At 68.4% G+C, this 106,169-nt stretch carries 104 protein-coding genes and 13 pseudogenes (1 of these 117 only partly in view); 59 read left to right on the forward strand and 58 right to left on the reverse strand.

Annotated features, from left to right (window positions below):
• The 6 genes from OO70_RS06475 to OO70_RS06500 all read right to left on the reverse strand — a co-directional run.
• Window positions 1-514, reverse strand: partial view of a low temperature requirement protein A gene (locus OO70_RS06475; RefSeq protein WP_051740745.1) — the start only. 710 nt of this gene lie to the left of the window's left edge; 514 of the gene's 1,224 nt are visible here — the first part of the coding sequence; the start codon lies at window positions 512-514; its stop codon lies off the left edge, out of view.
• Between the two features lie 128 nt (window positions 515-642).
• Window positions 643-1,101, reverse strand: a complete 459-nt coding sequence (locus OO70_RS06480) for a hypothetical protein (RefSeq protein ID WP_043665089.1) — start codon at window positions 1,099-1,101, stop codon at window positions 643-645.
• 151 nt (window positions 1,102-1,252) lie between these two features.
• A complete protein-coding gene (locus OO70_RS06485) occupies window positions 1,253-2,266 on the reverse strand; it encodes an NAD(P)H-dependent flavin oxidoreductase (RefSeq protein ID WP_043665091.1) in 1,014 nt (337 codons plus the stop codon).
• A gap of 45 nt (window positions 2,267-2,311) precedes the next feature.
• Window positions 2,312-3,460: an acyl-CoA dehydrogenase family protein gene (locus tag OO70_RS06490; protein ID WP_043665093.1), complete on the reverse strand. Its 1,149-nt coding sequence runs from the start codon at window positions 3,458-3,460 to the stop codon at window positions 2,312-2,314.
• Window positions 3,450-5,582: an acetate--CoA ligase family protein gene (locus OO70_RS06495; RefSeq protein ID WP_043665095.1), complete on the reverse strand. Its 2,133-nt coding sequence runs from the start codon at window positions 5,580-5,582 to the stop codon at window positions 3,450-3,452. The genes OO70_RS06490 and OO70_RS06495 overlap by 11 nt, the downstream gene beginning before the upstream one ends.
• Window positions 5,583-5,660: 78 nt before the next feature.
• Window positions 5,661-7,250, reverse strand: coding sequence for an APC family permease (locus tag OO70_RS06500; RefSeq protein WP_234336756.1), 1,590 nt, complete (start codon window positions 7,248-7,250; stop codon window positions 5,661-5,663).
• Between the two features lie 158 nt (window positions 7,251-7,408).
• Between OO70_RS06500 and OO70_RS06505 the strand changes: the two genes are divergently transcribed.
• Window positions 7,409-8,803 (forward strand): flavin monoamine oxidase family protein, encoded by a 1,395-nt coding sequence (locus tag OO70_RS06505; protein ID WP_234336758.1) that lies wholly within the window; start codon window positions 7,409-7,411, stop codon window positions 8,801-8,803.
• Between the two features lie 29 nt (window positions 8,804-8,832).
• Complete coding sequence (locus OO70_RS06510; protein ID WP_051740748.1) at window positions 8,833-9,702, forward strand: TetR/AcrR family transcriptional regulator; 870 nt, start codon at window positions 8,833-8,835, stop codon at window positions 9,700-9,702.
• 234 nt (window positions 9,703-9,936) lie between these two features.
• Here OO70_RS06510 and OO70_RS06515 read toward each other — a convergent pair whose 3' ends face one another.
• Window positions 9,937-10,953 (reverse strand): LacI family DNA-binding transcriptional regulator, encoded by a 1,017-nt coding sequence (locus tag OO70_RS06515; RefSeq protein WP_043665098.1) that lies wholly within the window; start codon window positions 10,951-10,953, stop codon window positions 9,937-9,939.
• A 141-nt stretch (window positions 10,954-11,094) separates the two neighbouring features.
• On the opposite strand from OO70_RS06515, the gene OO70_RS06520 reads away from it, so the two are divergent.
• Both OO70_RS06520 and OO70_RS06525 read left to right on the forward strand, forming a co-directional pair.
• Complete coding sequence (locus tag OO70_RS06520; RefSeq protein ID WP_043665100.1) at window positions 11,095-11,994, forward strand: amidohydrolase family protein; 900 nt, start codon at window positions 11,095-11,097, stop codon at window positions 11,992-11,994.
• Window positions 11,991-12,569: a cysteine dioxygenase gene (locus OO70_RS06525; RefSeq protein ID WP_043665101.1), complete on the forward strand. Its 579-nt coding sequence runs from the start codon at window positions 11,991-11,993 to the stop codon at window positions 12,567-12,569. The genes OO70_RS06520 and OO70_RS06525 overlap by 4 nt, the downstream gene beginning before the upstream one ends.
• 150 nt (window positions 12,570-12,719) lie before the next feature.
• Here OO70_RS06525 and OO70_RS06530 read toward each other — a convergent pair.
• A pseudogene (locus OO70_RS06530) lies at window positions 12,720-14,620 on the reverse strand (glycoside hydrolase family 5 protein).
• 824 nt (window positions 14,621-15,444) lie between these two features.
• Window positions 15,445-16,113 (reverse strand): winged helix-turn-helix transcriptional regulator, encoded by a 669-nt coding sequence (locus OO70_RS06535; RefSeq protein WP_043665102.1) that lies wholly within the window; start codon window positions 16,111-16,113, stop codon window positions 15,445-15,447.
• A gap of 80 nt (window positions 16,114-16,193) precedes the next feature.
• Here OO70_RS06535 and OO70_RS06540 point away from each other — a divergent pair, with 80 nt between their 5' ends.
• Entirely contained in the window at window positions 16,194-17,777 is a 1,584-nt protein-coding gene (locus OO70_RS06540; RefSeq protein WP_051740750.1) for an MFS transporter, read from the forward strand.
• The gene (locus tag OO70_RS06545; RefSeq protein ID WP_043665106.1) at window positions 17,774-18,571 is read left to right on the forward strand and encodes an SAM-dependent methyltransferase; all 798 of its coding nucleotides are present in this window, start codon (window positions 17,774-17,776) and stop codon (window positions 18,569-18,571) included. Before OO70_RS06540 ends, OO70_RS06545 begins: the two co-directional genes overlap by 4 nt.
• A gap of 26 nt (window positions 18,572-18,597) precedes the next feature.
• On the opposite strand, the gene OO70_RS06550 is transcribed toward OO70_RS06545, so the two are convergent.
• Both OO70_RS06550 and OO70_RS06555 read right to left on the reverse strand, forming a co-directional pair.
• Entirely contained in the window at window positions 18,598-19,146 is a 549-nt protein-coding gene (locus tag OO70_RS06550) for a hypothetical protein (RefSeq protein ID WP_234336760.1), read from the reverse strand.
• A gap of 253 nt (window positions 19,147-19,399) precedes the next feature.
• Window positions 19,400-19,909, reverse strand: coding sequence for a MarR family winged helix-turn-helix transcriptional regulator (locus OO70_RS06555; RefSeq protein ID WP_043665108.1), 510 nt, complete (start codon window positions 19,907-19,909; stop codon window positions 19,400-19,402).
• A 101-nt stretch (window positions 19,910-20,010) separates the two neighbouring features.
• Between OO70_RS06555 and OO70_RS06560 the strand changes: the two genes are divergently transcribed.
• Genes OO70_RS06560 through OO70_RS06590 form a run of 7 tightly spaced genes read left to right on the forward strand, consistent with a single transcriptional unit; the run spans window position 20,011 to window position 28,052 of the window.
• The gene (locus tag OO70_RS06560; protein ID WP_051740752.1) at window positions 20,011-21,489 is read left to right on the forward strand and encodes an MFS transporter; all 1,479 of its coding nucleotides are present in this window, start codon (window positions 20,011-20,013) and stop codon (window positions 21,487-21,489) included.
• 47 nt (window positions 21,490-21,536) lie between these two features.
• Window positions 21,537-22,934, forward strand: a complete 1,398-nt coding sequence (locus OO70_RS06565) for a cytochrome ubiquinol oxidase subunit I (protein ID WP_063749681.1) — start codon at window positions 21,537-21,539, stop codon at window positions 22,932-22,934.
• Window positions 22,931-23,932 (forward strand): cytochrome d ubiquinol oxidase subunit II, encoded by a 1,002-nt coding sequence (locus tag OO70_RS06570; protein ID WP_043665110.1) that lies wholly within the window; start codon window positions 22,931-22,933, stop codon window positions 23,930-23,932. Before OO70_RS06565 ends, OO70_RS06570 begins: the two co-directional genes overlap by 4 nt.
• Complete coding sequence (locus OO70_RS06575) at window positions 23,929-24,159, forward strand: hypothetical protein (RefSeq protein WP_043665112.1); 231 nt, start codon at window positions 23,929-23,931, stop codon at window positions 24,157-24,159. The genes OO70_RS06570 and OO70_RS06575 overlap by 4 nt, the downstream gene beginning before the upstream one ends.
• The gene (locus OO70_RS06580) at window positions 24,146-25,846 is read left to right on the forward strand and encodes an ABC transporter ATP-binding protein/permease (RefSeq protein WP_078651269.1); all 1,701 of its coding nucleotides are present in this window, start codon (window positions 24,146-24,148) and stop codon (window positions 25,844-25,846) included. Before OO70_RS06575 ends, OO70_RS06580 begins: the two co-directional genes overlap by 14 nt.
• Window positions 25,843-27,420: an ATP-binding cassette domain-containing protein gene (locus tag OO70_RS06585; protein WP_043665117.1), complete on the forward strand. Its 1,578-nt coding sequence runs from the start codon at window positions 25,843-25,845 to the stop codon at window positions 27,418-27,420. Before OO70_RS06580 ends, OO70_RS06585 begins: the two co-directional genes overlap by 4 nt.
• Complete coding sequence (locus OO70_RS06590; protein ID WP_043665118.1) at window positions 27,417-28,052, forward strand: sigma-70 family RNA polymerase sigma factor; 636 nt, start codon at window positions 27,417-27,419, stop codon at window positions 28,050-28,052. Before OO70_RS06585 ends, OO70_RS06590 begins: the two co-directional genes overlap by 4 nt.
• 458 nt (window positions 28,053-28,510) lie before the next feature.
• On the opposite strand, the gene OO70_RS06595 is transcribed toward OO70_RS06590, so the two are convergent.
• The 5 genes and pseudogenes from OO70_RS06595 to OO70_RS06615 all read right to left on the reverse strand — a co-directional run bounded on the left by OO70_RS06595 (window position 28,511) and on the right by OO70_RS06615 (window position 32,311).
• Window positions 28,511-29,224 (reverse strand): cation transporter, encoded by a 714-nt coding sequence (locus OO70_RS06595; protein ID WP_043665120.1) that lies wholly within the window; start codon window positions 29,222-29,224, stop codon window positions 28,511-28,513.
• Window positions 29,224-29,559 carry an ArsR/SmtB family transcription factor gene (locus OO70_RS06600; protein ID WP_043665123.1) on the reverse strand — a complete coding sequence of 112 codons (336 nt, stop codon included), beginning with the start codon at window positions 29,557-29,559 and terminating at the stop codon, window positions 29,224-29,226. The genes OO70_RS06595 and OO70_RS06600 overlap by 1 nt, the downstream gene beginning before the upstream one ends.
• Window positions 29,560-29,611: 52 nt before the next feature.
• A pseudogene (locus tag OO70_RS06605) lies at window positions 29,612-30,172 on the reverse strand (cation diffusion facilitator family transporter); the annotation flags it as partial.
• 44 nt (window positions 30,173-30,216) lie between these two features.
• Entirely contained in the window at window positions 30,217-31,536 is a 1,320-nt protein-coding gene (locus OO70_RS06610; protein ID WP_043665126.1) for a glycoside hydrolase family 16 protein, read from the reverse strand.
• 448 nt (window positions 31,537-31,984) lie between these two features.
• Window positions 31,985-32,311, reverse strand: coding sequence for a hypothetical protein (locus OO70_RS06615; protein ID WP_043665129.1), 327 nt, complete (start codon window positions 32,309-32,311; stop codon window positions 31,985-31,987).
• A gap of 824 nt (window positions 32,312-33,135) precedes the next feature.
• On the opposite strand from OO70_RS06615, the gene OO70_RS06620 reads away from it, so the two are divergent.
• On the forward strand, window positions 33,136-35,682 hold the full coding sequence (locus OO70_RS06620; protein WP_043665132.1) for a discoidin domain-containing protein: 2,547 nt from the start codon (window positions 33,136-33,138) through the stop codon (window positions 35,680-35,682).
• 735 nt (window positions 35,683-36,417) lie between these two features.
• Here OO70_RS06620 and OO70_RS51130 read toward each other — a convergent pair.
• Window positions 36,418-36,648, reverse strand: a complete 231-nt coding sequence (locus OO70_RS51130; protein WP_051740755.1) for a hypothetical protein — start codon at window positions 36,646-36,648, stop codon at window positions 36,418-36,420.
• A 24-nt stretch (window positions 36,649-36,672) separates the two neighbouring features.
• A complete protein-coding gene (locus tag OO70_RS54435) occupies window positions 36,673-36,825 on the reverse strand; it encodes a hypothetical protein (protein WP_158711416.1) in 153 nt (50 codons plus the stop codon).
• Window positions 36,826-37,049: 224 nt separating this feature from the next.
• On the opposite strand from OO70_RS54435, the gene OO70_RS06630 reads away from it, so the two are divergent.
• The 4 genes and pseudogenes from OO70_RS06630 to OO70_RS06640 all read left to right on the forward strand — a co-directional run bounded on the left by OO70_RS06630 (window position 37,050) and on the right by OO70_RS06640 (window position 39,728).
• Window positions 37,050-37,508 (forward strand): hypothetical protein, encoded by a 459-nt coding sequence (locus OO70_RS06630; RefSeq protein ID WP_043665134.1) that lies wholly within the window; start codon window positions 37,050-37,052, stop codon window positions 37,506-37,508.
• Between the two features lie 488 nt (window positions 37,509-37,996).
• Window positions 37,997-38,389, forward strand: a complete 393-nt coding sequence (locus OO70_RS56795; RefSeq protein WP_063749682.1) for a class I SAM-dependent methyltransferase — start codon at window positions 37,997-37,999, stop codon at window positions 38,387-38,389.
• A gap of 32 nt (window positions 38,390-38,421) precedes the next feature.
• The gene (locus OO70_RS56800; RefSeq protein ID WP_063749683.1) at window positions 38,422-38,904 is read left to right on the forward strand and encodes a hypothetical protein; all 483 of its coding nucleotides are present in this window, start codon (window positions 38,422-38,424) and stop codon (window positions 38,902-38,904) included.
• Between the two features lie 15 nt (window positions 38,905-38,919).
• Window positions 38,920-39,728, forward strand: a pseudogene (locus tag OO70_RS06640) (transposase family protein).
• A gap of 161 nt (window positions 39,729-39,889) precedes the next feature.
• Here OO70_RS06640 and OO70_RS55285 read toward each other — a convergent pair.
• Both OO70_RS55285 and OO70_RS06645 read right to left on the reverse strand, forming a co-directional pair.
• The gene (locus OO70_RS55285) at window positions 39,890-40,054 is read right to left on the reverse strand and encodes a hypothetical protein (RefSeq protein WP_199827267.1); all 165 of its coding nucleotides are present in this window, start codon (window positions 40,052-40,054) and stop codon (window positions 39,890-39,892) included.
• A pseudogene (locus OO70_RS06645) lies at window positions 40,002-40,808 on the reverse strand (transposase); the annotation flags it as partial. The pseudogene OO70_RS06645 and the gene OO70_RS55285, both read right to left, overlap by 53 nt.
• Before the next feature lie 8 nt (window positions 40,809-40,816).
• On the opposite strand from OO70_RS06645, the gene OO70_RS06650 reads away from it, so the two are divergent.
• A complete protein-coding gene (locus tag OO70_RS06650) occupies window positions 40,817-41,062 on the forward strand; it encodes a hypothetical protein (RefSeq protein ID WP_324604838.1) in 246 nt (81 codons plus the stop codon).
• 185 nt (window positions 41,063-41,247) lie between these two features.
• Here OO70_RS06650 and OO70_RS06655 read toward each other — a convergent pair whose 3' ends face one another.
• The 3 genes from OO70_RS06655 to OO70_RS06665 are packed head-to-tail and all read right to left on the reverse strand — an operon-like array spanning window position 41,248 to window position 42,464.
• Complete coding sequence (locus tag OO70_RS06655) at window positions 41,248-41,631, reverse strand: hypothetical protein (protein ID WP_043665137.1); 384 nt, start codon at window positions 41,629-41,631, stop codon at window positions 41,248-41,250.
• Window positions 41,628-41,834, reverse strand: a complete 207-nt coding sequence (locus tag OO70_RS06660) for a hypothetical protein (RefSeq protein WP_043665140.1) — start codon at window positions 41,832-41,834, stop codon at window positions 41,628-41,630. The genes OO70_RS06655 and OO70_RS06660 overlap by 4 nt, the downstream gene beginning before the upstream one ends.
• A gap of 54 nt (window positions 41,835-41,888) precedes the next feature.
• On the reverse strand, window positions 41,889-42,464 hold the full coding sequence (locus tag OO70_RS06665) for a FadR/GntR family transcriptional regulator (RefSeq protein ID WP_234336765.1): 576 nt from the start codon (window positions 42,462-42,464) through the stop codon (window positions 41,889-41,891).
• On the opposite strand from OO70_RS06665, the gene OO70_RS06670 reads away from it, so the two are divergent.
• On the forward strand, window positions 42,463-42,945 hold the full coding sequence (locus OO70_RS06670) for a TetR/AcrR family transcriptional regulator (protein ID WP_234336766.1): 483 nt from the start codon (window positions 42,463-42,465) through the stop codon (window positions 42,943-42,945). The genes OO70_RS06665 and OO70_RS06670 overlap by 2 nt on opposite strands.
• A gap of 209 nt (window positions 42,946-43,154) precedes the next feature.
• On the opposite strand, the gene OO70_RS06675 is transcribed toward OO70_RS06670, so the two are convergent.
• On the reverse strand, window positions 43,155-43,568 hold the full coding sequence (locus OO70_RS06675; RefSeq protein ID WP_043665142.1) for a winged helix-turn-helix transcriptional regulator: 414 nt from the start codon (window positions 43,566-43,568) through the stop codon (window positions 43,155-43,157).
• 85 nt (window positions 43,569-43,653) lie between these two features.
• On the opposite strand from OO70_RS06675, the gene OO70_RS06680 reads away from it, so the two are divergent.
• The gene (locus OO70_RS06680; protein ID WP_043665145.1) at window positions 43,654-44,466 is read left to right on the forward strand and encodes an NAD(P)H-binding protein; all 813 of its coding nucleotides are present in this window, start codon (window positions 43,654-43,656) and stop codon (window positions 44,464-44,466) included.
• A 38-nt stretch (window positions 44,467-44,504) separates the two neighbouring features.
• Complete coding sequence (locus OO70_RS06685) at window positions 44,505-45,401, forward strand: IS630 family transposase (RefSeq protein ID WP_051740757.1); 897 nt, start codon at window positions 44,505-44,507, stop codon at window positions 45,399-45,401.
• Here OO70_RS06685 and OO70_RS52115 read toward each other — a convergent pair.
• Window positions 45,379-46,310, reverse strand: a protein-coding gene (locus tag OO70_RS52115) for an IS5 family transposase (RefSeq protein ID WP_407702747.1) whose coding sequence is annotated in 2 segments (ribosomal slippage) — window positions 45,379-45,974 and window positions 45,974-46,310 — 933 coding nt in all. Because the reading frame shifts where the segments join, the coding sequence is not laid out codon by codon here. The genes OO70_RS06685 and OO70_RS52115 overlap by 23 nt on opposite strands.
• 56 nt (window positions 46,311-46,366) lie before the next feature.
• Window positions 46,367-46,840 carry a YxiG-like protein gene (locus tag OO70_RS06695; protein WP_043665151.1) on the reverse strand — a complete coding sequence of 158 codons (474 nt, stop codon included), beginning with the start codon at window positions 46,838-46,840 and terminating at the stop codon, window positions 46,367-46,369.
• Here OO70_RS06695 and OO70_RS56610 point away from each other — a divergent pair.
• Window positions 46,839-47,156 carry a transposase gene (locus OO70_RS56610; protein ID WP_078651271.1) on the forward strand — a complete coding sequence of 106 codons (318 nt, stop codon included), beginning with the start codon at window positions 46,839-46,841 and terminating at the stop codon, window positions 47,154-47,156. The genes OO70_RS06695 and OO70_RS56610 overlap by 2 nt on opposite strands.
• Before the next feature lie 86 nt (window positions 47,157-47,242).
• Here OO70_RS56610 and OO70_RS06705 read toward each other — a convergent pair whose 3' ends face one another.
• Complete coding sequence (locus OO70_RS06705; RefSeq protein WP_043665158.1) at window positions 47,243-47,953, reverse strand: SDR family oxidoreductase; 711 nt, start codon at window positions 47,951-47,953, stop codon at window positions 47,243-47,245.
• 117 nt (window positions 47,954-48,070) lie between these two features.
• On the opposite strand from OO70_RS06705, the gene OO70_RS06710 reads away from it, so the two are divergent.
• On the forward strand, window positions 48,071-48,439 hold the full coding sequence (locus tag OO70_RS06710) for a MerR family transcriptional regulator (protein ID WP_043665611.1): 369 nt from the start codon (window positions 48,071-48,073) through the stop codon (window positions 48,437-48,439).
• 56 nt (window positions 48,440-48,495) lie between these two features.
• Here OO70_RS06710 and OO70_RS06715 read toward each other — a convergent pair whose 3' ends face one another.
• Entirely contained in the window at window positions 48,496-49,338 is an 843-nt protein-coding gene (locus OO70_RS06715) for an IS5 family transposase (protein ID WP_043665614.1), read from the reverse strand.
• Window positions 49,339-49,536: 198 nt separating this feature from the next.
• Here OO70_RS06715 and OO70_RS06720 point away from each other — a divergent pair, with 198 nt between their 5' ends.
• A complete protein-coding gene (locus tag OO70_RS06720) occupies window positions 49,537-49,815 on the forward strand; it encodes a hypothetical protein (RefSeq protein ID WP_043665161.1) in 279 nt (92 codons plus the stop codon).
• Between the two features lie 23 nt (window positions 49,816-49,838).
• On the opposite strand, the pseudogene OO70_RS06725 reads toward OO70_RS06720, so the two are convergent.
• From OO70_RS06725 to OO70_RS06755, 7 genes and pseudogenes are all read right to left on the reverse strand, one after another.
• A pseudogene (locus tag OO70_RS06725) lies at window positions 49,839-50,165 on the reverse strand (transposase); the annotation flags it as partial.
• A 782-nt stretch (window positions 50,166-50,947) separates the two neighbouring features.
• Window positions 50,948-53,632, reverse strand: a complete 2,685-nt coding sequence (locus tag OO70_RS06730) for an RICIN domain-containing protein (RefSeq protein WP_043665164.1) — start codon at window positions 53,630-53,632, stop codon at window positions 50,948-50,950.
• Between the two features lie 62 nt (window positions 53,633-53,694).
• Complete coding sequence (locus OO70_RS06735; protein ID WP_043665166.1) at window positions 53,695-54,042, reverse strand: L-rhamnose mutarotase; 348 nt, start codon at window positions 54,040-54,042, stop codon at window positions 53,695-53,697.
• Window positions 54,039-56,063 carry a hypothetical protein gene (locus OO70_RS06740; protein WP_043665169.1) on the reverse strand — a complete coding sequence of 675 codons (2,025 nt, stop codon included), beginning with the start codon at window positions 56,061-56,063 and terminating at the stop codon, window positions 54,039-54,041. Before OO70_RS06740 ends, OO70_RS06735 begins: the two co-directional genes overlap by 4 nt.
• A 71-nt stretch (window positions 56,064-56,134) precedes the next feature.
• A complete protein-coding gene (locus OO70_RS06745) occupies window positions 56,135-56,971 on the reverse strand; it encodes a carbohydrate ABC transporter permease (protein ID WP_043665170.1) in 837 nt (278 codons plus the stop codon).
• A gap of 124 nt (window positions 56,972-57,095) precedes the next feature.
• Window positions 57,096-58,010 (reverse strand): carbohydrate ABC transporter permease, encoded by a 915-nt coding sequence (locus tag OO70_RS06750; RefSeq protein WP_043665173.1) that lies wholly within the window; start codon window positions 58,008-58,010, stop codon window positions 57,096-57,098.
• Window positions 58,007-59,368, reverse strand: coding sequence for an ABC transporter substrate-binding protein (locus OO70_RS06755; protein WP_043665176.1), 1,362 nt, complete (start codon window positions 59,366-59,368; stop codon window positions 58,007-58,009). Before OO70_RS06755 ends, OO70_RS06750 begins: the two co-directional genes overlap by 4 nt.
• Window positions 59,369-59,661: 293 nt before the next feature.
• Between OO70_RS06755 and OO70_RS06760 the strand changes: the two genes are divergently transcribed.
• Entirely contained in the window at window positions 59,662-60,450 is a 789-nt protein-coding gene (locus tag OO70_RS06760) for a FadR/GntR family transcriptional regulator (protein ID WP_043665617.1), read from the forward strand.
• On the opposite strand, the gene OO70_RS55815 is transcribed toward OO70_RS06760, so the two are convergent.
• Entirely contained in the window at window positions 60,428-60,694 is a 267-nt protein-coding gene (locus OO70_RS55815) for an Lrp/AsnC ligand binding domain-containing protein (protein WP_234336767.1), read from the reverse strand. The genes OO70_RS06760 and OO70_RS55815 overlap by 23 nt on opposite strands.
• Window positions 60,695-60,735: 41 nt before the next feature.
• Window positions 60,736-60,927, reverse strand: a complete 192-nt coding sequence (locus OO70_RS55820; protein WP_234336768.1) for an Lrp/AsnC family transcriptional regulator — start codon at window positions 60,925-60,927, stop codon at window positions 60,736-60,738.
• Between the two features lie 88 nt (window positions 60,928-61,015).
• On the opposite strand from OO70_RS55820, the gene OO70_RS06765 reads away from it, so the two are divergent.
• On the forward strand, window positions 61,016-61,507 hold the full coding sequence (locus OO70_RS06765; protein ID WP_078651273.1) for an RBBP9/YdeN family alpha/beta hydrolase: 492 nt from the start codon (window positions 61,016-61,018) through the stop codon (window positions 61,505-61,507).
• Window positions 61,508-61,816: 309 nt separating this feature from the next.
• On the opposite strand, the gene OO70_RS06770 is transcribed toward OO70_RS06765, so the two are convergent.
• Window positions 61,817-62,440 (reverse strand): TetR/AcrR family transcriptional regulator, encoded by a 624-nt coding sequence (locus tag OO70_RS06770; protein WP_043665179.1) that lies wholly within the window; start codon window positions 62,438-62,440, stop codon window positions 61,817-61,819.
• A 148-nt stretch (window positions 62,441-62,588) separates the two neighbouring features.
• Between OO70_RS06770 and OO70_RS06775 the strand changes: the two genes are divergently transcribed.
• The 4 genes from OO70_RS06775 to OO70_RS06790 all read left to right on the forward strand — a co-directional run bounded on the left by OO70_RS06775 (window position 62,589) and on the right by OO70_RS06790 (window position 66,318).
• Window positions 62,589-63,584: an NADP-dependent oxidoreductase gene (locus OO70_RS06775; protein WP_043665183.1), complete on the forward strand. Its 996-nt coding sequence runs from the start codon at window positions 62,589-62,591 to the stop codon at window positions 63,582-63,584.
• Between the two features lie 83 nt (window positions 63,585-63,667).
• Window positions 63,668-64,534: an alpha/beta fold hydrolase gene (locus OO70_RS06780; RefSeq protein ID WP_043665187.1), complete on the forward strand. Its 867-nt coding sequence runs from the start codon at window positions 63,668-63,670 to the stop codon at window positions 64,532-64,534.
• Window positions 64,535-64,567: 33 nt separating this feature from the next.
• The gene (locus OO70_RS06785; protein ID WP_051740761.1) at window positions 64,568-65,374 is read left to right on the forward strand and encodes a hypothetical protein; all 807 of its coding nucleotides are present in this window, start codon (window positions 64,568-64,570) and stop codon (window positions 65,372-65,374) included.
• A gap of 113 nt (window positions 65,375-65,487) precedes the next feature.
• A complete protein-coding gene (locus tag OO70_RS06790) occupies window positions 65,488-66,318 on the forward strand; it encodes an enoyl-CoA hydratase/isomerase family protein (protein ID WP_043665190.1) in 831 nt (276 codons plus the stop codon).
• Between the two features lie 511 nt (window positions 66,319-66,829).
• Here OO70_RS06790 and OO70_RS06800 read toward each other — a convergent pair.
• A complete protein-coding gene (locus tag OO70_RS06800) occupies window positions 66,830-67,543 on the reverse strand; it encodes an SDR family oxidoreductase (protein ID WP_043665195.1) in 714 nt (237 codons plus the stop codon).
• Window positions 67,544-67,711: 168 nt separating this feature from the next.
• Here OO70_RS06800 and OO70_RS06805 point away from each other — a divergent pair, with 168 nt between their 5' ends.
• Entirely contained in the window at window positions 67,712-68,314 is a 603-nt protein-coding gene (locus tag OO70_RS06805; RefSeq protein WP_043665197.1) for a TetR/AcrR family transcriptional regulator, read from the forward strand.
• Window positions 68,315-68,495: 181 nt separating this feature from the next.
• On the opposite strand, the gene OO70_RS06810 is transcribed toward OO70_RS06805, so the two are convergent.
• Window positions 68,496-69,110, reverse strand: coding sequence for a TetR/AcrR family transcriptional regulator (locus tag OO70_RS06810; protein ID WP_063749684.1), 615 nt, complete (start codon window positions 69,108-69,110; stop codon window positions 68,496-68,498).
• A 28-nt stretch (window positions 69,111-69,138) separates the two neighbouring features.
• On the opposite strand from OO70_RS06810, the gene OO70_RS06815 reads away from it, so the two are divergent.
• Complete coding sequence (locus tag OO70_RS06815; protein ID WP_043665200.1) at window positions 69,139-69,930, forward strand: SDR family NAD(P)-dependent oxidoreductase; 792 nt, start codon at window positions 69,139-69,141, stop codon at window positions 69,928-69,930.
• Window positions 69,931-70,419: 489 nt separating this feature from the next.
• Here the strand turns inward: OO70_RS06815 and OO70_RS56975 are convergent, their stop codons facing one another.
• Entirely contained in the window at window positions 70,420-70,578 is a 159-nt protein-coding gene (locus OO70_RS56975; protein WP_407702750.1) for a hypothetical protein, read from the reverse strand.
• A 19-nt stretch (window positions 70,579-70,597) separates the two neighbouring features.
• Between OO70_RS56975 and OO70_RS56980 the strand changes: the two genes are divergently transcribed.
• The gene (locus OO70_RS56980; RefSeq protein ID WP_407702749.1) at window positions 70,598-71,203 is read left to right on the forward strand and encodes an expansin EXLX1 family cellulose-binding protein; all 606 of its coding nucleotides are present in this window, start codon (window positions 70,598-70,600) and stop codon (window positions 71,201-71,203) included.
• A gap of 444 nt (window positions 71,204-71,647) precedes the next feature.
• Here the strand turns inward: OO70_RS56980 and mhpA are convergent, their stop codons facing one another.
• The 3 genes from mhpA to OO70_RS06835 are packed head-to-tail and all read right to left on the reverse strand — an operon-like array spanning window position 71,648 to window position 75,134.
• Complete coding sequence (gene mhpA, locus OO70_RS06825; protein ID WP_043665205.1) at window positions 71,648-73,306, reverse strand: bifunctional 3-(3-hydroxy-phenyl)propionate/3-hydroxycinnamic acid hydroxylase MhpA; 1,659 nt, start codon at window positions 73,304-73,306, stop codon at window positions 71,648-71,650.
• A 5-nt stretch (window positions 73,307-73,311) separates the two neighbouring features.
• Window positions 73,312-74,244, reverse strand: coding sequence for a VOC family protein (locus OO70_RS06830; RefSeq protein ID WP_043665208.1), 933 nt, complete (start codon window positions 74,242-74,244; stop codon window positions 73,312-73,314).
• Between the two features lie 47 nt (window positions 74,245-74,291).
• A complete protein-coding gene (locus tag OO70_RS06835; RefSeq protein WP_043665213.1) occupies window positions 74,292-75,134 on the reverse strand; it encodes a fumarylacetoacetate hydrolase family protein in 843 nt (280 codons plus the stop codon).
• A gap of 149 nt (window positions 75,135-75,283) precedes the next feature.
• On the opposite strand from OO70_RS06835, the gene OO70_RS06840 reads away from it, so the two are divergent.
• On the forward strand, window positions 75,284-75,985 hold the full coding sequence (locus OO70_RS06840) for a FadR/GntR family transcriptional regulator (protein WP_043665216.1): 702 nt from the start codon (window positions 75,284-75,286) through the stop codon (window positions 75,983-75,985).
• A gap of 21 nt (window positions 75,986-76,006) precedes the next feature.
• Here the strand turns inward: OO70_RS06840 and OO70_RS06845 are convergent, their stop codons facing one another.
• The 3 genes from OO70_RS06845 to OO70_RS06855 form a co-directional block, all read right to left on the reverse strand.
• A complete protein-coding gene (locus OO70_RS06845; protein WP_043665219.1) occupies window positions 76,007-76,546 on the reverse strand; it encodes a cupin domain-containing protein in 540 nt (179 codons plus the stop codon).
• On the reverse strand, window positions 76,543-77,289 hold the full coding sequence (locus tag OO70_RS06850) for a hypothetical protein (protein WP_043665221.1): 747 nt from the start codon (window positions 77,287-77,289) through the stop codon (window positions 76,543-76,545). The genes OO70_RS06845 and OO70_RS06850 overlap by 4 nt, the downstream gene beginning before the upstream one ends.
• A gap of 154 nt (window positions 77,290-77,443) precedes the next feature.
• Window positions 77,444-78,253 (reverse strand): IclR family transcriptional regulator, encoded by an 810-nt coding sequence (locus OO70_RS06855; protein ID WP_199827255.1) that lies wholly within the window; start codon window positions 78,251-78,253, stop codon window positions 77,444-77,446.
• Window positions 78,254-78,378: 125 nt separating this feature from the next.
• On the opposite strand from OO70_RS06855, the gene OO70_RS06860 reads away from it, so the two are divergent.
• Genes OO70_RS06860 through OO70_RS06905 form a run of 10 tightly spaced genes read left to right on the forward strand, consistent with a single transcriptional unit; the run spans window position 78,379 to window position 86,191 of the window.
• Window positions 78,379-78,660: a nickel-binding protein gene (locus OO70_RS06860; RefSeq protein WP_043665222.1), complete on the forward strand. Its 282-nt coding sequence runs from the start codon at window positions 78,379-78,381 to the stop codon at window positions 78,658-78,660.
• Complete coding sequence (locus tag OO70_RS06865) at window positions 78,653-79,615, forward strand: TAXI family TRAP transporter solute-binding subunit (protein WP_051740769.1); 963 nt, start codon at window positions 78,653-78,655, stop codon at window positions 79,613-79,615. Before OO70_RS06860 ends, OO70_RS06865 begins: the two co-directional genes overlap by 8 nt.
• Before the next feature lie 8 nt (window positions 79,616-79,623).
• Entirely contained in the window at window positions 79,624-80,643 is a 1,020-nt protein-coding gene (locus OO70_RS06870) for an NAD(P)/FAD-dependent oxidoreductase (RefSeq protein WP_043665636.1), read from the forward strand.
• Entirely contained in the window at window positions 80,631-80,963 is a 333-nt protein-coding gene (locus OO70_RS06875) for an indolepyruvate ferredoxin oxidoreductase subunit alpha (protein WP_043665225.1), read from the forward strand. Before OO70_RS06870 ends, OO70_RS06875 begins: the two co-directional genes overlap by 13 nt.
• Before the next feature lie 2 nt (window positions 80,964-80,965).
• Window positions 80,966-82,147, forward strand: coding sequence for an FAD-dependent monooxygenase (locus OO70_RS06880; RefSeq protein WP_043665227.1), 1,182 nt, complete (start codon window positions 80,966-80,968; stop codon window positions 82,145-82,147).
• A gap of 11 nt (window positions 82,148-82,158) precedes the next feature.
• Window positions 82,159-82,851: a class II aldolase/adducin family protein gene (locus tag OO70_RS06885; protein WP_043665229.1), complete on the forward strand. Its 693-nt coding sequence runs from the start codon at window positions 82,159-82,161 to the stop codon at window positions 82,849-82,851.
• Window positions 82,848-83,921: a cupin domain-containing protein gene (locus OO70_RS06890; RefSeq protein ID WP_043665231.1), complete on the forward strand. Its 1,074-nt coding sequence runs from the start codon at window positions 82,848-82,850 to the stop codon at window positions 83,919-83,921. The genes OO70_RS06885 and OO70_RS06890 overlap by 4 nt, the downstream gene beginning before the upstream one ends.
• Window positions 83,918-84,754, forward strand: a complete 837-nt coding sequence (locus OO70_RS06895; protein ID WP_043665232.1) for a fumarylacetoacetate hydrolase family protein — start codon at window positions 83,918-83,920, stop codon at window positions 84,752-84,754. The genes OO70_RS06890 and OO70_RS06895 overlap by 4 nt, the downstream gene beginning before the upstream one ends.
• On the forward strand, window positions 84,751-85,473 hold the full coding sequence (locus OO70_RS06900) for a maleylpyruvate isomerase family mycothiol-dependent enzyme (RefSeq protein WP_234336769.1): 723 nt from the start codon (window positions 84,751-84,753) through the stop codon (window positions 85,471-85,473). Before OO70_RS06895 ends, OO70_RS06900 begins: the two co-directional genes overlap by 4 nt.
• A gap of 25 nt (window positions 85,474-85,498) precedes the next feature.
• Window positions 85,499-86,191 (forward strand): MBL fold metallo-hydrolase, encoded by a 693-nt coding sequence (locus tag OO70_RS06905; protein WP_051740773.1) that lies wholly within the window; start codon window positions 85,499-85,501, stop codon window positions 86,189-86,191.
• 864 nt (window positions 86,192-87,055) lie between these two features.
• On the opposite strand, the gene OO70_RS06915 is transcribed toward OO70_RS06905, so the two are convergent.
• Both OO70_RS06915 and OO70_RS06920 read right to left on the reverse strand, forming a co-directional pair.
• Window positions 87,056-87,604, reverse strand: coding sequence for a TetR/AcrR family transcriptional regulator (locus tag OO70_RS06915; RefSeq protein ID WP_043665236.1), 549 nt, complete (start codon window positions 87,602-87,604; stop codon window positions 87,056-87,058).
• A 26-nt stretch (window positions 87,605-87,630) separates the two neighbouring features.
• The gene (locus OO70_RS06920; protein ID WP_043665240.1) at window positions 87,631-88,104 is read right to left on the reverse strand and encodes a nuclear transport factor 2 family protein; all 474 of its coding nucleotides are present in this window, start codon (window positions 88,102-88,104) and stop codon (window positions 87,631-87,633) included.
• Between OO70_RS06920 and OO70_RS56985 the strand changes: the two genes are divergently transcribed.
• From OO70_RS56985 to OO70_RS56990, 4 genes and pseudogenes are all read left to right on the forward strand, one after another.
• Window positions 88,057-88,647, forward strand: coding sequence for a PAS domain-containing protein (locus OO70_RS56985; protein ID WP_158711417.1), 591 nt, complete (start codon window positions 88,057-88,059; stop codon window positions 88,645-88,647). The genes OO70_RS06920 and OO70_RS56985 overlap by 48 nt on opposite strands.
• Window positions 88,587-88,880 carry a hypothetical protein gene (locus OO70_RS06925; RefSeq protein WP_043665243.1) on the forward strand — a complete coding sequence of 98 codons (294 nt, stop codon included), beginning with the start codon at window positions 88,587-88,589 and terminating at the stop codon, window positions 88,878-88,880. The genes OO70_RS56985 and OO70_RS06925 overlap by 61 nt, the downstream gene beginning before the upstream one ends.
• A 279-nt stretch (window positions 88,881-89,159) precedes the next feature.
• A pseudogene (locus tag OO70_RS52135) lies at window positions 89,160-89,300 on the forward strand (IS630 family transposase); the annotation flags it as partial.
• 998 nt (window positions 89,301-90,298) lie between these two features.
• A pseudogene (locus OO70_RS56990) lies at window positions 90,299-90,388 on the forward strand (ISAzo13-like element transposase-related protein); the annotation flags it as partial.
• Between the two features lie 204 nt (window positions 90,389-90,592).
• Here OO70_RS56990 and OO70_RS06930 read toward each other — a convergent pair.
• Window positions 90,593-91,711 (reverse strand): fatty acid desaturase family protein, encoded by a 1,119-nt coding sequence (locus OO70_RS06930; RefSeq protein ID WP_043665246.1) that lies wholly within the window; start codon window positions 91,709-91,711, stop codon window positions 90,593-90,595.
• A 7-nt stretch (window positions 91,712-91,718) separates the two neighbouring features.
• Window positions 91,719-92,774, reverse strand: a complete 1,056-nt coding sequence (locus OO70_RS06935; RefSeq protein WP_043665249.1) for a ferredoxin reductase — start codon at window positions 92,772-92,774, stop codon at window positions 91,719-91,721.
• An 87-nt stretch (window positions 92,775-92,861) separates the two neighbouring features.
• On the opposite strand from OO70_RS06935, the gene OO70_RS06940 reads away from it, so the two are divergent.
• Entirely contained in the window at window positions 92,862-94,001 is a 1,140-nt protein-coding gene (locus OO70_RS06940) for a PucR family transcriptional regulator (RefSeq protein ID WP_043665253.1), read from the forward strand.
• A gap of 300 nt (window positions 94,002-94,301) precedes the next feature.
• A complete protein-coding gene (locus tag OO70_RS06945) occupies window positions 94,302-94,844 on the forward strand; it encodes a DUF6368 family protein (protein WP_158711418.1) in 543 nt (180 codons plus the stop codon).
• 21 nt (window positions 94,845-94,865) lie between these two features.
• Here the strand turns inward: OO70_RS06945 and OO70_RS06950 are convergent, their stop codons facing one another.
• Window positions 94,866-96,455: an ISL3 family transposase gene (locus OO70_RS06950; RefSeq protein WP_043665259.1), complete on the reverse strand. Its 1,590-nt coding sequence runs from the start codon at window positions 96,453-96,455 to the stop codon at window positions 94,866-94,868.
• A gap of 494 nt (window positions 96,456-96,949) precedes the next feature.
• Between OO70_RS06950 and OO70_RS06955 the strand changes: the two genes are divergently transcribed.
• Window positions 96,950-97,288: a thioredoxin family protein gene (locus OO70_RS06955; protein ID WP_043665262.1), complete on the forward strand. Its 339-nt coding sequence runs from the start codon at window positions 96,950-96,952 to the stop codon at window positions 97,286-97,288.
• A 27-nt stretch (window positions 97,289-97,315) separates the two neighbouring features.
• Here the strand turns inward: OO70_RS06955 and OO70_RS06960 are convergent.
• Window positions 97,316-97,828, reverse strand: a pseudogene (locus OO70_RS06960) (transposase); the annotation flags it as partial.
• Between OO70_RS06960 and OO70_RS51140 the strand changes: the two are divergent.
• The gene (locus OO70_RS51140; protein WP_106971622.1) at window positions 97,804-98,577 is read left to right on the forward strand and encodes an HpcH/HpaI aldolase/citrate lyase family protein; all 774 of its coding nucleotides are present in this window, start codon (window positions 97,804-97,806) and stop codon (window positions 98,575-98,577) included. The pseudogene OO70_RS06960 and the gene OO70_RS51140 sit on opposite strands and share 25 nt — an antisense overlap.
• Before the next feature lie 38 nt (window positions 98,578-98,615).
• On the opposite strand, the gene OO70_RS06970 is transcribed toward OO70_RS51140, so the two are convergent.
• From OO70_RS06970 to OO70_RS06980, 3 genes are all read right to left on the reverse strand, one after another.
• Window positions 98,616-100,421, reverse strand: a complete 1,806-nt coding sequence (locus OO70_RS06970) for a RecQ family ATP-dependent DNA helicase (RefSeq protein WP_043665268.1) — start codon at window positions 100,419-100,421, stop codon at window positions 98,616-98,618.
• Window positions 100,422-100,708: 287 nt separating this feature from the next.
• On the reverse strand, window positions 100,709-100,894 hold the full coding sequence (locus OO70_RS06975) for a hypothetical protein (protein WP_043665270.1): 186 nt from the start codon (window positions 100,892-100,894) through the stop codon (window positions 100,709-100,711).
• Window positions 100,895-100,997: 103 nt separating this feature from the next.
• Window positions 100,998-101,267, reverse strand: coding sequence for a YrhB domain-containing protein (locus OO70_RS06980; protein WP_043665272.1), 270 nt, complete (start codon window positions 101,265-101,267; stop codon window positions 100,998-101,000).
• Between the two features lie 511 nt (window positions 101,268-101,778).
• Between OO70_RS06980 and OO70_RS06985 the strand changes: the two are divergent.
• From OO70_RS06985 to OO70_RS07000, 4 genes and pseudogenes are all read left to right on the forward strand, one after another.
• Window positions 101,779-103,020: pseudogene (locus OO70_RS06985) on the forward strand (IS110 family RNA-guided transposase).
• Window positions 103,021-103,072: 52 nt separating this feature from the next.
• A complete protein-coding gene (locus OO70_RS06990) occupies window positions 103,073-103,393 on the forward strand; it encodes a hypothetical protein (protein ID WP_043665274.1) in 321 nt (106 codons plus the stop codon).
• 17 nt (window positions 103,394-103,410) lie between these two features.
• Entirely contained in the window at window positions 103,411-104,145 is a 735-nt protein-coding gene (locus tag OO70_RS06995; RefSeq protein WP_051740778.1) for an IS5/IS1182 family transposase, read from the forward strand.
• A gap of 231 nt (window positions 104,146-104,376) precedes the next feature.
• Window positions 104,377-104,868, forward strand: a complete 492-nt coding sequence (locus OO70_RS07000; RefSeq protein ID WP_043665276.1) for a nucleotidyltransferase domain-containing protein — start codon at window positions 104,377-104,379, stop codon at window positions 104,866-104,868.
• Between the two features lie 178 nt (window positions 104,869-105,046).
• Here the strand turns inward: OO70_RS07000 and OO70_RS52140 are convergent.
• A pseudogene (locus tag OO70_RS52140) lies at window positions 105,047-105,291 on the reverse strand (family 1 glycosylhydrolase); the annotation flags it as partial.
• Window positions 105,292-105,571: 280 nt separating this feature from the next.
• On the opposite strand from OO70_RS52140, the pseudogene OO70_RS57210 reads away from it, so the two are divergent.
• Window positions 105,572-105,676 (forward strand): annotated as a pseudogene (locus OO70_RS57210) (IS21-like element helper ATPase IstB); the annotation flags it as partial.
• 167 nt (window positions 105,677-105,843) lie between these two features.
• On the opposite strand, the pseudogene OO70_RS55835 reads toward OO70_RS57210, so the two are convergent.
• Window positions 105,844-106,056, reverse strand: a pseudogene (locus OO70_RS55835) (VOC family protein); the annotation flags it as partial.
• A gap of 23 nt (window positions 106,057-106,079) precedes the next feature.
• Between OO70_RS55835 and OO70_RS52160 the strand changes: the two are divergent.
• Window positions 106,080-106,169: pseudogene (locus OO70_RS52160) on the forward strand (transcriptional regulator); the annotation flags it as partial.

Genomic DNA, 106,169 nt, shown 5'->3' on the forward strand with positions numbered 1-106,169 from the left:
CGAGCGCGATACCGAGAGCCCAGAGCCAATGGCGCAACGGATCGTGCGCCCAGAGGGAGACGGTCCACGGGATCACGCCGAGCGACATCTGGGCGGCCGGCCAGTCAACAAGGATCTGCCGACGGTGCTGCCAGGCCCGGCTCGCCAGAGCCCGGATCAGGATGTAGGCGAGAGCGAACACCCGCGCGTGCTGGTCGTCCCCCTCGTGCACCCCCGGTACCGCCGCTGCCATGACGGCCATACCGAACATCGCGGCCAACACCGTACGGACGTGGGTGTTCTCGTAGGCCACGTTCGCGTACAGGGTGAAGCAGATCCACGCAGTCCAGAAGGCCAGGAACAGCAGCGCGTACAGGCCCAGGTCGGAGACGTCCGGGACACCGTGCAGCAGGTGCGCGATCTGCGCCACACCCGCCACGGCGACCAGGTCGAAGAACAGTTCCAACCAACTGGCGTGCCGGTTCTCCTCGGAGGTCGGGTTCGGGGCCGGTGCGGTCGTGTCGTCGTCGCTCACGGCATCACCATGCCCTGTCGCCGACGACCTACGACGCGGAAAACGTCGGTCGACGGTCGGCGGTCCCACGCCTGAACTTCCGTACGGCCCTTGCGGACGGCGTCGGTGGGCCGTAGTCGTGAAGGCTGTCAGGTCGAGGGCGGCGGGGGAGCCAGCATGATGGGCCACTCCTCGTCGTCGGCGAGAAGCTGGTCGAGCGTGACGTCGGGTCCCGCCGTGAACACGGCGGTCGGCTCGCCCAGGCGCGCGCAGCGTGCCGGATCGGCGGTCGTCCGGGCAGACAGAAGCAGCACTGCGTCCGGGTCGATCGTCGACCGTTCGGGGAAGCCGGCCAGGCCCACTCCCGCCTGCTGGAGCGGCACGGGGTGGACGGCGATGCGGACGACCAGTCGCCCGGAGTCGAGCGACCGTTCGGCCCAGCCGTCGGTCCGCACGAGGTGGAACGACCCCTCGCCTTCGTAGCAGTGTCCCCCGAGTCGGGCCAGGGCACGTTCGCCGGGGGTGCCGTCGGGATCGACGACGAGGATGGGGAAGGCCGCTTCCGGAGCGTCGGGGTCGATGCCGGAGCGGACGTACAGGCGGGCCACGGGACAGGGCCTCCGAAGTGGATCGGATCGGGGCGGGGCGGGGCGTCAGTACGGTATGTGATCGGCGATGCAACGGGCTTGGCACGCCTGGTCGATGGGCCCGCACACACGGCATTGGCGTTCGTGTGCCAGGGGTCGACGTATGAACCGGTCAGCCGGCCGCGGCCGGGGTCATGTCGGCCGACGGCACGAGCTGTCGCCGGAGGCGGTCGCGGATGATGCTCTCGGCGTCCGCCACTATGGTCCGGACCACCGTCTCGCAGCTCTCCACGCTGTCGATGAGTCCCTGGGCCTGACCGGCCCACCACATCCCGCCCTCGATATCGCCCTCACGCAGCACCCGCTGCCTGCCGCGCTTCCCGGAGGCGAGTTCGGCGACGTCGGAGAAGGCGGCCCCGGGGTGCGCGCCGAGGCGGGCGATGTCCTGGGAGACCGAATTCCGCGCCACTCGTGCGGTGTTGCCGAACTCCCGGAACACGATCTGGGTGCCACGCTCGTCGTTTGCGACGATCTGTGCCTTCACGTTCGGGTGGATCGGCGCCTCCTCGGTCGCCTCGAAGCGGGTCCCCATGTTGATCGCGCACGCCCCGAGTGCCAGCGCCGCGACGAGACCGGCACCGGTGGCGAAGCCGCCGGACGCGATGACCGGGATGCGCAGTCTGCGGGCGGCGGCCGGGATCAGGACGAGGCCGGGCACGTCGTCCTGACCGGGGTGCCCGGCACACTCGAACCCGTCGATACTGACGGCGTCGACGCCCAGTGCCTCGGCCTTCAGCGCGTGCCGGACGGCGACAGCCTTGTGCACGACCTTCATCCCGGCCTGCTTGAACGCCGGCAGGTGCGGCGCGGGGTTGCTGCCCGCCGTCTCCACGACCTTCACACCCGAGTCGATGATGACCGCCCGGTAGTCGTCGTACGGCACCGGCTCGATGGTGGGCAGGATGGTGAGATTGACGCCGAACGGCTTGTCGGTCATTTCACGGCAGCGCGCGATCTCCCGTGCGAGCGCCTCCGGGGTGGGTTGGGTCAGCGCGCTCAGGAACCCCAGCGCGCCGGCATTCGCGACGGCCGCGATCAGCTCCGCGGTGCCCACCGCGAGCATTCCGCCGCACACGATGGGATGCTCGACGCCGAACATCTCCGTGAACTCGTTCTGGAAGGGCATGTCACTCCTGTTGCGGGGGCAGAGACGTCGCAGGTGTCAGGGGCGTCAGAGGCGTCGCGAGATGATCAGCCGCATGATGTCCGAGGTGCCCTCCTCGATCTCCTCCAGCTTGGCGTCGCGCATCCACTGCTCGACCGGGAACTCGCGCGAGTAGCCCCACCCGCCGAGGGTCTGAACTGCGCCCCAGGTCACGGCCATTGAGGTCTCCGAGGCCTGGAGCTTGGCCATGGCCGCGAGCTTCGTGGCATCCGCCCCGGCGTCCATCCGGCGTGCCGCGTGCAGGGTGAGCAGCCACGCGGACTCGATCCGGGTCGCCATGTCGGCCAGCCGGAACGCGACGGCCTGGTGCTCGATGATCGGCTTGCCGAACTGCTTGCGCTCCCGGGCGTACTTGAGCGCGTACTCGTACGCGGCGCGGGCCGCTCCGGTCGCCGCGGCGGCCAGCACGATGCGTGAGATGTCGAACGTCCGCATCAGACCGCGGAAGCCCTGCCCCTCGTCGCCGAGGCGGTCGGACTCGGGCACGAAGACCTCGTCGAAGAAGATCTCGCGGCAGACGATGGCGCGCTGGCCCATCTTGCGCATGGGCTCGCCGAACCTCATCCCTTCGGCGCCCTTGCGCAGCAGGAAGGCGGTGACTCCGGAGGAGCCCCGGGTGGGGTCGGTCTTGGCGAAGACCACGTACTGGTCGGCGAGGCCCGCGTTGGAGATCCACACCTTCTGCCCGCTGATCGCGTAGCCGCCCTCGACCCGGACGGCCGTGGTGGCGATGGACGCGGCGTCGGAACCCGCTTCCGGTTCGGTCGTCGCCAGCGCGGTGTAGAGCGGGTTCGGACCGGCGAGCGGGCGCAGCCACTCGGCCTTCTGCTCCTCGGTGCCGAGCGCGAGCAGCGGATCGGCGAAGAACCCGTTGGAGCAGACGAAGTTGCCGATGCCCGGGTCGCCCCAGCACATCTGCTCCTGGACGAGGCACTGGGTCACGACATCCGTGAATCCGCCCCCGCCGTACTCCTCGGGCAGCATGAAGTCGGTGATGCCGACCTTGGCCGCGGCCCGGAAGATGTCCAACGGCGACTCGATGTCACGCTCGTCGACCTCGCGTCCGCGCGGCCGGATCTCGTTCGCGGCGAACTCGCGGCACAGTTCGACGATCGCCCGCTGCTCATCGGTCAGCGGCCAGGGTTCAGTGGACATGCTCACGCGATGTCTCCTGCTTCTCGGTGGGTTCCCGGTGGCCGATCGCCCCGGTTGTCTCTGGTACGTCTTGCGCTACGACTTCTGCGGTACGGGGGACGACGAGCGCGTCCACGGCCAGGGCGCCCCCGGGCCCGACCCGGATCGGGTTGACCTCGATGTCCGCCACGCCGGTGGTGGCTGCGATCGCCTCGGACACGGCGACGATCGCGTCGATCAGCGCGTCGATGTCGACCGCCGGCTGCCCCCGCCAGCCGTCCAGCAGTCGGCGCGAACGCAGGCGGTCGATCATCCCGGCCGCCGTCCGCCGGTCCACCGGCGCCAGCTCCAGCGACACGTCACGCCAGAGTTCGGCGTGGACTCCGCCATGGCCCACGGCCACGGTCGGACCGAAGTCACGGTCCCGGCGGGCACCGATCAGCATCTCGACGACGCCCGGCCGGGTGTCCTGCTCCTCGACGACGTACTCGCCCGGTCCGAGGCGCTCGTACATCTCGCGGAACACGGCAGCGGCGGTGTCCGGGCCCAACCCGGTTCTGACGGCCTGGTGTTCGCTCTTGTGCTCGATCCAGCCGGCCTTGAGCACCAGCGGCGGTCGCAGCGACGCGCAGGCCTCCGCGAACCCGGCCGCGTCGGCGACCCGTCGCGCCTCGGGCATCGCGACGCCGAGTGTGGTCAGGAACGTACGGGCCGCCCAGTAGCCGGGAGTTGGGACAGCCGCTTCGACCGGCTCGATCACCGGGGCCGGGCGGGGCCGTCCGCCCAGCCGGGTCACGTGGCCGAGTGCGCCCAGGGCCGCGTCGATGGTGTCGAAGACCGGGACGCGGTGCTCCCGCAGCCGGGCGACCGCGGGCGAGGCGGCGCTCATGCTGTGCACGATCAGGGGTACGGGCGCCGCGTCCGTGCGGTGCCGGCGACCCAGGTCGCCGAGGCGGTCGATCACGGCGGACTCGGCGTCCACGAGGCTCGGCGAGTCCTCGCCGTAGCAACCCAGATACCCAGACAGGACGATCGAGTCGACCTCGCCGGAGGCGGCCACCAACTCGACGACCTGGGCGTAGACCTGGAGATCCGCTTCCCCCGCGCCCGCGAGGTCCACCGGATTGGACACCGCCGCGGCGGCGGGGAGCAGGGCACGCAGGCCGGTCTGCAACCGGTCGGTGAAGACCGGGGCGCGGAGGCCGCGGTCCGTTGCGAGGTCGGCGGCGATCCCGCCCTGTCCGCCGCTGTCGCTGACGATCGCGACCCGGCGTCCGCCCGGTGGTTCCGTCGCGTCCAACACCTTTGCAGCGTCGACGAGTTCGCGCGGTGACGCCATCCGGAGAGCTCCGGCGGCGCGGCACGCCGCGTCGACGACGTCGAGCGCCGAGGTCATCGAACCGGTGTGGGACCGCGCGAGCCGACGGCTGCCCTCGCTGGCACCGGTGGTGAGCACGAGTGCGTGCTTGCCGGCGCGGCGGAGGGCTCGGAGGGCGGCGACGATCCGCGCTCCGTCGGCGAAGCTCTCCAGATAGAGGGCCACTGTGGTCGTGTGCTCGTCGCCGACGAGCGATTCGAGTACGTCGACGGCTCCCACGTCGAGCTGGTTGCCGACTGAGTAGAAGCGCGACACACCCAGCCCGGCCCGTGCGCCGAGGCCGGAGATCTCGGAGCCGAGCTGACCGCTCTGCGAGACGATCGCCAGGCTTCCGGGCGTGAAGTTCCCCCAGGCGAGCCGGAGTTGTGTGGCGGCGTTGAACAGCCCGAGGCTGTTCGGCCCGATCATCCGCGCGCCCGACTCGTGCAGCAGTGCGGCGAGTTCGGCCTCGTCGGCGCCGAGTCCCGCGGTGATCGAGAGGAACGCGCGGCAGCCCTTGGCGAGGGCGTCGCGGACGACGGGGAGGACGTGCTCCGGGGGCACGCATACGGCGACGAGGTCGGGAGTCCCCGGCAGGTCGCCCACCGTCGGTCGGCAGGGCTGCCCGAGCACTTGCGCGGCACGGCGGTTGACCAGCCACACTTGCCGTCGGTCGGCCCCCGCGAGGGCGCCGGTGGCGAGCCAGTAGCCCCATTTGGCGCGGTCCTCGGTGGCACCGACGACGGCGATGGACGAGGGGTCGACGAAGGCCTGGGGAAGGGACACGGACGATCTCTCGGTTTCGGGGGGTCCGGGTGAAGAATGCCCGGGCGGACGGCGGAAGTTCGGGCAGCGGGCTCTAACTCAGGTGTGGGCCGCGGCGGTCTGCCGGCGTGCGAAGAACGCGGGATACAAGCGCCGGCAGACCAGCAGGGCCAGGAGTCCCAGCAGGATCGTCCCGGTGCCGATCACGAACGTGCCGCCGACGCGGGATCCCGAGGAGAACGGGAGGGTCCAGCTCGTACCGCTGTTGATGGGATCCCACGCCTGCACCAGGCTCCAGGCGCCCGCGCCGAGCAGGACGACCCCGCCGATCGCGGGGAGGACGACGGTCAGCCAACGGTTCGCCGCTCCGGCATGCGGCCCTGTGCGGTGCACCCAGGCGGAGGTGAGCCCGGTGAGCCCGTAGTAGAACGCGATCAGTACCCCGCAGGCGGACACCGCGTCGCCGAGGACGAGACCGTGGCCGAGGAAGTTCAGCGCGACGTACACCACCGCGCCGATGACCCCGACCGCGATCGTGCCCACGTGCGGGATGCGGAAGCGCGGGTGCACCCGGGCCAGTGCGCGGGGAAGCGCGCCCTGGTCGCCCATCGACAGCATCGTGCGGCTCAGGGTCAGTACGGTCGTTTCCGTGGAGGCGGCGGCCGAGGTGAGGACCATGAGGATCAGCAGGTGCCACAGCACCGAGCCGAAACCGCTCGACCCGAACACCGCGGTGCCGAAGCCGTAGAGGACGTCCCCGGAGTTGTCCGGGTTGTTGAGGCCGATCCCGGAGTCGCCGATGCCGGCGAAGGAGATCGCGGCGAACGTGGCGAGGAGGTACAGCGTCACCAGCAGGACCGTGGACCAGGTCGCGGCGCGGCCGGGGACGCGGTGGCGGTCGGTGGTCTCCTCGTTGACGGTGAGTGCGGTCTCCCAGCCCCAGTAGATGAACAGCATCAGCACCAGCGCGCTGACGAACGCACTGAGGGACGCGCCCTGGAACGGGTTGAGCCAGGACAGGCTCGGCCGCCGGGTCCCGGTCGGCGCGGTGCCGGCGTACACCTTGACGAGCGCGACGACGGACAGGGCCACGAGCATGCCGAACTCAAGGAACAGCAGAGCGCGTTGGACCGCCGCCGCGATCTCGATACCGCGATAGCAGACGAGGGTCATCAGCGCGAGCCAGCCGAGCCCGGCCAGCAGCACCCGCCAGTCGGCCGGATCGGAACCGATGTTCTCCGCGCCGAACAGCAGGAACACGTACTGTCCGGCGACCTGCGCGAGGCTGCCGATCACGAGGACGAAGGACGCGATGATCGCCCAGCCGCCGAGGAAACCGAGGCTCGGGTTCAGTGAGCGCGTGGCCCAGGTGAAGATCGTGCCGCAGTCCGGGTCGCGCCGGTTGAGCGCGGCGTAGCCGAAGGAGACGAACAGGATCGGGACGAAGGCGAGCACCACCACGGCCGGGGCCTGGAAGCCGACGTATCCGACGACGAAGGCCAGCGTCGCGGTGAGGCTGTAGGCGGGCGCCGCGGATGCCACGGCGAGGATCAGGCTGGTGGCCATGGAGAGCGCGCCGGAGCGCAGGCCTTTGTCGGAGGACTCGCCGTCGATCGTCTCGACGGTAGGGCGGAGCTCCTGTGCGGGTGCCGGCACCTTGTCCTGTTGGAATTGCGAATCTGAGGTCATTGCCACTCCCGATCTATTGGTCTACGGGTACCGACAAGAAAACGCAATGACTGATTGGCGAGTCAGACTGGCTGTGGCGAGAGGTGCTGTCAAGGCCTCGATCGCAATTTTGTGGACCATCTTGACTCATGAGTCAGTGTTGCGGCACGGTGGCCGGCGTGACACCACTCGAAACTTCTGCCGTGAACACCGAGGTCGTGGTCGTGGGCGCCGGATACGCGGGGCTCACCACCGCGTGGCGGCTGGCCGACGCCGAGATCGACGTCGTCGTACTGGAGGCCGCCGACCGTGTGGGCGGCCGTGTGTTCAGCCAGCTGAGCCCGTCCGGGGTCCGCGTCGACCACGGGGGACAGTGGATCGGGCCGAGCCAGCGACGGTTCCACGCGCTGGCGGACCGCTTCGGCTGCCGGACGTTCCCGACCTGGGAGACCGGCCGGCACGTCGAGATCCGCACCGACGGCACCCGCGTCGACTATGCGGGCGGCGCACCGGACACCGGACCGGGCATCGAGGAGTACGAACGCGTCACCGCCCTGCTCGACGACCTCGCCCGCACCGTCGACCTCGAACAGCCTTGGTCCACCGCGCAGTTCGCTGAGTTCGACGCCCTGTCGGCCGAGGACTTCTTCCGCGCGCAGACCGACGACGTGGACGCCCTCCAGCGACTGGCGCTCGCGATCCAGGGCGTGTGGTGCGCCGAACCGCGCGAGATCTCCTTCTTCCACGTGCTGTTCTACCTGGCCTCGGGCGGCGGCTACGAACAGCTGATGGAGACCCGCGGCTGCGCCCAGGACGCCCGCTTCTCCGACGGGGCGGACGCGGTGGCCCACGCCCTCGCGCAGTCGCTGGGCGGGAAGATCCGGCTCGGCGAACCGGTGCTGTCCCTCCGTCAGACCGCACACGGCGTCGAGGCGCACACCGGCCACACCGTCGTCCGCGCGCGGCGAGCCGTGGTCGCCGTGCCGCCGGCGGCACTCGGGCGGATCGCGTTCGACCCCGTGCTGCCCGTCGCCCGGCGCGGCTGGGTGCGCCACTCACCGATGGGACGGGTCGCCAAGGTGCACGCCGTGTACGAGGAACCCTTCTGGCGCGCGGCGGGCCGCTCCGGCATCGCGACGCTCTACGGCGACAGCCCGGTCGGCGTGGTCTTCGACAACTCCCCGGAGGACGCTTCGCGTGGCGTGCTCGTGGCCTTCGTCTACGGCGATCGGCTCGACCGCTGGTCCGCCGGGACCGACACCGAGCGCCGCCGAGGGGTGCTGGCCGCGCTGTCCGCGGTGGCCGGACCTAGGGCCGGAGCGCCGATCGACTACGTCGAGAAGGTCTGGCCGCGGACCGGCTGGACCATCGGAGGCTACGAGTGCTTCGTGACCCCGGGCGGCTGGACACGCCACGGCAGGGACGGATGGCGGGAGCCGGCCGGGCTCGTGCACTGGGCGGGGACCGAGACCGCCTCGGTGTGGAACGGCTACATCGACGGGGCGATCTCCTCGGGCGAGCGTGCCGCGGCCGAGGTGATCAGCGCCTTGGCGGCCGTCGTCCACCCGGGGTGAACCGCCTTGCCTGACATACTGACCGGGTTATGACCAGCATCGAAGAGCGGCCAGCCGCGACCGCCGACGATCTGCCGGAACGCGTACGGACCGCGATCCGGGCGGCCGCCGTCTCCCAGCGTGAACTCGCCCACCGCATCGGCATGGACCCGACCGCCCTGTCCAAGGCGCTGCGTGGGACCCGGCGACTGCGCGACGAGGAGATCGCGGCCATCGCAAAGGCCTGCGGGGTGTCCACGGCGTATCTGGTCGAGGGAACCGGCCCGGAGCCCGTCCTCCCGCCCGACACCGGGCGTGACCGAGCGCAGCCGGTGACGGCACAGGAACGGCGGGACCAGATCCTGGAGGCCGCGACCGTCCTCATCGCCCGCCGCGGCTATCACAACGTGCGGGTCTCGGACATCGCCCGCTACTGCGGGACCAGCACGGCGACGGTGCACTACCACTTCCCCAGCAAGGAAGCCACGCTGCACGCCGCGCTCGAGTACTACGCCCAGCGGTTCCGCACCCGGCTCGACGAGGAGTTCGACCGGGCGACTTCCGCGCGGGACAAGCTGCGCCGCCTGATCGAGGTCCAACTCCCGCTCTCCGCCGACGACATCGACGAGTGGTCGGTGTGGCTCCAGTTCTGGAACCAGGCGATGCTGGAGCCCGGATTGCGGCCCGCGCAGCGGCGGATCTACTCGGGCTGGTACCGGGTCGTGGTGGACCTGCTGCACGAGTGCCGGTCCGAGGGCCTGGCACCGGAGGCGGACGTCGAGGCCCTCGCCGACCGGTTCACCGCGATGGTCGACGGCCTGGCGATCCAGATCCTTGCAGGCTCTACCGAGATGCGGCCGGACCGTATGCGCTCACTCCTGCTGCGGGCCTTCGAACCGCACCTCGACCTGACGGACTGACCGACCTTCGCCGTCCCCTTGAGACACCGACTCCCAAGCTTCCGAAGTGCCGGCTGCCTCCCCGGTGCCGGCCCTCGCGACCGGGGCGTGCGGCCGGTTCACGCCTTTCGGCGAGCGGAGACGTGACGGCTACGAAGCAGGCCCGCGCCCGAGCTGTAGCCGCCCCCCCCCACAACCCGCGCATCACCGTCCGGGCCCGCCTCTCCACCGGTGGTCCGACCGCGGTCTGTGGTGTTACCGACGCGTGGTCCTCGGTGGAGCGACCGACCCGCGAGGCTTCGCCGCCGGAGCCAGCACTTTGCGACGGCTGAGCTTGTCCTCGTCGATCGCTTTGACCGTGCGCTTGACCACGAGGTCCACCAGCAGGTCCGCAGGCCATCGGTAGCTGGACAACGGCGGCGTCAGCAGCCGCGACAGCGGGTGGTCGTCGAAGCCCATGACCGAGACGTCATCGGGTACGTCGAGCCCCAGTTCCCGGGCCCCGGCGTAGACGCCGTAGGCCATCGAGTCGGCCAGGCACAGGAAGGCGGTCGGCGGGTTCGCCGAGCTCAGTACGGTGCGTGCGACCGCGGTGGCGCCGTCCAGATCGTGCGGCGAGGGGTGGAGGGTGACGTCGAGCCCGAGGCTCTGCGCGACTTGATGGGCGATCGCCTCGGCGGGGCGGTCGGGAGTGGTGGGCCGACTCGGAGTCATGACGGCGATCCTCCGGTGGCCGCAGTCGACGAGTCGGTGGAGGGCGTCGGTGACCCCGGCCCCGTTGTCGAAGACGACCTCGGCGGCGGTGGCCGCACCGGGCAGTCCGTCGCCGATGGACGTGAGCACCGTCCGTCGGGCGACCTCTTTCCAGTGTGCGGCGGCCGGGTCGACCGGCAGCACGATCAGCGCGTCCACCCGCTGGTCGGCGAGTTGGGAGGCGAGTGTCGCCTCGAGTTCGGGGTCGTTGGAGGCGTCGGCGATCAGGGTGTGCCGGCCGACGCTGAGGAACTTGCGGCCGAGGGCGGCGGCGATGTCCTGCTGCCAGACGTCGGCGAGCGATCCGCAGAGCACTCCCACGTATCCCGTGCGGCCGGAGGCCAGGGCGCGGGCGATCGGGTCGGCCTGGTAGCCGAGCCGGTCGGCGACCTCGCGGACGCGTCGTTGGGTCTCGGGCGGTACCTGAAGACCGCGTAGCGCGTACGACACCGCGGCGGCGGAGAGCCCGGTCTCCTCCGCGATGTCGCGCAGGGTGATCCGCCGCGGCTGTTTTGGCACCTCGTCAGTGTAACGACCGGATGAACTGGACTGCCGCCCCCGCCGTTCGGAGTGGAGCGGTCTCCCGGCGTGCATTGACACCGCCTCAGCTTAAGCGCTTCACTGGAGCGCATCACTGAAGCGCTTAACCCAAGAGACGGCATGTGCGAACGCGGTGCGACCGACATTCACCAACACCTGTGGCCAGAGCCCCTCGTCGAGCAGTTGCGGATCCGCACACGCCCGCCCCGCCTCGACGGCTGGACCCTGCACCTGGCCGGTGAACCGCCCTTCGAGGTGAGGCCGGAGGACCACGACCCGCTGCGACGGGCCCGCCTGGACCCCGGGCTGCGGCGCGTGGCCGTCTCGCTCTCCAGCCCTCTGGGTATCGAGCAACTCCCGTCAGACGAAGCGTCACCGCTGCTGAACGCGTGGCACCAGGGCGTCCGGGAACTGCCCGAGCCCTTCGTGGGATGGGCCTCCGCGCACGCGGCCGACCCCGACCTCGACGGCCTGAAGGCACTGCTCTCCGACCGGCTGATCGGCCTTCAGATACCGGCGACCGCCATGGCCACACCGAGGGCCGTGGAGAAACTCGCGCCGCTGCTGGCCGTCGCCGAGGCCGCCGGGAAGCCGGTACTCGTACACCCGGGTCCGCAGCCGCCACGGGAGGAAGAGACGCCACCGTGGTGGCCGGCCGTCGTCGGCCACGTCGGTCAGCTCCATGCCGCGTGGTGGTCCTGGTACGCGGCCGGACGCACGCTCCTGCCCCGGCTGCGGATCTGTTTCGTCGCCGCGGCCGGCCTGGCACCCGTGCACCACGAACGGTTCACGATGCGCGGCGGCGGCCAACTCCGCCTCGATCCACGGGTCTTCGTCGACACCTCGTCGTACGGCCGCCAGGCGCTGGACGCGGTCGCTCGTGTCCTCGGCATCGACGCCTTGGTGCTGGGCAGTGACCGGCCCTACGCCACTCCGGTCGACCCCCAGCTCGGCGCTGCGGTGGAGCACGCCGTACGCGTCAGCAATCCACGTCACCTGCTCGAAGGAGTACGACCGTGACCGCACCGCTTCCCTCCCACGAGCTCGACACCGCCGCCGCCCGCGATGCCGAGCCGTGGCATCGGGTGCGGGCGGCCGTCACCCTCGACGCGCTCCCGGGCCGCGACCTGGACAAGCGGGAACTGCTGGAGCTGGCCTCGTCGATCGCCGCGGACCCCGACAGCTGGCGTGAGCACGTCGCCTTCGACGACGACAAGCGGCATTACGTCTCGCTGTACCGGGACGCCCATGTCGATGTCTGGGTGCTGTGCTGGACACCGCGTAACGACACCGGCTGGCACGATCACGATGTTTCGTCCGGGGCGGTGGCAGTAGCCGAGGGAGCGCTCGTGGAACACAATCTGGCCGTCGGCGTGCCGAGCCTGGCGACCGAGGTTCCGGCCGGTCGGGTCTTCTGCTTCGGCCCGGATCACATCCACCGGCTCACCGGACGCGATGCCGGCAGCGTGTCCATCCACACCTACTCGCCGCCACTGTGGCGGATGGGCCAGTACACGGTCGCCCGCAACGGGATTCTTCGGCGCACCTCGGTCTCGTACGCCGACGAGCTGCGTCCGCTGGACGACATGATCTGAGGCGACCGGTCCGGTTCGCCGCCGATGCCGTCCCGCGAAACGTCAGGGGAATCCCGAGGGGCCGGACACGCCGACGGCCGACCGGTTGCGCGCCGCCTGTCACGCTGATCATCGTTTGCCGGCCCGCCCGGTATCGCGTCTCCGTGTGGGTCAGTTGGCCAGTGCGCGGCAGAACAGGGCCGCGGGGCCGGGTGAGCTGCCGGTGCGGGTGGTGAACGCGATGCCTGCGGCGTACTCGTCGTCCGCGCACTGGCCCTTGTAGTCGCCGGTGGCGAAGTCACCGCCGCCGGCGTTGCCGGGCCGGGTGTCGGAGCGGTCGAACCACACCGTGCGTCCTGTTCCCGCGAGTCCGGCACGGGCGGGGGCGCACAGGGCCGCCGACGTCCGCGTGCCCCGGTGGCTGTAGCCGATGAGGAACTGGCCCTGGGCGCACTGGAGTTTGGTGTATCCGGAGGCCCAGTCGCCGCCCTGGGGGACGTTGCGTTCGTCGGTGACGACCGTCTGGGTGCCGTCCGCGGCACGCAGGTCGCCCGCGGTGACGTCCGTGCACAGTCCCCGCCCCGAGGTGTGCCCGAGACCGATCAGCCGCAGCCCGTCCGGGCAGGCCGCTTTGGAGGCTCCCGAATCCCAGTCACCCGTGGCGCGCACCCGCAGGGACTCGACCTGGTCGCCGTGGTCGGTGGCGAGCATCCGCCAGGCGGGTACCGGGGCGACGGGACCGCTGAGCGAGGCCGCGGACATCAGGTGCTGCCAGCCGGCCGCGCGCCAGTCCGCGTCGTCCAGGAGGCCGCGCCGAGTGCCGTCCGTGTCGTAGCGCAGCAGGGCCCAGTCGTCGTGGCCCTGCCAGCCGACGAGAGGCCAGTAGGCGAAGTCGGCGTCGTGGTCGGCGAAGTAGTCGGTCGCGTTGCCGAACCAGGTGCGCGCCGCGGTGCCGGTCTCGCCCGCTCCGATGCCGAACTCGCTGATCCACACGGGGGCGGTGTAGTGCTTGCCGTCTTCCTGGGAGACGAAGAACGCCTCGTCGTACAGGGCCTGGAACAGTGCGTCGCGACTGAGGTCCTGGTAGCGGGGATCGGTGGTCTCGCCGATGCCGGTGGCACCGCTGTGGTGGGGGCCGGTGTAGCCGTAGAAGTGGGCCGAGTAGACGAGTTTGTGGGCGGCCACGAGGGTGTGCGACAGCGTGCGCGCGGGGGCGAGCAGGGGGCGGTCGTGGGGGAGTCCGTCGACGGGCAGGCCGGTCCAGTTGATGCCCTCGATGACGATGAGCAGGTTCGGATCGGCCTCGGTGAGGATGCGGTCGGCGGCGAGTTGAGCGGCGGCGTACCAGTCGTGGTCGTCGCCCGCTCCCCAGTTCGGATCGTTCCAGACGTCGCGGCGTACCTCGTTGTAGAGGTCGGCTCCCACCACGCGGGGGTCGGCGGCGTAGCGGCGGGCCATGAAGATCCAGTCGTCCGCCCACTGTTGGGTCGACTGACCGCTGTTCCATCGCTCGTTGCCGTCGATCCCGCAGCACCACCGGGAGGTATTGGTGTGGTTGTTCAGGATGACGGCGAAGTCGGCCGATGTCAGCGCGGAAACCACGGCGTCGAAGACCTGGAGCGGTGTCCGGCCGCGCAGTTGCGGGTTGGCTGCACGGCGGCGTCCGGTACGGCGGTGGTGTCATGGATCATCGCGTTGGAGAACGGCAGCCGGATGCTGTTGATGCCCAGTTCGTGGAAGTCGGCCATCAGGTGTGCCAGGGGCACGCGGTCCAGGCCGAGGGGGATCCCGTAGGAGTTCTGTCCGGCGTGGTGGTTGGCGCTGTCGGCCGCGCTGCCACTGCCCGTCCAGGAGCCCTGCGCACCGTCCCAGTTGGCCGACTTCAGCCGGAAGCGGTCGCCGTTCGCGTCGACGATGTAGCGCCCGCGCGTGGACAGGGGCGGCTGCCAGGAACCCGCGGCGGCGCCGGGTGCGGCGGCGTCCGCAGTAGCCGCAGTTGCTGCTCCGGTGGACGGGAACAGCAGGGATGCACCCATGACGAGCAGTGTCAGGTACCGGACAAGTTTGGCCATGAAGTGCCCTCCGTACCGATACCGACAGATGGCGGCTCTCTCGAATCCAGGAGCAGCCGCTCGTGGGACATTACCGGTGGCCTGTGGACCCGTCGACGGGACAAAGGGCGCGGTCTGTTTCGACATCCCGAAGCAGGGTGACAAAGCCTGCCAGGCGCAATCGCCGACCGTGACGTGAACGATCGCCGTGGACAGCGCTCCGTCGCGTGGGTGCTGTGTTCCGCCACTCTCAGGTCGTGCACCTCGACGGAGGGATCAGCGGTTTCGGGATCTTCCTGTGTCCGTCCGGAACGATCCAACTCCACTGACCGGGCGCCCTGTTCGGAGCATACCTCGTCGCGTTCTACCGTGAGCTTGTGACCCGCCCACTGCCCGATGGGCTGGTACGAACCGAATTGCTGAGCGGACAGGATGGACGCTGGCGTATTCAGTCGCTGTGGCGGGACCGCGCCGCGCTCGATGTCGTGCGCACTGCCCCGGGTGGCCCGCCGGCACCCCGGCTCTTCCGGGAAGTTGGCGCTGACCCCGCACTGGCAGTGCTCGAAGTCAAGGTCCACCGTGTCGCGTCGCTCTCACCGAGCTGACACTCCGGAAGCACTGCTGGCCGATCGCCGGGCACGCCGAGGGACTCCCGACGCGGCGCACATCTGCAAAGGGCTGATGACCTCGGTCATTCCGCTCGACGTACGGAGAGGCATGACTGGGCCGAACTCGGCGTGCGCGGTTGGACCTGGCGGAAGGTGCCTGTCCCGGGTGGCCTCGGCCGTGGCGTCGGATCCCGGAATCGTGGTGCGTGATCATCGCCGACCGGGCGGTGTCGCGGTTCACCGACGCACCTCGTCCTGAGTGGCTGTCGGGTCCTGCGTGATGGGGCGGAGTCGGGTGAGCAGGTCCCGTCGGCCACGGGCGGACAGACCGAGTCGGCCGGCGCGTTCGAGATCGATTACGCCGCTGAGCAGCCCGAGGACGGCACGGGGCGGTCCGTCCAGGACGAGGTCCGGGTCGGTGGCGCGGCCGAGCCGGGTGCGGACCTGGCCGTCCCGGAGTTCGATGACGGCCGACTCGTCGGATGCGACGAGTTGGATGACGGCGGGGGAAGCGTCGGGATCGGCGTCGGTGGTGAACCATGCCGGGGCGTAGGCCAGCCACTGCGCCCGGAATGCGTCGTCCGGCCGTTCGACGGTCATGAACCGCAGGCCCCACAGCCCGAGCGCCTTCAGTACTGGCTCCAGCTCCAGGCCGGTCTCGCTCAGGGCGTAGAGGGCGGTGGCGACCGGCGGCGGTGCGTCCTCGCGAGTGATCAGTCCGGCGGCCTCGAGTTCCTTGAGGCGGGCCGACAGCAGGTTCGCCGCGACGCCCGGCAGCCCGTTCTTCAGGTCCGTGAACCGGCATGGGCCTTGCAGCAGCAGTTCCCGGACGACCAGCAGCGTCCAGCGGTCTCCCACGACGTCGAGGGCCCGGGCGATCGAACAGTACTGACCGTAACTCCGCATGCTCCAAGCCTAGCCCCGGGTGGTTTATTTTCCAAATCGAATGGTAGAAAAAATCAACCAAGCGGGTCTAGTCTTCCACCATGACTCGTACACCGTCGAAACCGCTCGTGCTCGCCGCGCTCCTGGCGGCGTCGTTCGTGATCAACCTCGACACCACTCTGGTGAACGTGGCCCTGCCGACGCTGATACGTGAACTGGGCACCTCCACCGCGCAGTTGCAATGGGTGGTGGATGCCTACAACCTCGTGTTCGCCGCCCTGCTGTTGACCTCGGGCAGTCTGTCCGACCGCTTCGGCCGCAAGGGCATGCTCCTGGCCGGCCTGCTGGTCTTCGGCGTGGCCAGCTTCGCCGGGGGATACGCCAACACCCCGGCGGAGCTGATCGGCGCCCGGGCCGTGATGGGTCTCGGGGCCGCGATGACGTTCCCGGCCACGCTCTCCCTGCTCACCGGCGTCTTCACCAGCCGCAAGGAGCGCGCGCTGTCCATCGGCCTGTGGGGCGCGACGGCCGGCATGGCCATCGCGCTGGGGCCGATCGCCGGCGGCTTCCTGCTCAAGCACTACAGCTGGTCGAGCATCTTCTACACCCTCGGCCCGGTGTCCCTGGCCGTCATCGTCCTGGTGGCGGTGTTCGTCCCCAGGTCGCAGAATCCTCTCCCGCACCGCCTGGACTTCCCGGGCCTGGTCCTGTCCGGCGGATTCATGGGGCTGCTCGTCTACACGATCATCGAGGCCCCGGACCGCGGCTGGGCATCACCGGCGTCACTCGCGGGCTTCGCGGGCGCCGTGCTCCTGCTGATCGCGTTCATCGCCGGCGAGCGCCGCGCCGAAGAGCCGATGCTCGACGTGCGGCTCTTCAAGGACATGCGCTTCAGCGCCGCGAGCGCCTCGGTCACGATCGCGTTCTTCACGCTGTTCGGGTTCATCTTCCTGATGACGCAGTTCTTCCAGTTCGTCCGGGCGTACAGCCCCCTGTCCACCGGCGTCCACCTGCTGCCGGTCGCGGTCTCCGTCGCCGTCGGATCGACCTTGGGGACACGGCTGGCGGTCCGGGCCGGCACCAAGGCGGTCGTCATCGCTGGACTGACCCTCCAGGCGGTCTTCTACTTCTGGGTCGCGAGCGACATTTCCCCGACCCTCGGTTACGGCGTCATCGCCGTCCAGATGGTTGTCTACGGCCTGGGAATGGGCCTGACCTCGGCGCCCGCGACGGAGTCCATCATGGGCGCGGTCGCAGCCGACCAGGCCGGCGTGGGGTCCGCCGTCAACGACTCCACCCGCCTCCTCGGCGGAACCCTCGGCGTTGCGGTCATCGGCAGCGTGTACGCCTCGTTGTACGGCGCCCGGCTCGACGCCGCTCTCCCGGCACTGCCCCCGGCGCTGACGGACCTCGCCCACCAGTCCGTCGGGGCAGCGTTCGGCGTCTCCGGCCGGCTCGCCGCCGACGGCCGGCCCGCCGTGGCCGACGCCGTACGGCAGGCCGCGACCGGCGCCTTCGACCACGGTCTCAGCGTCGGATGCGTCGTGGCCGGAGTCGTCGCGGTCGCCGGTGCGCTGCTCGCCGGCCTCTTCCTGCCCGCTCAACCCCCGCAGCAACCCGGACCCGCACACCAGCCGGCCGAGTCGGCCGACACCACCAGCGACCGAAGGGACCCGGTGTCATGACCTACGAAGAGACCGCCGTCAGCCAGACCATCGACCGCCTGCTGAGCGACCGTCACGATCTCGACGCCGCGGCCGACGGAGTCCTGGACAACCTCGACCAGTTCCACATCGGTGGCGCCGGCGCCGTCGAACTCCTCATCCCCACCCTCGCCCTCGCGCACGGTGACGTCGTCCTGGACGTCGGCTCCGGATTCGGCGGCCCCGCGCGCCAGATCGCCCGCCGCACCGGCAACCACGTCATGGGCATCGACATCACCCCGTCCTACGTCGACGCCGCACGCGACCTCACCGCCCGGGCCGGACTCGGCGACCTCGTCCAGTTCCATGCCGGGGACATCACCGACTTCCCGCTCGATCCGGCCTTCGACGCCGCGCTCACCATGCACGTCCAGATGAACGTGCGGGACAAGACCACCTGGTTCCGTCACATCGCCGAGCGCCTCACCCCCGGCGCGCGCCTGGCCGTCTGGGAGGTCTGCCAACCACACCGGGCGGACCTGCCCTGGCCCATGCCCTGGTCACTCGACGGCACCGACAGCTTCCTCGTGTCCGCCGACACACTGCTCGCCTGCGTCAAGGAGGCAGGGTTCGCAACGGTCGAATGGACGAACGAGTCGACCTGGGTCCAGGACTGGATCACCAAGACCTTCGCGAACGGCCTGCCCGCCGGACCAGCGCTCCCGATGCTCCTCGACGACGGCTACACCCGCGTCATCAACTACGCCACCGCCCTCGCAGACGGCTCCCTCGAAATCTGGCGCGGCTGTTTCACCAAGAACGCCGACCAGGATTGACCCTTGCCTCCGGCCCTTGGTCCGTCTCAGCGTTCGTCTGGAGAGTCCGCGGAGACGGCCCAGAAGCGCAGCAACAGCGCGAGCATCCCTGAGGAGGCCAGGATCCATACGGTGAATCCGACGTCCTTGCGGGACTCGGCGTCGTTCATGACCACTGTGATCACACTGGCCATGATGCCCAGCGCCGCGTAGAAGCCGATCCTGATGGCTTTCGCGGAGCGGCGGTGGAACCGGTAGAACAACAGCAGTCTGCTGACCGAGACATGCGATTCCGCGTCGGTGTCGGCCTGCTCGGCTGCGTTCACTCGCGCGGACGCCTCGTCCAGCCAGCCGTTCGCCATCGCGGTCGGGTTCTGGAGCGCTTCGGACGTGCCGGCGGTCAGCTGCTTTGCCTTCCACCATTCGGTGGCGAAGGCCACCTGCCGAGTCGCGTCCTCGAAGGCCAGTCGACGGCGGCCCGCTCGCGATCGGCGCACCCTCCGGTCCTGCGCCCGCACACTCACCACACCGGCGGCCGCGGTCACGACAGGGACCAGCACTGCCACAGAGACAGCCACGATGTCCTGCGTGCTCATCGACAGCCCCCCAACTGTTCGTTCAGGCGAATCAGCATCCCATTCCGGCCCCTGGAGGTCGACAGTCGCACGGACCCGCGGCTCACCACCGTGCCGAATACGGATCATCTCGACAGCACAGGGCCGTCCGCCGACCAGTAGACCGGCTCATAAATGACGCCGGTGTACGGGTCTCGACGCCCGGCAACATCAAACAAGAACGCCATCCCGCATCATCGTTTTGCCGCATGACATCTCCCCGCCAGCCACGGAGTCAGCGTTCTGTGGCCGGACGCGTGGGCCGGCTCTGAGGCCGTGACCTGGTCAGTCCGTTTTCCACCGTGCTGAGCAGGGCGAGAGCGGCGTCGAGGTGTTCGGTGTCGTGGCCTGCGGCTTCGGAGAGGGTCGCGGCCCACTCCTGACGAACGAGGACGGTGTTGCTGCGTCCGCGCTCGGTGGAGCGGACCGTTACCCCGCGACCGTCGTCCGACTGGGCGCGCCGCTCGATGAAGCCCTTCTCTTCGAGTCCGCGCAGGACGGTGGAGAGGTTGGTGCGCTGGAGCCCGGTAGCGGCGGCGATCCGGCTGGGCGTCGCGGTGGGGTCGCTCTTCAGGTAGCGCATCACCATGCCCTCGGACTGCGATAGGTGGACAGCCCGCTCGTCCGCGTAGCGGCGGAACTGGATCTCCCGGCTGATGATCAGCACGAGGTCGGCCAGTTCGGCCCACCGCTGCTCGTGGCCCGGCCCCGCTGTCGGGCCTGTCTGGTGCCCTTGGTCCTCCATCACGGCTCCAGAGTACGGGGTTGTCGCCGTGTAGTTATGAGGGCATACTCGTTATGTGTTCATAGTTATTGACACATAACTTCTTCTCTCTGGGGGCTGTCATGACGACAACCACTTCCTCCCGTCAGGCCGGAGCGGCGACACTCTCGCCCCGTGCCGCGGCCCGAGCGGGCGGGCTGCACCCGGTCGGGGTATTCATCCTGCTGGCCGGCGCGTTCCTGCCGATCATGGACTTCTTCATCACCAACGTGGCCCTGCCCAGCATCGACGCCTCCCTGCACGCCTCGGCGTCGTCGCTGGAACTGGTGATCGCCGGGTACGGCGTCGCGTACGCGACCCTGCTGGTCCTCGGGGGCCGCCTCGGCGACCGCTACGGCCGCCGCCGGATCTTCCTCGGCGCCCTGGTGGGCTTCGTGCTGGCCTCGCTGGCCTGCGGTGTCGCCCCGAGCGTGGGCGCGCTGATCGCGGCCCGCATCGTCCAGGGCGCCACGGCCGCACTGCTCATCCCGCAGGTCCTGGCGACCTTCCACCACGTCCTCGAAGGCGAGCGCAAGGCTCGTGCCGTGGCCCTGTACGGGGCGACCTCCGGAATCGCCGCCGTGGTGGGGCAGTTGGTGGGCGGCCTGCTGGTCAGTGCCGACATCGCCGGCACCTCCTGGCGCCCGATCTTCCTGGTCAACGTGCCCATCGGCGTGGTCGTGCTAGTGGTGGCGGCCCGGATCGTGCCCAGCACCCGCTCGCACCACCCGGTCGGCATCGACCTGCCCGGCACCGTGCTGTTCGCCGCCACCTTGACCGCCCTGCTGGTGCCGCTGACCGAAGGACACTCGCTGGGCTGGCCGTGGTGGACGTGGCTGATGCTCGCCGTCGCGGTCGTCCTGGGCGCGGCCACCTACGTCGTGGAGAAGCGCACCGAGCGGCGCGGCGAGGTTCCGCTGCTGCCGCCGTCCCTGCTGCGCCTGCCGTCGATGTCCCGCGGACTGACCATGGTGTTCGCCTTCAGCATCGGCTTCGGCGCCTTCATGTTCGTCTTCGCCCTCACCGTCCAGAACGGCCTGCACGCCGACGCCCTGCACAGCGGGCTTGCGATCCTGCCGATGGCCCTGCTCTTCTTCGCCGGTTCACTGGTCGCACCCCGTCTGATCACACGGTTCGGCCGGGCGGCGCTGTCCGTCGGCGCCGTCGTCCAACTCGCCGGACTGGTCTCGCTGGTGGCGGTCCTGGTCGGGAACTGGCCGCACGTGAGCCTGTGGGTCCTGGCCCTGCCGCTGGCCCTGGTCGGTGCCGGACAGTCGATGCTGTTCGCCGGCTTGTTCCGCAGCGTGCTCGCCGACGTCCCCACGCATCTGGCCGGTATCGGCAGCGGCGTGTTGATCACCTTGCAGCAGAGCGGCCTCGCCCTCGGCGTGGCCACCCTCGGCACGCTCTACCTGGCCGTGGCGCCGCACAACGTCGCCCACGCCTTCGCGGGCGTCGAGTACGTGCAGATGGGCATCGTCGCCCTCCTCGCGATCGGCGCCGCCGCCCTGCCGCGCTTCACCAAGGCCACGTCGGCCGCCACTCCCGTCGCCGACGCCTGAACCGGTCCCTCTCGAAACCTCTCGAAATCTCTCGTAAGGGAGCAGTGATGAGTCTTCTCGACTTGTCGCGATGGCAGTTCGCCATCACCGTGATGTTCCACATGACCTTCCCGGCGATCACCGTCGGCCTGTCGATCTTCCTGTCGGTCGTGTACGGCCTGTACTGGCGTACCGGCAGGGCGGTCTACCTGCAGATGTTCCGGTTCTGGCGGCGCATCTTCGCCGTCGGCTTCGCGATCGGCGTGGTCGCCGGCGCCGTCATCACCTTCCAGATGGGTCTCAACTGGGGTGTCTACGGGGCGAAGACGGGCCCGATCATCGGGCCGATCATCGGCATGGAGGTCGTGACGGCCTTCTTCGTCGAGGCCGGCTTCATCGGCGTCCTGCTCTACGGGGACGGTCGCGTCCGCAAGGGCACGATGTTCGTGTCCACCGTGATGGTGTCGCTGGGCACGGTCCTGTCGTCCACATGGATCATCGCGGCGAACTCGTGGATGCAGACGCCCGCCGGATTCAAGGTCGTCCACGGCCAGTTCGAGCCCACGGACTGGATGCGCGTCATCTTCAACCCGTCGTTCGTCTGGCGCTGGCCGCACATGCTGGCCGCCGTCCTGATCTCGGCGAGCTTCTTCGTGGCCGGGATCTCGGCCTGGTACCTGGTCAAGGGGCGCGCGAAGGGCTTCGCCCGCCGCTCGATGTCGATCGCGCTCGGGATCGCCGCCCTGCTGATGCCCGTCCAGCTCTACCTCGGCGACAATGTGGCCGGGCACGAACTGCCGTACCAGCTCTCGAAGTTGGAGGCGATCGAAGGCGACTGGGGCAACGGGAACACCGGCTTCGTCCTGTTCTCCGTCCCGGACCAGCAGGCCGCGCGGAACATCGCCGAACTCGACATTCCCTGCCTCGGCAGCTACATCGCCAAGGACCTGACCTGCAAGACGGCCATGCCCGGTCTGAAGCTCACCCCGGCAGCCGACCGGCCGGACATGGCCGCGACCTTCTGGGGCTTCCGCGTCATGTTCCTGGCAGCCGTGCTGATGTTCGGCACGGTGTTCGCCGCCACGGTCCTGCGTATGCGCGACCGCCTGTGGACCGCGCGCCGCTTCCACCGGTTCGTCCTCTGGACGACACCGGTGGGCATCCTGGCCATCCTCGGCGGCTGGGTCACCGCCGAGGCGGGACGGCAGCCGTGGATCGTGTTCGGGCAGCTCCGCACCTCGGCCGCGGTGTCCCATCTGGCCCCCGGCGAGGTCCTGTTCTCGGTGATCGGCTTCTCCGTGCTCTACCTGATCATGCTGGTGGCCTACGTCGCCTACATCGTCCGCACCATGCGCATCGGCCCGGAACGCGACGACCCCCGACACGAACCTCCACCGCGGACCGGTCCCCCGCCGCTTGTGGAGCTGCCCGCAGCGCTCGGCCCGAAGGAGGTGGCGGCGCGATGACCACCACCCTCTGGTCGGCGACCGTACTTCTCTGCCTCCTGATGTACGTCGTGCTGGACGGTTACGACCTCGGCATCGGCGTGGCCACCCTCTTCGAACGCGACCCCGCGCACCGGCGGCACATGCTGGAGTCCGTCGCGGTGGGCTGGGACGGCAACGAGACCTGGCTCATCCTGCTCGGTGTCGCGCTCTGGGCGGGATTCCCCCTGGCCTTCGGCACGCTCCTGCCGCACGCCTATCTGCCGGTGATCGTGGTGCTGTTCTCCCTCGTCGTACGCGGTGTGAGCGTCGAGATGGCGTCCCAGGCGCCGCCGGCTCCCCGCTGGACCACCGCCTTCGGCGTGGCGTCGCTGCTGGCCGCGTTCGCGCAGGGCTTCGCCCTGGGGACGCTGACCTCGGCCGTACATCTGCGGGGCGACGTGTACACCGGATCGGCCTTCGGGGCCTTCAGCTGGTTCTGCGTGCTGTCGGGACTCACCGTCACGGCCGGGTACACCGCTCTCGGGTACGCCTACACCAAGCACAAGTCGACCGGGCTGCTCCGGCAGTCGGCGGCACGACGGGGAGTGGTCGCCACGGCGGTCGGGGGAGTGCTGCTGGTCGTCCTCCTGTTCGCCGTCGACGCCACCGCCGCACCACTGAACCTGGACAGTCCCGGGCGCGCCTTCGCGTTCGCCGTCCTGCTGCTGTTCGCCACCGGGGGAGCGGGCACCTCGCTCATCACGTTCCCGTGGAAGCGGCAGTCCGGGGCAGCGGACATCCTGCCGCTCGGCGGGCTCGTGATCGCCACGGTGTCCGTGTTCCTCGCCCTGGGCGTGGCCCGCTATCCGGTGCTTCTGCCGCCGGGTCTCACCGTCGACAGTACGGCCGGCCCGCACTCCACGATGGTCTTCATCCTCGTCGGCATCGGTCTGAACATGCCGCTGGTGCTGGCCTACAACGTGTTCGCCCACCGGGCCTTCGCCGGAAAGCTCGACACCGAAGGAGCGCACTCATGACCACCCGAAACTCAGTTCCCGCGCCGGTCCGTGCCGTACTGCGTCTGCTGGCCGCGATCGCGTGGACCGCGCTGGGTCTGCTCGCCTACTTCGTGTGTCAGGGGATGTTCGGCGGCTACGCGCAGATCCACTCGCAGCTGCTCACCACCCTGGGCATGATCGCCATCGCCCTGACCGGTGGCATCACGTGGATCGTCGACGAGCGGCGCCCTCATGACGACGAATGAGGTGTACGAGAAGGGCGATCATGCTTGGCTCACCGCATGCGCCGCGCCCGGACGGCACTGGTTCCTCCTGGCGGGCACCCTGCAGACACTGGAGACGCTGTTCGCGATCACCCGCTGGGGCGCCCTGGCCTGGACGGCCCAGGCAGTGATGGACGACCGGGCCGGCGCGCACGAGACACGGGGCCTGGCGGCCTTCGCCGTTGCGAGCGTGCTGGCGGTGGGCGCCGGCTGGATGGCGGGCACGCTCGCCGAGCGGGGCGCACGTGCCGTCGCGACCGGCCTGCGGCGGCAGTTGACGGGCGCTCTGCTGCCCACCGCCGGGCGGATCAGTGAGACCGGCCCGGCCGAGGCCGCGTGGGCGATGGTCGATCTGCCCGACGACATCGCCGACTTCCACGCGCGGACCGTGCCCCTGAGCCGGTCGGCACCGCTGTCGATGATCGCCGTGCTGGCGGTCACGGCCGCGGTGCACTGGCCGGCCGCGATCGTGCTCGTCCTGACCACCGCGCTGCTGCCCCTGAACATGCGCCTGGCGGGACTGTTCGCCCAACACGGCGCGGACCGGCAACTGGCCGCGACCCGGTATTTGAACGCCGTCGTCCTCGACAGCTTCCGCGGCATACGGACACTGCGCGAGCTCGGTGCGGTCGGCCGGCGCGGACGAACCCTGGCCACGTCCGCCGAGCAGCTGAACAAGGCGACGATGAGCGTGCTGCGCCGGGCCTTCCTGTCCGGGATGATCATGGACGTCGTCATCACGTTCTCCATAGCGGTGAACGCCACCTACATCGGCCTGTCGCTTCTCGGCTACGTGCAGGTGCCGCACGCACCACGCCTCGACCTGTTCACGGGTCTGCTGGTGCTGCTCGTGTGCCCGATGTACTTCGCCCCGATGCGTGCCAGAGCCTCCGCCTTCCACCAGCGGGAACGCGCGACGGTCGCGGTCGGCGCCATCCATGGCATCGTCAAGGACACCCCCGGCGAGGTACCCCGAGGAGCAGGTCCGCAGTCGACCGAGCCGGTCGGTGTGTCGCTGACAGCGGTCCGGTTCCGCTACGGCGGCGCCGACCACGACACCGTCAGCGCCGACGCAGAGTTCGCACCGGGCACCTGGACCGTGATCACCGGTGCCTCCGGTTCCGGAAAGAGCACGCTGCTGTCGTTGATCGTCGGCCTGCGCCGGCCGTCGGCGGGCTCGGTCCGGTGGCGGACCACGTCCGTAGGGCAGGCACCGGCACTCGGCGGATGCGCCTGGGTCGGACAGCGGACCGTGCTGCTCGACGCGACCGTCCGCGACAACATCCGCCTCGGCCGTCCGGAGGCCACTGAGCAGCAGATTCGGCGGGCCGTCGACGCAGCGGGGCTGAGCGCCGTGATCGAGGGCCTCCCTGAGGGGCTGAACACCCGTCTGGGCGAGGGTGGTTGGGGTGTGTCGACCGGCGAAGCCCGCCGGATCGCCATCGCCCGCGCTTTTCTGCGCGGAGCCCGGCTGTGGCTGCTCGACGAGCCGACCGCCCACCTCGACGCGGACAGCGAACGCGAGGTCGTCGAGGCCATACGGCGGGCCACCGACGGCTGCACCGTCGTCATCGCCACCCACTCCTTCGCACTGGCCGCCGCGGCCGACACCGTGCTCGTGATCGATGACGGCCTCCTGCACGACGCGAGGCTGGTGAACGCGCGATGAGCAGCCATAGCCCGAACGGCCGTGGTCTGCGGGCGCGTTCCCTCGCGGCGGGCGGGCTGGTGCTCGCGGTCGTCGCCGAACTGTCCTCCGCCGGACTGCTCGGCCTCTCGGGCTGGTTCATCAGCGCCTGCGCCCTCGCCGGGGCGGCCACCTTCAGCGCCTTCTCCTACGTTGCCCCCAGCGGCGGTGTGCGTGCCTTCGCCCTGGCCCGCGTCGCCGGCAACTACAGCACGCGTCTGGTGCTGCACGCCGCCGCCCTGCGCCGGGTCGCCACCGTCCGGGCCGGTCTCTTCGACCGTGCCGCGGCCACCGGCCGGGCACAGGAGGACGGCCTGTGGTCGGGTGAACTGCTCGACCGCGGCATGGCCGACGCCGACAGCACCGGGATGGCACTGATCGAGTCCACCGCCCCCGTCGCCGTCACCGCCGCGCTGACCATCGGCGCCGTCCTCGCCGTAGCGGTGTCCACGTCCCTCGCACCGGCAGCCGTACTCGCGGCCGGAGTCGTCGGCATGGCGATGATCGCTCACCGCACGCCCGGCACCGCCCGCGATGCCGAACAGCACACGCGCAAGGCACTGCGCGCCGAACTCGTCACTGCCGTCGACGCATGGACGGAGCTGGCGTCGCTCGGCGCCGCCGAACAGCTCGCGGAACGAACGACGGTGAGGCTCACTCGACTTGACACCGCGCGCGAAACCGCCGGCCGGAGCAGGCACCGGACCACGCTGGCCACCGGCCTGATCGGCACGGCCACGCTGACCGCCGCGGTCGCCACCGGACGCGCACCGGACGCCCCCACGTTCGTGTTCGTCGCCCTGTTGGCCCTCGGCGTGCTGGCCCAGGCCGAGCAACTGGCGCCCGCCGCCGAGGCCCGAGCCGCCGCGAGGGCCGCACACCGCAGGCTCACCACCAGCGTGCCGACCACCGCGAGCGCCCCCGCCGCCGTGGAGATACGGGCCTGGTCCACCGAGCAGGGCATCGGCTTCGCCGACTACCACCTTCCGTCGATGGCCCTCCGGCCGGGGCGCGTCCTCGGTGCCACCGTCGCGCGAGGCGCGACGCTCGTCGTCACCGGCCGCTCCGGCAGCGGCAAGAGCACCCTGCTCCGAGCCCTCGCCTCGTCGCTGCGGCAAGCGACCGACGGCCGGTCCGCCGTGGTGGCCGTGGCCGCCGACGACCACCTCTTCACCGGCACCATCGGATCCAACTGGCGCCTCGCCGACGCCGCCCTGACCGACGACGAGATCGACGAACGCCTTGCCCAACTACGGCTGAACGACAGCGGGTTGACCGCCACAACCCCCGTCGGACCTGGCGGCAGGCAACTCTCCGGCGGGGAACTCCGCCGGGTCTACCTGGGCCGCGCCCTGGCCCGCCACCCACACGTCCTGATCGTCGACGAACCGACCACCGGCCTGGACGACCGGACCGCCCGCCACGTACTCGGCATCCTCGCGAACCTGCCCGACACCGCCGTCGTCCTCGCCCTGCACGACGTACCGGAGTGTCTTGAGGGGTCCTGGCACGTGACGCGGCTGCCGCTCGACCACACCTCCCAGGAGGCACCATGACCACCACACGATCTCTCTCCGGAGCCACCGTTCACGAGCCGCAGGACTCGACGCGGTCCGAGGCGGATCTCCAGGCCCGCTTCGAACCGGCCCTGACATATCTCGACCGGCTCTACTCGGCCGCCCTGCGCATGACCTGCCATCAGGCCGACGCCGAGGACCTCGTCCAGGAGACGTACGCCAGGGCCTATACCTCGTTCCACCAGTTCCGCGAGGGCACGAACCTCAAGGCATGGCTGTACCGCATCCTCACCACCACCTTCCTCAACTCCCGCCGCACCCAACGGCGTCGGCCGCAGAACGACGGCACGGCCGAGATGGAGGACTGGCAGCTGGCCCGCGCTCAGTCGCACACATCCACGGGCCTGCGTACGGCCGAAGCCGATGCGCTCGACCGCCTGCTCGACGCGGACGTCAAAGCGGCGCTGCAGGCCATCCCCGAGAGCTTCCGCATCGTCGTGTACCTCTTCGACGTCGAGGGCTTCACCGTTCGGGAGATCGCCGACATCATGCGGACCCCCGTCGGCACAGTGCTGTCCCGGCTGCACCGGGGGCGCGGGCAGTTGCGGTCGCTGCTGGAGGGCTACGCCCGCGAGCACCGGCTCGTCCCGGCGGCGCGGTGTCGGCCTTGAGGTGATCAACGGGAGCAGGTTCGGGCTCTCTGGTGTCCCATGAGCCGGACCGCAGGACGCTGAGGGGGCGGCGGCTTTTTGTCGGCGGGTACCGGTGTCCTGGTGAGCGCCGCGAGCCCGGCCTATTCGCCGCTGCGCCACGTTCTGCCCCGTTCGGAGGCCGATGGTCTGCTGAAAACAGGGGATTGTCACCATCGGGTGACAACCTGGGTGCCTGCCCCGTCTTTGCCGCCAGAGGTCACAGCCAACCATTGAGGACCGCGACCAGCATGATCGCCTCGTAGCCGACGGCAAGAATCTCGCCCTTCGTGGCCACGGCGTGGTGCTGCTTGAGACGGTTGATCTCGCATTCGACCGCGTGACGCTCGCGGTAGTCGGGCTTCCCGGTCGGCGGCTCCGGGAGCCGAGTGGATGGTCAGGCTAGGGTCCGGCTGTCGGTCAGGGGAGTCGAGGTCGGCTCAGTTGCAGCACGAGCACCCGGCAGCGCAACCGCAGGAATCCGTCGTGCCGTCGGCCTCCTTGAGCGCCGTAAGGCCGGCGGGAGCGCAGCAGTCGTCGCCGCGCCAGGCCTCCCGGCCCTCCTTGACCGCGACGGCGGCGATGAGAAGGGCCGCGATCGGGTCGGCCCAGCTCCAGCCGAGCAGGGAGTTGGCGAGCAGGCCGACGAGGAGGACGACCGAGAGATACGTGCACAGCAGGGTCTGTTTGGAGTCGGCGACGGCGGAGGCGGAGCCCAGTCCGCGTCCGGCGCGGCGCTGGGCGGCGGACAGGAACGGCATGATCGCCAGGGAGAGGGCGGCCAGCACTATGCCGGGCGTGGAGTGCCGTGCCTCGCCGGTTCCGGCCAGGGCGCGGACGGAGTCGACCGCGACGTACGCGGCGAGCGCGAAGAAGGAGAACGCGATGATGCGTAGCGCGGTCTTCTCCCGGGCCTCGCGTACGTCGTGCTCGGTGGCGGAGAACTGCCAGGCCACGGCCGCGGCGGAGGAGACCTCGATGATCGAGTCCAGACCGAAGCCGACCAGCGCGGTGGAGGAGGCGCGGGTGCCCGCCGTGATCGCGACGATCGCCTCGATGACGTTGTAAGTGATGGTGGCGGCGACCAACAGGCGTATACGCCGGGTCAGTTGGGTGCGGCGGGCCTGGGTGGGGCCGAGGGAGATCGTCGCCATCAGCAGCAGTCCTTCTCGTCGGCGTCCACGCAGGTGCGGTCGGCCTCGACGGCGAGGACCACGCCGCGCAGGTTGTCCAGGGCGTGGCCGAGGCGTTCGTCGGCCAGTTCGTAGCGGACGCGGCGGCCTACGGGGACGGTGACGACGATGCCGCAGTCGCGCAGGCAGGCGAGGTGGTTGGAGAGCCGGGTGCGGGAGATCTCCAACTGCTCGGCGAGGTCGGCCGGGTGCGCGGGTGCCTCGCGGAGGGTGAGCAGGATGCGGCAGCGGATCGGGTCGGCGAGCGCGCGGCCGAAGCGGGCCAGGGCGTCGATGTCGGAGGCGATGGTCAGCACAACGAGAACGGTACACGTTTCCCTGAATTCAGGGAAACGTGTACCGAGTGGCTCAGTGCTTGTGAGGCTCGTCCCGGTGGACCGGGCCGTGTGGCTCCTCGCAGTGCTCGGCGTCCTCGGTGGGCAGCAGATCGCGGTTGCCGGGCTGGGCCGCTTGCAGAACCGGGACGGGGGCGTGGTCGACCTGGAGGGTGGTGTGGGTGATGGAGTAGTTGTGGCGCAGAAGTTCTTCGAGGTCGCGGCTGACGGCGTGGCAGTCGCCGCCGGGTTCGACCAGGATGTGCGCGGACAGGGCGGACTGTCCCGAGGTGATCTGCCAGACGTGCAGGTCGTGAACCTCCACGACAGCAAGCTCGCCGACCAGCATGTCGCCGAGCTCGTTCGGGTCGACGTCGGCCGGGGCCGCCTCCAGGAAGATCCGGCCGGACTCGCGCAGCAGCCCGTACCCCGCCTTCGTCATCAGCGCGACGACCACGAGGGTGGCGATCGCGTTGGAAGGGGCGAAGCCGGTCAGCACGACGATCAGCGCGGCGATCGCGGTGCCGATGAAGGCGAACAGGTCGTTGAGGATGTGCTGGTAGGCACCCTCGACGTTGAGCGAGGAGCGTTGCGCGGCTGTGGTACCTGGGCCGGTCCCGCGGGACCGGCCCAGGGGGCTCACTGGGTGTAGGTGTAGTGCGGACTGTCGTACTGGGGGCCGTTCTTCTCGTAGGTGAACCAGTAGGTCAGGGTGGATCCGGCGGAGAGCGTGACGTTCTGCGTCCAGGTGCCTCCGCTGTTGGTCATACGGAAGTTCTGCTGGCCGGCGTTGTTGATGAGGTAGTGCACGTCGACGTACGCCGCGGGTGTGGTGGGAACGAACGTGATCTGCGCCTGACTGCTGCTCAGGCGCGTCACACCGGCGGTGTAGTCCGGCGTCGTCGTGCTCCCGCCGGTGCTTCCGCCGGTCGTGCTGCCACCTGTGGTGCCACCGGTCGTCGTACCACCGGTGGTACTGCTACTGGCGCCTTGCTGGTAGACCGCGAACCAGTCGACGCTCATGGCGGCACCTGATGTGATGCTGCCCGCCTGGGCGGCCGAGCTGCAGCCGCAGACCTTGTCGGGGTACGAACCGGCGATCGCCAGGTCGAAGATGGCCATGAACCCGTGGTCGACGGCGGCCTGCCAGGTGGCGACCGAGACCTGGTTCTCGTTGACGGTGAAGGTCAGGTTGCCGTCGAGGTAGAAGCGGAGCTGCTCCGCGGCGGTGTTCGTGCGGTCGATGATCGCGGAGTACGTGTGGTAGCCGGTCTGGCAGCCCGCGCACGGCTGAAGATCACTGGTGATGCCGTCGGGGTCGTGGCATTCGCCCGCCCACACCCCGCAGTGGAAGGTGGTGGAGTGTTTGCTCAGCGCGTTGACGTCCTCCATGATGTCGAACTCGCCGATGCTCGGCCAGTTCGTCGCACCGACCGGGCGGGCCGCGCCGCCCATCGCCCAGAACGCGGGCCAATAGCCCAGTCCACTGGCCGGGTTGGGCTGGAGGATGGACGCGCTCATCTGGAGTTGTCCGCCGGCAGGGGCGGCGAAGTCGGTGCGCTGGGTCTCGATGCGTCCCGAGGTCCAGTGGCCGGAGCCGTCCCGGAGCGCCCGGATGACCAGGTGCCCCTGCCCGTCCTGGTACACGTTGTTCGTGGAGTCGGTGGCCGACTCGATCTCGCCCGTGCCCCAGTTGGCGGCACCTCCGGGGTAGCCGGTGCCCAGGTCGTACAGCCAGTTGGTCCGGTTCAGCGCGCTGCCGGACGATCCGTTGAAGTCGTCGGAGAAGACGGTGGTCCAGCCTGCGGGAGCGCCTGGGACAGCCGCCGAGGCGCTGCCACCGGTTCCGATCAGGCCTACGAGTGTGCCGATGAGCAGCAGCAGAGCGCTGCCCAGAACGAGGGGGACGGTTCTCTGGCTGCCTGCGGGCGCACCGGCAGGTGGTGGGGAGGTTGTCATCGTGTGGGTTCTCCCTGGCGAGCTGGCGGGTGGGGAGTGGTGCGGGGGGCCTGGCTCCTGGTGGGGACCGGGGAGCAGGTCAAGACTGAGAGCGCTCTCAGGGTGATCGTGAATCTGCGGTCCCTGGTTGTCCTCCTGATTCCGGACGATCCGTCATGTCGGCTGCTGTGGGCCTGAGTTGGGTGGGTGCCAGCAGGGATCGCCGTTCAATGCAGGAGTGTCCGGCGCGACCCTTCATGCGTCAACGGCTTCAACGCGATGGGTTGAAAAGCAGGCCTCTTGGCGACGCTGTATGGAGTCCCGGTAAAGGTCCGAACCAAGCTTCGTGGAGTTGTGGAGCGCTCTCCGGCGGCCGGCTGTGCGCGCTCTCGCCGTGTTGAGCTGGGATTTTGTGAATACGGTGTTGGCGAGCCGATTCTGTCGTCGAGTGGAGGCCCTCTGACGTTGCTCACGGACCTTGCGAAGCGCCTTCAGGAGTCGAAGGCGACCGGTACGGCGTGGCGGTGTCGCCGTTCGGAACCGTGGCCGACCACACGTGGCGTACGACGTTCGACTTGACGCGGGTGCTCTGCGGAGCCGTGGCGCAGCCGTCCCTTCGGGCCCAGGACCCGATCCACGAGGGGAGGGAGGGCAGGCCCTTCGAGGCGTCTCCGTTGGAGGGGACGGTGTCATCGGCCTGTCCGTGGAAGGCGAAGACCGGGACGGTGCGCTGCGGGGTGGTGGGGGTGAGCCTGGCCAGGCTCATGAGGACGGTGCCCGAGATGCTCGCGAGCATCCGGGCGCAGCGTGATCTGTGCTCTCCGATCGGAACGCAAACACCGGGTCCGAGTCTGGACCCGGCGGCGCGATTCGGGTGGGGGAGTGGGGCGTGGGGGCGTATGGCGCGGCGCGTCGAAGGTGTCGACGGTTGCTCACTTTCGGGGCCCGTTGGCCGAGAATGTGGCGCCACCTCGTGGCCTCGCGATAGGTCGCTCTGAGGGCATTGCTGCCGCACCGGGACGCCGCAACCGGGCAAGCTGATCACCACAGTCCCGGAACGCCACTGTGAGGTCGGCGGCATTGCCGTCCCGGAGGTCTTCGGCCTCCTCGACTCCGAGGCGATCGAGACGCAGACCGGCTGCCCGAACCGCTCCGCCTGGCGCACCGCACCCCCGGTGAGCATCGGGCGGCTCCCGCCTGCGGGCGCGCTCGCGCCGACCGTTGCCATGCGGCACCAGAGCTCGTCGACGGCCGGAGTCGGTGGTCACGTGATCACCTTTGACGATGTCGCCCCGGCTGCCCGGGTCTCGTAGGACCGCCGTCGACGCTGCCTCGCCTTCAAGGCTTGACGGGGTCCTCGCCGTGCCCGGTCCGTCTGCCGCGCCTCTGCCCAGGTCGTGCCGTTCGTAGGGGTACGCCGACCGGACGCCTGTGAAAGGGAGTTGAAGAAACTCGCGTCACGACTCTTGTCACCTCGATGGTTCATTACTTAAATCAAACCGTGAACTAAGCATGGCATAAGGCCAGTTCATGCACGCCGAACGCTGGACGGAGCCTGCTCCCGCGTTCCGGTTCCGTGTGTCCGCTCCGCTCGTCACCCCACCCGCATGGAGTCACGGCATGAGATTCAGATCCTTGGGTGTCGCGCTGGCCGCAATGGCCGCGCTCGTCACCCTGCCCCTGCACAGCCCGGCCGCCGCGGCAGACCTGCCGCTGTCCCAGGGCAAGACGGCCACGTCGTCCTCAGACGAGAACGCGGGCACCGTCGCTGCCAACGCCGTCGACGGCAACACCGCCACCCGCTGGTCCTCCGGCGCCACCGACACCCAGTGGCTCCAGGTCGACCTCGGCTCCTCGGCCACCATCACCCAGGTCGTCCTCAACTGGGAGACCGCGTACGGCAGCGACTACAAGATCCAGACGTCCCCGGACGGGAGCACCTGGACCGACGTCAAGTCCGTGACCGGCGGCGACGGCGGCACCGACACCCTCGACGTCTCCGGCACGGGCCGCTACGTCCGGATGTACGGCGTCCACCGCGCCACCCAGTGGGGCTACTCCCTCTGGGAGTTCCAGGTGTTCGGCAGCACGGACGGCACCACCCCGCCCGCGGGCTGTGACACCGCCAACGCCGCCCAGGGCAAGACGGCGACCGCCTCCTCCACCGAGAACGCAGGCACCCCGGCGTCGGCCGCCTTCGACGGAAACACCGGCACCCGCTGGTCCAGCGCGGCCTCCGACCCGCAGTGGCTCCAGGTCGACCTCGGGACCTCCCAGGACCTGTGCCGGGTCGACCTCAACTGGGAGACCGCGTACGGCAAGTCCTTCCAGATCCAGGCCTCGGCCGACGGCCAGACCTGGACCACGCTCAAGTCCGTCACCGACGGCACCGTCGGCTCGACGTCCTACGACGTCTCCGGCCAGGGCCGCTACGTACGGATCAACGGCACGACCCGTGGCACTGTCTACGGGTACTCGCTCTGGGAGGTGGCCGTCCACACAGGCTCGGGCGACGGCAGCGGGCCCGTGCAGGGCGGCGGCGACCTCGGCCCCAACGTGATAGTCGTCGACCCGTCGACGCCCGACCTCCAGGCCAAGTTCGACCAGGTCTTCGCGCAGCAGGAGTCGAACCAGTTCGGCACCGGCCGCTACCAGTTCCTGATGAAGCCCGGCACCTACAACGGGATCAACGCCCAAGTGGGCTTCTACACCTCGATCTCGGGCCTCGGCCTCAACCCCGACGACGTCCACATCAACGGTGACATCACCGTCGACGCGGGCTGGTTCAACGGCAACGCGACCCAGAACTTCTGGCGTTCGGCGGAGAACCTGTCGATCACGCCCTCCAACGGCACCGACCGCTGGGCGGTGGCCCAGGCGGCCCCCTTCCGTCGCATCCACGTGCAGGGCGGCCTCAACCTCGCCCCGAACGGCTACGGTTGGGCCTCCGGCGGCTACATCGCCGACTCCAAGATCGACGGTAGGGTCGGCCCGTACTCCCAGCAGCAGTGGTACACCCGTGACAGCTCCGTCGGCGGCTGGACCAACGGCGTCTGGAACATGACGTTCTCCGGCGTGCAGGGCGCCCCGGCCACCAACTTCGACTCCGGCCCGTACACCACCCTGGACACCACGCCCGTCTCGCGCGAGAAGCCCTTCCTCTACCTGGACGGCGACGCGTACAAGGTGTTCGTGCCCGCCAAGCGCACCAACGCCCAGGGCGTTTCCTGGCCCAACACTGCTGGTTCGTCGATTCCGCTGGACCAGTTCTACGTGGTCAAGCCCGGCGCGACCGCGGCGACCATCAACACCGCCCTCGCCCAGGGCCTGAACCTGCTCTTCACCCCGGGCGTCTACCACCTCGACCAGACCATCGACGTGACCCGGGCGAACACCGTCGTCCTCGGTCTCGGTCTGGCGACCATCGTCCCGGACAACGGCGTGGACGCCATGCACGTGGCGGACGTCGACGGAGTCAAGCTCGCCGGCTTCCTGATCGACGCCGGCAGCTCCAACTCCAACACCCTGCTGCAGATCGGCCCGGCCGGCAGCTCCGCCGACCACGCCGCCAACCCGACCACCATGCAGGACGTGTTCGTGCGCATCGGCGGTGCGGGCCCCGGCCTCGCCACCAACTCGGTCGTGGTCAACAGTGACGACGTCATCATCGACCACACCTGGCTGTGGCGCGCCGACCACGGCGAAGGCGTCGGCTGGGAGACCAACAGAGCCGACTACGGCCTCGTGGTCAACGGCGACGACGTCCTCACCACCGGCCTGTTCGTCGAGCACTTCAACAAGTACGACGTGCTGTGGAACGGCGAACGCGGACGCACGATCTTCTTCCAGAACGAGAAGGCCTACGACGTCCCGAACGCCGCCGCCATCACCCATGACGGCATCGTCGGATACGCGGCCTACAAGGTCGCCGACTCCGTCGACGTGCACGAGGCATGGGGCCTGGGAAGCTACTGCAACTTCACCTCGGACCCGTCGATCGTCCAGGCCCACGGCTTCCAGGTGCCGGTCAAGACAGGGATCAGACTGCACGACATCCTGGTGATCTCCCTGGGCGGCAAGGGCCAGTACGCCCACGTGGTCAACGACACCGGCGCACCCACGTCGGGCACGGACACCGTTCCCTCGAAGATCACGTCGTTCCCCTGACAGCGACCGTGACGGCGGTCTGACCGCCGACGCTGCTCACTGACAGGACGCGGGTGCCGGGTCCTCCTCCGAGGGGGACTTGGCACCCGCACGTCGCGCGCGGGGGAGCTACACCGATTCGTCGTCGGTGGTGTCCCGTACCCCGCGATCGCCCACGTCGGTTCGCCGGACTGGGCGTCGTGGTCGCCGGGGACCACAGCGTACGAGGGCACGTCTTCCAGGATGGGCACGGCCATGGTGCTGTCGGCTTGGACGCGGGCGCGGGCGACCAAGCGTTCAGTGGCGGCCATGGGAGCGGACCTTGCCGGTGTTGAGGTTGGCGCCGACAGCCACATTGCCCGCGCTCTTCGGCGTGGATGAGGATGCGGCCATGGCGGATGTCGTCGTCGATCTGTTCGGCTGAGCCGGAGGCGGTGGGGGCGGAAACGATGACCAGATTCGATTCCCGCGTTGGTGAGGGTGCGCGCCTCTGTCGCGGCCCGGCCGACGGTGGTGACCTCTTCCCACTCTTCCTCGGTGCGCTGGCGCGCGCAGGCGAGCCACTCGTCGATCTCGCGGCCGAGCGGTTCGTCCTCCTTCCGCCAGGGCGGGGATGTTGACGGCCTTCCAGCCCACCACCCGCTTGTTCAGGCGGGCTTGCTCCAGCAGCCGGCCGGACAGGGCGTCCTCGTGCCAATGGGTCTGGATGATGACGACGGGTGCGCCGGAGGCGAGACGGGTGCGCGCCGAGCCGGTTCAGAAGTCCCAGCGCTTCTCGCGCATCGCCTCGGAGTCGGCGTCAGCCCATCCCTTGATCGGGCCGTCGATGATGAGCAGGTCGACCGGACGGTCCGTCAGGGCTCCGTTGGTGCCAACGCAGTAGACGCCGCCGCGCACGTTCGCCGGCTTCCAGCGATCCGAGGCACGGGATCCGGATTGGAGACGGAGGCCCAGGTCGATCTTTCCGTCGGCTCCGTCGTACGTCATGGTGTCGTTGCGGATGTCCCGGCCTCAGCGGGCCGCCGTCGACTTGTCGTACGAGGCGATGGCGATGCGGGTGTCAGGCCGCCGGATGAGCGACGCCCTGGCCGAGTCGCCAGGCGCGGCGTAGACCTCGTGGCCCTGGCTGAACTCGTCCGTGATGCCGTCGAGGAGATGGTCCACGGCACCTCCTGGAGATGAGTGCGGCGACTAGGACCAGGTTCAGAAGCAGGATCACGCGAGCGTCTGCGACAGTGAGCATCACCCGTCTTCCTCATGGCACGTGCGGGACACTTTTCCTCTCCCTGGAGCCGTCAGGTAGCTAATACCTTCGCGATACGGGCATCGACCGACAACCCCGATTGGTAGTTGGGGTGGCCAGTTGGGCTCCAGGTCAGGGAGGCAAGATGGAAGAAATCGAGCAGCCCAGCGACGTTGAGCATTTTGCGATCATGCAGGTCTGTTCGCTACCGGAGACCAGACCGTTCCGTACCGACTGCATGGGCGTGAACTACCGGCCCCGAGCGGAAGACGATTCGCCGTGCTGCTGGTATCACGCACAGGACTGGAACACACTCTCGGAGCTGGCGATCGGGCTGCTGAAGCGAGCCTGGAACACTGGGCTGGTGGCCCAGGCGAGCATCTACCAGTTCGCATACAAAGAGTTGTTCGATTCCGACCTTGAAAGGTGGTGGTTGGTTGTCGAGTTGTTCTCGCCCAGCAGCATCCGCGTCTGCACGCTGGTGCATCCGTACGACGGGAGGCGGGAGGCCATTTACGGGAACGGTCAACACCGGGTACAGGCGATGAAAGATCTCCGTGTCGAGAGGACCGTGGTCTTGCGTCATAAGGACACCGTGCTCTGAGTGGCTCATTCACCGCCTAAGGGCCCGCAGGGAATCAACATGTTGCTTCGCGTGATTCGGCTCGTTGGTCTGGTACGGGCGTCTCCGATGAGGTTCGCGGTCAACTCGCTGTGAGGTTCGGGGCGTTGTTCCCGCATCTGAACGAGTGAGGTTTTCTCAGCGGTGATCACTGTCAGATTCCGTTGAGAACCTGCAGTGCGTGTGAGGTCGCGCCGACGGCTGGAGCTGAGCGTGGCGTGTGGGGGTGGGTCATTGTCAGTGGCACACCGACAGGTCGTCGCTGCTTGAGCTCGGTGGCAGTCGCTCGCCGAGAGCTCGCAGGTGCCGCGCAGCGGGCGCGGAGGATCAACCGCGCGTTGGCGGAGCTGTCCCCGCACGTGCATCCGGAGTCGGATTTCGAGAGCCGTTCGGGCTGCTGGTGCCCACCGAATGGGTGGCGAGTCCGGCAGCGTAGTGCGCCAGTCCGCCTCCGTGTATCGTCCGGATTCATGGCTGACCTGGCAGGGCGCTGGCGGGAGTTGAACAAGGCATATTGGGACGAGCGGGTGCGCATTCATCTGAGTGCGGCCCTCTACGACATGGAGGGGTTCCACGCCCGGCCCGATTCGCTGAAGGACTTCGAGACAGCCGAGTTGGGGGATGTCAGGGGCAAGCGCCTGATCCATCTGCAGTGCCACTTCGGCCGAGACACGCTGTCGTGGGCGGCACGAGGAGCACAGGTCACCGGGCTGGACTTCTCTCCACCCGCGATCAAAGCGGCTACACGGCTCGCAACCGAACTCGGCATCGACGCACGTTTCCTGGCCGCGGACGTCTACGACGCGGTCTCTGCGGTCGAGGGGAGACCTTCGACATCGTCTACGCCAGCTTCGGGGCGCTGAACTGGCTTCCCGACATCGGTCGCTGGGCGTCGGTGGTCGCTGAACTACTCGCTCCCGCTGGGTGCCTGTACCTTGCGGAGTTCCATCCCTTCAGCTTCGTCCTCGACGACGAGACCGGAAGCACGGTCACGCACGACTACTTCGATGAAGGTCCGGAAGCCTCGGGAGGCCCTGGCACCTACGCCGACGAGGCGGCAATGACCGAGCACGACGAGACCGTCGAGTGGCGGCACAGTCTGTCGACCGTTGTCTCGGCGATCGCCGGAGCTGGGCTACGGATCCGGTTCCTCCACGAGCACGACCACACCTTCTACCTCCAACGCCAGTCGCTTGAGCGCCGCGACGGCGACATCTACCGGCATCCTGAGGGCGCTCCGCGCATCCCCCCACCTATTCGATCCGCGCCGAGAAGGCTTGAACCACCCGATCCAGCGACGATCGGATATGCGGGCCCGTGCTCGGACAGACGTGAAGCCCTTGGTAGGACAGGCCTCTTTCACAAGATCGTCTGCTGATCCAGAGGCCTCACCTTGGTCACCTATGCTGCAACGCTCGACGTCCCGCGCCACGTCGTGGAGTACCTGTCCCGTCTGCTGGCCGCACACCGACGCGCATCGGCACCCCGCGCGGCTGCCGCGCGCTCGGCCCGTTCCGCCAGGCCGTGTTGGTCCTGGGCTGGTTTCGCGAGCGCGGCTGCGTGCACTGCCTGGCCCGAGACGCCGGCGTCTCCCAGACCACCGGCTACCGCTACCTCCACGAAGGCATCGACGTCCTCGCCGACCAGGCTCAGGACCTGCACCAGGTCCTGAACCGGTGCCGACGCGAGGGCATGACGCACGTGATACTCGACGGCACTCTGATCGAGTCCGACCGCCTTGCCGGGGTCCGCGACAACGACAACGACCTATGGTTTAGCCGGAGACACGAGGCCTTCGGCGGCAACGTGCAGTTCCTGTCCGCCCCGGACGGCACCCCGCTGTGGGTCTCCGACGTCGAGCCCGGCTCCACTCCCGGCATCACCGCCGCACGCATCCACGCACTGCCCGCGCTGTACAAGGCAGCCGCCGACGGCCTGCCCACCCTCGCCGACAAGGGCTACATCGGCGCGGGGATCGGCATCCTCGTCCCGGTCCGACGCCCGAAAGGCCGATCCGAGAAGGCCTTGCACGCGGACACGCGCACCACCAACAACCTGATCAGAGGCGTCCGCACCCTCGGCGAACGCGCCGCAGCCGAGCTCAAACAACGGTGGCGAATCCTGCAACACGTCACCCTCAGCCCCAGCCGGATCGGCGACATCGTCCGAGGCGCCCTCGTCCTCAACGGCGTCTGGAAATGATCATCGCTGAGAAAACGTCAGTGGCAGCGGCTGCTGCTGATGGGAGCCGAGGCCCGGTTCCTGGGGCACGGCGGTATCCGGGTGGTCGCGCGAGCGGCCTAGGTCAGCGAGACGACCGTCCGCAAGGGCGTGGACGAGTTGGAAGCCGACGAGGAGACCTGTCAGGTGCCGGTGCGCAGGACGGCGACGAGCAGGCCGCAGGAAGTCTCGATGCCCACTGACATCGGCTCGACCTCGGTATCGCCGTGTTCGGCAAGCAGATCTAGTGCCGCATCAGGCAACGTTCGTCCTGTCGACGAAGGGCCGTAGGCGCCGGTCGTCGGCATGGCGGTTCCGCCAGATGATGTAGCGGCGGATCATGCTGCCCTGTTCCTTGTGGTTGGCGTGGTCGGTGCCGTCGAGGGTGAAGTAGCGCAGGGCCGTGAACTGGGCCTCGATCCGATTCAGCTAGGAGGAGTTGGTCGGCGTGTAGGCGATCTCAACGTTGTTCGCCGCCGCCCAGGTGCCGACCCGCTGGCACTTCTCCGTGGTCAGGTGCGGCGAGAAGTTGTCGCAGACGATCGTGATCCGCACCGTCGGAGGGTAGAGGGTGCGCAGGTAGCGGCAGAACTCCAGGAACTGTGTGCGCCGCTTGAGCGGTTTGATGTGGCCGTAGAGCTTGTCCTTGGCCAGGTCTAGGGCGGCAAACAGGTGCCGCACCCCGCCGTAGCGATTGTAGGTCGCCCGGCGTCGGCGGCGGGGCTCACGGGCGGGGTCCTTGTGCCCGCCGCCGCGCTCGGCCCACTGCCGCCCGGGGTGCGGCATCAGGTTGAGCGGCCCGAACTCGTCTATACAGAAGGCGGCTTCGGGCTCGCCGTCCTCGGCTATGACTTCATCGTCGGCGATCGCGTAGAGATGCTCGACACGGGCCTTCTTGGCCGCATAGTCCGGATCGCGGGAGGTCTTCCGGGTCTTCAGGCGCTGAAAGGAGACGTCCTCCTCACGGAGCAGAAGCCGCGGGCCCTCGTGGCTGATGTCGTCGACCACCCGCCCGGCGAGAAGGAAGTCGGCCAGTTTGGTTAGACTCCAGGTCGAGAACGGCCGGCTACGTGGACCGCCGCGACGACCCCGCGAACCGGCGCAACCAGCTCGCCGTGCTCACCGAGGGAGGGCACCGACTCCTGGAGCGGGTGGCGCCCGGCCATGTCGAGGCCGTGCGACACGCGATCTTCGACGCGTTGACGCCGGATCAGGTCCGCCAGTTCGCGGAGATCGGCGAGGCGATCAACGCCGCACTGCAACATGTGGACGCAGCCCAGGACGATGAAGAGGCGCTGCCCTGGCGTCGGCGGTAGGGGCGGATCACAACACGGGCAACCGGATGGGCAGTCATGGGTTCGCCCATGCCGGGAATTGTCGATGCGATCGGGAGCGTCCGACGGTCTGTGTCGCAGCCCTGTCAGGTCTGTTCCGGAGCTGATCGCCGAGTTCACGGCGCCTCACGGAGCTTCTGCCTGTTCCGTGTGCTCGGTCCTGTAGGTCACTGGGTGCGCCAGGACTCCAGCCGTTGGGCGGTCGTGCGCAGATCGGCTTCCTGTGCCCGGACGGCCTGGGCGAGTTCGTACAGGTCGTCGTCCTTGGCCCGGAGGGGCTGGCCGGAGACGTGCATGTACTGGCTGGCGCAGGCCCAGCCGATGACCAGGTTGTAGTCGGTGAAGGGCCGCAACAGCAGTGCGGTGTGCAGGAAGGTCGCGGCCCGGGAGGCGGCCTCCTCGTAGTAGAGGACGCCGCGTTCCCGCTCGAAGGTGTGCCGGTCGGCCATGAACCCCAGGGCGCCCCAGTCCGAGATGGGCACGTTCAGCGGGGAGATCGCCGACTGGATCTGCAGGACCCAGCCGACATCGACTCGGATGATCGGGCTCACCGCTGTCCCTCGGGGAACCGGGCCACGACGCCGGGCAGCACCCGGGCAGCTTCCTCGACCGCCCCCTCCACGAAGGCGAGCCGGTCGGCCTCCTGGACCGTCACATCGTGCACGTGCTGCTTCAGACTCCGGCCCGTCAGCGCCGCCCGCTCGCGCAGCCGCGCCATCTCGTCCTCGGTGAATTCCACATTGAGTGCAGGCATGAACCCAAGGTACCGCGATCGGTACCTCGCGTGGTACCCGAACTCGGCAAGGCGCTACGGGCCGTCTGATTCGTTGTTCGTGAACTTCAGGTGTTCCCGCAGCCACCGCTCGGTGCTGTTGACGTGCATGAGCGCGGCTGCGTGGCTGAGAGAGGCGTCGCCGATGGCCAGTGCTTCGTAGATGGCTTCATGCTCGGCCAAGGTCCGTCCCGCGGCCCGGGAGTCGACAAGTCCGCGCCAGACGCGGGCGCGCAGAGTGCGGCCCGAGATCCCGTCCAGGATGGTCAGGAGTGTTTCGTTCGCGGTGGCCGAGACGACAGCGCGGTGGAAAGCCGCGTCATGGACGTTCAGCAACTCGACGTCCTCATGCGCCTCTCGCATCGCGTCCAGGTGCTTCTTCACCTCGGCCAGGGCTGTGTCCGACATGCGAGTGGCGGCCAGCGCGGCGGCAGCGGGCTCGAGCAACCGTCGTACCTCCATCAGATCCAGCAGTGCACCCGAGTCGCCTTGGAGCAGTTCCACCGCGCCGCCGAGGCCGAGCCTCCCAGGAACAGTGGCAGATCCTTGCTCTTTGATGAGCCGACCTACTGGAAGCAGTGGATGGGGCGAGGGCCGGCTCGCCTGCGCCATGAGTCGTTCCTGGTTCGCTCAGTGGCAACAGCCGGCATTCGCGGCGGACGGCAGCACGTCGATGAAGCAGATCTCCCAGCGCGCGGGAGTCGGAGCGGGCACCCTGTACCGCAACTTCCCCACCCTTGAGTCGCTGGTCCTGGCCGTCTACCAGGACGAGGTGGCACGCATCATCGCCACCGTGCCCGACCTGCTGGCCCCGATGCCGCGACTGGAAGCGCTCCGCCACTGGACGACCGACCTCGTCGAGGGCATGCGCAGAAAGCACGGTCTCGGCGACGCCCTGGGCCCGGGTGCACACCAGGCGATCACCGAGCAGAGCTACGGGCCGGTCATCGCCGCGATCACACAGCTCCTCGACGCCGGCAAGAAGGACGGGAGCATTCCCCCAGGACCGGGCACCCCACATGCTCGCGCTCATCCTCGACGGACCCCGCACGCACCGGTAGACGCCGCGCACGGAACAGGGCCCGTCAAGTGATCGACTTAGAGAGCCCGGCGGTAGGCGTCACTTGAGTCTTCTGGTGGTGGGTAGGTGTCCCAGCGGTAGCGCGGCGGACGCGTGTGCGGAGTGTGACGAGTACGCATGGCCGCGCCCGGCTGATCCCTAGTGCTGCCCCGCAGAAGTTCGTTGAGGGGGCTGATCAAGCTGTCCCCGTCATAGTCGGCAAGGTGCTGGAGCCCGCTTGTTCACCGGATTCCGGAGTCGGGATATTCGGCATCCCATTCTTGGCGTGCTTGCGCGATGGCGTCGCGGTGTTCCGCCGACCAGTCCGTGAGGGCCTTGACCAGATAGGTGAGGCTGTGGCCCATCGCCGTGAGCTTGTACTCGACCTGCGGGGGCACCATGGGGTGCACGGTCCGGGTGACCAGGCCGTCGCGTTCCAACCGGCGCACGGTGAGCGTCAGCATCCGCTGTGAGATACCGGGTATGGCGCGCTGTAGCTGTCGGAAACGGCGGACACCCTGGGCCAGTTCGACGACGACCAGGACCGACCATTTGTCGCCGATCCGGTCGAGCACATCGCGGATCCCGCAGTCCTCGTGCTCGTCGCCGCAGCTGACGACGGGTTCGGTGGTTACCCCGGTGTGCCCCACTGACATGGAAGTGCCTCCTTACGCTCCCTGCCGCAAAACCGCAGGATGATCCCGGTTACCGAAGAGAACCTACCGGAACGGGAAAACCCTGATGATCCTGGTTACAGGCAGCACCGGCGCCCTGGGCACGCTGATCGCCGAGCGGCTGGCCGACCGCGACGACACCGTCCTTGGAACGCGCGAACCTCAGCGGCTCAAGGCCCCGCTGCCGGTCCGCCACATCGACTTCGACGAGCCCGGCACCCTCGCCGGGGGCTTCGACGCTGTGGATGTACTGCTGCTGATCTCCGCGGGCTACGGCGAGGACGACACGGTCATAGCCCGGCAAGGTGCCGCCGTCGACGCCGCAGAGAAGGCCGGTGTGGGGCATGTCGTCTATACGAGCCTGACCACCGACGGCGATCACCTTCCCTACGCGCTGCCGCACCGTTGGACCGAGCGTCGGCTCCAGGCGAGCACCATGGACTGGACGATCCTGCGCAATGGCCTGTACGCGGAGTTGCTGGGTGGCCTAGCGGCGCCGTCGGCCGACGGGCGGATTACCGCCCCGCTCGGCGAGGGTCAACTGGCCGCCGTTGCACGGGCGGATCTGGCCGATGCCGCGGCGCGCGTGACGGTGGAGGCACCCGCTCATGCGGGGCGCATCTATGAACTCGTCGGCGAGCAGGCCATCGGCGGAGCCGACCTGGCCCGCGCTCGCGGCCCACACGTCACCTACGAGCCGGAGACCCTCGCCCAGGCCCGCGCGCGCATCGCCGCTTCCGGCGCCGAGCCGTTCCAGGTGCCGATGCTGGTGGGCACCTACTCCGCCATCGCGACCGGATTCATGTCCCGCACCGGCGGTGATCTGCGTCAACTGCTGGGCCGCGCACCCCACTCCGCGCTCGCAGCAGCCCTCGCATAGCCCACACAGCAACCATTCCGCGCCGGCGGGAAAGAGCCATGCCCCGCGCAACCAAGAGGGCTCTGACGGCGGTTGTGGTGGACCTTGCCGAGTCGGTGCGTGCGCGCCTGCTGCGGCTCACAGCGTCCGTGACAGCACAGGTCCGGCAGGCCCTACGGGCGAAGATCATTCTCGGTGCGGCCGACGGGCTGGCCAACGCCGCGATCGCACGCGAGCTGAAGGTCAGCGTCAACACGGTGCGCAAGTGGCGGGGCCGGTTCGCCGCCGGTGGCCTGGCAGCTCTGGCTGACGCGAAACGCTCCGGCCGACCCTGTGTCTACGGGCCGCAGGTGCGCGTCGCCGTAGTGGCCGCTGCCACCAGCCCGCCCCCGCACCCGGAGTCGACCTGGTCGCACCGCAAGATCGCAGCGCAGGTGGCGGGCACGGTCTTCACCGCGAACTCGCCGTCCCAGGTCGGCCGGATCCTGGCGGATCTGGATCTGAAACCGCACCGGGTGCGGGGCTGGCTCACCCGCCGGGATACCCCGGACTTCTGGCAGCGGGCCGCCGACGTCTGCAACTTGTACCTCTCCCCGCCCGAGGGTGCGGTGGTGCTGTCCGTCGACGAGAAGACCGCCATCGCTGCGCGATCCCGACGGCACCTTGGACAGGCGCCCCCGCCCGGATGGATAGCCCGGCAGGAGTTCGAATACCGCCGGCACGGCACCGCCTCCCCCGTCGCGGCACTGGACGTGCGAAGCGGCCAGGTCCTCACAGAGATCATCACCCGGAACAATGCGGCCACCTTCACCGCCTTCCTCGATCGACTCGATGCGGTCATCGACCCCAGCAAAGAGATCCACATCGTCCTCGACAACGGCTCCTCGCACACAGCCAAGCACACCAAGACATGGCTAGGATCTGTCCGGCCGATCATGTTCGGAGCCAGATGGTGAGGGCTGCGGCGGTTGCGGTGCCGAGGTAGACGTAACGGCGCTTGTCATAGCGGGTGGCCACCGCCCGGTGCTGCTTCAGCCGGTTGATGGCCCGCTCGACGGTGTTGCGCTTCCTGTAACGCTCCTCGTCGAAGCCCGGTGGCCGTCCGCCTCGTGACCCTTTGCGTAGGCGCGCGGCCTGGCTGTCGGTCTTCTCGGGAATCGTGTGCCGGATGCCCCGTTGCCGCAGATAGTCGCGGCAGGGCCCGTTGCTGTAGGCCTTGTCGGCCGCGACGCTGTCCGGCTTCTTGCGCGGCCTGCCCGGCCCGAGCTTCGGGACACGGATCTTCTCCAGAACCGGCTTGAACTGCGTGCAGTCCGCCCGCTGACCAGGTGTGACGACCAGGGCTAGCGGGCGGCAGCGGCCGTCCGCACTCAGGTGGAGCTTGGTGGTGAACCCGCCGCGCGAGCGGCCCAGACCCTCACCTCCCGCACCACCTCCACCAGGCGGGCGTGCAGGCTCTGCCATGGCGTTTCGTCCTGATGTTCTGGCCCCTCGGCCCCCTTTGACGCGGAGGTCGGCGGCGGGTCGGTGCGGGCGCCCGCCGCATGCTGATGCGCCCGCACGATGGTGGAGTCGACCGAGACGTCCCAGTCGATCTCCCCGGCCGCGTCGGCCTGGGCCTGGACCTGCTGGAGCAGACGCTCCCACGTGCCGTCGGCTGACCACGGCCGGTGCCGTTCGTAGACGGTCTTCCATGGCCCGAACCGTTCGGGCAGGTCACGCCACTGCACGCCGGTCCGTACCCGGTGCAGAATCCCGTCGATCACCTGCCGGTGATCCCGCCACCGGCCACAACTCCTGTTGCTGACCGGCAGAAACGGCCGCAGCCGTTCCCACTCGGCATCACTCAGATCACCCCGCCCCATGACAGGAAGAACGACCAGACCACGCGCCGGTCACAAGATCACACGAATCCTGCTCCCTACTCCGTGACGAAGGGCGTGTATCCGACCGGGACCTCGCTCACCTGAAGGTCCGAGAAGAGCAAGGTCAGGTTGTGTGCGTTGGTCTCAATGCGTACCTCATGGCAGTCGATCCCGAGGGCCTTCGACCAGCGGCGGGTCTTCTCCGACTCAGGGAGAAGCTTGGCTCCCGGGTACAGACCGTGCCACTTCACGCCCCAGACGTATCCGTCGAGGTCGATACCGGTTTCGTGGTCGATGAGCCGGTCGTCCAAAGAGATCCGCCAGGTCTCCGCCGGCACTGACGTCTCGCATCGGGCCTCGACGCAGTACCGGAAGAGATACCGCAGGTGGGACGGCGTGATGCCCGTACGGGGATCAGCCGTCGCGTAGACGATGACCTCGTAGTCGCGCATGTAGTTGGTGTATCCGTGGTGCACGACAGCGTGATCGAAGATCTCGTCCAGCATCTGTGCAAGTACGGCGGTATCCATGCCGTCCTTCTACCTCACTCGACGAGACCTTCGACACCGAGTTGCACGGGTTCAGACGCCATCGCCTCAAAGATCGACCGGACAGGTCCTAGCCGCCCACCCGCGTTGGCACGTGCACTGGACACCGCCCCACGCCTCCTGGCTGAACCAGATCGAGCTGTTCTTCTCCGTCCTGACCCGTCGTGTCCCGCGGAACGGCGACTTCCACAGTCGAGACGACCTCATCGACAAGATGGACACCTACGTCATCCAGCACAACAAGGCCGCGAAGTCGTATCGCTGGACCTATGGCGGCACCCCGCTCAAGACAGCGTGATCGACACCCTCCACGAACTTCTGCGGGACAGCACTGGATCCTCGAACGTCGGCTGAAGCCTGGCCGGGCGGGCGGCTGCCGAAGGGTCAGGCGGCGGGAACCGCCTGCGGATAGAGCACGCTCGGGTCGGCGGACAGGGCGGCCTTGAGCTGGACGGAGTTGTTGTCGGCGAGGATCTCCATGTTCCCGGCCTCGATACCGTCGAGGGCGGCGCGCACGACATCGGCGGGGTCGTTCTTCTCCACGTCCCACCCGGCCATCATGTCGGTGTCGGTGCTGGCCAGGTGCAGGCCCGTCACCGCGGTTCCCTGGCCCGCGAGTTCGAGGCGGATGCCGTTGGTGAGGCTCCACGCCGCCGCCTTCGACGCGCTGTAGGCGTTGGCCCCGTCGTAGGCGAGCCAGGACATCGCCGACAGGACGTTGAGGATGGCCCCGCCGCCATTGGCGGCCAAGACGGGGGTGAACGCCCGGACCACGTTGAGGGTGCCGAAGTAGTTGGTGTCCATCTCCAGCCGGATCTTCTCGGGGTCCCCGGTGACGAGGTTCTGCTGGGTGAAGACGCCGGCATTGTTGATCAGGAGGGTGACGTCCGAGGCCGCGCCCGCCGCGGCGGCGACCGACGCCGGATCGGTGATGTCGAGCCGCAGTACCTCCACACCGGGGAGGTCGACGAGGTGAGGGGTGCGCGCGGTCGCGTAGACCTTGGTGGCGCCCCGGTGCAGGAGCTGTTGGGCGAAGTGCCTGCCGATGCCGCGGTTGGCGCCGGTGACGAGGGCGACGGAACCGGTGATCTTCATGGGGAGTCTCCTGGCAGTGGTGAGGTGATTCCTGTCCGGGCTGTTCACGGGCTACGCTAAAACCTGACGTTGACGTCAGAGGCAAGGAATGTGATCCAGGTCATGGAGGGGGCGTTGATGCGCATCGGTGAGCTGGCCTCAAGGGTGGGCGTGAGCGTGCGGGCACTGCGCTACTACGAAGAGCAGGACCTGCTGGCCTCGGCGCGCAGCCCCAGCGGCCAGCGGCAGTACCCGGACAGCGCGGTCGACCGCGTCCAGCTGATTCAGCAGCTGTACTCCGCAGGGCTGCCGAGCAGGGCGATCCTGGAACTGCTGCCGTGCGTCGAGACCGGTGACGTGACCCCCGTGCTGCTGGACCGGCTGTCGGCCGAGCGGGACCGCATCGATACGCAGGTCAGCACCCTGGTGAAAACCCGGGACCGGCTCGACGCCATCATCACCACAGCCTCCACAGCCAGGAGCGCGGGCCGGCCCTGCCCTCGTTGAGCAGCGCGCCTTCCCCAGGCGTGCGGCAGTGCTGGTCCGCCCGACGTCAGCAGGCGTCACTTGAGTCTCTTGGTGGTGGGCCGTCCGTCCCGGCGGTAGAGCGGGGTCGCGCGGCGGATGAGCATGCGGAGCGTGACGATCGCGGCGGACAGGTAGAGGTGGAAGTCCACAGCGCACTGGCGCTTCTCGGTGCAGCGGCGGAGCTTGCCGAAGTCGTTCATCCATGCGTGGCTCCGCTCCACGACCCACGTCTTGCCGGCCTGGATCGGTGCGGGCACGCCCTTGCGGGCGATCTCGCCGGTGAAGCCCGGTTCCTCGAGCGCGGCTCGGGTCCTGTCACTGTCGTAGCCCCGGTCCACGTTGACGTTGACCTGCTCGGGAAACACACCGGCCTGCTTCTTCGCGGCCTCCAGGGTGGGCACGAGCAGCGGGGAGTCATGACGGTTGGCCCCGGCCGAGACGAGACCGATCGGGACGCCGCGGGCTTCGGTGGCCACTGAGCGCTTCAGGCCCTGCTTGCCCCGGTCGACCGGGGAGCGTCCGGCTCTGTCGCCGTCGCAGGGAGCCTTGGTGATGCACCCGTCGACGGACAGCTCATGGAGTTGGAGGCCGGTCATGCGGTCGTACGCCTGCACGGCCAGCCCGTGGACCTGCTCGGCCCTGCCCAGCTGTGACCCGTACTCGACGCGGCGTCGGATGGTGCGCTCGGAGCACTGGCGGTCGGCGATCCGCTCGTATCCGGAGCCGTGCACCAGGGCGGCGATGACGCGCTCGAAGACAATCCGGTCCGGGATGCGCGGGTTGTGACAGCCGAGCGGACGGGTATCGACATGCTCGGGCAGCAGCGCTGCGAACTGGTCCCACAGGGGTTCGAGCAGACATGACGGCAGCACAGGCACGAGCCCTCCGGCGATCACTGAGCGTCAAGAACTCCATGATCATCCGGGCTCGTGCCTGTCTTGCCTCCGGGTCGTCACACGGCCATTCGCCACACCTACCGCCGGGCTCTCTTAGACGCCGCGCAGATAGGCGGCGTTGAGGGCGTCTACTCCAGTTAGGCTCAGAAGATCACTGTTACAGACCGCTATGAGGGGGCTATGGCCGTCACTTACTTGATGCTTGCGCGGTTGCCTGAAGGAGGCTTGGGTGCCTTCGAGGCTTATGAGAGCGCTGTCCTGCCGCTCCTTGCCGAGTACGGAGGGCGTCTTGAGCGCCGGCTTCGCACTCTGGACGATCGGGTCGAGGCCCATCTCATAACCTTTCCCAACAGCGAGGATCTCTCTGCCTACCGGGCGGATCCCCGGCGTTCTGCCGCTGCACCACTGCTGGAGTCGTCTGGGGCAGCGGTCGAACTGCTCGCGGTGCGCGACATTTAGAGGTGGCGTGGACAAGGGTGCGGTCATGGTCGACGGTTCGGGCGTTCGTCCCAGCGGTGAGTCGTCCACGCCTGCCGGATCAGGCTGCGCACGGTGATGATCGCGTCAGCGAGGTTGAAGAATGCTTCGACGACGGTGGCGCGCCGCTCGTAGCAGCGGACGAGCCGGTAGAAGGCGTTCTGCCAGGCGTGGGTACGCTCCATGTGCCAACGTCGGCTGGCCTGGATGGGCGCCTTCTCGCCTTTGTGCGCAATGAGGCCGTGTAGGCCGCGTTCGTCGAGCACAGCACGGGTCTTGTCCGAGTCGTAGCCGGCGTCCAATTACACGGTGACGTCGACGGGGGAACGCCCGGCCACCTCGCCGCCTCCGGGGTTCGGTCAGCCATGAGGGCAGGGCAGGCACAGGTATCCCGGTGGTCACAGAGCGTCGCAACTCCATGATCACCAGGTCCTGTGCCTGTTCTGCTACCGAGGTACCCCAACGCGCCTACCTGCGCGCGCTCTTACAGTCCCGTTCGTACCGGTGACCGGCGCTATGGCCTCGGGTACTGCCGTGGAAGATGCGCAGGTCGATGCCGCAGATACTCGAGCTGCACAGCGGACTGCGAGTGCTCCCGTGGCAAGCATGCATCCCTCACCGTGGGGTGGAATTGATAGAAGTTCGCGGCCGTTCTTGCGAGGATCGCCGCGGTCTCCGTAGTGGAGGAGTCTGCGAACACCTCCTCGACTGCGCCCGCACCGGCCGGATGTCGTCGACCGTCCAGGTGCGGTGATCGGCCTCGTTGACGAGCCCGGACACCTTGCAGGTCACCTGAATGTGGGCCGTGCGCCGCCGCACCTGCTTCTTCCAGTGGGTGAGATCGCCGTCCGTGACGGACGGTTTACCGGGAGGCCGCGTTGGTGAATGGTGCGTAGCCCCCTCGATCACGTCAGGGCGGTGCGGCCGGCACGGATCGCTCTCCGCCTGCACGAGGTGCCGCACGGACCGCAGGTACATGCCGTCCGGTCCGGAGAGCAGAGCGTCGAGTGTGTCGCTGATCGAGAGCCCAGAGACGGTGGTGGTGGGAAACCGCTGCGATCGGCGGCTGATGTGTGCCGATCGCAGCGGTACCGGCGTTGTCACGCGAAGGGCGTCACTGGATGGTCCAGAGTTGGTTGGTCTGGTTCAGCGGTGTCCACTGGCCGAGTGCGGTTCCTCCAGTGGTCGAGTTGCCAGGAACCTCCAGGACCTGTCGGCTCTCGACGTTGCGGATGCCATATCCGCTGCTGGTCGGTTCGAAGTACCAGAGCTGGTCGTTGCCGCCGTTGTAGGTCTTCTGGACCAGGGCCGCACCCTTGGCGTGCGAGCTGTTGGAAATGTCCAGGACCTTGCCGCTGTTCCGGTTGACGATCTTGTAGAGGTTTCCGCTGACCCGCACGATGTTCCACTGCTGGTTGGCGCCCGAGTTGCTCTGCCACTGGACCACGCTCGCGTCGTCCGCGGTCGACCCTTGGTAGACATCGGCCAGCAGGCCGCTGTTGACGTTCTTGATCGTGTAGTACGTCGACGCGTTGAAGGACGGAGCGGTGGGCGGATTCTCCAGTGCGCCGCCGGCCTGCTGCACGCTGAAGTCGTCGATGTAGAAGTAGCCGCCGTCGGTCTTGGCGACGCGCACGTAGCGGAACTTCTGGCGTGCGTCGATCTTGGCCGTCAGTGTCGCGTTGTACGGGAGGACCGTGGCGTCCTGCCGTCCCAGCACCGTGTAGTCGGTGAACGTGGGGTCGTTGGAGCCGCGTATCTCGAAGTTGCTCCGGGTCTCGGGCTGGTCGATGTCCTGGCGGGTGGTGAACGAGAACTGACCGAGTGCGTACGCACTGCCGAGGTCTACCTGCCACCAGGCCGAGGTGTCGCTGCCGGTGGGGGACCAACCGGTCGTCAGGTCGTTGTCATTGGCCTTGTCCGGTGCCCAGTTGGAGCCGTAGACGGAGGACGCGGTGGCTGTCCTGCCGTAGGCGAGATTGGTCTTTGCCAGCAGTCCTTGGTAGGCCGACTGAAGACCCGAGGCCTGCATCACAGCGGTTCCGGTGGTCGTGTTGTTGGAGAGGGTGACGTTGGGGCCGTTGGCGTTCCGGATGACGAAGTTGTCCGTGTGCGACAGGACGTTGTTCGCCACGGTCATGTTGCTGGAGCCCTCGTCGAGGTAGATGCCGCCCACGCCCGAGGAACACGCGGTGGGCGTGCGGACCACGTCGTGGATGTAGTTGTTGTTGATCACCGTTCCGGGGTCGTTGGAGAGGTGGTAGATGCCCGCCGTGTCGCACAGTTGGTTCACGACGTTGCCGATGCGGTTGTAGCTGACGGAGTTGTCGCCCTCCGCGTTGGCAGCCGACTGCCAGCCCCAGCCCAGGGAGATCCCGGCCCAGGGGGAGTCGGAGATGTCGTTGTGGTCGATGGTGGTGCCGTGCACGAAGCCCGCGTTGATGCCAGCGGTGCCGAGATAGTCCTGGCCGGTGCGGTTGATCAGGTTGTTGGTGACGGTGACCCCGCTGACGACCTCGCGCGCGTCCTCACCCGCGGGTGAGGTGGGCGGGTTGTACACGGTGTGGTACTCGACGTCGGGATCCGAGAACTTGCCCACCGTGATCCCGTTGCCCGCGATGTCCTGGACGACGTTCCCGGTGACCGCGGAGTTGTGGACGCCGTGGTGCAGGTCGAGGGCAGTTGAGCCCATCTTCGTGAAGGTGTTGCCGGTGAAGGACAGGTTGTCGGCGTTCGCGGCGTACACACCGGCCGGCGGGCGGTTCACGTACTGCTTGTTGCTGGGGTCGGCGGAGATGTTGTAGTTGCCGCCCTGACCGTTGAGCAGGCCGTTGTCACTGGCCTCGGTCCAGTTGGTCTGGGTGAAGGTGATGCCCGAGAACTGCAGGTTGTGGACGGGGGAGTTGAGGCTGTCTCCCTTGATGTCGAAGAGCGTCTCCAGGGTCGGGACCTGCACGGCGGCCGACGTCATGGTCTCGCCCGCCCGGGGGAGGTAGTAGAGCGTCTGCGCGTCCTTGTCGAGGTAGAACTCGCCGGGCTCGGTGAGGAACTCGTGGGCGTTCTCGAAGTGCAGGGGAGAGCCGTTGGAAAGCAGCGGATACGGCCGCTGGAAGAGGATGCCGGCCTCGTGGTCCTGGATCGAGACGCTCGCCAGGCCGCCGCTCGTGGTGTACGACTTCAGCCGCAGGTAGTTCTCGGCCCACTGCAGTTGCAGCACCATCTCGACGCGGCCGAAGTGGTCCCAGTTCGCCACCTGGGAGCTGAGGACCTTCAGTACCTGGGCCGTCTTGTCGCTGCCCTGCAGTTGGAAGTTGGAGCCGACATCCGGGTAGCGGGCGCGCGTGGCCCGCACGCCGTTGACGTACAGCTGCCGGAAGTCGAGGTTGCCGACCGCTGCCTTGTACTGGCCGTTGCCGGCCGATGTCCAGCCGGTGATGGACGTGGCGCCGGAGACGACCGGGGTCTCCGAGCCGTACGCTTTGTAGATGACGTTGTGGCCGTTGGTTCCCGAGTCGGCGGTGGTGAAGTCGACCGGGCTGGTGAGGGGGTACGTGCCCCCGCGCAGATTCACGACGATGTCCCCGGACATGGCCGAGTTCACCGTACGCACCGCGTCGCGTGCCTTGGTGATCGTCTTGAAGGCCGCTGATGTGCTGGTTCCCGGGTTGCTGTCACTGCCGTTGGCGGGGTCCACGTAGAAGCTGGTGTCTGCCGCGTGCGCCGCCTGCGCGGGCAGGACGACGGCCGTGGCCACCAGCAGCGTCTGCAACAGTCCCACGATGAGCCGTGCGGGTCTCATGCTGTTGATCTCCTTACCTCGTTGCGCAGCGCGCGCCGGAAGTCCCGTACGCCGCCTGCGTCCTAGGTGGGGCTGTCGGTGCCCGGGTCGCCGAGATGCCAGATCTCGGGGAGGTCGGTCCACTGGCCCCCGGTGCCTCGGTCCGGCCACGGTTCCTGGCACGGATCGGTGAGCCTCCACCACCGTTTGGTCACCGGGTCGGCCGCGAGTGCCGCCATGTCGGCCTCGAAGTACTCGCCGTCGTACTCGAAGTAGGCGAAGAGGACGTCGTGGTGGCGGAAGATGCTGTAGTTGCGCACGTGGGCCCGGTGCAGCGCGGCTTCGACGGCGGGCCAGACAGCGGCGTGCAGGGCGAGGTAGTCCTTGCGCCGTTCCGGGCGGAGCCTGATGGTCTGGGCGATCCGTTTCACTCTCCGACCTCCCCGTCGGGAAGCCCGGCTCCGGATCCCGCCGGCACATCCACGGAGAACGGCGTGCGGTAGCTGGGTGTCCGCGTGCGCAGGCTCAGTCGGAGCGTGAGCCGTATGCGCGTGGAGGCGGGCAGTACGACGGTCAGCAGGGAGCCGCCGACGGGTGCTTCCGCCTCGGTGACGGTCGGCTCCCCGTGGCCGTAGTCGTACATGTCCCCGACCCATGAATCGTCCTCGCAGGTCGTGTAGCGCACCGAGGTGATCGTGTGTTCGGCGAAGGCGCCGGCCTGGACGCCGACCGTGCAAGCGCGGTCGGCGGAGAGGTTGACCAGCTCGACGACGGTGGCTTCAGGGGCGATCGATGTCACCAGGGCCGCCACTTCGGGCGGGAGTCCCGCGCGGCGCGCCTCGCCGTCGTAGTAGCGCACCCGCGCCTGCTGCAGACCGCCGTTGTAGAGGACCTGGGGACCGCCCCATGTCAGCTGTACGAGCGCCTCGGTGACCACCGGGTTCGACTGCTGCCACACGTGGATGTCCTCCTCGGCCACGTCCAGATCGCGGTAGCGGTCCATGCGGGCGAGGCGGTGGCGGACCTGCGCCTGGGCTGCGGCGAGGATGCGTTCCGGGTAGGCGGGATCGTCGCCGGCGAGGAAGGCGAACCAGGCCTCCTCGTGCCCGGACTCCTCCTTGGCCCGGAAGGCCCGCACGTCACGCCAGTCGAGTCCGCCGGCATCGCGCAGTCCCTCCAGCCGGGCCAGGTCGGCCGGAGCGGCCGTGTGATGCCACAGCGCCACCGGCACGGCGGGGGTGACGGGGTTGTGGTCGAACCATCCGGAGTCGTTGTGGCGGAAGGGGATGTGCAGGGTGGGTGTGTGGATGTCAGGACCGAGTTGGGCGAGCCATTTGGCGGGGAGGCTGGAATCGGCTTCGGTGAAGGCCATCACCTTGCCGTGACCGATGAGAGTGTCGAGGCTGGTCGTGACCATGGAGAGGTAGTCGTCGTCACCGGTGACCGTCGCAGCCGCGAGTGCCGCCACGCATGCCGCGTGGCCGACGCTGTGCCAGCCGTGCGGCCAGGACCAGCCGTAGTGCCCGCCGTACCAGCGGCCTTCGAGGAGGCCGCCGACCGTGCCGTCCGGGCCGACGTTGTCGGGTATCAGACCGCCGTTGGCCTTCGCGCGTTCATGCCATGCGCCGACGTACTCGACGATCCAGTCGCGGTAGCGTTCCTCGCCGGACAGGATCCAGGCGTTGAGGACCAGCCCGGCCGCGGCGAGGTTGACCGCGGTGTCGCCGCTGCCCATGCGGTCGCGCATCTGGCTGCCGAGGCGTGGGTCCGCGGACAGCGGGGGTTCGGGGGCGTCGGCCGGCTGGATCCAGTCGAGCGGAAAGCCGTACAGCTCGGCTTCCTTGGGCAGCCAGGGGTAGGAGTCGCTGTCGGACAGACCGCGCCGGTCGGGGTCGCTGCCGTTGTGGGGGCGCCTGATGATGCGGTGGTCGGGGTCGTAGTTGCCCTTCGCCGGATCGACGTACAGCTCGGCGAACCGCACGGCGCGTTGCGACCAGCGATCGGGGGCCGCCATGCACAGGAAGTAGAGCAGCAGCAGACTCTCGCCCTGGTGGAACCAGTCGTAGCCGCGCTCGAACTCGTCCTTCAGCATGCCCAGTTCGGTCAGCTGCCGGGTGACGCCCTCCCAGTGCCTCTCGGCGGCGGGCAGCAGGTCGTCCGCTCCGCCGAGCAGATACAGCTGGGGCCAGTTGAAGAACGCCTCGTAGAAGTCGTCGACGCCGTCACGGGTGGAGAGCTGTCCGTTGTAGTTCAGGCGCCCGTCCGGGCCGGTGAACTCCCGCTCGAAACGCCGCCAGGCGTGGTCGAGCAGGTCGAACAGCGCGCGCTGTGCCGGCGCCCAGCCGGGAGGTTCGAGCAAGGGCACACTGGCTCGCACTCCGGCGGAGGACACCGGGCCGTCGGAGGAGGCGGTGTCCTCGCCGGCAGAGCGATCGGCAGGACTGAAGGGCATGGGAACGTCTCCGTTCGGGAGAGGAAGGCAGTGGAAACGCGCGGAGGCCGGCGGGACGACGGTCCCTGACCTCATTCCTTGGTGGCGCCGGCGAGCATTCCGGTGACCAGGAAGCGCTGCGAGAACAGGAAGACGACCAGGACCGGAGTGATCGCGACCAAGGTGGCCAGGGCTAGTTGAGGCCGCTCGACGGCGAGGGATCCGACCGTCGGGTTGAAGGAGGGCACGCTGCTGAGCAGGGTGCCGACACCCACCTGCACCGGCATCTGGTCGCTCTCGGGCAGCATCACGTAGGGCAGGAAGTAGTTGGTCCAGTTGGCCACGAAGCTGAAGAAGCCGACGAGTGCGACGACGGGCGACGCGAGGGGAAGGGCGATGTGCCGGAAGACCCCGAACTCGCCGCATCCGTCGATGCGGGCGGCCGCCAACAGGTCCCGGGGCACCGCGGTGGTGAAGTAGATGTAGGTCAGATACACCCCGAACGGATAGAACGAGTACGGCAGGATGATCGACCACATCGTCCCGATGAGATGCACGGCGTTGAGCTCCAGGAACAGGGGGACCACCAGCGTCGCGTTCGGCATCAGCATCACGATCAGCGTGGCGACGAGCAGAGCACGACGTCCGCGGAACTCCGTCATCGCCAGCGCGTAGCCGGCCGGCACGGCGACGCACAGCGTGATGACCAGGGAAATGCCCGCGTAGATCGCCGAGTTGCGCAGCCACAGCAGGATCGCGTTGTCCTGGAAGGCGGTCAGCGCATGCCAGTTGGCCTTGAGCGCGTGCCAGGAGCCGAAGGAGAGCGGGTTGCCGTGCACGAGCTGGTGGTCGGTCTTGGTGGCGGCCAGGACGAGCCAGAGCACGGGCAGGACGAAGAACACCGTGAACGCGGCGAGTACGGCGGCCACCAGCGCCCGGGAGGCGTAGCGCCGGGCGGGAGGTCGGCTGGTGCGGGGAGGCCTGTGCGGCGTGGGGCTCGGGCTCGCGGCGGCTTCTCCGCGGCGTGGACGCACACCGGGGTGCGTGGGCGTTTCACTCGGCATCGAAGAATCCCGACCGTGCTACGAAGAGGGCGGCGGCCGACAGACTCACGATCAGGAGCTCGACAGAGACGGCTGCGGCGCCGTTGATGTTGTTCATCTGGAAGGCGAAGTCGTACGACAGCTGGTTGAGGGAGTAGTCGCGTCCCGCCACTCCCACGCTGGCCAGGGACAGCAGCTGTGGCTCGACGAAGAGCTGGGCGCCGCCGGCGAAGGCGAGGATCACCATGTAGACGATCCATTTGCGCAGCATAGGGATCTGTACCCGCCAGGCGGTCTGCCAGGCACCCGCCCCGTCGATGCGGGCTGCCTCCATCACGTCCTTGGGGATGTTGTTGAGCGCGCCGTAGATGACGACGATCCAGCCGCCCGCGCCGGTCCAGAACGCGATGATCGTGAACAGTAGAGGCAGGTGGCCGGGGGCGATGACTTCGCCGAACGTGTCGTATCCGAGGGCGTCCAGGAGGGAACTGACCGGGCTCACCGTGGGGTCGAGCATGAACAGCCACACCAGCACGCTCGCGGCGCCCGCGAGAGCACCGGGAATGTAGAAGAGGAATCTCAGAGCCTTTCCGGCGCCGCCGGAGGCGAGCCGGTGCAGCAGCAGCGCGAGGCCGACCACGATCACCACGAGCGAGACGAGCCAGAACAGCAGGTAGAGCCCGACGTGCTCGAGGGCCGGCACGAATCGGAAGTCCTGCATCGTGGTGACGAAGTTGTCGAAGCCGGTGAACGCGCCCTGGGCGTTGCTGAAGGCGAAGTAGACGGCGTAGGCGGTCGGGACGACTCCGAACGCGATCAGCAGCACGAGGTAGGCGGCGACGAACGCGGCGCCCGCCCGGCTCTGCCGCCGGGCGCCCTGGGGACGCCGACGGACAGAGCCGGCGGGGGAGTGGGTCACGGTCACTGGGAGACCTTGTATCCGTTGGACTGGGCGTACTTGACGATGGAGTCCTGCCAGGCGGGCAGCAGCGAGACGATGGTCTTGCCCTGCGTCAGGCCGGGCTTGACCGTCGCGGCCCAGATCGCTTCCTGGCTGAACTGGCCCGAGCCCCAGCCCGGCCAGACCTGGGTGGAGGCGTCCTTCAGCACGTTGACGTCCCCCGCGAAGTAGCCGGAGGCGTTCTGCTGCTTCAACCAGCTCTCCGCCGCCGGGGCGTAGGCGGGGAAGCCGGGTGCGACCTTGCCCTGGTAGGCGTCGTCCGTCGTGACCCAGGTGAGGAAGTCGGTGGCCGCCTTGATGTGTTCGGAGTGCTGGCTCAGCAGCCAGGTACCGCCGCCCACGTTGCCGGTCGACGGTGAGGTCTCACCGCTCCACTGGGGTATGGGCGCCGCCGCGATCTGTTTGGCCGGCGTCTTGAAGGTGCCTTTGAACAGCGCGCCGCCGTACCAGGAGGGGCCGGGCATCATCAGGACCTTGTCGGCCTTGTTCTTGCCGAAGTCGGTGCTGAAGACCCCACTGATGGACATGGACTTCTTCTTGATCAGTACGTCCATGAGCTCGGCCATCTTGGTGCACGTGGCGCTGGTGGTGTTCACGGAGACGGACTTGGCGCCGGTGATGTGGTTGGCACCGCACTTGCCGGCCCACAGGTAGATCTCCGGCGTGAAGGAGTCGCCGGCATCGCCCACCAGGTATCCGGGGTGCTCGGCGGCCACCTTGTCGCCGAGCTGCTGGTACTCCTCCCAGGTCGTGGGCACCGTGTAGCCGAACTGCTTCATCAGCGGCGCGTTGTACCAGAGCACGGCCTGGGAGAGGTCGTTGCGCAGGCAGTAGACCGTGCCGCCCACCGTGCAGACGTCGTTGGCGCCCGCGGCGAACTTTCCGAGGGTCTGCGCCGGGACGAGGCCCTTGTTCAAGGGGGCCGCGAAGTGGGCGTCGACCGCCCAGGTCACCTCGTTGTTCTGCGAGCTGAAGACGACGTCCGGCCAGCCCTTGCCGGTGCGGTTGAACAGCTGGACCTTCGTCTGCAGGTAGTTCGACCCATTGGCGTCGCCGTCGTAGGTGACGATGTTGAGCTTCACGTCCGGGTGGAGCTTCTGGTACAGCTTCGCGGCAGCCAGCCGGGTCGAGTCCGCCCAGACGGTCAGAGTCCCGTTCTTCTGTGGCACCTGATTGAAGCCGTCCTTGCTGCTCGTACCCGTGGAGCCGCCACCACAGGCCGTGGCGGCCGTGACCACGACGGCCACGCACCCCGCGAGGAGAACCGATCGCCGTTTGGCCAGCGCTCTGCTTCGGACAACGGACTGCTTCATCGCGGTCATGAGTGACTCCATTACATGGCTGGCGTGCAGAGGATCGTCGCCCCGAAATTAGGCGCCTTATACGGGCCCTGGTCAAGAAGATGTGCAGTCACAAAATTGGATTCTCTGGCCACATGGTCCGCCGATATGCGCAAATTGGTTCGGTATATGGCTAATTTTGCAATGAGTGGCAACGAGTGGTTGCCGGGATCACAGCAAGATAAGTACGATTCATTTCATCGAGTGAGGTGTTCAGTAGAGTGACCACGAAAGGACGGGCTCGCTCTGTGAGACCAGCGATGGGGGTAAGCCAGATGAACGACACGTCCGCGACCGGGACCTCGTCGGCGTCCAACGGGGCGACGTCTTTGGGCGGAGGGGCGGACACGGGCGGCGACTACCGTCCGGGCTATGAGCTCGTCGCGGAGCGGATCCTGGAGTTCATCGCCGAGTCAGGCCTGGTCCCCGGCGACCGGCTGCCGACAGAGAACGATCTGGCCGGGCGGCTGGGCACCAGCAGGGCGGTGGTGCGCGAGGCCGTCAAGATCCTTTCCGCCCTCGGGCGGATCCGAGCACACAAGGGCCGCGGTCTCTTCGTCTCGGACGACGAAGGCATGCTCAGTGCCAGTCGCTGGGGCGGGTTCTTCCGACCTACCGACCTGGACCACATCTTCATGCTGTTCCAGTTCCGCAGGATCCAGGAGATGGCCGCCGCCGGCATCGCGGCGACAAGTGCGACCCCTGCCGAACTCCGGGCGATGGAAGTGGCAGTGGAGACGTGCCGTCACGGCTTCGTCCACGGACAGGTCGACGTCTTCAACCAGGCCGATGACGACTTCCATGCCGCGGTCGCGGCTGCCTCCCACAACAGCTTCCTGGTCGACGCCGTGCGCGACGCGCGCCGGCTGCAGAGGCAGTCCAGTGCCCTCGGTATCCACGACACGCTCAGCGCTCAGTCCGAGGCCGCCGTCGAGGAGCACGCCGCCATCTACGAAGCCGTACGTGACGGCCGGCCGGAAGCTGCGGCGCAGGCCACCGCCGTGCACCTCGACAGGACGCTTGAGAACTACCGTCAGGAAATCAAGCGGAGGGTCTTCGGGTAAGGGGAGGAGGGGGCAAGTGCCGCGGGTCAGGACGTTGACGGTGCCGTCGGCAAGGGCTTGGGTGGGTAGCTCCGCAGGACGAGTGGGGTGGTGACCGGTCCGTATCGGCGAGGGCGTCCACGACCTGTTCAAGGCGTTCGGCGTGGGAACAGTGCACGTCGAGCAGCAGGCAGTCCTCGCCGGTCACGCGGAGGATCGAGATGACCTCAGGCGTCTGGGCGGCACGGGTGAGTGCTTGGGACAACTGCGCGTGGGTGGTGCGCAGCCGGACGACGGCATGGATGTTCAGTCCGACTGCGGCTGGGGCGATGACGGCGCGGTAGCCGCTGTTGATCCCGTCCTTCTCCAGGCGTGGACGCAGGCGTCGGCCGCCGGTTGGGACAGTCCGACTCGGCGTCCGACCTCGGCTCCGGTGAGCCGGCCGTCGGTCTGGAGGAGTTCCAAGATGGCTCGGTCGATCTCGTCGAGTGATTCCATCGTTGTCACCGCGACTTGCCTTGAGATCACTTGCTGAGCTCGATCGTTCCCGCTGATCCATCGAGAATCGCCTCGGGGTGTCCCCGCGATGTGCGGATGGGGTCCCGCAGCGGTCCGGATCGCGCCGGCCTCGTGGAGTGAGCCGGACCTGCCGGACCGGGTTGCCGCAATCCCGGCTGCCTACGAGATCGCCTCCCGGCGCGACCAGCAGGTGGTGTTGGTGGTTCACGGCCTGGGCTGCTGGGCAGCCGCGCTCTGGCTGGAGCAGCCGCGACCTGGCACGGTGACCGCGTTCCTGGTCGCCCCGCCCGATCCCCAAGGACCGGCGTTCCCACGTGGGGCCGCATCGACGTTCGTGTGCCTGTCCGCTCGCCCATTGCCGCGTCCGAGCCTGGTGGTGGCCGGCGACGACGACCCCTACTGCGACCCGATGACGTCCGCCTCCTTCGCGTGCGAGTGGCAGGCGCAGTGGCATCTCATCGGAAGCCACGGCCACATCAATTCCGACGGCGACGTGGGTGATGGGGAGCCGGGCCGGGAATTCCTGCCCCGCTGTCTGCTGGCGGACGGCGCCGTCTGATCGACCGCTGCCGGAACCGCGGACAGTCAGTGGAACCGTCGGACAGAACCCAGGCCCGGTTCATCAACTCGTTGATCAGCTGGGCGTTCTCCGCCGAAACGGTGACTGCCGACTCGAATGGAAGTTGTGGACAGGGTTTGCGGCTGTCCGTTGTCCGCACTGCAGGGCTGGATGTTCTTGCCGAGTTGCGCGGCGCGGATCGCGGCGACGTACCGCTCGGGCCGGCGCCGAGGACGATGACGTCGTAGTGCGCGCTCATGACGTGCCCCCTTTCCGGGGTGGTCGATGGTTGGCTTGTGGAGCGAGTGGTCATGCGGCGCGGTGGTGGGGTGCCAGGGTGGCGTGGATCTGGTCGCGGATGTCGGCGAGGACGGCTTCGTCGCTGCGGTGCAGGTGCACGGTGGCGGTGGTGCTGATGTGGATGATCGCGGTGATCACCCGCGCCAGCGTCGCCGCGTCGTCGGCACCGATGTACTCGTTGCTGGTGAGCAGGCCGGTGACGCCGTCCTCGAGACGGCCGGCAAGGGTTAGACCCGCTTGCCGGTAGGGCTCGGCCGGGTCGCCGAAGACGAGTTCGTGCAGGTATGTGCGGCCGTTCTCGATGTGCTCCCTCAGGCACTCCACCACGGGACGGATGAGAGCGGCGACCGGCTCCAGTACGCCCTGCCCGGCGGCGGCGTTCGCGGCGGCGAGGCCGACGTCGATGGCGGCGGCGAACTTCTCGTTCTGCACCATGATCAGCAACTCGGCCTTCGTGGACGCGTACAGGTAGAGGGTGCCGATCGCGACGTCGGCCCGGTGGGCGATCTGCTGCGTCGTGACCCCGCTGACGCCGTGTTCGGCGAACAGCTCACGGGCCGCGGTCATGATGCGCTCGCGCTTGGCCTGTTTGGCCCGCTCGCGGCGCCCGATCGGCATGTGACCGCGTTCCATGGGGCCTCCCTTGACAAGAATTCTGAGTGCACTCATAGTTGAGTGTACTTGGGTTGGCCGAGTGGGGCGAGACCCCGGAAGTCGCGCTGAATTGGCCGACCTGGTCTCAGACCTGGATAAATAGGATGAAGGCAAGGAGCGACGCCCCATGAGAGCGTTCGTCGTCACCAAGTACAAGGAGCCGCTGCAGGAGGCGGAGGTCCCCGAGCCCACCGTGGGGGAGCACGACGTGCTGGTGCGGGTGGAGGCCGCCGGGCTGAACCCGCTGGACGAGAAGATCCGCGCGGGTGAGTTCAAGCAGATCCTGCCCTACAAGCTGCCGCTGATCCTGGGCAACGACGTCGCGGGCACCGTCATCGGCGTAGGGGCGGCGGTTCGCGGATTCAAGCCCGGAGACGAGGTCTACGCCCGGCCCGCCGCGGACCGCATCGGCACGTTCGCCGAGCGCATCGCCGTCGCGGAGAGCGACCTGGCGCTCAAGCCCGCCTCGATCAGCATGGATGAGGCCGGCTCACTGCCGCTGGTGGCGCTCACGGCGTGGCAGGCGCTGGTGGAGCGCGGGAAGGTGCGGCCCGGGCAGAAGGTTCTCATCCACGCCGGCGCCGGCGGGGTCGGTTCGATCGCGATCCAACTCGCCGCACACCTCGGTGCGAGCGTCGCCACGACCGCCGGCGGTTCCAACGCGCACTTCGTGCGCGCGCTCGGCGCGGACACGGTGATCGACTACCGCACCCAGGACTTCGAGCAGCTCCTGACCGGCTACGACCTGGTGTTGGACGGCATCGGTGGTGAGACTCTCGAGAAGTCCCTGCGGGTGCTCAAGCCCGGCGGCAAGGCCATCGGGATCGCCGGTCCCCCGGACCCCGCGTTCGCCCGCGAGGCAGGCCTGAACCCGCTGCTGCGCCTCGCGGTCGCAGGCCTGAGCGGCAAGATCCGCAGGCAGGCGAAGAAGCTCGGTGTGACGTACGAGTTCCTGTTCATGCGCGCCAGCGGCGACCAGCTCCGCCAGATCACCACCCTCATCGACGAGGGCGTGGTGCGTCCGGTCGTGGGCAAGGTGGTCCGCTTCGACCAGACCCCGCAGGCGCTGCAGTCCCTGTCCCAGGGCGGCATTCGCGGCAAGGCCGTCATCGGCAACAGCTGACCCGCCGCAACCGCGACGGGCGACACGAAACGCACAGCCACACGAAACGCACGGCGACACAAAACACGCAAGGAGAATCCGTCATGAGCAGCACCGACATCCCGAACGAAGCCGTCATCACCTCCTACGCGAAGGCCCCGGCCCGCACCGTCAGCGCCGGCGGCGTCACCTACGCCTACCGCGAGCTGGGACCGAAGGGCGGCATCCCCGTCGTCTTCTTCGTCCACCTCGCCGCGACCCTGGACAACTGGGACCCCCGCATCGTCGACCCCGTCGCGAAGGGCCGTCACGTCATCGCCTTCGACAACCGCGGTGTCGGGGCGTCCACCGGCCAGGTGCCGGACAGTGTCGAGGCGATGGCCGACGACGCCTACGCCTTCGTCAGGGCGCTCGGGTACGACAAGATCGACGTCTTCTCCTTCTCCCTCGGCGGCATGGTCGCCCAGGCCCTGGTGGTCAAGCACCCCGGCCTCGTCCGCAAGCTGGTCCTCACCGGCACCGGGCCCAAGGGCGGCAAGGACATGGACAAGGTCGCCAGAGTCACCTACTGGGACATCCTGCGCGCCACCTTGACCCGTTCGGACCCCAAGGAGTTCCTGTTCTTCAACCGCAACGCCACCGGCAAGCCCGCCGCACGCGCGTTCGTCAACCGGCTCAAGGAGCGCACCGTCGACCGCGACGCGGAGATCAAGACCAAGGCGTTCCAGACGCAGCTGAAGGCGATCAAGAAGTGGGGGCGCTCCGCCCCCGACGACCTGTCGTCGATCACGCAGCCCACCCTGATCGCCAACGGCGACAACGACCGCATGGTGCCGTCGGTCCTGTCGGAGGACCTGCACCGGCGCATCAAGGGCAGCGAGCTGATCATCTACCCCGACTCCGGGCACGGCGGCATCTTCCAGTACCACGACCGGTTCGCCCCGGTGGCGGTCGAGTTCCTCGCCCGATGACGACCGCCTGACCAGGAAGGGAAGAGCAACGTCATGAGCACGTCACCGGCCGTCGCGCCCCCGGCAGTGAAGAAGCCTCTCACCTCCTCGATCCTGCTGTGGGTGCGCACCGACCAGCCCCGCCAGACCGGCATGGACCACTGGAAGGGCCCGCACTCAGGGATCATCTCCGCCACCCCGGGCCTGGAGGAGTACCGGCAGATCCACCTCGCTGAGCACAACACGGGCCTGTGGCCGGCCATCGACGGGGTCCAGACCGCGATCCCCGCGGACCGGAAGGTCGACGGCGTTGCGGAAGTCAGCTTCCAGTCGGCACTTGGTCCCCTGAAAGGGCGCAAGCAGACGAAACTGGCCTACGCCGACGAGATCAACGTGTTCCGTCGCACCCTGCTCTACGCCGGCCCGCCGAACTCATCCCGCTGGTACGACGTCGCAGGCCCCGGAGAGCCGGTCGGTGCCCGCGTTCTGATCTACCTGCGCCGCAGAGACGGCGTCGGCGCCGGCGACTTCCGGAAGTTTGTCAACGAGCAGCTCGCTCCCGCGCTCGCCGGCACCGGAGTGCTGAAGGAACTGCGCACGCAGACGTTCCTGCCCTGGATCGAAAAACTCTGGGACACCCCGGACGTCGCCCACGACAACCCCCACGACCGGCACTTCCACGCCTCGGTCAGCCTAGGGTTCACCGACACCGCGGCACGGGACGCCTTCTTCACCGGCAACGTGATCGAGGACCTGTCCGACCGGCTGGCCCCGCAGGTCTCCGCGATCCATGCCTACGACGTCAGCGCCGCCCTCACCTACGTCAAGAACGGCGAGATCCTCCCGCGCTACGAGGAGTGAGTGGCGCGGGCTCTGCTCAGCAACGCATCCGCGCCACGCTTCCCGGCCCTCCTCGCGCCCCCCGTCGCCGTCCGACACCCGTCACGCATCAGAATCCGTATCCGGAGCCAGCCATGAGCGAGCCCAGCACCATCCACTTCGAGCGCACCTCACCGCAGATCTCGAAGATCACCTTCGCCAACCCGCCCGTCAACCTCATCGTCGGCGAGACCGTCCTGCGCCTCATCGAGATCGTCGAGGAACTGGCCGCCGACCCGGACATCCAGGTCGTGCTGTTCGACAGCGCCACACCCGACTTCTTCTACAGCCACTTCGACCTGGCCGCCGCCGCCGACTTCCCTGCCTCCGAGGACCCGGACGCGGTGCCGGCATGGACGAATCTGGTCCTGGAACTCTCCAGGGCGCCGTACATCACCGTCGCGGTCATCCGGGGACGCACCCGGGGCGGCGGGAACGAGCTCGCCCTCGCCCTCGATCTGCGCTACGCCAGTCGTGAGAAGGCGGTCTTCGGACAGCCCGAGGTCGGCGGCGGACTGCTGCCCGGCGGTGGCGGCACCGAACGCCTCCCTCGCGCCATCGGACGCGACCGTGCCCTGGAGGCCGTCCTGACCAGCGACGACTACGACGCTGACACCGCCGAGCGTTGGGGCTGGGTCACCCGCGCCCTCCCCGACAGCGAGCTGGACGCCTTCGTCGGCACCGTCGCCGCCCGGCTCGCCTCCTTCGACCGCACCTCACTCGCCTCGGCCAAGGCCCAGATCAACCGGGCATCCCTGCCCCCGGACGCGGACCTGGTCGCTGCGTACGGCGAGTTCGCCGACTCCCTCACCCTCCCCGGTTTCCTCACCCGCGCCGCCGGCATGCAGGCCGCCGCCGAACAGGCCGGCATCGACTTCGAATACCGTCTCGGGCACCACATCGGCGTCGTCAACCGGCAACGCTGACACTCGGCAGCAAGCGAGCACGTACGCAGCGGATACCGCGGCCGTGCTCGTTCTGTCGCGAGTGTCACCTTGTTCGTCTTCGTACGCGTGCCCGACGGGGGAGGGGAACCATGGCGCGAAGCCCGGTCACCGCCGAGAACGACCGACCGATCGGCGCCGCCGCGGACGCGGTGCGGTGTTCGACATCGTCCGTACCCCCGTCGACCGGGGCCCCGGCATCGCCGGCGCATTCGAGCGCGGCGGCGCCCGCGTCGGGGCACAGGCCGACTGGCCAGGGCTCACCACCTGGTGGGCGGGGCCTGCGCGCCGACAGGGCTGCGGGTGGTGTCGGGGAAGTGCCCTGGCGGTCGCTGGGCGAACTGCACCGGATGATGCTCGACGAAGCGCTCGCCGGGCATGGCCTGTCCGAGTCCACGACGGTGCGCGCCTCCGTGATGCCGGCAAACCGTTCGAACCCCATGGATCACGCGGTCCCGACGTCAGGAGATCACATCGGGACCGAGGAACAGGCTCAGGCGTTCGTGCCGCGCAGGTCCGGGTAGAGAGCCTCGACCGGGCTGCTCAGAGCCGCCTTGACCCCCTTGGTCAACTCGTCGGCCAGGACCTCGTATTCGCCGGCCTCGACGGCGTCGTAGACCGTCGTCACCAGCTGCGTCGGCAGCATCTTGGGGCCGTCGGCGTGTGCGGCCATATCGGTGTCGACGTAGCCCATGTGCACACCCGTCACGTGGACGCCCATGGGTGCGAACTCGATGCGCAGCGAGTTGGTGGCCGACCACAGTGCGGCCTTGGACGCGCTGTAGGCGCCGCCGAAGGCATACCAGCTGGCAACGGAGTGCACGTCGATGAGGATTGACCCCTTCTTGGCGGCGAGGACCGGTGCGAAGGCGCGGGCGAGGAGGACCGGCCCGAAGAAGTTCGTCTCCATGTTCGCCCGGATGTCCGCCTCGGTGACGTCCAGCAGGCTCGCGCTCGGCGGGATGGCGCCCGCGTTGTTGACGAGCACGGTGACATCCGCGGCGGCGGCGACGGCCGCGTCGATCGACGCGCGGTCGGTCACGTCAAGGGTCAGGGGGACGATGCGGTCATCGTCCCAGGCGCGGGGGGAACGGGCCGTGGCGTAGACCTTGGCGGCGCCGCGTGCCAGGGCGTCGTGGACGAAGTGGGTGCCGATACCACCGTTGGCGCCGGTGACGAGGACGACTGCTCCATCGAGGGAGGGCATGGGTGTTCCTTCTTTCCAAGGGGATGTGAAGTGCGTGGCTGTGCACGGACGGACCAATGACTCCTCTCCCTGCCGTGGGAGAATGAGCGGAGCCACATTCGAGCCCACGCAGCAATGACTGCAGTCATAACTGACTACAGTCAGAAGTTATTCCTGGAGGACACCGCCATGTCTGTCGCCCCCCGGCCGGTCGGACGGCGCGAGCGGAACAAACAGGAGAAATTCGACCGCATCGTCGCTGCCGCCACTGAGCTGTTCGCCGAACACGGCGTCGATGAGGTCACGACCCAGCAGATCGCCGACAAGGCCGACATCGGCACCGGGACCCTGTTCCTTTACGCCAAGACCAAGGGCGAACTCCTCCTGCTTGTGCAGAACGCCAAGTACGCCGAAGCACTTGAGCAGGGCCGGGCGGACGCCGAGGCCGTCCCAAGCGTGCTGGACGCGGTGATGGCGATCGTCCGGCCGATCGTGGAGTGCAACCGCACCCAGATCGACAACGGACGCACTTACCTGCGAGAGATGGTCTTCGGTGACCCCGAGGAGCCCCGGCACGGCGCGGCACTCGCCATCGTCGCGCAGACCGAGGAGGCCGTCGCCGCCGTGCTGCGCCGAGACGAGCGGGTCATGGAGGGCGACGCCGCGACGCTGGCACACATCGTGTCCGCCGTGATGTTCCTCAGCATGGCGGTGAGCGTGAACATCGGCTTGAGCGTCGAGGAGATCGCGCAGGACATCCGGGGGCAGGTTGACGTCCTGCTGCCTCGCTGAAGCGCGGCCCGGACTCAGGCCCGGGCGACCGTCCGGGTGGTTCTCGGCTGCGTCACGCCCGAATCCCCAAATGGCAGGTCATCCGGCCGTTGCTGCCCATTCCGACATGGCCGGAGGAGTGGGGCGGGCGGCCGGAAGGCCACCGCCACCGTGAGCTGCTGGGATTCCGGCGATTGCCTACCTACGTGGCGTCGGGTCCCTGTCGCTCAGCCCCTGTCTCCAGGATTCCGGGTCGAGGCCCGTGTGGTGCGGTCAGGGCTTTGTGGGTCGATTCCAGGAGCTTCTCCGACAGCTCTGTGCCCGCCGTTGCCCGGGCGAGCAGGATCGCGCCGACCAGGGTGGCCACCGAGGGAAGGCCGTCGTCGGCGTCGGTAGACATCCACGCGGCGAATTCCCGGACTCCGGCCGCGTACGTGTCGCGTACCTCCCCGGCTGTGGGCTCGCGAGCCATGTCCCCGGCGAATCCGGCGGTGGGGCAACCGGTGCCGGGCTGGTCACGGTGCTCGGTCGACAGGTAGAAGTCGACGAGGGCGCTGCGCGCGGTGTCGTGATCTCCGTGAGTCGTATCGAACGATGCCAGGAGTAGGTCAAGGTCCCCGAAAGAGGCTTGAGCCGCCTCGGCCACCAGGGCCTCCTTGGAGGGGAACTGCTTGTAGAAGCCGCCCGTGGTCAGCCCGATGGACTTCATCAGATCGGCGACGCTGATGCCGTTCACGCCGCGCTCCCGGAAGAGCCGGGAGGCCGCGGCGACCGCGCGCCTACGGTTCTCGAGCGCCTGTGCCTGCGAAACACGCATCCGCCGGACCAGAAAAGAGATCCACCTCATGACCACGCGGAACAAGACCGCCGTCGTCACCGGTGCGTCCGCCGGCCTGGGTGCCGCCTACGCGCAGCGGCTTGCCGACCGGGGTTACGACCTGATCCTGGTGGCCCGGAACGCCGCGCGGCTGGAAACGCTGGCGTCGGACATCCGCAGCCGCACGGGCCGCGCGGTGGACGTCGTCACCGCCGACCTCACCGATGCGGCGCAGATCTCCGTGGTCGAGGAGCGGCTGCGGACCGACGAGAGCATCGAGATGCTGGTCAACAACGCCGGCGGTGCGCTGCTCACGCCGCTGGCAGCCTCCGACGCGGCGGCCTACGAGGCGCTGATCAACCTCAATGTGACCTCGCTGACCAGGCTGACCATCGCGGTCCTGCCGGGGCTGACGGCCCGCGGACGCGGCACCGTCGTGCACATCTCCTCTGCCATGGCTCTCAACATCCTGCCCGTCAGCGCCGTCTACAGCGGCACCAAGAGCTACGTGCTGACGTTCACCCAGGCACTGCAGCAGGAGCTCGCCGAAAGCCCCGTCGTGGTGCAGGCCGTCCTGCCGGGCGCCGTCCGCACGGATCTCTGGGACGGCTCCGGTGTCGACCTCGAGACGTCTCCCGACGAGATCGTCATGAACGTGGACGACGCCGTCGACGCGGCGCTCGCCGGCCTCGACTCCGGGGAGCCCGTCACCATCCTGTCGTTGCCTGACATCAGCGACTGGGAGTCGTTCGAGAAGGCACGTCAGAAGCTCGTCCCGAACCTGTCGCTGCGGGTCCCGGCCGAGCGCTACCGCGGCTGACCACTGCTCCGACTCCCGTACGGGGGTCCCTTTGCGACAACGGCGCCCTTTCGGGCTGATCAGGAACGGCTGGCCCTCCGGTACACCCAACTCATCCAGCCGCTGGTCGAGTTCGGCGAACAGGGTGCTGGACTCCCGCATGAGGGTGGTCGCTTCGTGTGGCCATGGATGCTCCCGGCAAGTGAAGTGCACCCGCCATCCCGTGATCGACATAGCGCCGGACAGTATCCGCGGACAGCTCAACAGCGCATAACAGAAAATCGACGGCAACCTTTTCGCCTCGCGTGGCCACTGAGCAGTGCAACAGCGACTCGCTCTTCCGAACGGGATGAACATGCAAGAGACACGTCGGGCCGCGCGTCAGCGCAGACGCAGACGCGAGCTGATGATGGGCACTGCAGCGGCGCTGATCGCCGTAGGCCTTGTGGTCTGCCTGATCACGAGAGACCGATCCGGCCCACAACCCGCTGCCGCAAGCGCCGCAGCCTCTCAGGAGACCCAGACGTCGGCGTCGCCGAGGAGGAAGTCCTCAGCACCTTCCCCGTCAGCAGTCTCCGCGTCCCCTTCGGCCGGCCCGTCGACCCCGAAGGCTTCCCCGTCCAGGTCGGCGGCACGGCCATCGGCTACCCCACGGAACGCTCCGGTCACGACCTCCCTCGCCGGGCGAATCCGGCCCAGGACCACATACCAGGGAGTCGCCACTGTCTACAAAGCCGGGGTAGGGGACGGCGCCTGCTCGTACGGGCCGAGCGGCGACATGATGATCGCGGCGATGAACACCACCGACTACGAGACGTCCAGAGCCTGCGGGGCATACGTGCTCGTTCGGACGGCGAGCGGCGCTTCTGTCACGGTCCGGATCACCAACGAATGTCCGCTGCCTTGTGCGCCCGGTCAACTCGACCTCAGCGAACAGGCCTTCGCCAAACTGGCCCCTGTGTCGACGGGCCGGCTCGCGATCACCTGGAGCCTACTCAGCCCCGACACGTCGGGCACGATCTCGATCCGCTACAAGAACGGATCCAGCCCCTACTGGTGCGGCATCCAGGCAATCGGCCACCGCAACCCGCTTGCCCGGCTGGAGGTCCGCACCGGCGGTGGCTGGCGCCAACTGGCCCGCACCGACTACAACTACTTCCTTTCCCCCGGCGGAAGCGGATGCGGTGGCGCGATCAGGCTCACCGACATCTACGGAGAACAACTGACCGTCGACGGGATCGCGCTGCGACCTGACGCCGTGCAGCCCACGCGGGTCCAGTTCGCCCGACACTGACCTGCCCGCCGATCCCGTTGGCATTCAGTGTTCCAAAGGGATCGGCTGGGGCGGACATGAGCCAGGTTTCGCATCCTGATCGATCTGAGCCAGGACTTCGACGTCGTGGGAGCCGCCAGCAGGCGCGAGCCGGCGTGGTTCACGACGCCGTGCCCGTCGGCGCTGACGACAAGGTGTGGGCGGGACAGGGTGGTCTGCACGCAGAAAGTACCTTTCCGCTGGGACGGTGGAGACCTTGGACAAGCCTCATCGTCCCAGCGCAGAAGGCACTTTCGCTTTTCTGTTCATGATCCGGATGCGCACCGAAGCAAGACTCACAGGCTAGGCGCTGGCGGCCCGAGCGGTACAACGCCGTCAGGCCTCGGAGGCCCGGACCGGCGGCCCCGTTGGAGACGTGTCAGTGGGCGAGATGGTCTTGGGATGCTTCTGGAAGTTCTGGGGACTTCAGCGTCCGTCGGTGGCCGCGAGGGGACGCCCCGGCATGCTCCGAGGGCTCGGTCGTTCCGGAGGCAACAGGTGGAGCTTTGCGCCGAGTTGGCCGATCACTCGGTGCAGTTCGGCGGGCGTGGTGGCGGCGCCGAAGAGGTAGAAGTCGGGGCGGACGACGGCCGCGACATGGCCGTGCTCGCGCATGTGGGGCAGGTAGGCGTTGTCGGTGTCGATGTAGGCGCTCTCCGCGGCCGCGCCGGGGTCGTCGGGTTCGTACAGCGGAACGAGCGTCGCGCCGATGCGGCGCAGCATGCTCCGGTCGGCGTCGTCCAGCGCTGAGCAGGGCGCCTGTCCGTCGGTCAGGACTACGAACCCGCCCCCGGTCATCTCGTCCAGGAGACCGGTTCTGCCGTGGTGGGTGATCCCGTACTGCGGGGTGAGGTGGCCGACGTTCGTCTGGCGGGAGCCGTCCGTGGTGTGCTGGAGCACGCCGTCACCGAGGACCGGCGGAGGGGTCGGCGGCAGGACCCGCGCGGGGTCGGCGCCGGCGGCGATCATGCGCGCGTCCCGCTCGGCGGCGGCCTCCTCGTCGAGTACGCAGATGACCTGGCCCAGGGCCATCGAGATGCCGATGGCGTGCTGGACGTGTTCGCGTCGCTCGCTCGTGTAAGTGTCGAGGAGGCCTGGTGTGGCCGTGCCCGTCAGCACCAGGTCCAGCTTCCAGGCCAGGTTGACCGAGTCGCGCAGTCCCGAGCACATGCCCTGGCCGGCGAAGGGTGGCATCAGATGGGCGGCGTCCCCGGCGAGCAGCAGTCTGCCCAGCCGCCACCGCTCGGCCCAGCGGGCCTGGAAGGTGTAGACGGCGTGGCGCTCGATGACGCTGTTGTCCGGAGTCCGGCCCCAGGGCTTGAGCAACTCCCATGCGGATTCGAGGGTGTTGAGATCCTCGACGCTCTCCTGCGGCAGCCGCATGAACTCCCAGCGCCGCCTGCCGGGGCCGCCGGACACGATCGTCGTGGGGCGCGCGGGGTCGCACAGCTGCCAGTTCATCGGCGACCAGTCGGTGTCCGTGTCGCGCGGCACGAGGTCGACGATGAGCCAGTCGTAGAAGAAGCCCAGATCGGTGACCGTCGTGTCCATGCGGCTGCGGACGAAGCTGTTGGCGCCGTCGGCGCCGACGCAGTAGCGGGCCCGGAAGGTCTGCTCGGCGCCGGTGTGTGTGCGGGCGGTGAGGAGGACGTGGTCGGCGTCCTCGTGCAGGTCGGTCACTTCCAGGCCGCGGTGCAAAGTGATGGTTGGGAGCTCGGCGGCGGCCGTGGCGAGGACGGACTCCAACTCGGGCTGGGAGAAGAAGTTGGCGGTCGGCCATCCCGAGGGGCCCGTGCCCGACCAGTCGATGCGGACCAGGGGTTCGCGGTCACGGTTGTGCCACTCGTAGTGGTCGGGCACCGGGTCCGTGATGGCGCGGACCTGTTCGCCGACGCCGGCGGACTGGAAGATGCGGCCGATCTCGTCGTCGAAGTGCACGGCGCGCGGCAGGCCGTAGGCCTCGGGCCAGCGTTCCAGGACGAGGACCTCGTGCCCCGCGCGGGCCAGCAGGATCGACAGGAGCTGGCCGACCGGGCCGAAGCCGACGACGGCCACGTCGTACAGGGAGGAGTCTGTCGTGGTCACGGGTGTCACCTCGCCGCACTGTGGGTGCCGGTCATGAGGTCCGCGAGGTCCTCGGGGTGCAGGAAGGACGGGGACGGGGGCGGTCCCCAGCTGAACAACCCCTTGGCGCCTTCGAGGACTTCGGGTGTCCACAGCTGGTCGTCGACGACGCAGTCCATGTCGGAGTAGTACTCGCTGAAGTTGCCCGCCGGGTCCTTGAGGTACCAGAAGAAGTTGGAGCCGGCGTAGTGCCGGCCGAGACCCCACACGTGCCGTTCGGGATGGTTCTCCAGCATCGCGAAGGCGCCGCGGCCCACTTCGTCCACGTCGTCGACCTGCCAGGACGTGTGATGCAGGAAGGTGACGGGAGCGGCCATGACGAGGATGTTGTGGTGGTCGGTGGAACAGCGCAGGAACGCTCCGCGATCCTTCATGTAGTCGCTGGCCCTGAATCCGAGTCCGTCGCGGAAGAAGGCGGTCGTGCCCTCGAAGTCGGTGGTGCCGACGACGGCATGGCCGAGCTTGCGAGGCCTGACCGCGGCCTCGCGTACGACTCCAGGCGCCCGGCCTCCCGTTCGCTCGGAACGGCCGGGTCCGTTGTACGGCGTGGCGGGGACGGGCGTCTGGATCAGGCGGGGTACGACCTCCATGACGGCCCGCACGGCAGTGGCCCTGTCGTACGCGGTCAGGGAGGTGGACGTGCTCGTGACTTCGCTTTCGATGCCGAGCCGCCGTAGCCGGGACGCCGCGGCGGCCAGGTCGTCGGGGTGGTCGGCGCCGATGCGGACCTCGACCAGGCGGCGGGTGGGGGCGGGCACGATGTGGAGCTGGCGGCCGCCGTCACGGGAGGCGAACCAGCCGTCTCCCTCGGGGGAGAGGCCGAACTCGGCGTAGTAGGCGGCGGTTTCGGCGACGTCGGGGACCCCCATGGTGACGGAGGTGAGACGGTGCAGTGCCACGGCATGGACTCCTTCGTCCAGTGGTTCAAAGCGCTCCGGCTTGTCGGTCAGGCGGTGAAGGTCTGGCGCAGTTCGCCGATTCCCTCGACGGCGGAGACGAGCACGTCACCGGCGGTCAGCCACCGCTGCGGCTCCCGGCCCAGACCCACGCCGGCCGGGGTGCCGGTGAAGATGACGTCGCCGGGCAGCAGGGGCAGGATCGCCGAGAGCTTGTTGATCAGGGCCGGGACGGAGAAGATCAGGTCGCGGGTGCGGCCCTTCTGGACCTCTTCACCGTTGACGGAGCAACGGAGTTCGAGGTCGTCGGGATCGTCGAACTCGTCCGGGGTGACCAGCCAGGGCCCGATCGGGGCGAAGCCGGGAAAGGACTTGCCCAGGCCGAACTGCGGTGCGGGTCCGGCCAGTTGGGTGATGCGCTCGGAGATGTCCTGGCCGACGGCGAGACCGGCGACGTGATCCCAGGCGTCGGCCTCGGGCACGTGTTCGGCGCGGGAACCGATCACCACGACCAGCTCGACCTCCCAGTCGGTGTGCCCCTCGGGCGGCAGCGCGACCTCGGTGACCGGCCCGGAGACGCTGGTGGCGAACTTCGTGAAGACCGGAGGTAGGCCCTCGGGCGCCGTGAACCCGGACTCGGCTGCGTGATCACGGTAGTTGAGACCGATCGCGAAGACCTGGCGCGGGGCGGGCACCGGTGACCCCAGCTCGGCGGCCTCGAAGGGCGTGCCCGCGGGCAGGTCGGTCTGGGCCGCCCAGTCGCGGAACTCCTCCCAGCGCTCGTAGACGGCCTGGGTGTCGGCGGAGAAGCGACCGCCGCTGGCCTGCTCGACGTCGATCGCGCGGCCGTCGTGAACGAGGGCCAGACGCCCGGAGAGATGGGCAACGCGCATGGGGGCTCCTTCACGTTGATTCGCACCGATGCTTCTATTCATCATGATGAATATGGTGAGTCTGTGTCTCGGTCGGAGGGACCGTCAAGGGGTGAGGGGGGTAATCTTCATAATCAATTGCACTTCGTGTCGGCGCCTCGGGGAGAGCTGTGAGCACTGCACGCGACACCACGTCCAGTCGGGCCGAGCAGGCCGCGGAGCGCCTCGCGGCACTCGCCGCGGACGCCGAACCGGGGTCCCGCCTGGGCACCAAAGAGGAGCTGCGCACGCTGTGCGCGGTGTCCGTGGGCACCTTCAACGAGTCCTTGCGACTGCTTCAGTCCCGCGGACAGGTCACGGTCCGTCCCGGTCCCGGAGGGGGGATCTTCTCCGCCGTGCCCTCACCCATGGTCCGGCTCGGCAACTCCGTCCTCGCGCTGGACGCGCAGGAGACGGATGTGGCCGACGCGGTCAGGATCCGGGACGCGCTCGACCCGCTGCTGATCGAGGACGCCCTCTGGCACGCCTCGCCCGCCGACATCGCCGACCTGCGTACGCACATCGACGTGATGGAAGCGGCGGTCACCTCGGCCGACCCCGTCGCCTTCGTGCACGCCAACTGGAAACTGCACGCCCGTATCGCCGCCATCAGCCCCAACGCGCTGTTGCGGTCGCTGTACTGCAATCTGCTGGACCTCATCGAGTCCCACACCCTGGCCGTGCTGCCGGGCGAGCAGCCCCTGGGCGAGTACATCGTCCTGCGTCACGTGCTCCATCGCGACCTCGTCGACGCGCTCGACCGGAGGGATCGCCAGGAGGCTCTCCGCCTGGTCCACGAGCACAACACGACGGCGGTCGCCGAGCAGAAGTAAGACGTACCGGTCGGTCCAGGGTCAGGCGGGGACGGGGACCGACCAGCCGAAGGCCGCCAGATCGACCTCGGGGTGAACGGCCCCGCACTCGGCGCAGGTGCGGGCGGTCGGGTCGGCGGTGAATCGGGCGCAGGCCGCCGCGTACATGTGAACCGCCGGTGTGTCGTTGTCGTGTGCCCACTCGTAGCGGTGCAGTTCACTCCCGCATCCGTGGCAGAACCACGCCGCACCCAGCAGACCGGCCTTGAGGGGCAGGTAGCGGATCGTGACGCCCTCCTGGACGGGCACGATCCGGTGCGGAGTGCCGGCCGGGACGTAGACGTGATCTCCCACGCCCATGCGGAACCGGTTCACCGAACTGTCGCGCAGCTGCACCTGTGCCTCGCCGGACAGCTGACTGAGCACCGTGTCCTTCTCGCAGATCAGGTGGAAGGGCTGCGGGAGCCGGTTGCGGGACAGATAGAGCTGCGGGTCGGTGTCGGCGGGAAGAACGGCCGCGTCCTCGTAGTTCCCGAGTTCGGCTGCGACCTTGAGGGCGTGGAGCATACGGCGGCGGTTCATGACTGGCTCTCCTGCTCGGACTGTGCGGTGGCGGCCTGACGCAGCGCGCGGTACGCCGAGTTGACGGCACCGGTCTGGGCCACAGCCCTCGCCCAGCCCCAACCCGCCTCCGGGAACGGGGCGTTGACATGACCACAGGCCTGACAGGTGCGTCCCTGCTCGGTGTTGCGCAGGGCGGCGAACTCGGTGGAGCCGAGCGTGGTCGCGAACTGCCGTACGGGGTCCCCGGGTTCACCGTGGCGCTCCACGTCGTAGCCGGGCAGTGGGAAGGGTGTCGCGTCGTAGTCGTGGCGGACGAGTTCCGCCTTGCAGTTCTTGCAGCGGGCGATCAGGGCCTCGGCCTGGTCTCCTTCCTCGGACTGGTGCTGGGTGACGACGATGACGGCGAAGGCCTCGGGGTTCTTCTCATCGCGGAGGAAGGAGTTCACCCCGTGCAGGTGCTGGGTCGCCATGATCTGGCCGGAGCCGAGCAGCGACTCGTGGGAGCCGTAGGTGACGACGACCTCGTTCACGGCGTTCCAGTGGAAGAAGTGTCCGTACTCCGACTCGGGGCCACCGACGAGTACGTTGCCGCAGGGCACGATCGAGCCCGCGTGGTCGTAGGGGAACAGGGGCGTCAGTTGCGCGGCGGCCTTGGACATCCGCTCGTACACATTCGCCTTGAGCGGTTCGCGATCAGGGTCGGGCGGCGGGATCCGGCGCGTCTCCTGGAGTGATGGCGGCTCGGTGATCTGCTGACTCACAACATCTCCTCCTGACGAGGATGTCGCATCATGCGGAACGGTAGCCGTCATTGTGGAACCGCATTTCGTTGAATGGCAAGCGGGTGCGGGTATGGAAAAGCGGCCGGACCTGTGCTCTCAGGTCCGGCCGCTCCCGCGTGTGTACCGCGCCGCCTCAGCTCAGCCGGGCGCCCAGTTCGCGTGCGACGGCCGCGGTCGCGCTGCCGGTCTCCTCGGTCCAGCTCGCCCCGGACCGTGACAGCGGTGCCGTGGTCACGAGTGCGGCCCGGGGGCGGCCGCGCTTGTCCCGCACGGCGGCCGCGACCGCGCTGACGTCGTCCTCGCTCTCCCCGTGGTTGACCGCGTAGCCCGTGCGCCGTACGTGGTCCAGCTGTTCCCGCAGGGCGTCGAGGCTGGTGAGGGTGCGTGAGGTGGCGGCGGCCAGTCGGTCCGACGGGTAGAGCGCGCAGAGCCTGTCGTCGGGCAGCTCGGCGAGCAGGGCCTTGCCGGCCGCGGTCGCGTGGGCGTGCATCGTCCAACCGACCCGGCCGCCGGTGCGTACGACCTGCCGACTCTCGACACTGTCGAGGTAGACGACTTCGGTGCCGCGCAGCAAGGCCAGGTGGACGGTCTCGTTGGTCTTGTCGCGCAGTTCGAGGAGTGCGCTGTGGGCCAGGCCCCGGATGTCGATGTTGTCGACCACGGCCAGGCCGATGTCGACCAGCGCCGGACCGGGTTTGTAGGCGCGGGAGAACTCGTCCTGTTCGACGAACTGGTGGTAGCTGAGGGTCGCCAGCATGCGGTGGACGGTCGAGCGGGAGAGGTTCATGTCGCGGGCGACCTGATTGACCCGGATCATCTCGTGGTCCTCGAACAGGCGCAGCATCCGAAGCACGTTGTCGACCGCTCCGATCAGCCCCGTCGGGCGTTCGGTGTGGCCCGTGTCCTCGGCGTTCTCCGTGTTGTCGCCCCTCTTCGCTTCCACGCAGAGCACAGTAGCGCAGCATTTTCCAGACTTGCGCCCCTTGGCCTTCAGCGGCATCCTGCGGGACAGTGTTCCGCAGAGCGATACATGAACGCTCTGCATATCGCCACATGAGGGAGAACGGGATGCCTCTCTACGTGAGCCTCCACCAGGCCCCGGGCCTGTCACCGGAAGAGATCGCGGGCAACGCGCCGGAAGTCGCCCAGCAGGTGCACGCGACCTTCCACAAGCTGTACGTCAACACCGACACGGGATTCATCGTCTCGGTCTACGAGGCCGACGACGCCGCGGCCGTGGAGCAGGAGTTCGAGCGGGTCGGATTCCCCTTCGACTCCATCAACGAGATCGACTTCACCCAGGACGCGGCCGGGCTGGCCGAGATGGCGGCCGAGGTGACCCATGGCTGACGAGCCCCGTCTCGACCACCAGGTCACGCTGCACTTCCGTGGGGACTGGGGCCAGGCCAACATGCACCGCATCTGCGGCTGGCTCGCCCAGGAGATCGGAGACCGGGCCCCCGACGGCTCCCGGTTCGCCGTCTGGTCGGGCCGCGGAGGTCTGGACCAGATCGAGGCGCTCCACGCCCGGACCTGCGACATCACCGTCGTCACGCCGGCCTGCGCGGTGCGAATGCTTCACCGGGCGGGTCGGCTCGACGGCCTGTCCGCGCTCGGCGTGATCGGCCAGCGCGACCGTCTCGTCGTAGCGGTGGACGCCGCGCTGCCCGTCTCGACGGTCCCCGAACTGGCCGCCTACACCGACCAGTTGACCATTGCCACGTCACCGGACGACGGGGTGAACGTCATCGGCCTCGCCGCGCACAAGGGCCTGCGCCTCGCCGGACTCGACCCGGACAAGCTGACCTTCGCCTACAGCGAGCGCCCCTTCCCCGCCATCACCCGGTTCGCGCAGGGGGACGCCAATGTCCTCATCCACGAGGCCGTGATGACCCCGCACTGGCAGCGCATCGCCGCCGTCCGCCCGGTGAAGTACCTGCCCTGGGGCGACGAAGTCCTGAAGGCCTTCTCCGCCGAGGGCTGGCCGGACGCCGTGGTGGAGGCCGGATACCTCCCCGGTCTCGAACGGGACCTGCGCACACTGGAGTTCTCCGACTTCGTGGTGCTCTGCCGGGACGACCTGGCCGAGGACGTCGCCCACCTCGCCACCTGGTGCATGGTGCAGACCCGTCGCGCCCTGGAGGCGCAGTACGCGCACCTGCCGGCGGACCACTCCCCGGTCACGTATCCGCTGGTGCCCGACGACATGGCCCGCACCCCTCTGCCCCTGCACCCCGGTGCGGCACGTGCCTACGCGGAACTCGCGGCGCAGGACGTACTGCCCGACGCGCCCGTGTGGGGGTGACCGTGCCCATGCCTGACACCGACACCGAACTGCTCATCATCGGCGCCGGACCCACCGGACTCTTCGCGAGCTTCTACGCCGGCCTGCGCGGCCTTGGCGTCACGCTGCTCGACAGCCTGCCGCACCTCGGCGGCCAGGTCGCCGCCCTCTACCCGCGCAAGGAGATCTTCGACATCGCCGGGTTCCCGGCGGTCACCGGACAGGAACTGGTCGACCGCCTCGTCGCACAGGCACGGCTCGCCGAACCGGTCGTCCGGCTCGACGAAGCCGCGGGCACGCTGGAGTGCGGACCCGACGCGGTGACGGTGACCACGAGCAGCGGCCGCCGCATCAGGGCCGGCGCGGTCCTGATCACCGCGGGGATCGGCCGCTTCACCCCGCGGCCCCTGCCCGCCCTGGACACCTACGCCGGAAGCGGGGTGCATCATGTGGTGGCGGAGGCCGAGACGTACACCGGTCGCCACGTGGTGATCGTCGGCGGTGGCGACAGTGCCGTCGACTGGGCCAACACCCTTGTTCCGCACGCCCGCCGGGTCACTCTCGTCCACCGCAGGAAGCGGTTCCGCGCCCACGAGCAGTCGGTGACCCGGCTCATGGACTCCACCGTCAGGATCCTCACCAACAGCGAGATCGCCGAGGTGCACGGTACCGACCGGATGGAGGCGGTGACCGTACGCGACTGCGGATCCCAGGCCCTGCTCCGGCTCGAAGCCGACGTACTGATCCCCGCCCTCGGACACATCGCCTCCCTGGGCCCCCTCACCGGATGGGGACTGCGCCTGCGCGGTCAGCAGATCGAGGTCGCCACCGACATGTCCACCGGTGTCGACCGTGTCTACGCCGCCGGCGACATCACCACCTATCCCGGCAAGGTCCGGCTCATGGCGGTCGGCTTCGGCGAGGCCGCGACCGCCGTCAACAACCTCGCCGTCCGGCTGAGACCGGGTGAGGACCTCTTCCCCGGGCACTCCACGGACCGGCCCACCGCTCCACCACCGCAGAAGGAGGCGGCGCCATGGCCTATGTGATCAACGAGAAGTGCATCGACGAACTCGACGGGTCCTGCGTCGACGTCTGCCCCGTGGACTGCATCTACGAAGGCCTGGTCAAGCGCTACATCCAGCCCGACGAGTGCATCGACTGCGGCGCCTGCCTCACCGAGTGCCCGGTGAGCGCCATCACCGCCCCCGCCGACATCAAGGACCCGACCTGGGCCGCGGACAACACCGCGTTCTTCGCGCTGCCGCTTCCCGGCCACGACGCACCACTCGACACCCCCGGCGGAGCCACCGGGACCGGGCCGATCGGGGTCGACACCCCGCTCGTGGCCGGCTGGACCAAGGAGTGACCATGCAGCACATCCCCATCCTCGTCATCGGCGGCGGGATCGGAGGAATGGCCACGGCACTGGCCCTGGCCCGGGCCGGCTTCACGGCCCACATCGTCGAACAGGCCCCCGCGTTCGGCGAGATCGGCGCGGGCATCCAGCTCGCCCCCAACGCACTCAGGGTCCTGGACGGCCTCGGTGTCCTCCCCGCTCTCGACGAGGTGGCCGTCCGCCCGCGCAACCTTGTCTTCATGCACGCCGACACCGGCCGCCACCTGACCACGGTCGACCTCGGCACACCGTTCGAGAGGCGCTACGGCAGGCCCTACACCGTCCTGCACCGCGGCGACCTCCTGGACGTGCTCCTCCAGTCCTGCCGGGCCGACGAACGCGTCACCCTGGAGACCGGACGGCAGGTGGTCGAGATCACCGACCTCGACACCAGCGCCGAGGTGCGCTTCGCGGACGGGGACAGCTACCGGACCGACGCCCTGATCGGCGCCGACGGCCTGTGGTCCCGCACCCGCCGACTGCTGTCCGAGGACCGGCCGGTCACCGACACGTACGTCGCCTACCGCGGCGCGCTGCCCGTGAGCGACCTGACGGCGCCGGTCGAGCCGGACGACGAAATCGTCTGGATCGGCCCGCACAAACACCTGGTCCAGTACCCCATCCGCCGTGGCGAGCTCTACAACCAGGTCGCCGTCTTCCGCAGCTCCCGCTACACCCCTGATCGGGAACTCACCGACACCTGGGGCCTGGCCGACGAACTCGACGAGCACTTCGCCGCCTCCTGCGAGCACGTCCGTACGTCCATCGCCACGGTCAACCGTGAACGGCGCTGGGTGATGTACGACCGCGCGCCCCTCGACAACTGGACGCGCGGACGGATCACGCTTCTCGGAGACGCGGCCCATCCCATGGTGCAGTACCTGGCCCAGGGCGCCTGCCAGGCCATCGAGGACGCCGGATGCCTCGCCCGGACCATGCGCGACCACGACGGAGACGTCGACAAGGCGTTCGCCGCCTACCAGGCAGAACGCATCCCACGGACCGCACGCGTACAGCGCGTCGCCCGAGGCTGGGGGCAGGTCTGGCACGACGACGGGGACGTCATCCCCGCCCTGCGCGACCGCGTCTTCGGCCGCAGACGCCCTGACGACTACACCGACATGGACTGGCTGTACCAGCCGGCCGCGAGCTGACGGGAGCCGTGATGAAAGAGGAGATCGAGGAGACCGTACGCGCGAGCCGCGCGCTGGCCGCAGCGGGCCTGACGGACATGGTGTGGGGACACGCCGCCGTGCGCGCACAGGACGGCGGGGTGTGGATGAAGGCCGCCGGCTGGGGCTTCGAGGAAGTTGACACTGGGCGAGTGGTCCTCGTCAGCCGGGACGGGGACGTACTGCACGGCGAGGGCAAACGCCACATCGAGTACCCCATCCACACCGAGATCATGGCGCGGCGCCCGGACGTCGGCTGCGTCGTGCACACCCACGCCCCGGCCCTGAGCGCCTTCGCCTCTCTCGACGTCGAACTACGCCCCCTCTCCCACGACGCGGTCCCCTTCTGCGAACCGCAGTTGCCGCGCTTCACGCAGACGGGCGCGCTCATCGCGACCGCGGAGCTCGGCGCCGCACTGGCCGAGAAGCTGGGTGACGCGAACGCCGTCCTGATGCCCCAGCACGGCGCCGTCACCGCCGGACCGGACGCGGCCACCGCGGTCATGTACGCGGTCCTGCTGGAACGCGCCTGCCGCACACAGCTCATGGCCATGTCCGCAGGCGGTCCGAAGGTCTGGTCCGACCCGGCCGAAGTGGAGCTCAAGAACCGCCAGGTCTGGAACGCGGACCAGCGTGAGGCGGGCTGGCAGTACCTCCGACGACTCACCGAGAGGACCAGCTCATGACAACCGACACCACAGCCGCTCCCGTCACCGCCGACGAGAAACAGCTCTACGACGACTTCGCCCACCACGGCCTCATCCCGCTGTGGACCCAGCGCGAGGACCTGATGCCGCTACGGCCCACCCCGAAGGCGGTCCCGCACATCTGGCACTGGGGCGATCTGTATCCGCTGGCGGCCAGGGCGGGCGAGCTGGTTCCGGTGGGACGAGGAGGGGAGCGCCGGGCGATCGCCGTCTCCAATCCGGGCCTGCCCGGCTTGCCGTATGCGACCCCCACGCTCTGGGCGGCCATCCAGTATCTGGGGCCCGGCGAGGTCGCGCCCGCCCATCGGCACAGCCAGAACGCCTTCCGGTTCGTGCTGGAGGGTGAGGGGGTGTGGACGGTCGTCGACGGCGACCCGGTCGCCATGCGGCGCGGAGACCTGCTGCTCACACCGGGCTGGCGGTTCCACGGTCACCACAATCCGCATCCGCGGCCGATGGCCTGGCTCGACGGTCTGGACATCCCGCTCGTCCATGCCATCGACGCCGGGTTCTTCGAGTTCGGCGAGGACGGCGTCGAGGAGAGGCCCACCCCGCACCGCTCCCGTGCCGAGCGCCTGTGGGGACAGCCCGGGCTGCGGCCGGTGTCGGCCACGGCACACGACACCCCCGACTCCCCACTGGCCGCCTACCGTTGGGAACACACCGACGCCGCTCTCACCGCCCAGCTGGAGCTGGCCGCCGAGGGGCACCCGGGAGTCGTCGAACCGGGCCACGCCGCCGTCCGCTTCACCAATCCCACCACCGGCTCCGACGCGCTGACCACTCTGCGCACCGAGATGCACCGGATCGCGGGGGGACAGCGCACAGCCGCCGTGCGTGAAACGGGATCGAGTGTGTGGCAGGTCTTCGACGGTACGGGGGCCATCACGCTCGACGGCACGCGCCGGGACCTCGCGCGCGGCGATCTGATCGCCGCGCCCTCCTGGTGCGAAGTGACCATCGAGGCTCACAGCGACCTGGACCTCTTCCGATTCGGCGACGCACCCGTCTTCGAACGGCTCAACCTCGCTCGCAGGGAGTACGCGTGAGACTCGCGACCATCCGCACCCGCGGCACCACGGCCGCCGTACGCATAGACGCCGACCAGCGCGTGGCCGTCGAGATCGGCTACCAGGACGTCGGCGCGCTCCTGACCCGCCCCGACTGGCGCGAGCGCGCCTCCCGCGCCGAAGGCCCCCACCACGACCTGACAGGCCTCGACTACGCCCCGGTCGTCCCCCGTCCGCCGAAGATCTTCTGCGTCGGCCTCAACTACCGTTCCCACATCGTGGAGATGGGCCGCGAGATCCCCGCGTTCCCCACCCTCTTCGCCAAGTTCGCGCCCGTCCTGATCGGCGCGCACGACGACATCGTGCTGCCGGCCGTGTCGGAGGCGATGGACTGGGAAGGCGAACTGGCGGTCGTCGTCGGGGCGCGGGCCCGGAAGGTCACCCCGGACGAGGCGGCGGACCGCATCGCCGGCTACTCCGTCCTGAACGACGTCACGGCCCGCGACTGGCAGTACCGCACGAAGGAATGGCTCCAGGGCAAGATCTTCGAGGCGACCACGCCGTTCGGCCCTCATCTGGTGACCCCCGACGAGGCCGACGTCACGACGCGAACCCTGACCACGGAGGTCGACGGCGAGCCCGTCCAGCAGGCGGCCATCGGCGACCTCGTCTTCGACCCCGCCGCCCTCGTGGCATACCTCTCGACGATCATCACCCTCGAACCCGGCGACGTCATCGCCACCGGCACCCCCGGCGGCGTGGGCCACGCCCGCACACCGGCCCGCTATCTCACCGACTCCACCGCGCTCACGACGCGCATCGAGGGGATCGGCGAATGCCGTAACACGTGCGTGCAGGAGAAAGTGCGTTGACTCCCGACGAGATCCCACGAACCCGACTCCTACGGTGGTTGACGGAGGGCACCGACCTTCTCACCGTGCACCTGGCCAAGGTCACCGACGTGCGTCGGCCTTCCGCCCTGAAGGGCTGGACGCTCGGACATCTCCTCACCCATCTCGCCCGCAACGCCGACGCCTTGAACAATCTGGCGCGGTGGGCCGCTTCCGGGATCGAGACCCCGATGTATCCCGGCGGGCCTGAACGGCGAACGGCCGACATCCAGGCCGGAGCCCTGCGGCCCGGGTCCACGATCACCGCGGACGTGGTGGACAGCGCCGGGCGGCTGGCCGGCCACCTCGAAGGCCTGTCGGACAGCGCTTGGAGTACTCAAGTCCGCACAGGACAGGGGCGCTTGGTGCCCGCCGCGCTCATCCCGTGGTTGCGCGTCCGGGAGGTGTGGATCCACCTCGTCGACCTGGGTACCGGCGTCTCCTTCGCCGACCTGCCGGACGACCTGGCCACCACACTCCTGCCCGATGCGATCGCCACCTTGGCGCGCCACTCCGACTGCCCGGCCCTGATTCTGCGTTCGCAACCGTCCGGCAGCGAAGTGACCACCTGTCCCGGCGCTGTCGCCGTCACGGTCGAAGGAAGCACCGCCGACCTGCTCGGCTGGACGACCGGCAGGGCCGACGGCCGGGCCCTGACCACCTCCACGCCTGGCCTTCCCGACCTGCCTGCCTGGCTGTGACTGTCAACCGACACCGGAGCACATCGTGAACCTCACCCACTTCGGGCACGCGTGCGTGCTCGCCACGTTCGAGACACCGGCAGGAGGTACGCGCCTTCTCCTCGACCCCGGTACCTACGCGACCGGCTTCGAGCAGGCCCGCGACCTCGACGCGATCCTCATCACCCACGAGCACCCCGACCACCTCGACATGGACCGGCTCTCCGCGCTCGTCAAGGTCAATCCTGGTGTGCGATTGATCGCCGACCCCGGCGCCTCGGCCCACCTCGGGCAGGCCGGGATCGACCACGAGGCCGTCTCGCCGGGGGACACCTTCACCGTGAAGGGTGTCTCCGTCGCGGTCATGGGCGGTGAACACGCCGTCATCCACCCGCAGTTGCCGCGTGTGTCCAACAACGCCTACCTGATCGACGGCCGACTCCTCCACCCCGGCGACGCGTTGGTCATCCCTCCTGGCCCCATCGACGTCCTGCTCGTCCCGGTGGGCGGGCCGTGGATGAAAATCAGTGAGGGCATCGACTACCTCCGCGAGGTCGCGCCCAGCACCGCAGTGCCGATCCACCAGGCAGGCCTCGCGGACGCCCACCAACAGCTCCACCATCAGCTCCTGCGCGCCCTCGCACCCGAGGCCACCGACATCCAAGTACTCGAACTCCGCGTGCCCACCGCCTTCCCCGACGACATACCCAAGAACACGGTGTCGGGCCGCAAGCCGTAGCGGGCGGCCTCCTCGGAACCGGAGGGCATTCTTTCCACAGGCCGACCGTTCGGGAATCCGCCTTTCACGGAGCCGGAGATGACCACGCACGCGGGCAGGATCGCCATACGGTCCGATGCGGTTCAATCGACGGACGGCCCGGCCGCGCTGCTGGGGACGACGAGCCAAGAGGTCATGGTCGTCCGCGTGGCAGGGGCCGGGTGCCCTTTCACCTGGTCGCTGAGTATCTTGGCCGCGGTGTTCCCGCGATATGCCGGTTTGGTCGATGCTGGTGAGCGGTGCGGGGGCGATGGCGGCGAGTGCCGTGTTGTTGTAGCCCCCGAGGGACAGGTTCCTCGGGATGTGCAGGCCCACTCGGTCAGCACGATCTCCGGAGTACGCCTCCACTGGCTTGACTTGGTGCCGAGCTCGGGGTCCTGGCCACCGCAGTCGGCGTGCAAGACGCCGTCGCAGGTCGAGCCCTCATCGAGAAGGTTGCCGCCGAACCCCCAACGGTACGAATGACCTGAGTCGACCGTGGCTACCGTCACCACCTCGCCGAACCCGCCGTGACCCTGGGCATCGACATGCACCTTGTCCGCGGCGACCGCCACACCAGGGAATCCACCGTCGGACCCGCCCGCTGGACTGCCGCGCGCACCCTGGGCCGGCTCATGCACCACCGTCGCCCAGCCCGCGACTACGAAGCCGAATCCCACCGCTCTGAAGCCATGCTGCACCTCGCGATGACCGACCTTATGACCCGCGGCCTCACCGCCGAATCAACCCCCAGCCAGCGCGACACCTGGGACAAACCGGAATTGGGTCACGCAGGAACTAGAACAACCACCGGGCCAATCGGCGGGTGTACTCCCAGGCGTCGAATCATCGAGCAGCGAGGACGCGCGCCCACGGCTCGTCGACGTCGGCCAGACCCAGCACGGCGACGACATTGTCGAGCATTCCGGCGCCGAACCAGCGCCGCACGGCATCGTCATCGCCCAGCAGCTGCCGAACGGTGTCGACCTGCTTGGCGTAGCACCGACGCACGGCCTCCGCCACCAGCGGCTCGCCGACGGCACAGTTCGCGTGCATGAGGAAACGCAGGATGGTCCGGTCCGCGACGAGCGCGGCGTAGGCGCCGCGCGCCGCGTCCAGCGCCGCCTCGGACGTCGGCCCGGCCCCACCCGACGCCGGCGAGTGCGCGACCAGGGTTTCGGTCATCACGACGGACACGTGGTCGACCGTCGCCGCGAACAGCGCTTCCTTGTTCGGGTACAGGCGGTAGAGATACGGCTGGGAGATACCGACCCAGTCGGCGATCTCGTGCGTCGTCGTGCCGTAGAAACCCTTGTTCGCGAAGCAGCCGATCGCGGCGGCCACGATGGTCCGACGTCGTTCGTCGCTCTTTGTGCTGGTGCCGGCGGCAGGCATGGGCGTCAGTCAAACACGGCTCTCGCTCAGCTTCCAAAAGTCACGCTGAGGTCGGGGTCGGACGGGACGTCGTCGGGTGTGAGCGCCTCGATCGCCACGAGTGGGTTCCAGTAGTCCAGGTAGTGGGTGATGAGCGCGTCGTCATCGGTCCGGACGACGGAGATGCACGTCTGCTCGTACGGCTTGCCGGTCGGCAGCGCGGTGCCGGTCGAGCGGAATTCGGCGATCACGAGACCCGGATCGACGGTGTCGTGGAAGACCAGGTCGACGAATTTCACGTCGAAGGTCTCGGGAAAGTTGCGCATGTGCGCGAGCAAGGCGTCCCGTCCCGTCACCTGCCGCGGCACGCCGTCCGGCGCGTACGGGAACTCGAGTACCGCGTCCGGGGCGAACAGTGTCACCCATTCGTCGGTGCGTCCTGCGGCGGTGAGGCGCAGGTGCTCGGCCACGGCGTGCTGGGCGGCGACGCGGCGGTTGGCGTCGTCTTCTTGGGCTGTCATATTCACTCCTATTACGTTAGTGGTCGACCGATAACTTATCACGCGGCAGCTGTTGCGGGTAGTCGGTCCGCAGCCCAGTCCGCCGCTCAGCCATCCTCGAAGGTCGGGCAGGCCGGGTACCTCCTGACCGTCGCACACGAGGCGGAGTCGCACCCTCCGGACGATGCCCAGCTTCTGACGTGGGCGTTCTACGACAACCCGATCGCCATCGGGGTCACGGACCTTGATGGCCGACTACTGTGCACCAATCAGGCGATGCCCCGAGCAGCCGGATCGTCCGAAGCGGAACTGCGGGGGCACAACGTCACGGAGTTCCTCGCCGGACCCGGCTTCTCGGAGATCACACGGCAGGTGCTGCGGGTGGCCGAGATCGGCGTCCCCGAAACCGTGGAAGCATATGTCCGGTCCCCGGGGAGCCTCAGGCGCATGCCTGGGCCATCGACACCATCCCGCTCACCGACGAAAACGACCAGACGCCTGCAGTGGCCACCTGCATTTACGACTACTCGGAGCAGCACGGTTCGCGGAAGCGCATGGCCCTGATCAACGAGGCCCACATGCGCCTGGGGATGAGCCTGGACGTGTGGGGCACCGCCAGGGAACTCGCCGAGGTGGTCGTTCCTCGCTTCGCCGACGCCGTCGCGGTAGATCTGTTGGGCGAGGTCCTCGGGGGCGAGCTGCCGACCTCCGTGCCCGTCGGCCCACTCATGCTGCACCGAACGGCGTTCCTCCCCCCTCCGGGACGCCGTTCGGCCACCTCGCTCCCGGTGAGCTGATCGTGCACCCGGCCTCACCCCCCTTGGTGTCGCGTCTGCGAAGCGGGAGACCGGAGCTGCACCCCCTCACAGACCGGAAGGTCGTCGGCTGGTTCGAGAAGACTCCGGCAGAGGCGGAACGTCTCCGACGCGACGGCGTCCATTCGCTCATCGCGGTCCCCATCCAGGCTCGCAGCACGCCCCCAGCTAGTGCCGTATCAGGCAACGTTTGCCCTGTCGTGTTGCGATGCGCCGTCCCGCCGCTGCGCCGAACGGCGTGTGGTCGTCAACTCTGTCCGGGTGGCAGAACCGATACGTGTACGTGAGATCGACGATGGCGAAGACAAACAGCCGCTTCGGATCATCCGCCGGAAAACTCGGTCGGTGGTGACCTGGCGCCGCGCCCAGATGGTCCTGCTGTCCGCCCAAGGCATGCCGGTGACGGGGTCGAACCCGTACACCCTCTCCGTGGACACAACCGGCGACGTCATTCTCACGCTACTCAATTAGGCTTGCGAATCGGGGGGTCCAGTTCACCGGAAATTTCAGGTGATTGCACTGCGTCGAGCTGCGGTGTGCGAAGGCTTTGCTGAGTTCGGTCGCTCGCACGCAAAATAGTGGTGCCACCCGGGCGGGCTGGCCATGTTACGAGGAGATAATCCTCGACAGGTTCCATGCTCACCCGGTCGCGAAGGATTTCGCGGCCTCGGGCATGGACGCGTACTCGATAACAAGCAGGTCCTGCGGTGCTGAGGAGTGCAGAGTTGTCGGCCACTGGTCCAAGTTCAAGGGACTCTACGCGGAGTTGCCCCGCCGGGGCGTGCACGCTGAACTCGACGATCTCCTCCCAAGGGTCCGCAGGTGTGTCTGTTGGCCCATTATTCTGGCCTTGAACAGTGACTCGCACATAACCGGTATTGATGCCAGTCGCGATCAGTGCCCCCTTGTGCCATGGGAGCGACGAGTCCGTTGGACCACTCAGCTGATTCGCTAGCAATCACACCTCCGTCCAGGAGGCCGAAGACTCCTTCATTGACGAAGACCTGATGGATAGTGGTCACGATGGTCCTTTCTGTGAAATGTCGCCTCTCGAGAAGAGCTTCACACTCCTCGTAGAGGACGAGTTTTTCCGCCAAAAGAACGGGCGCCGCCTGCGTGATGTGGGGGCTTGCACCACGAGCATCAACGTCCGCTGTGGGCCCGCGAGTTTCATGGCGGCCGGAGGACGCCAGCGCTGCCAGTCTTTCAATCGGCATCACCGTGCCGAAAAGGGTTCGGAGTCATCCCGACGCCCATCAGACCACCACGAAACTCGCCGTGGAGAACAGCGCCTGTTTTCTTTGAGACCTCGCAGGTCGGAAGGAACTGAGGCATCCGCTCCACGCGTTACGGACCCATCTCAACAAAGTGAGTGCGGAAGCACGTACGCACTGCATGTGAAGGAACTGGTCGGCCCGTTCAAGAACTCCGGCCGTGAATGGGAGCCGAGAGGCGAACCGGTGCGGATCGATACCCACGACTTCCCCGACCAGGGCGGGTCAGCGCACTACAACGCCTCGCCGGGGCTGCGTGCTGAGCTCCCGGCGCACGTCCAGGCGGTGCAGCCGGACACCGGGCTGCCCGGATCCCGTGTCGTAAGGTCTGATACCGCGGCCGCCCACCGTCTGGAGCGGATCTCACCGAACCCGGCGGTGCCGCCGGTACGGCCGAAAGATCTGAACCGATACCGGGAATCAGGCCGCGACGAGCTCCTGTTCGCGGTCCGGCGTCTTGACCTCGGTCTTCTTGTTCGGCAGCGAGAGGCGGAAGACCTTGTGCCACGCGGAGAACACCTGCTTGGGCAGCGGCCCGGTGACGTACTCCAGCTCGTACTTCTCGAACAGCGCGCGCACCTTCACCGCGACCTCGGCGTACCGGTTGCTCGGCAGGTCCGGGAACAGGTGGTGCTCGATCTGGTGGGAGAGGTTGCCGGTCATGAAGTGCATGGCCTTGCTGCCGCTGATGTTCGCCGAGCCCATCATCTGGCGCAGGTACCACTGGCCGCGCGTCTCGCCGTTGATCGACCGGCGTTCGAAGACCTGCACGCCCTCGGGGAAGTGCCCGCACATGATCACCGAGTGGGTCCAGAGGTTGCGGACCAGGTTCGCGGTGAACGTGGCGGCGAGCGTGGGGAGGAACGACGGGCCCGACAGCAGCGGGTGGATCACGTAGTCCTTGAGCACCTGCTTGCGGATCTTGCGGCCCACGGCCCTGGCCCGCGCGCGGAACTCCGGGTTCTTGCGGCGGCGCTTCTGCAGGTTCTTGCCGAGTTCCAGGTCGTACGCCGCGATGCCGTACTCGAAGAAGCAGGCGTTGAGGAAGTTCCACAGCGGCTGGCCGAGGTGGAACGGGTGCCACCTCTGGTCCTCGTCGACGCGCATGATGCCGTAGCCGAGGTCGTTGTCCTTGCCGATCACGTTGGTGTACGTGTGGTGCAGCTCGTTGTGCGAGTGCTTCCACTGCTCGGAGGGCGAGACGTGATCCCACTCCCAGGTGGTGGAGTGGATCTTCGGGTCTCGCATCCAGTCCCACTGGCCGTGCAGGATGTTGTGACCGATCTCCATGTTGTCCATGATCTTCGCCACGGACAGACCGGCGGTGCCGAGCAGCCACGCGGGCGGGAAGAGCGAGAACAGCAGCACGCCCCGGCTGACCAGCTCAAGCTTGCGCTGCGCCGAGATGACCTTGCGGATGTACGCGGCGTCCTTCTCGCCGCGGACGGCGATCACCTCGTCGCGGATCGCGTCCAGCTCGCGGCCGAGCTCCTCGATCTGCTCCGCGGTCAGGTGGGCGGTGGGGTCGGTGGCGGTCAAGGTGCTCCTACCGTTCGATGTCGCAGGGGCCCGCCGCGGCGGACACGCAGGTCTGGATGAGGACGCCCGGCTCGGCCTCGGTGATCTCGCCGGTGCGCAGGTCACGGACGGCGCCCGCCTTGAGCGGCGTGACGCAGCCGAAGCAGATGCCCATGCGGCACCCGGAGGGCATGAGCACGCCGGCCTCCTCGCCGATGTCCAGCAGCGGCGTGGCGCCGTCCGCGTCGACGGTCTTGCCGGTGGTGCTGAACGTGACCTCGCCGCCGTCGCCGGTGACGACAATGCCGGGGCGGAAGCGTTCGGTGTGCAGGCGGTCTTGTACGCCGTGCTCGGTCCAGTGCCCTTCGGCAGCGTCGAGCAGGCCCGCGGGCCCGCAGGCCCAGGTCTCGCGCTCGGCCCAGTCGGGCACGAGTTCGCCGAGACGGGCGATGTCGAGCACGCCGTCCGTGGCGGTGTGCACCTCGGTGAGCCGCAGCTTCTTGTCCGCGACCAGGTCGCGCAGTTCGTCGCGGAAGATCACGTCGTGCGGCTGTGGCGCACAGTGGACCATGACGACGTCGTCGAACTCGGTGTCGCGCAGCATGCCCATCACGGGCGTGATCCCGCTGCCGGCCGTCAGGTAGAGCACCTTGGCGGGCTTGGCCCGCGGCAGCACGAAGTCACCGGTCGCCTGGTCGAGCTGGATCAGCGTGCCCGGTTTCGCCCTGCGGACCAGGTGGTTGCTGACCTTGCCGTCCGGGATCGCCTTCACGGTGATCGTGACGCGGCCGTCCTGGCGGTTCGTCGGCGAGGTGATGGAGTAGGCACGCCACAGGCGCACCCCGTCGACGTCGACACCGATCCGCACGTACTGACCGGCTGTGTGGCCGCGCCAGCCCCGTCCAGGCCTGATCACGACGGTCGCGGCGTCACCCGTCTCGGGGTGCACGGCCTCGATGCGCCCCCGCAGGTCGGCGCCCGCACGCAGCGGGCTGACCAGGTCGAGGTAGTCCGACGGCAGCAGCGGCGTCGTGACCATCTCCAGCAGTTTCCACGCCCTGCTGCGGAGGGCTGTACTCGTCATGACTTCAGCTTGCTGCGCCTCAGGGCGTAAAGTCCTGACCGCAAGACGTGAATCCGGTCGGCTGAATTGTTCGCAAGGAACAAAAACGTGAGCCATGCGATCCGTAGGGTCAGTGAACTGGCCCTGGATGAGACGACGGTCACCGCACTTCGGGCCACGCTGAAGGGCGCCGCCGACGAGGTCGTCGAGGCGATCATCGACGAGGTCCCTTCCTACGCCAACGCTCTTTCGGGCCGCATGGGTGGCACCATCCGCCGATCCGTCCGCACCGCCCTGGGGCACTATCTGGACCTCGCGAGCGGGAACGCCACGGGCGGCGACGCCGGTGACGCGGCCTACGAGCTGGGCCGCGGAGAGGTGCGCGACGGCCGTTCGATGGACGCCCTGCTCAGCGCCTACCGCGTCGGCGCCCGCGTGGCCTGGCGATGCCTGGCAGCGGGTGCCGTACCCGCAGGCCTGCCCGCCGCCGAGGTCGCCAAGTTCGCCGAACTGACCTTCGCCTACATCGACGAGCTCTCCGCCGCGAGCGCCGCGGGCCACGCCGACGAACTTGCCGCCCGGGGCAGGGACCACGAGCGCCACCTGGAACACCTGGCCCGCGTCCTCCTCGCCGGCGCGAGCCCGGACGTGCTGGTGGCCTCTGCTCAACGGGCCGGGTGGCAGCCTCCGGTTTCGCTCACCGCGGTCCTGCTGCCCGCCGACCAGACCCGGCCTGCCTACCGCGCGCTCGACCCGAACACCCTCGTCCTCGACGATCTGCCCGACGCCACCGGTGTGCTGCTCGTCCCCGATGCCGACCGATCACATCTCTTGCGGCAGCTGACCGACCGCACCGCCGTGGTCGGCCCGGCCCGGCCATGGACTCGTGCGTCGGCCTCGTACGCGCGCGCCGTACGCGCGCGTTCCCTCTCCTCCGATATCCGCGACACCGAGGACCACCTGCCCGAGCTGGTGCTGAGCGCCGACGCGGACGCGTTCGCGGACCTGCGGGCCCGAGCCCTCGCACCGTTGCGGACCTTGCCTGTCGCGACCGCACTACGGCTGGAGGAGACATTGCGGGCGTGGCTGCTGCACCAGGGCAGGCGGGACGAGGTGGCGGCAGCGTTGTTCGTCCATCCCCAGACGGTCCGGTACCGGATGTCGCAGCTGCGGGAGCTGTTTCCGGATCTCGCATCGCCGCAGCGGGTTCTTGAACTGACGCTGGCGGTCGGTCTTGGGGTCAGCTGACGCGTACGTCGACCGTCCACGACCGCGTCCGCGAGCGGTCCAGGAATCGTGACTCGTTCTCGGTGCCGTCAGCCGGCTCATGCGGCCAGGGGAGGAGCGGTATGAGCCGGCTGAGACCGGGGGCTGAGGTGAAAACCGGACTGGGCCTCGGGAAGCCCGCCGGGGCGCTGTCTCTGAGAAGCGCGGTGGCGGATACGGCTTGGTTCTGTCGGTAGTTGGTGGCTCTGGCCCACTTCGTGTGGAGAAGGCACTCTCAGTAATCGGTTGGGGACATTGCTTAGGCTGGCTAGGCTCCGAGCCATGAGCGGACCGGTGTTGACGATCGAGCTTGCTAAGGCCGTTCCGCATGCCGTGGTTCAGGAGATCCGCGAACTCCTGCTTCGCTCATCAGCACGCTTCGAGGAGAAGCGTTTCGGCGAGTACGGCCTAAGCGTCGATGCGGAGAGCCTAGGCATTACGAACACGGAGGGTGTTGACGGGCGTCGGCCGATCATGGCCTCCCTCATGGGCCCTGATGTGGGTGACAAGGCGACCTTCGACGCCGAACACGTCGATCAAGGCGACCAACAGCGCCTTCTCGGCTTCACCCCGACTCACGCGGTCAACGTCATCGCGTTCTCCAGCAGCGTTGTTGATCACGTCGTCACGGCACTGCTGACCGCAGGCATCATGGACCTGACCGGCGGTGTCGCCAATGCCGAACTGGCAGCCGATCAAATGGCTGTTGTTGCGGAACTGCCTGGTGTCATCGCGGTGACGCCCGGTTCGTGGCCGGCTGCGTATGGCTCGGCCGAGTTCCTCAGAGCGTGGGCCGAACAGCCCGGTTTTCGACTCCTGAAGTAACCCGGACCGTATGCAGCCAGCTCAAGCCAGCAGGACCCGCTTGCGGAGGAGTTCGAATCCTGCACGGCCGAACTTTTGGCGCTTGAGCATCTTGATCCGGTTGACGTGGCCTTCGACGACACCCGAGTTCCATGGCTGTGTGAGACCGGCGATGACCGCGTCGAGGTCGCGTTCGAGGTGCTGAGCGAACCGGTTCAGGCTGGGCAGGTCGGTGGCAGCGCGGGCGGACTCGATCCACTCCGGCAGTCGCGCGCCCTCCAGCTTGGTCACCATGTGGGCGAAGGAGCGGACGTGCTCGGTGAGTGCTGTCAGCTCGGGGCAGTTGGCCAGGACCGCCTTGAGCTGCAGCCGGTCTCGTTCGGTGAGCGCGTCGGGGTGAGTGAGTATCCAGCGGGCGACGGCGCGGGCCGACGGCGGCCGGGGCCCGATGGGCTGAGGCTTGCCCCGCAGAGTCCTCCTGACGTAGTCGCGGACGCTGCTGTAACCGTCCGGGTAGCCCTGTTCGCAGATCTCCTCCCACAACTTCCAGGCGTTGGTGCAGCCGTCCTGCCAGCGTTGGTCAAGGTAAGGCTTGAAGTCATCGAGCCTGGTCGCACGGTTCTGCCACTGGCCGGTGAACAGGTCCTCCGGGGTGGTGGCACGGGAGAAGCACATGATGGTGTTGAGGCCTATGCCGAGTTGTCGGGCCACGGACCGTTTGCTGTGTCCGGCGGCCAGGAGTGCGTGAACGGTCGCGTGCTTGGCACGGGTTCGTTCGGCGAACCGATGGCCCGTCGGCCAGGGTGACGACACCGTCGGCTCCGCCTGCGGTTCGTCCGGCGGTGCCGGCATGGGGCGCAGGCAGCCGCGGTGCCGGTAGACGCACTTCTCGGCGGCTTCGCCCAGGTTGTGCCAGAGGTGCCACCGGTCGGCAACCTGGCGGGCTTGAGGGGCGCCACGGGTCGCACCGTCAGCGAAGAAAGGTGCACGATCGCGGCAAATGATCTCGATGCCGGGCCGCTCGGCGAGCCAGGCCGCGAGAGTGTCCGCCTCACGATCCGGCAGGAGATCGATAGGGCGACGCGTTTCGACATCGACGAGCACGGTTCCGTAGATACGGCCCTTGCGCTGGGCGTACTCATCCACGCCGACCACGCGGGGCGCGGCGACGGGCGGCTCCGGGAGCGAAGTGACCAGTCTCAGCAGGGTGTTCCGGCTGACCGGCGCTCCGAAGGTGCCCGCCATCCGGGCCCCGGCCCGGCCCGCGAGCGCGAGGCCGACTGAGACGAGGATCGATCGCAGCCGTTCCGTTCGCCGGCCGAACCGGCGGGTGAGCCCCCGCACCTGCTCGACAAAGGTCCTGCGCGGGCAGGACTCCTCCGCGCAGACGAACCGCCGCACTCTCAACGACACCACAACGAACTTGCCAGCCGTCGGCAGATCACGAGGAAACCGCAGGTAGGAACCGTGTATTCGCGATGACCGGCACCCACACTCCGGGCAAGCCGCCTGCCGGACCGTGCTCTGGGCCTCGACCCGGACGACCGTGTCGGTCAGCTCGACCGACTCCACCACTACGTCCTCCACCGAGGAGAACAGCAACTCTTCGAGCTGCGGCCGTACTTCGTCCACGACGCAGAACTGTCGGCCACGTTGTCCACCGGCCGGGCGATTTTCAGGCGACCTCAGCCACCATCACGAGAAGATCAACAGTCACTCAACGTACGCAACCACAACAAGTGGACCAGAGCCAGCATTCACGGTCAAAGCCAACGGCTCGACTGGATCCGGTGGACGATGCGCACCGGCCCGCTGATCGAGTGTCTGGTTGGTGATCTGGGATGCTATGCCCTGGAAAAAGGCTTTCATGTCGTCGTGGAGGGCGCTGTCCTGGCACGAGCTGACCCACGGGCGCGCGGCGGGCTGCAGCTGGGTGACCGGCGGGGCGGCCAGGCCGGGTCATCAGGAACGGGGGCCGGGGCGCTCGCGCCGGGGACCACCGTGGTTCTGCGACAGCCCCGTGCCTCCCTTCCGACAGGTCAACCGGACGACCGACCGGGCCGGCCTGGCACACCGCGCGGGGGATGATGGGGATGGAATGACGGAATGTGAGATCAGGAGCTGTCATGGCGACGCGGGTTCACCGACCCCGTGAGGACGCGGAGTTCAACTTCATCCTCGGGATGAGCGGAGTTCCGGTCCTCGTGTACTTCACCGGGACATGGCCCAAGGCAATCGAACCCTGCCGAGTGATGGACCTCGTCGTGGGTGGCATCGCCGACGACTACGCGGGCCGCCTGACGGCCGTCCGCGCCGACATCACGCGTTGTCCGGCCGCAACCGAGCGATACGGGATCACCGGAGCCCCGTCCTACGTCCTGCTGAAAGAGGGAGAGGCGGTGGCGCACGGCACGGGGCCCATGACCATCACCGAGGTACGGAAGTTCCTGGACGGCCACCTCTGAGCTTGACTCCGAAGCTCCTATAGATCGTCAAGTGGCTGGAGATGTCGATGGTGCGCTGGTGAGGTTGCGGTGGACCTCTGGTGCGATGAAGCGCTTGAGGCATCTGAAGATGTCCTTCGTCTTGAGCCCTTCGAGGGTGCGTCGTGCGACGTAGTCGCGGGTGCGTGGGTCGTGACGCATGCGGTCCAGGACGATGGTGTGCGGCGCGCGGTTGGCCTGGCGGTCGCCGCCGCGATTGAGCCGACGGCGATCAGTGAGGCCTGGGGAGGCCGGCACGGGTGCGGCTGTGCAGAGGTGGGCGAAGGATGCCTCCGAGACGAGCCTGTCGGGGTTGTCCCCGGCGGTGACCAACAACTGCCCGGCGGTTTCGGTCCCGACGCCCGGTAGTGCGAGCAATCCGGGCGCGGTGTGGGTGATCAGGGCGCGCAACTCGGCGTCCGCGGCCGCGATCTCTTCGCTCAGGTGCTGGTATCGCTTGGCCAGGCGCCTGAGCGCGATCCTGCAGACCCCGCGCATTGGCAGGAGTGCTGTTCGGGGCCGCCGACTACGCGGCCGCCGCCCACTGCCGCCTCAACAGCCGGGCCCTCTGGCAGCCACGGTCCGTCCTGGCCGTCGGCGCGTCTGCTGCGGGCCTGCCCGCGATCGATTCCCCCTCCCTCGACCTGCGTGATCCCGACGGGCTCGCACGCGAGGCCGAAGAGGCTGCAGAGCTCGGGTACCTAGGCAAGGTCGGCATACATCCCCGGCAACTCCTCGTCATTCAGGAGGCGTTCCGGCCGACCACCCAGGAACTCGCCGCTGCGCGAGCCGTGGTGGCCGCCGCGGGTGCCGTCCACGGAGAGATCACCACCGTCGACGTCCACATGATCGGCCCGCCGCTCGTCGCCGCGGCCCGCGCGATAACCGACCGGGCGGATGCCATGCCCGCATCCGCCACATTCACTGAGGCGCGAACGCATTCGCAAGTGTGCCGTGGTCGCCAGGCCCAACATGCCAGGGCGCCCCACGAGTTCCTGCGAGAGGGAGAGGCGCCGATTTTCGTAAATTCTGGTGATCTTGTATCGGGTGGACTGTGTGGTGCGTTCCTGGTTGCGCCGGAAGTCGCGTTCGACTCGGCGGGCGGTAAGTATTCGAGGGCGGAGTGCAGACGTTTCTCGTTGTACCAGGTGGCCCGATGGAAGATCATCCGCTCGACCTGGTTGAAACCGGTCCCGGGGCTGGCTTCGGCGACTGGTTCTAGTCCCACCGAAGCGGATACACAGCGCCCCGGAATAGGTGAATTCCAGTGAGTGTCGGGCAGGGCCGCCCGGGACTCGCGGGTCCAGCGTCAGCGCGGTGAGTCGGGCAGCGCGATGAGCAATTGCTTGTCCGTCACCACGGCTAGCGACAGGGTGCGATAGCCGACGGACGTGAACAAGATGGTGATCTTGCCGTCGCCCTCGCTCATGACCTCGCCCTGGCCCCACTGGTCATGGCGCACGCGGACGCCTGGCAGGTAGGCGTGCTCGTCCCCTGTGGGGCGTTCGGCCGTCTCCGCCGCCTGGACGGCAACTGCGGAGGCGCCGGCGCGTGCACTGGCCCATGGCCACCGGCGCCGCCGTGCGGCCGCCTTGTACGGACGCTCGGCGTCCCCGGACCGCTCACGCCTCAGCCCGCTCACAGGCTTGAACACCGCCCCGGTGCAGTTGTCGCATGCCCGGCACGGGACGGGGACGGAGTCGCCGAAGTATCCAAGGAGGAACCTCCGTCGGCAGCCGGTCGTCTCGGCGTACCCGCGCATCATGTCGACCCGGGACTGTTCGAGCTTGAGGTGCGTGGCGTGGACGGCGAGGGCGCTCTGCACAGCGGCGTCGACGTGGTCATCCGCGCAGGCGTCGTCGGCGCCGGCCGTGCCGGTGAAACGGCTGCCGTCCCGTCCGGTACGGACCGCCCCGGCCTCCTCCAGCAGGTTCAGCACGGCGGACAGTGCCGTCGCGCTGAGCTCGCAGTCGGTCCGGAGCCGGGTCGCGCTCACGGATCCCGCTTCGCCGTGCAGGCGCTCGGCAACACGGCGCAGTGCGTCGGCGTCGGGAGCGCCGGCGGCGAAGAAGCGTTGCAGGCCCAGATCCTGCGGGCGGTAGGCGAGGATCGCCCTGGCGGGTGCGCCGTCGCGGCCGGCCCGGCCGATCTCCTGGTAGTAGGCGTCCAGCGAGCCGGGGACGGACGCGTGCAGCACGAACCGTACGTTCGCCTTGTCGATGCCCATCCCGAACGCCGAGGTCGCCACGATCACGTCGAGTTCGCCGGAGCTGAACCTGTCCTGGGTTTGGCGGCGTTCGGTGGCGGTGAGGCCCGCGTGGTAGCTCGAGGCGGCCAGGCCCAGGTCGCTCAACTGCTCGGCGTAGCTGTCCGCCGCCTTCCGCGTCCCCGCGTACAGGATTCCCGGCTTCTCCTCGACGGCCGCCCGCTCCACGACGAACCTCTCCTTGGTGGCTGCGTCCTGAAAGGTCGCCACTTCCAGGTGGATGTTGGGGCGGTCGAAGCCGGCCACTATCTCCACCGGGTCGTTCATGCCGAGACGCTCGGCGATGTCCCGCCGTACCGGGGCCGCCGCGTTCGCGGTCAGGGCGAGCACCGGCGGGTTGCCGAGCCGCTCCCGCGCGTGGCGCAACCGCAGGTAGTCCGGCCGGAAGTCGTGTCCCCAGGACGACACGCAGTGTGCCTCGTCCACCACCAGCAGCCGGGGACGGACGGCAGCGAGCCGGTCGGTGACGTCCGGCTTGGCGAGCTGCTCAGGAGCGAGGAAGACCACGTCGACCGAGGAGGCGCTGATGCGGGCCCATGCCGTCTCGTTGTCGCTTCGACGCTGCGCAGAGTTGATGGCGGCGGTGCGCAGCGCTCCTGATCCGAGCAGGCTCTGCATTTGGTCCCGCTGAAGCGCGATCAGCGGCGATACGACCACGACCGGACCGCCGAGCAGGACCGCGGGCACTTGGTACAGGGCGGACTTGCCCGCGCCGGTCGGCATGACCGCGAGTACGTCACGCCCCTTCATCACGGCCTTCATCGCAGTCAGTTGGGCCGGTCGCAACTGCTGCCAGCCGAAGACCCGACGGGCGACGCCGCGCAGACGACGGGACGTGAGTGTGAGCATCGTTCTCCTTGAAGCGTGGGCGTCCAACCGCCGGGTGTCTGGCGGCTACCCCGGTTCGCCGGAATATCGCCTCGCGCGATCCGGTCGCCCTTGTCAAGATCACGGCGGTACGCGCAAAGCGCCCGGTATCCGACCGTGGATGCGATGTGGATCCGTTCGCGCTGCTTCTCCGAAACGGCTTCCCGGTACTGCCCCCTGAGGCGCCGTCAGCCCGCTGGGCTCGAAAGAATGCCCCTTGACCAGCGGGAATGATGAACTACCGCTGGAGTGCCATAGGTGATGAGTAGTCAGCCGCGTGCAGGCGGCACCGTGTCTGACGGATCCAGGTCGAGATGATGGTGGAGCCTGGCTCGCAGCGCCACGGTGTCCGGGTGATCAAGTTCCTCGAAGAGCACCAAGGACAGGGTCCAGGCTTCGCGGGCGGCTTCGGGATTACGGGCCGCGTGGATGGTGTCGCCGAGGTGGGCGAGCATGTCCGCCTCGTAGTAGCGGTCTCCGATGTCGTGGAAGAGCGCAGCGGCTCTGAGCTGACTAAGCGATGTCCCGTAAGTGCGGTCGTGGACGGCCTCAGCCGTGTCAGGTCGTTGGGTTCTTCCATAGGTGCCGCTCGTCGAGGGTCCCGAAGCGTATGTCTCCGCGATCAAGGTCGACGAGGATGGGCCAGCAGTCCAGCAGCTGCTGTCCTGGCTCACGAGAGGCGAGGTAGTGGGCGGAGTTGTAGGGCACGATCAGGAGTCCGTTGCTCTCGCGGACTTGCTCTGCGTCGATGGCAAGGGGCGGCTCGTTGTCGCGCTGACTGCGCGCCAGAAATGCCACCGCGAGTTGTAGGGCTTCTTCGTGTTCCATCGCGCCTCTCCAGTCCGTTCGCTCAACGATGCGCACCCTAACCGTCCTGGGATGATCTTCAGATGGCTGGTGTGATCACGGCGTCGGAGCCGTCCTAATCCGGGGGTAACGACAGCCCTGAGAGACGTACGCCCAGGCTGTTTCTGCAACAGATGTTGGTCGCGATGGCGGTCACGTGAGTGTCGGGCTGACGCCTTGAGTCGTCCGGGGACCTGATCCCTATATCCAGAGCGGTGATACCCGACGCTCTCGTGACCGCCATCATCGTCAACACCGCTCGCTTGATCACTCGTTGGTGTCTGTGGTGCGAGCCTGCTGCATGGTGATCCCTCGTAATGCCCGAGCCGCTTCAGCTCCAAAGCAGACCGGGGCCCGTGCAGTGAGCTGGTGCCACGAACAGCCGCTGAGGTGGCGGACCGGCCTCGAGTCGAGTCCTTGGATTAGGTCGCTGCGTGGTTCCGCATGAGCTCGTGACCAGTACGAACACTCGAGTACGGGGAGGGGAAAGACCTTGATCTACTGCGGCATCGACTGGGCGGAGAAGACACACGACGTCGCCCTGGTCGACGACAGCGGCCAGGTGGTGGCCAAGCGGCATATCACCGATGACGCCGCTGGCTACAAGATCCTTTTGGATCTGCTCGCTGAGTGTGGCGATACGGAGGAGTTCCCGATCCCGGTGGCGATCGAGACATCCCGGGGCCTGCTGGTCGCGGTGCTGCGGACCGGTACACGACAGGTGTTCGCGATCAACCCGATGGCCGCGGCCCGCTACCGAGACAGGCACTCCGTCTCGCGCAAGAAGTCCGACCAGGGCGACGCCCTGGTCCTGGCCAACGTGCTGCGGACAGACATGCACGCCCACCGGCCGCTTCCCCAGGACAGCGACCTGGCCCGCGCTGTCGGCGTCCTCGCTCGCGCCCAGCAGGACGCCACCTGAAACCGGCAGCAGATCGCCAACCAGCTCCGCTCCCTGCTACGCGAGTACTTCCCGGCCGCTCTCGTGGCCGTCGAATCCTGGAAGAACGGCCTCTGCCGGCCGGAGGCCCACCAGCTCCTCAAGCTGGCCCCGACGCCGGCCAAGGCCGCCCGCCTCACGCGCACACAGTTACAGGCCGCGCTCAAGCGGGCCGGCCGTCAACGGGGCATCGCAGCAGACGCCGAGCGGCTCCGCGAGGTATTTCGGGCCGACTGGGCCCACCAGCCGCAGCTAGTCGAGGACGCACTCGGCAAGCAGATGCTTGCTCTCCTGATGCAGCTGGAGGCCGCCTGCACCGCGGCCGATAACCTCGCCGAGGCGGTGGAGGAGGCGTTCCCTCAGCACCCGGACGCTGAGATCATCCTCAGCTTCCCCGGCCTCGGCACCCAGCTCGGAGCCCGGGTGCTCGCCGAGATCGGGGACGACCGACAACGGTTCGCCGACGCCCGCGGCCTGAAGGCATACGCCGGTGCCTCGCCCATCACCCGGGCCTCCGGCAAGAAGTCCACTATCACCCGACGCTGGGTGAAAAACGACCGCCTCAACCACGCCGGATACCTCTGGGCCTTCTCCGCGATCACCGCCTCGCCCGGCGCCAAAGCCCATTACCGGCGTCGCCGAGACAGCCATGCAGACTGGCACGCGGCCGCCCAGCGCAACCTCTTCAACCGCATGATCGGCCAGCTCTACTACTGCCTCCAGCACGGCGAACGGTTCGACGAACTGGCCGCCTTCGCCTCACCGCCCTCGGAGACCGAGACAGCTGCCGCCTGATCTGCGGCATCGCGCCTTGCTCAGGTCGCCCACAGCGGTCGATCATTCGCAGATGAGACCCGAAGTTCAGACGTTCGTCGCCGACGGCCCCCTCCCCGACTGGGACGCCGACGAGGAGGAGATCGACCGGCGAGTCAAACAACTCGAAGCCATATCCGCACCCGTCACACGGAACGAGGCGCAGGCCCTGGCTGCCTGCTTCGGCCCCGACGACTGCTACGGCGTCGCCTGGTCGCTGCTGCACCTGATCGAGACCAGTCCAGGCCCGGTGCCGGCGGTTGCACCACCTGGACCCGATGCCGATGACTGGCACCACACGCTCTGGAACCGCTGGGGAAACCACGGGCTCACCGACGAGGACTTGACTCGTTAGAGCCCTGAGGTGTCTGGATAGCCCCGTTCTCCGGGCTGAGCCCACGTCAGTTCGGCAAACTGATAACCGGGTTGCGGCGGCAGGGTGCGGATCCAGTACGTAAGGGCCGGCCGTGGAGCCTGCCTCTGGAGGACCGGGTTCTGCTGGTCGCCGCGTATTGGCGGACGAACCTCACGATGCGGCAGTTGGCTCCGCTGTTCGGGATCTCGAAGTCCGCGGCCGACCGCATCATCGACCACCTCGGGCCGTCGCTGGCGTTCCAGCCCCGCAGACGGTTCCGGAGGGACACGGTGCTGATCGTGGACGGCACCCTGGTGCCCACCCGCGACCACCAGATGGCCGAGCAGTCGAAGAACTACCGGTACTCGACCAACCATCAGGTCGTCATCGACGCCGACAGCCGGCTCGTCGTCGCCGTCGGCCGGCCGCTGCCCGGCAACCGCAACGACTGCAAGGCATGGGAGTTGTCAGGCGCGAAGGACGCCGTCGGCCGCACCATGGTGATAGCCGACGGCGGCTACCGCGGAACCGGCCTGGTGATCCCACATCGCCGCGAACGAGGTCAAGCCGAACTCCCGCCCTGGAAAGAGGAACACAACGCCTCCCACCGCAAGGTCCGCGCACGCGTCGAGCATGCCTTCGCCCGCATGAAGACCTGGAAGATCCTCCGCGACTGCCGTCTCAAGGGCGAGGGCGTCCACCACGCCATGCTCGGCATCGCCCGCCTCCACAACCTCACTATCGCCAGGTAACCGAGGAGACCGCAGGTCAGCAAGCACGCCCGAGATCATTTACGGGACATCGCTTAGGTGAGCGAACTAATGACAGAACTTCGAAAATTCAAGACTTTTATCCGGCAGGGTCCATCAGTCGGGCCGATTTCCGACGCGCGGACCACGCCAGCACGTCGCGCGTATGTTCACTTTTTGCGTGGATTCCTAGGTATATTGCGAACGGTTCGGCTTCCTGGTTGGGTTGGCTTGATGAACATCGCTGATCTCTTCGACCTGCTCGACATCCTTGAGTCCGCCGACGCTCCGCACTGGGTCGCCGGCGGATGGGGGGTGGACGTCCTTGTGGGGCGTCAGACGCGTCAACACCGGGACGTGGACCTCGCGTTGGACGCCACGAGCGAGATAGCGACCGTCGGCGCGCTGGAAGCGTTCGGTTACCGGGTGGAGACGGAACAGCGTCCTACGCGTGTGGAACTCGCGGCTCCCGGTCGACGCTGGGTGGATCTGCATCCGGTCGTCTTCGACGCTGAAGGAGTGGGGCGGCAGGCCGACCTTGACGGCAGCTTCTTCCTGTACCCCCACGGCGCCTTCACCGTCGGGACGCTCCGGGGCCGGGCCGTCCCGTGCCTGTCGGTCTCGAAACAACTCGACTTCCGCAGCGGATACGCGCTGAGGGACGTCGACCACCACGACATCGCGCTTCTCGAAAGCCTGAACGTCCAGCAAAGGGGCGGCCGCTGACGACGGAGGTCGCGGAGGCCGCACATCACGCGAACTGGCCAGAAAGCGCACAGGATCCGCAGCGAAAAGGGCCCAAGCCACACCATAACTCCTCCGACCATCAGCGCGCCCTGGGCCCCTGTCGACACGACCGGGCTTCAACCCGCCGATCCAGCCCTGCTCCGGCCTCACGCGGACGTCACCGGCTCTCGCCGTCCCGGCCCGGCAGCGTGCCCGTGCTGGCCACGTCGGCGTACCACCGCGCACTGGCTTTGGGAGTGCGCTTGCCGGTCGGACAGTCGACGTAGACGGTACCGAAGCGCTTGCTGTATCCGTAGCCCCACTCGAAGTTGTCCAGCAGGGACCACAGGAAGTAGCCCCGTAGATCGACGCCCGCTGCACGACCGACAGGTGGCCGTGCGGATAGGCGATGCGGTCGGGATCGGCCAACCGTGTTCCAGTGCGGAGAATCGTGCGGGAGACACCGCCACTGAACGCCAGTCCGGTCCACATAAACGATCGCGTCCATGATGTCGCGCAGATCGTGTTCGGGCGGGCGGCCGAAGTCCAGGGCCCCTGCCGCGGTGCTCGAAGCCCCACCGTGACGATGTGGCGTAAACCGGCTCGCGCTCGCTCGCCCTGGGCAGCAGCCGGGGCTCAAGAGGCCGGGCGGCTGCGCCTACCCGCAGCCGTATCCCGTGGTGGGGCACACCACTCATCAGGCCGATCCATGTCGGCCATCGTCGACCGTCTCACCTTCGGCAGGAACATCATCGAGACCGGCACCGACTCCCTCCGCATCGCCCAGACCCGGACCAGGGCCGAGCAGGCCGACAGACGACCACAGCAGACCTGCCCTGGATGGGGCCTGCCCCGCTCTGTCCGAGAGAAGTCGTTCACTGCCCGACGCCGACGCTTCTGGCCTGCGTCGGGTGATGACAGTTGATGACGTGTTGTTCGTCCTGGCCTTGTTGCAGCGGGCGGAGGCCGACGTCTGGGTGCGCCGTCGGTGGTCAGGCAGATTTCGCTGGTGCGTGGGACGTCCGGTGACAGATCCTCGAACTGGCCGGACCACACACCTAGGTCGGCGCCCGGCCCGAGGTCGAAGGTGATGTATCCCGGAGTCTCGAACGAGGGGCTCATGCCGAGGAGGTCGCCGTAGAAACGGGCTGCGGCGGGAGCGTCGTTCACGTAGTGCCGTGACCACACAGGAACTCGCCTCGGCGCTCGGGGTGTCCCTGCGGACCATCACCCGGGACCTGAACTGGCTCCGCGACGCCGGTCTTCCGGTGACCGCACACCGGGGCCGCTTCGGAGGCGTG

This window comes from Streptomyces xylophagus (genome assembly GCF_000716435.1).
GTDB classification, from domain to species: domain Bacteria; phylum Actinomycetota; class Actinomycetes; order Streptomycetales; family Streptomycetaceae; genus Streptomyces; species Streptomyces xylophagus.

Excerpts from the sequence above, each read along its gene's own strand:
- OO70_RS06485 (WP_043665091.1), bottom strand. The coding sequence starts at position 2,266 with ATGCCCTTCCAGAACGAGTTCACGGAGATGTTCGGCGTCGAGCATCCC.
- OO70_RS06490 (WP_043665093.1), bottom strand. The coding sequence starts at position 3,460 with ATGTCCACTGAACCCTGGCCGCTGACCGATGAGCAGCGGGCGATCGTC.
- OO70_RS06500 (WP_234336756.1), bottom strand. The coding sequence starts at position 7,250 with ATGACCTCAGATTCGCAATTCCAACAGGACAAGGTGCCGGCACCCGCA.
- OO70_RS06510 (WP_051740748.1), top strand. The coding sequence starts at position 8,833 with ATGACCAGCATCGAAGAGCGGCCAGCCGCGACCGCCGACGATCTGCCG.
- OO70_RS06520 (WP_043665100.1), top strand. The coding sequence starts at position 11,095 with ATGTGCGAACGCGGTGCGACCGACATTCACCAACACCTGTGGCCAGAG.
- OO70_RS06535 (WP_043665102.1), bottom strand. The coding sequence starts at position 16,113 with ATGCGGAGTTACGGTCAGTACTGTTCGATCGCCCGGGCCCTCGACGTC.
- OO70_RS06540 (WP_051740750.1), top strand. The coding sequence starts at position 16,194 with ATGACTCGTACACCGTCGAAACCGCTCGTGCTCGCCGCGCTCCTGGCG.
- OO70_RS06545 (WP_043665106.1), top strand. The coding sequence starts at position 17,774 with ATGACCTACGAAGAGACCGCCGTCAGCCAGACCATCGACCGCCTGCTG.
- OO70_RS06550 (WP_234336760.1), bottom strand. The coding sequence starts at position 19,146 with ATGAGCACGCAGGACATCGTGGCTGTCTCTGTGGCAGTGCTGGTCCCT.
- OO70_RS06555 (WP_043665108.1), bottom strand. The coding sequence starts at position 19,909 with ATGGAGGACCAAGGGCACCAGACAGGCCCGACAGCGGGGCCGGGCCAC.
- OO70_RS06560 (WP_051740752.1), top strand. The coding sequence starts at position 20,011 with ATGACGACAACCACTTCCTCCCGTCAGGCCGGAGCGGCGACACTCTCG.
- OO70_RS06565 (WP_063749681.1), top strand. The coding sequence starts at position 21,537 with ATGAGTCTTCTCGACTTGTCGCGATGGCAGTTCGCCATCACCGTGATG.
- OO70_RS06570 (WP_043665110.1), top strand. The coding sequence starts at position 22,931 with ATGACCACCACCCTCTGGTCGGCGACCGTACTTCTCTGCCTCCTGATG.
- OO70_RS06575 (WP_043665112.1), top strand. The coding sequence starts at position 23,929 with ATGACCACCCGAAACTCAGTTCCCGCGCCGGTCCGTGCCGTACTGCGT.
- OO70_RS06580 (WP_078651269.1), top strand. The coding sequence starts at position 24,146 with ATGACGACGAATGAGGTGTACGAGAAGGGCGATCATGCTTGGCTCACC.
- OO70_RS06585 (WP_043665117.1), top strand. The coding sequence starts at position 25,843 with ATGAGCAGCCATAGCCCGAACGGCCGTGGTCTGCGGGCGCGTTCCCTC.
- OO70_RS06590 (WP_043665118.1), top strand. The coding sequence starts at position 27,417 with ATGACCACCACACGATCTCTCTCCGGAGCCACCGTTCACGAGCCGCAG.
- OO70_RS06595 (WP_043665120.1), bottom strand. The coding sequence starts at position 29,224 with ATGGCGACGATCTCCCTCGGCCCCACCCAGGCCCGCCGCACCCAACTG.
- OO70_RS06610 (WP_043665126.1), bottom strand. The coding sequence starts at position 31,536 with ATGACAACCTCCCCACCACCTGCCGGTGCGCCCGCAGGCAGCCAGAGA.
- OO70_RS06615 (WP_043665129.1), bottom strand. The coding sequence starts at position 32,311 with ATGCTCGCGAGCATCTCGGGCACCGTCCTCATGAGCCTGGCCAGGCTC.
- OO70_RS06620 (WP_043665132.1), top strand. The coding sequence starts at position 33,136 with ATGAGATTCAGATCCTTGGGTGTCGCGCTGGCCGCAATGGCCGCGCTC.
- OO70_RS51130 (WP_051740755.1), bottom strand. The coding sequence starts at position 36,648 with ATGACGTACGACGGAGCCGACGGAAAGATCGACCTGGGCCTCCGTCTC.
- OO70_RS06630 (WP_043665134.1), top strand. The coding sequence starts at position 37,050 with ATGGAAGAAATCGAGCAGCCCAGCGACGTTGAGCATTTTGCGATCATG.
- OO70_RS56795 (WP_063749682.1), top strand. The coding sequence starts at position 37,997 with ATGGCTGACCTGGCAGGGCGCTGGCGGGAGTTGAACAAGGCATATTGG.
- OO70_RS55285 (WP_199827267.1), bottom strand. The coding sequence starts at position 40,054 with ATGCCGACGACCGGCGCCTACGGCCCTTCGTCGACAGGACGAACGTTG.
- OO70_RS06660 (WP_043665140.1), bottom strand. The coding sequence starts at position 41,834 with ATGCCTGCACTCAATGTGGAATTCACCGAGGACGAGATGGCGCGGCTG.
- OO70_RS06670 (WP_234336766.1), top strand. The coding sequence starts at position 42,463 with ATGAGTCGTTCCTGGTTCGCTCAGTGGCAACAGCCGGCATTCGCGGCG.
- OO70_RS06665 (WP_234336765.1), bottom strand. The coding sequence starts at position 42,464 with ATGGCGCAGGCGAGCCGGCCCTCGCCCCATCCACTGCTTCCAGTAGGT.
- OO70_RS06675 (WP_043665142.1), bottom strand. The coding sequence starts at position 43,568 with ATGTCAGTGGGGCACACCGGGGTAACCACCGAACCCGTCGTCAGCTGC.
- OO70_RS06680 (WP_043665145.1), top strand. The coding sequence starts at position 43,654 with ATGATCCTGGTTACAGGCAGCACCGGCGCCCTGGGCACGCTGATCGCC.
- OO70_RS06685 (WP_051740757.1), top strand. The coding sequence starts at position 44,505 with ATGCCCCGCGCAACCAAGAGGGCTCTGACGGCGGTTGTGGTGGACCTT.
- OO70_RS56610 (WP_078651271.1), top strand. The coding sequence starts at position 46,839 with ATGCCGTCCTTCTACCTCACTCGACGAGACCTTCGACACCGAGTTGCA.
- OO70_RS06695 (WP_043665151.1), bottom strand. The coding sequence starts at position 46,840 with ATGGATACCGCCGTACTTGCACAGATGCTGGACGAGATCTTCGATCAC.
- OO70_RS06705 (WP_043665158.1), bottom strand. The coding sequence starts at position 47,953 with ATGAAGATCACCGGTTCCGTCGCCCTCGTCACCGGCGCCAACCGCGGC.
- OO70_RS06710 (WP_043665611.1), top strand. The coding sequence starts at position 48,071 with ATGCGCATCGGTGAGCTGGCCTCAAGGGTGGGCGTGAGCGTGCGGGCA.
- OO70_RS06720 (WP_043665161.1), top strand. The coding sequence starts at position 49,537 with ATGGCCGTCACTTACTTGATGCTTGCGCGGTTGCCTGAAGGAGGCTTG.
- OO70_RS06730 (WP_043665164.1), bottom strand. The coding sequence starts at position 53,632 with ATGAGACCCGCACGGCTCATCGTGGGACTGTTGCAGACGCTGCTGGTG.
- OO70_RS06740 (WP_043665169.1), bottom strand. The coding sequence starts at position 56,063 with ATGCCCTTCAGTCCTGCCGATCGCTCTGCCGGCGAGGACACCGCCTCC.
- OO70_RS06755 (WP_043665176.1), bottom strand. The coding sequence starts at position 59,368 with ATGACCGCGATGAAGCAGTCCGTTGTCCGAAGCAGAGCGCTGGCCAAA.
- OO70_RS06760 (WP_043665617.1), top strand. The coding sequence starts at position 59,662 with ATGAACGACACGTCCGCGACCGGGACCTCGTCGGCGTCCAACGGGGCG.
- OO70_RS55820 (WP_234336768.1), bottom strand. The coding sequence starts at position 60,927 with ATGGAATCACTCGACGAGATCGACCGAGCCATCTTGGAACTCCTCCAG.
- OO70_RS06765 (WP_078651273.1), top strand. The coding sequence starts at position 61,016 with ATGTGCGGATGGGGTCCCGCAGCGGTCCGGATCGCGCCGGCCTCGTGG.
- OO70_RS06770 (WP_043665179.1), bottom strand. The coding sequence starts at position 62,440 with ATGGAACGCGGTCACATGCCGATCGGGCGCCGCGAGCGGGCCAAACAG.
- OO70_RS06775 (WP_043665183.1), top strand. The coding sequence starts at position 62,589 with ATGAGAGCGTTCGTCGTCACCAAGTACAAGGAGCCGCTGCAGGAGGCG.
- OO70_RS06780 (WP_043665187.1), top strand. The coding sequence starts at position 63,668 with ATGAGCAGCACCGACATCCCGAACGAAGCCGTCATCACCTCCTACGCG.
- OO70_RS06785 (WP_051740761.1), top strand. The coding sequence starts at position 64,568 with ATGAGCACGTCACCGGCCGTCGCGCCCCCGGCAGTGAAGAAGCCTCTC.
- OO70_RS06790 (WP_043665190.1), top strand. The coding sequence starts at position 65,488 with ATGAGCGAGCCCAGCACCATCCACTTCGAGCGCACCTCACCGCAGATC.
- OO70_RS06800 (WP_043665195.1), bottom strand. The coding sequence starts at position 67,543 with ATGCCCTCCCTCGATGGAGCAGTCGTCCTCGTCACCGGCGCCAACGGT.
- OO70_RS06805 (WP_043665197.1), top strand. The coding sequence starts at position 67,712 with ATGTCTGTCGCCCCCCGGCCGGTCGGACGGCGCGAGCGGAACAAACAG.
- OO70_RS06810 (WP_063749684.1), bottom strand. The coding sequence starts at position 69,110 with ATGCGTGTTTCGCAGGCACAGGCGCTCGAGAACCGTAGGCGCGCGGTC.
- OO70_RS06815 (WP_043665200.1), top strand. The coding sequence starts at position 69,139 with ATGACCACGCGGAACAAGACCGCCGTCGTCACCGGTGCGTCCGCCGGC.
- OO70_RS06835 (WP_043665213.1), bottom strand. The coding sequence starts at position 75,134 with ATGCGCGTTGCCCATCTCTCCGGGCGTCTGGCCCTCGTTCACGACGGC.
- OO70_RS06845 (WP_043665219.1), bottom strand. The coding sequence starts at position 76,546 with ATGAACCGCCGCCGTATGCTCCACGCCCTCAAGGTCGCAGCCGAACTC.
- OO70_RS06860 (WP_043665222.1), top strand. The coding sequence starts at position 78,379 with ATGCCTCTCTACGTGAGCCTCCACCAGGCCCCGGGCCTGTCACCGGAA.
- OO70_RS06865 (WP_051740769.1), top strand. The coding sequence starts at position 78,653 with ATGGCTGACGAGCCCCGTCTCGACCACCAGGTCACGCTGCACTTCCGT.
- OO70_RS06870 (WP_043665636.1), top strand. The coding sequence starts at position 79,624 with ATGCCTGACACCGACACCGAACTGCTCATCATCGGCGCCGGACCCACC.
- OO70_RS06875 (WP_043665225.1), top strand. The coding sequence starts at position 80,631 with ATGGCCTATGTGATCAACGAGAAGTGCATCGACGAACTCGACGGGTCC.
- OO70_RS06880 (WP_043665227.1), top strand. The coding sequence starts at position 80,966 with ATGCAGCACATCCCCATCCTCGTCATCGGCGGCGGGATCGGAGGAATG.
- OO70_RS06885 (WP_043665229.1), top strand. The coding sequence starts at position 82,159 with ATGAAAGAGGAGATCGAGGAGACCGTACGCGCGAGCCGCGCGCTGGCC.
- OO70_RS06890 (WP_043665231.1), top strand. The coding sequence starts at position 82,848 with ATGACAACCGACACCACAGCCGCTCCCGTCACCGCCGACGAGAAACAG.
- OO70_RS06915 (WP_043665236.1), bottom strand. The coding sequence starts at position 87,604 with ATGCCTGCCGCCGGCACCAGCACAAAGAGCGACGAACGACGTCGGACC.
- OO70_RS06920 (WP_043665240.1), bottom strand. The coding sequence starts at position 88,104 with ATGACAGCCCAAGAAGACGACGCCAACCGCCGCGTCGCCGCCCAGCAC.
- OO70_RS06935 (WP_043665249.1), bottom strand. The coding sequence starts at position 92,774 with ATGACGAGTACAGCCCTCCGCAGCAGGGCGTGGAAACTGCTGGAGATG.
- OO70_RS06945 (WP_158711418.1), top strand. The coding sequence starts at position 94,302 with ATGAGCGGACCGGTGTTGACGATCGAGCTTGCTAAGGCCGTTCCGCAT.
- OO70_RS06955 (WP_043665262.1), top strand. The coding sequence starts at position 96,950 with ATGGCGACGCGGGTTCACCGACCCCGTGAGGACGCGGAGTTCAACTTC.
- OO70_RS06970 (WP_043665268.1), bottom strand. The coding sequence starts at position 100,421 with ATGCTCACACTCACGTCCCGTCGTCTGCGCGGCGTCGCCCGTCGGGTC.
- OO70_RS06975 (WP_043665270.1), bottom strand. The coding sequence starts at position 100,894 with ATGCTCGCCCACCTCGGCGACACCATCCACGCGGCCCGTAATCCCGAA.
- OO70_RS06980 (WP_043665272.1), bottom strand. The coding sequence starts at position 101,267 with ATGGAACACGAAGAAGCCCTACAACTCGCGGTGGCATTTCTGGCGCGC.
- OO70_RS06990 (WP_043665274.1), top strand. The coding sequence starts at position 103,073 with ATGAGACCCGAAGTTCAGACGTTCGTCGCCGACGGCCCCCTCCCCGAC.
- OO70_RS07000 (WP_043665276.1), top strand. The coding sequence starts at position 104,377 with ATGAACATCGCTGATCTCTTCGACCTGCTCGACATCCTTGAGTCCGCC.